This is a genomic window from Pseudomonas sp. GW822-FHT04C11, assembly GCF_058800905.1.
Genome location: NZ_JBXAMS010000003.1, coordinates 394,033 through 479,464, shown reverse-complemented (window position 1 = coordinate 479,464; position 85,432 = coordinate 394,033). Strand labels below are relative to the sequence as shown.

Here is an 85,432-nt window from a genome sequence, read left to right as displayed (position 1 = left end):
CTCTCGTTAGCGGGAGGCGAATTCTACAGCGTTACTCGCTGCTGTCAACACCTCTTTTTCTCCGCTTTCGACCGAGACGATCGAACCGTTAAAAGAGCCAAACAACACCGCCCTTTCAACTCCTTCAGGCTTCGATGAACTGAAGCGTAACCGCTGCCGAAAACTGCGTAACTCTTTGTTTACCAAGGAGTTTTCTGTTTCGACTGCGCCGGAAGTGGGGCGAATTATAGACAGATATAATTCGCCGTCAACCCCTAATTTCAGCCTTACTCGGATTTAAGCGTAATACGCGCAAATGCCTTCTTTCCGGCCTGGCAAACATGGGTCGCGCCCAGTGCATATATAAAGGTGCGATCAACCACTTCGCCATCTATACGCACACCGCCCGAACCGAGCAGATCACGTGCGACTGCCGAGTTCTTCACCAGCCCCGCCTTATTAAGCACAGCCGCAATCGGCATATCCTCAGTCGCAGTCAGCTCGATCTCTGGCAAGTCATCCGGCAACTCACCTTCCTTCATACGGTTACCCGCGCCACGGTGAGCGTTCGCCGCAGCCTCCTCACCATGGAAGCGCGCAACAATCTCTTCGGCCAGCTTGATCTTGATATCCCGCGGATTGGCGCCAGCGTCAACATCTGCACGCAACGCATCAATCTCTTCCATGGAGCGGAAGCTGAGCAACTCGAAGTAACGCCACATCAGCACGTCCGGAATCGAAACCAGCTTGCCGTACATGACACCTGGCGCTTCCTGGATACCGACGTAGTTACCCAATGACTTGGACATCTTTTTCACGCCATCCAACCCTTCGAGCAATGGCATGGTCAGAATGCATTGAGCCTCCTGACCATAACTGCGCTGCAGCTCACGCCCCATCAGCAGGTTGAACTTCTGATCGGTGCCGCCCAGCTCGACGTCCGCGCGCAACGCGACCGAGTCATACCCCTGAACCAGCGGATACAGGAACTCGTGGATAGCGATTGGTTGATTGGTCGAATAGCGCTTGTCGAAGTCGTCGCGCTCAAGCATCCGCGCCACAGTGTATTGCGAGGTCAGACGAATGAAATCCGCAGGCCCCATCTGATCCATCCAGGTGGAGTTGAAAGCCACCTCGGTTTTCGCCGGATCAAGAATCTTGAACACCTGAGTCTTATAGGTCTCGGCATTTTCGAGAACCTGCTCACGCGTCAACGGAGGACGGGTAGCACTTTTGCCACTCGGATCACCGATCATCCCGGTGAAGTCACCTATAAGGAAGATCACCTGGTGACCCAGATCCTGGAACTGGCGCAGCTTATTAATGAGCACTGTGTGCCCCAGGTGCAAATCCGGCGCAGTCGGATCGAAGCCAGCCTTAATACGCAGCGGCTGGCCGCGCTTGAGCTTCTCGATCAGCTCGGACTCGACCAACAGTTCTTCCGCACCACGTTTGATCAGCGCTAGCTGCTCTTCAACCGACTTCATAACAGACCCGCAAGGCTCAGATTCAAAGGGAACCAACCATACAAGATCGCGCACCAAATACAAGTTTTGCCCGGCGCACGGACGCCAATCCGCGAACAGAGCATTCGCGACTTGCTTAAGAGATGATTTGGTTATATTTTATACAGTTATTTCATCTTCATCATGTCATTCATCTTTTCCAATTCATCTTTTCCAAAGTCAAATTACCTATGACCACAGAACCGTCTAAAGCGCCGCCGCTTTATCCGAAGACCCACCTGCTCGCGGCAAGTGGCATTGCTGCCCTCCTCAGCCTGGCGCTCCTGGTATTCCCTTCCAGTGACGTTGAAGCCAAAAAGACAACCCTGAGTCTTGAACTGGAACGTCCCGCAGAACAACTGACACAAGATCAAGACGCTGCTGACGCCGTCCAAGCCACAAACGAGCCGGTCGAATCTCCATTCGCCCAGATCGAAGACAGTACCGACGATAGCAAGGAAACGGCTAAAGCAGCCCCGGCACCAGCCGTTGAAGAGAAGAAAGCGCCAGGCCACCGGGAAGTGATCGTTGCCAAAGGCGACACGCTCTCCACATTGTTCGAGAAAGTCGGGCTTCCAGCGGCTTCGGTGCACGACGTATTGGCCAGCGACAAGCAAGCCAAGCAGTTCACCCAGCTCAAACACGGCCAGAAACTCGAATTCGAACTCGGCCGCGACGGCCAGTTGACCAATCTGCACAGCAAGATCAATGACGCTGAAAGCATCAGCCTGAGCAAAAACGCCAAGGGCTATACCTTTAACCGCATTACAGCCAAGCCAACCGTGCGCTCCGCCTATGTTCACGGCGTGATCAACAGCTCGCTTTCGCAATCCGCGGCGCGTGCCGGGCTGTCCCACAGCCTCACCATGGACATGGCCAGCGTGTTTGGCTACGACGTCGACTTCGCCCAGGATATTCGCCAGGGTGACGAGTTCGACGTGATCTACGAACAGAAAGTCGTCAACGGCAAAGCTGTCGGCAATGGCCCTATTCTTTCCGCCCGTTTCACCAACCGTGGCAAGACGTACACCGCCGTGCGTTACACCAACAAGCAAGGCAACAGCAGCTACTACACGGCCGAAGGCAATAGCATGCGCAAGGCGTTCATTCGTACGCCGGTGGACTTCGCCCGTATTAGCTCGCGTTTCTCCATGGGTCGCAAGCATCCAATTCTGAACAAAATTCGCGCGCACAAAGGCGTCGACTACGCAGCGCCTCGTGGCACGCCGATCAAGGCTGCCGGTGACGGCAAAGTGCTGCTGGCCGGTCGCCGCGGTGGTTACGGCAACACCGTTATCATTCAGCACGGCAACACCTACCGCACGCTGTACGGACACATGCAAGGCTTCGCCAAAGGCGTCAAGACTGGCGGCAACGTCAAGCAAGGCCAAGTGATTGGCTATATCGGCACTACCGGACTCTCGACCGGCCCGCACTTGCACTACGAGTTCCAGGTCAACGGCGTTCACGTCGACCCGCTGGGTCAGAAACTGCCAATGGCCGATCCGATCGCCAAGTCCGAGCGCGCACGCTTCCTGCAACAAAGCCAGCCGCTGATGGCGCGCATGGAGCAAGAAAAAGCCACCCTGCTAGCCTCGAGCAAACGCTAAGCCATGGCGCTCTATATAGGTGTGATGTCCGGTACCAGCCTTGATGGCCTGGACATTGCGCTGATCGAGCAAGCACCGGCGATCAAACTGATCGCCACGCACTACATTCCCATGCCCGAATCCCTGCGCACCGAGCTGCTTGGCTTGTGCGCCAGCGGACCTGACGAGATAGCCCGCAGCGCCATTGCCCAGCAAAACTGGGTAAAACTGGCCGCTCAGGGCATCAATACCCTGCTTGCAGATCAACACCTGAAACCTGATGACATCCGAGCGATTGGCAGCCACGGCCAGACTATTCGCCACGAGCCCGCACGCGGCTTCACCGTGCAGATCGGCAACCCTGCCCTGTTGACTGAACTGACCGGAATCACTGTCGTCAGCGACTTTCGTAGCCGCGACGTGGCTGCAGGCGGGCAAGGCGCGCCGCTGGTTCCAGCCTTCCATGAAGCCTTGTTTGAACAGCGCAGCGGCAACCGTGCAGTCTTGAATGTTGGCGGTTTCAGCAATCTCAGCCTGATCGAGACCGGCAAACCCGTCTCGGGCTTTGACTGCGGCCCAGGCAATGTCCTGCTGGACGCCTGGATTCACCAACAACGCGGCGAGACCTTCGACCGTGACGGCCAGTGGGCTGCAAGCGGCAGCGTAGAGCCCGTGCTGCTGAAGGCCCTGCTCGGTGATCCGTTCTTCCTGACCAAGGGCCCCAAAAGCACCGGCCGCGAAGTATTCAACCTGCAATGGCTGACACAACACCTTGCGCGCCTGCCCGCATTTGCTGCACAAGACGTGCAAGCCACCTTGCTTGAGCTGACGGCGCTGACCATTGTCGAATCGCTACAAGCCGCACAAGCCGATACGCAAGAGCTGCTGGTCTGTGGTGGCGGCGCCCATAACGCAACATTGATGGCACGGCTCGCCAGCCTGCTGCCAGGCACCAAGGTCAGCAGCACTGCAAACTACGGCGTAGAGCCGGACTGGGTCGAAGCCATGGCCTTTGCCTGGTTGGCCCATTGCTGCCTCGAAAGTATCCCGGCCAATCGTCCAAGCGTCACCGGCGCTCGCGGATTACGCGTCCTCGGCGCCATCTACCCCGTCTGAGCACCAGACAGCAAAACGCCGCAAAGCCGTGAGGCCATGCGGCGTTTGGTGATGCGCTGAGGTGCGATCAGATCGAAAACGAAGAGCCGCAACCACAGGTCGTGGTGGCATTCGGGTTCTTGATCACGAAACGCGAACCTTCCAGACCTTCCTGATAATCCACCTCGGCACCTGCCAGGTATTGGAAGCTCATCGGATCGACGACCAGGCTAACGCCTTCGCGCTCGACGATGGTGTCGTCATCGGCCACTTCTTCATCGAATGTGAAGCCGTACTGAAACCCTGAACAACCGCCGCCCGTAACGAATACGCGCAGCTTCAAGCGATCATTACCCTCTTCATCGACCAGGCTCTTCACCTTGTGCGCGGCACCGTGGGTGAATTGCAAAGCCGTGGGGGTGAAGGATTCGACGCTCATGCTGACTATCTCCCGGTGTTACACCGCCATAATGCGTGATGACGCGCATTATCCGCTTCTCCCAGAAAATCGGTCAACTATTGTTACGGTATATCAATCAACACAATGGTCAGCCCGGAATACAAAAAGGCCCGTTAAACGGGCCTTTTTGCTGAGCGGGGAAAAGCTTAGGGCAGCATGCCTGCATGGGACAGACCCAAGCGCTCATCCAGACCAAACAGGATGTTCAGGTTCTGCACCGCCTGACCCGACGCGCCCTTGACCAAATTGTCGATCACCGACAGCACCACCACCAGATCGCCATCCTGCGGACGATGAACCGCAATACGGCAAACGTTGGCACCCCGCACACTACGGGTTTCCGGATGGCTGCCAGCCGGCATGACATCGACGAACGGTTCGTTCGCATAGCGTTTTTCAAACAACGCCTGCAAGTCTATGGAGCGGTCGACCACGGTTGCATAGAGCGTGGAGTGAATACCGCGAATCATCGGCGTCAGGTGCGGCACGAAAGTCAGGCCGACGTCCTTGCCCGCTGCGCGACGCAGCCCCTGGCGAATCTCAGGCAGGTGACGATGCCCTTTAACGGCATAGGCTTTCATGCTCTCGGAGGTTTCGGAATACAGCGAACCGACGCTTGCACCACGACCAGCACCGCTGACACCCGACTTGCAGTCAGCAATTAGGCGCGAAGTATCGGCAAGACCTGCTTCGAGCAACGGCAGGAAGCCCAGTTGCGTGGCGGTTGGGTAGCAACCCGGCACCGCGATCAGGCGTGCTTGCCTGATCTGCTCGCGATTGACTTCCGGCAAACCATAGACCGCTTCTTCCAGCAACTCTGGCGCACCGTGTGGCTGACCATACCACTTGGCCCATTCGTCCGCGTCCTGCAGACGGAAGTCTGCCGACAGGTCGATGACCTTGGTCCCGGCCGCCAGTAATTCACCGGCTAGCGCATGCGCTACACCGTGTGGAGTGGCGAAGAACACCACATCGCAGGCACCGAGGGTTTTGATGTCCGGAACGCTGAACGCCAGGCCGTCGTAGTGGCCTCGCAGGTTCGGGTACATGTCGGCAACGGCCAGGCCTGCCTCGGATCGGGAAGTGATCACTACCACTTCAGCTTGCGGATGTTGCGCCAACAGACGCAGCAATTCGACACCGGTGTAACCCGTGCCGCCGACGATACCGACCTTGACCATAAACCTGCCCTCAACGAACCCACTGGAAAGCCGTCGATAATAGGGCGCGCACCGCCCTGCGACAACCGTCAAGGTGACGTACGGAGGCCCAAGCCTCTACTATTCGGGCTACCGTGAACCTGGGAATAACTAAAAATGCTTTATCTGTGGCTCAAAGCGCTTCATATCGTCAGCATGGTCTGCTGGTTTGCCGGCCTGTTTTACCTGCCACGCCTGTTTGTCTACCACGCTCAAAGTGAAGACAGCATCAGCAAGGAGCGCTTCAGCATCATGGAGCGCAAACTGTACCGCGGGATCATGGGCCCGGCGATGATCGCCACACTGGCTTTCGGGATCTGGCTGATCAGTCTCAACCCCAGCGCCTACTTCGGACAAGGTGCCTGGATGCATGCCAAATTGACCCTGGTAGTGATCCTGATCGGCTATCACCACATGTGCGGTGCACAGGTAAAACGTTTTGCCCGTGGCGAAAACACCCGCAGCCATGTCTTTTATCGCTGGTTCAATGAAGTGCCAGTTCTGATATTGCTGGCTATTGTAATTCTGGTCGTCGTACGGCCGTTCTAATCATAATTAGCCGCAACTTATCGGGGTACTTCCAATGTCGCTGCCCGCTTTGCTCGAACAACGTTTGCGTCTGCCTGTCGTGGCAGCACCGATGTTCCTGATTTCCAATCCACAGCTGGTACTCGCCTGCTGCCGCAATGGTGTGGTCGGCAGCTTTCCAGCGCTGAACCAGCGTGAAAGCAGCGGCTTCAAAGCCTGGCTGGAGGAAATTGAAGCGGGTCTGGCGCTATTGGAAAATCCTGCGCCGTATGCGGTGAATCTGATCGTTCACAACAGCAATCCGCGCCTGCAAGCGGACCTGGCAATCTGCATCGAACACAAGGTTCCGATCGTCATCACCAGTCTTGGCGCAGTGAAAGAGCTGGTCGATGCGGTGCACGGCTATGGTGGCCTGGTTTTCCACGACGTGACGACTCGACGCCATGCGGAAAAAGCTGCCGAGGCCGGCGTCGATGGCTTGATCGCCGTAGCGGCAGGCGCCGGTGGCCATGCCGGGACCTGGAGCCCGTTTTCGCTGATTGCCGAGATTCGCCAGTTCTTCGACAAAACCCTGCTGCTGGCCGGTTGCCTGAACCATGGCCACGAGATTCTCGCCGCGCAACTGCTCGGTGCGGATCTGGCGTACTTCGGTACGCGCTTTATCGGCACCACCGAAAGCCATGCCCCTGAAGCCTATAAAGAGATGCTGCTGACTTCCAGGGCCGCCGACATTGTCCATACGCCAGCGGTGTCCGGGGTGCCGGCAAGCTTCATGCGCCAAAGCCTGATAAACGCCGGTTTTGACATAGATGCACTGCAAGGCAAGGGTGAAGTCAACTTCGGCGCCAAACTCAAACCCTTGAGCGATGAAGCCAAAGCCTGGAAAACCGTCTGGTCAGCTGGCCAGGGCGTGGGTGAAATCGACGACCTGCCAAGCGTCGATCAACTGGTTGCAAGGCTGGACGCCGAGTACCGCAAGGCGCAGGAATTCGCAGCTCAACTACCCAAACGCTGGCCGCGCTAACGCACAAGGTTTGGCCAGCCGATTCTGGCTGGCTTAAACTGCCGAGCACAGCCCCCTGACTCGCGACAAGGATGCCCCGACATGAGCGAACACCGTTTCAAGATCGTCTTTGACGGAGCCCTGCTTCCGGGCGTCGACATCACCACCGCGAAACTCAATCTCGCCCAACTGTTCAAAAGCGACGTCGCGGCCATCGAACGCCTGTTCAGCGGAAAGCCTGTCGCGCTCAAGCACGACCTGTCCCACGCAGACGCACAAACCTATCTGAATGCCCTGTCGAAAACCGGCATAGATGCACGCATTGAAGCCGAGCCGTCGATCAAGCTCAATCTGACCGACGTTCACGATTCGTCGTCCGCCGCTTACACGGCGCCCACACTCGGTAACAACGAATCTCCCTATAGCCCTCCTCGCGCGCCCGTTGGTGAAGCGTTGCCAGAGTTTTCGGAACTCAAGGTGTTTAGCGTGCAGGGCCGAATCGGGCGCCTGCGTTATCTCGCGTGGTCATTGGTGGCGCTACTGATCATGGGCGCTATCGCTGGCGTTTTTGGACTCAGCCTGCTGAGCGGCAATCAAATAGTGCTGAGCACAATTGTTTGTGTCGTTGCGTTCGTGGCGTACCTCTACATAAACATCACCATCAGCGTGCAACGCCTGCACGATCTTGGTTGGTCCGGCTGGCTGTGGTTTCTGAATCTGGTGCCCTTTATCGGCAGCCTGTTTCCATTTGCACTCGCGGCGCTACCAGGAAACGTCGGGGCGAATCGCTATGGCGCGCCGCAGCCCCCCAACAGCACGGCTGTCAAAGTGCTGTGCGGGCTGTGGCTGGTGGTGATCGCAGTGTTTTTTGTCGGCGCGCTTGCCGGTGGCCTCAGCACCCTGACCGAAGAGTACGAAAGCACCTCGACCAGCAGTTATGGAAGCAGTGAGCCGGCCGATGCGGTTGAGGCAGACGATGCGGCGAAAGCAGCTCAGCCCCCTGTAGACTATGAGAAAGAATAAACGCGCTCGGTTCCTGTGACATCTCTGTCCACAGGCCGCGAGCCGTTGCGATGGAGAATTGCATGACCCGTTACGCTCTGATCACTGGCGCCTCCAGCGGCATCGGCCTGGCCATGGCCGAAGCGTTGGCGCGACGCGGCCGCAGCCTGATTCTGGTGGCCCGTCAACGTGATCAGCTGGAAAGTATTGCCATCGAACTGACCCAGCGCTTTGGCGTCGAGGTGCTGTTCCGCGCCTGCGACCTGGGTGAACCGCTGCGCTTGTCCGGTTTTCTGCTGGAACTCGAAGAGGGTGACCGACAGATCGACCTGCTGGTCAATTGCGCCGGCATCGGTACCTGCGGCCCGTTTCTCGCTCAGGACTGGATGACCGAACAAGACTTGATCGAAGTGAATATCCTCGCCCTGACCCGCCTGTGCCACGCCATTGGTAACAGCATGGCCTTGCAGGGCGGCGGGCAGATTCTGAACGTCGCCTCGATGGCCGCCTTCTACCCCGGCCCATGGATGAGCACCTATTACGCCAGCAAGGCGTATGTACTGCACTTCTCCGAAGGCTTGCGGGTCGAGCTGAAGAAGTGCGCGGTCAAGGTCTCGGTCCTCTGCCCCGGCCCGACGCGCACGGCGTTTTTCCGCACCGCGCAACTGGACACCGACAAACTGGCCAACAGCAAAATGCTGATGAGCCCCGAGGAAGTGGCCCTCTACACAGTGCGTGCGCTGGAGAAGAACCGCGCAATCATCATTCCCGGACGCCTCAATCGCTGGTTCGCGCTGTTGCCGCGCTTCGGCTCGCGCTGGCTGACCCGAACCATCGTAGGCATGGTCAACAAGACGCATTGTCCGCGCTGAGCATCACTAAAAGTAAAGCTAACAGGCTGGGCTCGGGCATCTCCCGTGAGTACACTCAGCCCGGACCAACACAATGGAGAAACAGCTGTGGATACTCTGTTCACCAAAATCATCAACAGAGAAATACCCGCCAAGATCATTTACGAGGATGACCAGGTCCTGGCCTTCCACGACATCGCCCCGCAGGCACCCGTGCATTTCCTGGTAGTCCCGAAAAAGCCGGTGCGCACGCTCAACGACCTCACCGAGGACGATAAAGCGCTGGCCGGGCACATTCTGTTCACCGCCCAGCGCCTGGCACTGGAGCTGGGCTGCGAAGAAGGCTTTCGCGTGGTCATGAACTGCAATGAACTGGGCGGCCAGACCGTTTATCACATTCATATGCACGTGCTGGGTCAGCGCCAGATGCACTGGCCACCGGGCTGATCCGTCTCCCGAGCTTGTTGTGGCGAGGGAGCTTGCTCCCGCTGGGCTGCGCAGCAGCCCCCGTCTTTCTGCTGCTCCCCAATGAAACTCGCGGACTGACTTAACGACCGCTTCGCGGCCGAGCGGGAGCAAGCTCCCTCGCCACAAAGCCAGTATCTGCAAATGCCAGGCGGTCTTCTGCAATGACCCAGCGCAAACCTAACCCGGCCGATTGCGGTAAACTGGCCGCCGAGATTCTTCCCGGAGGTCAGCATGACTACCCAACGTCACTACTCGCCGATTGACCGTCTTCTGTTGCAAGCCGACACCGCCATGCGCACGTTGCTGCCCTTCAGTGGCCAGCCTTGCCGCCCGTCGCCGGCCATCGTGCAGCCAGAGGCGAAAATGAGCGACGAAGACACCCGGCACGTCGCCGGCCTGATGCGCATCAACCATACCGGTGAAGTCTGTGCCCAGGCGCTGTATCAGGGCCAGGCCCTGACTGCCAAGCTGCCGCAAGTGCGTGAGGCGATGGAACACGCAGCCGAAGAAGAAATCGATCATCTGGTCTGGTGCGAACAGCGCATCCGCCAACTGGGCAGCCACACCAGCATCCTCAATCCGCTGTTCTACGGTATGTCGTTCGGTATCGGCGCCGTCGCCGGACTGATCAGCGACAAAGTCAGCCTGGGGTTCGTCGCAGCGACTGAAGATCAGGTGTGCAAACACTTGAACGAGCACCTTGAGCAACTGCCAGTCGAGGACGAGAAGTCCCGGGCCATTCTTGAGCAGATGCGCATCGATGAAGAGCAGCACGCCGAAAGCGCGCTGGACGCTGGAGGCTTCCGCTTCCCGGCACCGATAAAATTCGGCATGAGCCTGATGGCCAAGGTCATGACCAAAAGTACCTACCGGATCTGACCCGTAAAACCTTCGAGCACAAAAAAGGGCGCTATCTCAGCGCCCTTTCTTTTGCCGATCTTTATTTCAAAGATCAGCTCGACATGTTGCGTGCGTAGAAAATCTCGAGCATTTCGTGTTTCACCCGCTCAGTCACCTGAGCACGTTGCTCAGAGGACAGGTTGCTGGTGGCGTCGCCGAACAGGTAGTTATCCAGTTCGAAGTTCTTCAGCAGCATTTTGGTGTGGAACAGGTTTTCCTGGTACACGTTCACGTCGGTCATCTGATAAGCGTCGCGAGTGTCTTCGGAGAGGTAGTTCTGAATCGAGTTGATCTCGTGATCGATGAAGTGCTTCTTGCCTTCGATGTCACGGGTGAAACCGCGCACGCGGTAATCCACGGTCACGATATCCGAATCGAACTGGTGAATCAGGAAGTTGAGCGCCTTAAGCGGTGAAATGACGCCACAAGTCGACACATCAATATCCACACGGAACGTTGCGATACCGTCCACCGGATGGATTTCCGGGTAGGTGTGCACCGTGATGTGGCTCTTGTCGAGGTGGGCCAGGATGATTTCGGGCAACGGGCCCGGCGACTCTTCAATCTGACTGTCGGTCGGGGTCACCGGCTCTTCAGAGATCAGAATCGTGACGCTGGCGCCCTGGGGTTCATAGTCCTGACTGGCGATGTTCAGGATATTGGCACCAATGATATCGACAACTTCTGTGAGGATCTGCGTCAGGCGCTTGGCGTTGTACTCTTTATTGATGTACTCAACGTAAGCCTGCTGGTCTTGCGGAGTTTCCGCATAGCAGATGTCATAGATGTTGAAGCTCAAGGTCTTTGTCAGGTTATTGAACCCATGGAGCTTGAGTTTGCTTTTCACCGTTTAAAAACTCTCTATGTATGCGGCCCGGCCGCGTGATCAAGCATGCCCGTCAGATGCGAACGACGCACCAGCGTAGGACGGTTAACACCTCTTCGCGATGGCGATTTTGGTTGTCTGTTCGGGTGTGTGATCTGTCGGTTGACCGATCACGGCCCTGAAAAAAGTGGCGCATTATGCAGACCTGGGCCAATGATCGCCAGAGTCTGCACTGCATTTATGATAGTTGAATGTCGAATCAACCTAGTTCGATGATTTCGTAGTCGTGGGTGATGGCGACACCGGCCGCACCGAGCATGATCGACGCCGAGCAATACTTCTCCGCCGACAGCTCGATGGCGCGTTTGACCTGGGCTTCTTTCAGTGCCCGGCCCTTGACCACGAAGTGCATGTGAATTTTGGTGAAGACCTTGGGATCTTCAGTCGCACGCTCGGCTTCGAGGAAGGCTTCGCAGCTCTCCACGGCCTGGCGGGACTTCTTCAGGATGCTGACCACGTCGAAATTGCTGCAACCGCCCACACCGAGCAGGAGCATTTCCATCGGACGGACACCCAGGTTCCGACCGCCAGCATCAGGCGGACCGTCCATGACCACCACGTGACCGCTACCGGACTCACCGAGGAACATGGCTTCGCCAGCCCATTGGATGCGTGCCTTCATCGCCAAGACTCCACTGTTAAAAAAGGGTCGCCAGCTTAGCACAGGGCCTTCGGTTGACAGCGACTGGCATCAGCGCAAGCAACACACTTACAGTATTGATAAATTATCGAATAACGACGGAATGTGTCTGTTAAGCTGGCGCCAATTTCATGGCACTTAGCCTGCTGTTTTTCGGCCGTCATCAGCAATTCATAAAAAACCACAACACACCGTGCAGTCTTTTCGGGATACAACCATGGTTGCTATTACCCCAACATCCAAAATCAAGAACCTCGACAAGTTATTGATGCATTGCCAGCGCCGTCGCTATCAGGCCAAGAGCAATATCATTTGCGCGGGCGATCGTTCGGATACGCTGTTTTTCATCATCAAGGGCTCGGTCACCATTCTCATCGAGGACGACGATGGTCGGGAAATGATCATCGCCTACCTCAATGCCGGGGACTTCTTCGGCGAGCTGGGTCTGTTCGAACAAGCCGGGCAGGAACAGGAGCGCAGCGCCTGGGTTCGCGCCAAGGTCGAATGCGAAGTGGCCGAGATCAGCTACTGCAAGTTCCGCGAGCTGTCCCAGCAAGACCCGGACATTCTCTATGTGCTCAGTGGCCAGATTGCCCAGCGCCTGCGCAATACCACACGCAAGGTCGGCGACCTGGCGTTCTTCGACGTCACCGGCCGGGTTGCGCGCTGCTTGCTGGAGCTGTGCAAACAGCCCGACGCCATGACGCACCCGGACGGCATGCAGATCAAGGTTACCCGCCAGGAAATCGGCCGGATCGTCGGTTGCTCGCGGGAAATGGTCGGGCGCGTGCTCAAGGACCTAGAAGAACGCAACCTGGTCAACGTCAAAGGCAAGACCATGGTGGTCTTCGGTACCCGCTAAGCCGACATCACCTCGGCGAGCATTTGCCGATACAAGGTGTCCAGCCGCGCGATGGCATCCGGGGCGGCGAATTGTTCATGCAGGGCGATATGGCTCTGCGCGCGAACCCGCTGCTCCAGACTGCACGCCTCGTTAAAACGGTTCACCGCCTCAACCATCGACTCCCGCTCGTCGTCCAGCAACAGCGCACCATGCACCAAACCCACCGGACGCTGACCACCCTTGCTCTGGCGCCAGCGCTGAGCGGTGCCGACCATTTTGCGGCCATCGAGATTGACGTTGAAACGCCCATCACAGAAAGCGCCCTCGACTTCACCCAATGAAGGCTTGCCACCGAGTTCCGTCAGCAGCGCACAAATCGGATCACACAGACGCCGATAAGCGGTTTCGATCCTACCGTGGTCACCTTCGCTGCGCGGCGGTGCATACACCAGCGCGATATTGACCGTCGCAACCGACTGTGGCACCGGTTCACCGCCGGTTTCACGCAACAAAACCGGCCAACCGTGTGCCGCCGACGCTTGGCAAGCGGCCTCAAACCCCGGCAGACGGCTCAAGCGCCGGGGCATGACCAGCGCTCGATCGCTCGGCTGCCAGAACAGCAAACCAAACTCCTGGTCGCCGGCACAGACCGTCGCCAACAAATCCTGCTCGGCACGCAGACCGGCTTCGACAGTCAAGGCAATAGGGTGAGTCATGGCAGTGCGAATCCTTTGCGGTGGATACAAAAAAGCCGGCAACGCCGGCTTCTTCATTGAATCAGGTTCAGTCGAGTGTAGAACCGCTGACCGCCACGCCACGCTCTGGAAAGAACAAACGTTGCAGTTCAGTGCCCGGGTTCTCGGCGCGCATGAATGCTTCACCGACCAGGAACGAATACACCTCGCTGATTTCCATCAGCTCGACATCGGCGCGATTGAGGATGCCACTTTCAGTAATGACCAGGCGATCGCGCGGGATGCGCGGCAGCAGATCGAGCGTGGTTTCCAGGCTGACATCAAAGGTGTGCAGATTGCGATTGTTCACGCCGACCAGCGGAGTATCGAGAACCTTCAAGGCCCGCTCCAGCTCATCACCGTCATGGACTTCGACCAGCACGTCGAGGCCAACACCTTTAGCGACGGCTGCCAGTTCGGCCATTTTCACGTCATCCAGCGCGGAAACGATCAACAGCACGCAATCAGCGCCCAGCGCACGAGCTTCGACGATCTGATAAGGATCGATCATGAAGTCCTTGCGGATCACCGGCAGCTTGCACGCCGCACGCGCCTGCTGCAGATAAATGTCGGCGCCCCGGAAGAAATCGACATCGGTCAGCACCGAGAGGCAGGTTGCCCCGCCCTTCTCGTAGTCCCTGGCGATTTCGGCCGGCACGAAGTTCTCGCGAATCACGCCCTTGCTCGGCGAAGCCTTCTTGATTTCAGCAATCACCGCCGGTTGTTTGAGCTTGGCCTGGGCGATCAGCGCCTTGGCAAAACCACGCGGAGCATCGGCCACCCTGGCCAGTGCTTCCAGCTCGGCAAGCGTTACGCGAGCGCTGCGCTCAGCCACTTCCTCGACTTTGCGGGCGAGAATTTTCTCTAGAACCGTCGGTACACTCATGCCTCATTCTCCACTCTGAATACCGCGGTAAACGCACCCAATTCTTCAAGCTTTTCACGCGCAAGGCCGGTATGCAGCGCGTCATGAGCCAGGGCAACGCCCTCTTTCAGGCTGACCGCATGATCAGCGGCGTACAACGCAGCACCGGCATTGAGCACAATCATTTCTGCAGCTTTCTGACCGTTCTCGGTTTTGCGCCGCCCCAAGGCATCGCGAATCAGTTCGAGCGAAGCCGCCGGGCTTTCCACCGCCAGGCCGTGCAGGCTCTGGCTCTTCATGCCCAAGTCTTCAGGCTCGACCCAATACTCGCTGATCTGGTCATTCTTCAATTCAGCAACAAAGGTTGGCGCCGCCAGACTGAACTCGTCCAGACCATCCTTCGAATGCACCACCAGCACATGTTTGCTGCCCATGCGCTGCAAGACTTCGGCTAACGGTCGGCACAACGCCTGACTGAACACGCCCACCACCTGATGTTTCACGCCGGCCGGATTCGTAAGCGGGCCGAGCATGTTGAACAGTGTACGCAGGCCGAGATCGCGGCGCGGGCCGGCAGCGTGTTTCATCGCACCATGGTGCGATTGGGCGAACATGAAGCCGATGCCGACATTGTCAATGCAACGCGCCACTTGAACCGGCGTCAGGTTCAGGTAGATCCCGGCCGCCTCCAGCAAGTCGGCGCTGCCGCTTTTGCCCGATACCGCACGGTTACCGTGCTTGGCCACGGTGCAACCCGCCGCCGCCACCACAAACGAGGAAGCCGTCGAAACGTTGAAGATGTTCGCACCATCACCGCCAGTGCCGACTACATCGACAACACCGTCGAGGGTTTTCAGCTCGACCTTGTCCGCCAGCTCACGCATGACCGAGACGGCGCCGACGATCTCGTCGATGCTCTCGCTTTTCATGCGCATGGCCATCATAAACGCGCCAATCTGTGCGTCTGTGCATTGCCCGGTCATGATTTCGCGCATCACATCGCGCATTTCATCAGTGCTCAGGTCCAGATGGCCGACGATACGGCTCAGGGCAGTCTTGATATCCATGGAAAGTCCTTAGCGCGTGCCGCCGGTTTGTTTGAGGAAGTTGGCGAACAGCTCGTGGCCCTGCTCGGTCAGGATCGACTCAGGATGAAATTGCACCCCTTCGATGTTCAATGTCTTGTGGCGCAACCCCATGATCTCATCGACCGAACCGTCTTCGAGCTGAGTCCAGGCGGTCAGTTCCAGGCAATCGGGCAAGGTTTCACGTTTCACAATCAGTGAGTGATAGCGGGTGACCGTCAGCGGACGGTTCAGACCTTCGAACACGCCCTTGTCCTCGTGGAATACCGGACTAGTCTTACCATGCATAACCTGGCGGGCGCGTACTACATCGCCACCGAACGCTTGGCCGATGGATTGATGGCCCAGGCAAACGCCGAGAATCGGCAGCTTACCGGCGAAATACTTGATGGCCTCGATGGACACGCCGGCTTCGGTTGGGGTGCATGGACCGGGAGAGACGACGATGCGCTCGGGTTTGAGCGCTTCGATTTCGGCGATGGTCAGCTCATCGTTGCGCACAACCTTGACCTCGGAGCCTAGCTCACCAAGGTACTGCACAACGTTGTAGGTAAAAGAGTCGTAGTTATCGATCATCAGCAACATGGTTTGAAACCTCTTGAATTCACTGACTTTTGAGACGGCCTTCGAATGATTTACCCGCAGTCTTGCAACGCTCGGTCAGTTGCTGGAATGGAACCGGCAAAAGCGGCATTTCATACGGGTAAAGAAGGCAAACAGGCACAGGTCCGGCCGGGCCGGCAGAGAAAGTTCAGGCGCGCCAACGCCAACGGGCGTGGGCCTTGATGACTTGATCCAAGAGTTTGCTGACGATCAACACGGGGAAGGTCTCATTCATACGTTCCCGCACAGTAACTTAGCTGAGCAGAGGGTGCAATATGGCGCGGAGCAAGCAATCGATGCGGCCTTTAGCCATAGCTAAAATGCGAAAGTTTTTGGTACTGTCGTTCCGTTCACTACAACAATAAATAAATGGACTTGCTCATGACCAAACAGACGATGTTTGTACCGCTCGCCAGTTGTATTCTTGCAATGGCCTGCGCCCAGGCCGTTGCGGCCCCCGCCCCCTATACCAAATTCATAGTCTTTGGCGACAGCCTGAGCGACGCCGGGCAGTTTACCGATACCGGCGGTCCCGCAGGTGCAACCGAGCGGTTCACCAACCGCGTCGGACCGACCTACAAGGATGGCAACGGCGAGGTTCGCGCCGCCAACTCGACACAGTTGCTGGGGGGGAAACTGGGGTTTTCACCTGACCAGACGGCCGCTTCGACCTCGGCGGTCCGCGCCAGTGAAGGCCTGCCAGACGGTAACAACTGGGCGGTAGGTGGATACCGTACCGATCAGATCCTCGACTCGATCACCACCACCTCGGACACCGGTGAGCGCAGTCGGCCCGGCTATCTGCCGAGTAACAACTTTCGCGCTGACCCGAACGCGCTCTATTTCCTCTCCGGTGGCGGCAATGACTTCCTCCAGGGCCGGGTAACGAGTCTTGATCAGGCCAATGCCGCAGCCGATCGGCTGGTCAGCAGTGTGCAAACGCTGCAACAGGCCGGCGCCAAATACATCATGGTCTGGCTACTGCCAGATATCGGGCTGACCCCGGCGATCAATGGCAGCCCGTTGCAGGCCTTTACCTCCCAGCTCAGCGCCCAGTTCAACACTGAACTGGTCAGCCAGTTGCAGCACGTCAATGCCGAAGTCATCCCGTTGAATATTCCGGTGCTGCTCAAAGAGACCTTCGCCAACCCGGCGCAATTTGGCCTGGCCACCGACCAGAATCTCACCGCGACCTGCTTCAGCGGTGACAGCTGTACGGAAAACGCCCGGTACGGGATCAACAGCGCCACGCCGGACCCGACCAAGCTGATCTACAACGACTCGGTGCACCCGACCGAAACCGGGCAACGCCTGATCGCCGATTACGCGTATTCCATACTGGCAGCCCCCTGGGAACTGACGCTGTTACCGGAAATGGCCCACGCCACCCTGCGCGCGCATCAGGATGAACTGCGCAACCAATGGCAATCCGACTGGGAGAACTGGCAAAACGTCGGTCAGTGGCGTGCGATTGTCGCCGGTGGCGGTCAGCACCTGAATTTTGATGATCAACGCAGTGCAGCCAGTGCCGATGGCAACGGCTACAACCTGAACATTGGCGGCAGCTATCGTCTCGACGAGGCCTGGCGTGTTGGCGTGGCTGCCGGTTTCTATCGTCAGAAGCTGGAAGCGGGCAACGACAACTCGCAGTACAAACTCAACACGTACATGGGTACGGCGTTCGCTCAATATCAGCAAAATCGCTGGTGGGCTGACGCGGCAATGACGGCTGGGCATCTGGACTACGACAGTCTCAAACGCAAGTTCGACCTGGGCGTCAACGAACGCGGGGAGAAAGGCAGTACCAACGGCACGGTGCTGGCTGTCACCGGTCGCCTGGGTTACGACATCGCGCAGCAGGCAAGCAGCCCGTGGCACTTGTCGCCATTTATCAGCGCCGACTACGCCAAGGTGCAAGTCGACGGTTACTCGGAGAACGGCAACGACTCCACGGCACTGACCTTCGGTGACCAGAAGCGCACCTCGAAGCGCCTCGGCGTCGGTTTGCAGGGCAAGTATCAGATCACCCCGCAAACTCAGGTGTTCGGCGAGTTCGCCCACGAACGCGAATATAAAGACGACACCCAGGACCTGACCATGAACCTCAACAGCCTGCCCGACAACCATTTCACCCTGCAAGGCTACACCCCGCAAACCAACCTGAACCGCCTGAACCTGGGCGTCAGCCAGAAGTTGACTCCAGACCTGGCGCTACGGGCCAGCTACAACATTCGCAAGGATGACGACTTCACCCAACAAGGCATCAACGTGGGTGTCAGCCTGGACTTCTAAACCGCAGGCCATAAAAAACGCTGCCTCCTCACGGGGGCAGCGTTATTTTGGGCGCTCTCTGATGTGACGAGCAAGCTTGCTTCGCGCTCTGCTGCGAAGCAGTCGCCATGAAGGGGCCTGCCACGCAGGCCAGCGGGAGCAAGCTCCCTCGCCACAACAAGCTCCTTCGTTACAGCTCAGTCTTGTGGGGTTTGCTCGGCCAGGGCCACAGCGCGGAACATCGCGCGGCGCTTGTTCAGGGTTTCTTCCCATTCGAGCGCAGGCACCGAATCAGCCACGATGCCACCACCGGCCTGCACATGCAGTTCGCCGTTCTTGATCACCGCAGTGCGGATTGCAATCGCGGTGTCCATGTTGCCGTTCCAGGCGAAGTAACCGACCGCACCACCGTAGACGCCACGCTTGACCGGTTCCAGTTCGTCGATGATTTCCATTGCGCGAATCTTCGGCGCACCCGACAACGTACCTGCCGGCAGAATCGCCCGCAGTGCGTCCATCGCTGTCAGGCCGGCTTTCAACTGGCCGGTGACGTTGGAGACGATGTGCATCACGTTGGAATAACGCTCGATGACCATTTTCTCGGTGAGTTTCACCGAACCGATTTCCGACACGCGACCGGTGTCGTTGCGGCCGAGGTCGATCAGCATCAGGTGCTCGGCGATTTCCTTGTCGTCCGACAGCAGGTCTTCTTCAAGCGCCCGGTCGGCTTCCTCGTTGGCACCGCGCGGGCGGGTGCCGGCGATCGGGCGCACGGTGATCAGGTTGTCTTCGACTCGCACCAGCACTTCCGGCGAACTGCCAACGACATGGAAGTCGCCAAAGTTGAAGAAGTACATATACGGCGTCGGGTTGAAGCAGCGCAGCGCCCGGTACAGATCTATCGGCGCGGCCTTGAAGTCGATGGACATCCGTTGCGATGGCACCACCTGCATGCAGTCACCGGCGAGGATGTACTCCTTGATGGTGTCCACCGCCCGCTCGTAATCGTCTTGGGTGAAACTGGAACGGAACACCGGATCAGCCGCTTGTTGCTTGCTGAAGTCCAGGCCGCGACGCGGAGTGATTGGCTGACGAAGTTTTTCCAGCAGCTCTTCCAGACGCGCCTGACCTTGCTCGAAGGCGATGTCCTGCGACGGGTCGGCCAGCACGATGGCGTGCATCTTGCCGGCCAGGTTATCGAACACCACCACCGCATCGGAGACCATCAGCAAAATGTCCGGCACGCCCAGCGGATCCGGGTTCGGGCACTTGCCCAGACGCTTCTCCACGTAACGCACGCAGTCATAACCGAAGTAGCCCACCAGCCCGCCGTTGAAGCGTGGCAGACCGGCGATGGTCGGCACGTTGTAGCGCGCCTTGAAGGTTTCGACGAAGGCCAGCGGGTCTTCAACCTCGTGGCTTTCTACCTCGGCGCCATCGACCGTCACGCTGACGTGATGATCATGCACCCGCAGCACCGTACGGCACGGCAACCCGATGATCGAGTAACGGCCCCATTTCTCACCGCCCTGCACCGACTCCAGCAAATAGGAGTTGGGCTCGTCGGCCAGTTTCAGGTAGATCGACAACGGTGTGTCGAAGTCGGCAAGGGTTTCACAGGCAAGCGGGATGCGGTTGTAGCCGGCAGCGGCCAAACGCAGGAATTCTTCGCGGATCATGAGGTGCCTCGTGGCGTGAGGGTCTAACAGTCAGGTGTGCAAACGCGCCGGATAGCCGGCCAGGATCGAGTCAGGCGCGCCAACGCCAGCGGGCCAGGGCCTTGATGACTTTCATCCAGAGTTTGCGAGTGACCACCACGATGGAGTTTCCAGGAGGGGATTGAACAGCGTCGGCCAACGTTATCTCAGCGGCTGGATCCAGGCAACCGGGAATTAGCTTGCGCAGATCGTCAATCACCAGCGCCGGAGACTCTTCGGCAATCGGCCGGCCATGGTTATAGCCATAGCTCAGGGCTACGCACTTCACGCCGGCCGCCTTGGCCGCCAGCACGTCGCTGCGCGAGTCACCGACAAACAACGATTGCGAGGCCGGTATGTTGGCCATTTTCATCACGAAAAACAGCGCCGCCGGGTCAGGCTTTTTCTGCGGCAGGGTGTCGCCGCCGATGATCCAGCGGAAGTAGCGGCCGATTTTCAGCTGATCCAGCAACGGCGCGACGAAGCGCTCCGGCTTGTTGGTGATCAGCGCCATTTCGACGCCCTGCTTGTGCAACCACTTCAGGGTGTCGCGTACACCTGGGTAGACCACCGTCAGTTCATGGCCGTCCGCGTAGGCTTCCATGAAGATCTCCAGCGCGTGCTCGGCCTCGACATCATCGACACTCGCGTGTTCGATACTGCCTGCCAGTGCACGACGGACCAGCACCGGCGCACCGTTGCCCACCCATTCGCGCACCGCGTCGAGACCTGCCGGGGCACGCCCGAGTTTGAGCAGCATGTTATCCACAGCCACTGCGAGGTCCGGCACCGAATCGATCAACGTGCCATCCAGATCGAACATCACCAGCCGCGGCAGACGCCCCGGGAACAACTGCTCAAAACCACTCATGGGCGAGCCAGCGCCAGTTCGGAGCGCATCTTTTCAATCACTTCCTGGTAGTTCGGCGCATTGAAGATGGCCGAACCGGCGACGAAGGTGTCAGCGCCAGCGGCGGCGATTTCACGGATGTTGTTCACATTCACGCCACCGTCGATTTCCAGACGAATGTCACGGCCCGAGGCATCGATCAGCGCGCGCGCTTCACGCAACTTGTCGAGAGTGCCGGGAATGAACTTCTGCCCGCCGAAGCCCGGGTTGACGCTCATCAGCAGGATCATGTCGACCTTGTCCATCACGTACTTGAGCACGTCCAGCGGGGTCGCCGGGTTGAACACCAGGCCCGCCTTGCAACCGCCTTCGCGGATCATTTGCAGGGAACGGTCGACATGCAACGTGGCTTCCGGGTGGAAGGTGATGTAGGTCGCGCCGGCGTCGATGAAGTCGCCAATGATGCGGTCTACCGGGCTGACCATCAGGTGCGCGTCGATGGGCGCGGTGATGCCGTATTTGCGCAATGCCGAGCAAACCATCGGCCCGATGGTCAGGTTTGGCACGTAGTGGTTGTCCATGACATCAAAGTGAACGATGTCGGCGCCAGCGGCCAGAACGTTGTCTACTTCCTCGCCCAGACGGGCGAAATCAGCGGAGAGAATCGACGGAGCAATAGCGAAGGGCTGCATGACGCACCTTTTTTGAGCAGAATCACGATGGCGCGCATTGTATACCTCATGCTTTGACGCGCGCACCGTGACCGCGATGATTGGGTCTGGTCCTAGTAGGCCGCTCGATAGATCTTCTCGATATCGGCGGTGCTCAATTTACGCGGGTTGTTGCGCATCAATCGCTCTATTCCTGCGGCCTCCACAGCCATCGCCGGGATTGCATCTTCTGGTATGCCGAGGCTGTGCAGGCCTTGGGGGATTTCCACTGCGGCACAGAGTCGCGCCATGGCCTCGACCGCTTTATCTGCCGCCTCTTCAGCGCTCAACTGCGCCGTTTTCACCCCAAGCGCCTCGGCGATATCCTGCATACGCTCGATGCACGCCATTTTGTTCCAGGCCATGACATACGGAAGCAGCAAGGCGTTGCTGACACCGTGCGTCACGTTGAAACGTCCGCCCAGCGGATACGCCAAGGCATGCACCGCGCCGACCCCGGCGTTGCCGAACGCCATGCCGGCCATCAGGCTGGCGGTGGCCATGTCTTCACGGGCCTGCAGGTTCGAAGGATTGGTGTAGGCCTTGGGTAATGCCTTGATGATCAGCTTGATAGCGCCGATGGCCAGTGCGTCGGTGATCGGCGAGGCGTTGAGCGACAGGTAGGACTCGACAGCGTGCACCAGCGCATCGACGCCACTGGCGGCCGTCACGCTGCGCGGGCACGTCAGGGTCATTTGCGGGCTGACCAGCGCCACGTCCGGCAACAGATAATCACTGATGATGCCTTTCTTCAGCTGCGCGACCCTGTCGGACAGTATCGCCACGTTGGTGACTTCCGAACCGGTGCCGGCGGTGGTCGGAATCGCAATCAGCGGTGGGCCTTTGCGCGGCACCTGATCGATACCAAACAAGTCTTCGAGCGCGCCGTGGTAACCGGCATAGGCTGCAACACTTTTGGCGATGTCGATGGCGCTGCCGCCGCCGAGTCCGATCAGGCCGTCATGCCCGCCTTCGCGGTAGACGCGCATGCAGTCTTCAACGATGGCGATTTCCGGGTCGGGCAACACCCGATCGAAAATCTCGTAAGTACGTCCATCCAATTGCGCCAGCGCCAGCTCCACCGTGCCTGACTTGACCAGCGCGGCATCGGTGACAATCAGTGGGTTATCGACATCCAGACGGGTCAGCTCGGCGGCCAACTGCTCAATGGCGCCAGCACCGGTGAGCAGTTTGTGAGCAATTTTGAAAGAGGAAATACTCATGTGCGCAGCCTCTTATGAATAGGGGAGCTGGGCACAATAGTAGCTGGGGATTGGGGTTTGTCTGTTATTGCGCGAATGAAAGAGCGGGTTACTCCTAAAACCTGTGGCGAGGGAGCTTGCTCCCGCTCGGCCGCGAAGCGGTCGTAATCCGGTAATCGCGTTCCATCTGAATACTCTCGGTGGCTGATATTAGGGTCGCTTCGCGACCCAGCGGGAGCAAGCTCCCTCGCCACTAAAGCAGATCCTTACACCTGTGCGGTACGCAGTTTCTCGCTGCGGCCACGTAGCCATTCCAGGGTCAGCAGCAGGAATACCGAGAAGGCGATCAGCAGCGTTGCCGCGGCGGCGATGGTCGGGCTGAGGTTTTCGCGGATGCCGCTGAACATCTGCCGTGGCAATGTCGCCTGTTGAGGGCCGGCAAGGAACAACGTGACGACCACCTCATCGAACGATGTCGCGAAGGCAAACAGCGCCCCGGAAATCACCCCCGGTGCAATCAACGGCAAGGTCACGCGGCGGAACGCCGTGAGTGGCGAAGCCCCCAGGCTGGCGGCAGCACGCACCAGGTTCTGGTTAAAGCCTTGCAACGTCGCCGATACGGTAATGATCACGAACGGCACACCCAGCACCGCATGCACGACGATCAGCGAGACAAAGCTGTTGCCGAATCCCAGCGGCGCGAAGGCCAGGTAGCTGGCCACACCGATGATCACCACCGGCACGACCATCGGCGAGATCACCAGCGCCATCACCAGCGCCTTGCCGGGGAAATCACCACGGGTCAGGCCAATCGCCGCCAGCGTGCCGAAGACCATCGCCAACACCGTCGCCGCCGGGGCGACGATCATGCTGTTCTTCAGCGAACGCATCCATTCGGCCGAGGCGAAAAAGTCCTGGTACCAGTGCAGCGAGAAACCTTGCAACGGGTAGACCAGAAAACTCCCCGAGTTGAACGACAGCGGGATGATCACCAGCACCGGCAGGATAAGGAACAACAGGATCAGCCCGCAGAGAATGCGCAAGCTGTAGAACCATACCCGTTCGATGGGCGACACATAAGGACTCAGCATTTCGATTCTCCCCTTAGCTCAAGCGCAGGCGGCTTGCGCCTACCAGCCAGCTGTAAATCAGATAGAGCACGACAGTCGCCAACAGCAGCAGCCCTCCGAGTGCGGTCGCCATGCCCCAGTTGATGCTGGTATTGGTGTAGAAGGCGACGAAGTAACTGACCATCTGATCGTTCGGGCTGCCAAGCAGCGCCGGGGTGATGTAGTAACCAATCGCCAGGATGAACACCAACAGGCAACCAGCGCCGACACCGGCATAAGTCTGCGGGAAATACACTCGCCAGAAGCTGGCGAACGGATGGCAACCCAGGGAAATCGCCGCACGCATGTAGGTTGGCGAGATGCCTTTCATCACGCTGTAGATCGGCAGAATCATGAACGGCAGCAGGATGTGCACCATCGAGATGTAAACCCCGGTGCGGTTGAACACCAGTGCCAGCGGCTTATCGATGATGCCCATCGCCATCAACGCGCTGTTGATCAGCCCGCCCGATTGCAACAAGACAATCCACGCCGCCACCCGCACCAGAATCGAGGTCCAGAACGGCAATAGCACCAGAATCATCAGCAGGTTGCTTTGACGTGACGGCAGGTTGGCCAGCAGATACGCCAACGGATAGGCCAGCACCAGGCAGATCGCGGTAATGACCAGGCCCATCCAGAAGGTCCGGGCAAAGATCTCGAGGTAGATCGCCTGATCAGGGGTCGCCGGGGCAATTTCGCCGAGGTCGTCGATCCGGTGGTCGACCGCTGCCAGCAAGTAATACGGCGTGATGCTGCTGGTGTTGCGGCGTACCGCTTGCCAGTAGGCCGGGTCGCCCCAACGCTCATCCAGCGCTTCGAGTGCATCTTTATAGGAGGCCGGTTCAGTTTTGAACGGCAGCGCTCGCGCGGTTTTGGTCAGCAGGCTGCGATAGCCGGCCAACTCCATATTCAGTCGCTTGGACAGATCGCCCAGGCTTTGATTTTTGCGGGCCTCAAGGAGGTCTTCGCTGGCAGCCTTGAAGACCGGATCCGCCGGCAAGCCTCGGCCATCCCAGGTCGCAATGGCAGCCACGGTGCGCGGCATCCCGCCGACCACTTCCGGGTTACTGACACTTTTGTAGAGCAGCGCCACGATCGGCACCAGAAACACCAACAACAGAAACAGCACCAACGGCGCGATCAGGGCCTGGGCCTTCCAGCGGTTGACCCGTTCGGCATGCGCAAGGCGCTGCTTCAAGGTGCGATTGGTGCCCTCGTTCAGGGGAACGGCGATGGCCATGGCGAACTCCGAAATTCTTCGATCAATCGTTAATGTGGGAGCGGACTTTGTGGCGAGGGGGCTTGCCCCCGTTCGGCTGCGAAGCAGTCGTAAAACCAGTGCATGCGGTGTATCTGACGCACCTTGATTGCAGGTTTCAGGGCCGCTTCGCGACCCAACGGGGGCAAGCCCCCTCACCACAAATCCACTCCCACAGGTGGGCGAACCCACCTTCGCAGGTTGTGCTTACTTCGCAGCCCACGAGTTGAAGCGCTGTTCCAGTTGCTCACCGTTGTCAGCCCAGAAGCTGACGTCGATCTGCACCTGGTTGGCGATGTTTTCCGGGGTGGTCGGCATGTCTTTCAGAATCTCTTTGGACAACAGCGGTACGGCTTGGATATTGGCCGGGCCGTAGGCGATGTTTTCCGAGTAGGTTTTCTGCTGTTGCGGCATGACCGAGTACGCGATGAATTTCTTCGCGGCGGCGGCGCGGGTTTTATCCAGGCCTTTTGGAATCGCCCAGGCGTCGAAGTCGTAGATGCCGCCGTTCCATACCACTTTCAGGTTGCTTTCTTTCTGCACGGCAGCGATCCGGCCGTTATAGGCCGAGCTCATGACCACGTCGCCGGAAGCCAGGTACTGCGGCGGCTGAGCGCCGGCTTCCCACCATTGGATGCTTGGCTTGAGCTCATCGAGTTTCTTGAAGGCGCGGTCCTGACCGTCCTTGCTGGCCAGCACTTTGTAGACGTCTTTCGGCGCAACGCCGTCGGCCATCAAGGCGAATTCCAGGGTGTACTTGGCGCCTTTACGCAGGCCACGTTTGCCCGGGAATTTCTTGGTGTCCCAGAAATCCACCCAACTGGTCGGAGCGCTTGCCAGTTTGTCGGCGTTGTAGGCCAACACGGTCGACCACACGAAGAAGCCCACGCCGCATGGCTGGATGGCACCCTTCACGTAGTCTTCGGACTTGCCGAACAGTGCCGGGTCAAGCGGCTCGAACATGTCTTCGTCACAACCACGGGACAGTTCTGGCGATTCAACCTCTACCAGATCCCAGGACACGCTCTTGGTATCGACCATGGCTTTGACCTTGGCCATCTCACCGTTGTATTCACCGGCGACAATCTTGCCGTTGCCCGCGGCTTCCCACGGTGCGTAGAAGGCCTTGACCTGCGCCGCCTTGTTCGCGCCGCCAAACGACACCACGGTCAGGTCGGGGCCGGCCATTGCATGGGCCGCGCCCATCATGCCAAGTGCCAGTGCTGTGAGTTTCAGGGATCTCAACATTTATTGTTCTCTCCACGTGCGGGTTGGTGTTGGTGAAGCGGGGGCGATCAGTTCGCCTCTAGAAGTGGGTCGAGCGCGCGAACGTGTTCGACCTGCCAGCCAAGCGGTACCACGTCTCCGACCGCCAGCGCCGGATCGAGCTCGGCGATCGGCTGTTTCACGAAGAAGTCGGTCTTGCCGCAGACTTCCAGGCGAACACGGACGTGGTCGCCCAGATAGATGAATTCCGCCACCCTTCCCGAGAAGCGGTTGACGCACGATTCGCTGGAACCGTTAAGGCTCACGCGCTCCGGACGAATGGACAGCGTCACTGGCTCGCCGGTCTTGCCGACATTCACCGCCAGCGCCTCGACCTTTTCACCACGCCCCAGCTCAACCACGCAGCGGTCGCCGGTGTGGCTGTGCAAACGGCCGTTGAGACGGTTGTTTTCGCCGATAAAGTTGGCGACGAAGGTATTTTTCGGCTTTTCATAGAGTTCGCGCGGTGGCGCGATCTGCTGGATTTCGCCTTGATGGAAGACCGCCACGCGATCGGACATGGTCAGGGCTTCACCCTGGTCGTGGGTCACGTAGACCACGGTCACGCCGAGGCGCTGGTGCAGGTGCTTGATCTCCATCTGCATGTGTTCACGCAGCTGTTTATCCAGTGCACCCAGCGGTTCGTCCATCAGCACCAGTTGCGGCTCGAACACCAGCGCCCGGGCCAAGGCCACACGCTGTTGCTGACCACCGGAAAGTTGCGCCGGATAACGCTGAGCGAACGCATCGAGCTGAACCATGCTCAGCACGCGCTTGACCCGGTCACTGACGTCGCTTTTGTTCAGGCCACGAACAGTCAGCGGGAACGCGAGGTTCTCGGCCACGGTCATGTGCGGGAACAATGCATAGTTCTGGAACACCATGCCGATGTCGCGCTTGTGCGGCGGCACGTTGTTGATCGCACGTCCGGCCAGCAGGATTTCGCCGGCAGTCGGCGTTTCGAAACCGGCGAGCATCATCAGACTGGTGGTCTTGCCGGAGCCGGACGGCCCGAGCAAGGTGAGGAATTCGCCTTTGCGAATCTCCAGGTTGAGGTCTTTGACGATCAGGTTCTCGCCGTCGTAGCTCTTTTGCACTCCACGAAAGCTGACCAGAACATCATTCGCTCCAGCGCTTGAATCGACCTCGCTCATACCTGCACCTTTGTATTCTTTATATGTAGGACTGCTGAGGACTAAGCCTAGTGGAGCCTGCAGACCGCGCAAATCGGGGTGCAGGAGAGAATCGCCTCAGCCGGATGGAAGGTTGGGTGTAGGGATTGCCCTACAAGGATGGCGGGATTGGGTATGTCGATAAACGATAGTGGCCAGCACCAGGCTGCAAGCCACAAAAGCCGCTGGGGTCGGGCTTTTCATCATGTCGCAAATGGACATGCCAACACGTTCCTGTAGCAGCTGGCGAAGCCTGCGTTCGGTGCGGGCCGCGTTCGGACGAAGCCGTCGCAAATCCTGCAACCGCTTTCTTTCAGGCAGATCGCGTTAACCGGATTACGACTGCTGCGCAGCCGAACGCAGGCTTCGCCAGCTGCTACGAGTGTGTGGTGGACGCAGATCAGGGGTGGTGTCAGAGGAGCTTGTGCTCCATCGCGTACTTCACCAGTTCGGCGAGGGAGGTGATGTTGAGTTTCTGCATCAGCCGCGCCTTGTGGGTGCTGATGGTTTTGCTGCTCAACGCCAGTTGCTGGGCGATCTCATTGACGTTGGCACCCTGGGCCAAGCGCTCGAACACCGAAAACTCGCGCTCCGAGAGCAATGAATGCAGCGGCCGCGAATCCGTCAGGCCGACCTCGAAAACCATTCGGTCCGCCAGTTCCGGATCGATGTAACGCCCGCCTGCCGCGACCTTGCGAATCGCCGTCAGCAGCAACGCCGGATCGCTGTCCTTGGTGGCATAACCGGCAGCGCCGACCTTCAGTGCACGAGCCGCCATTTGCGCCTCGTCGTGCATCGACAGCACCAGGATCGCTGGCGGATTGTTCAGTGCGCGAATCCGCGGAATCGCCTCCAGCCCGTTAACCCCGGGCATGGAGATATCCAGCAACACCACCTCGCAGGGAATGTGGCGCAAGGTCTCGAGCAGTTGCTCGCCATTGCTCGCCTCCCCCACCACCAGCAAATCCTTGGCGAGGCCGATCAACTGTTTGATGCCTTCACGGACGATGGTGTGGTCTTCGGCTACCAGTACACGGATCACGCTTTTCTCCTCATTGATGGGTTGAGCGCCGTTAAAGATCGCAGCCTGCGGCAACTCCTACAGAGGGACGCCCCGATCTTTCATCAATCCAGCGGCACACATACGCACAGGGTCGTGCCCTCGCCCGGCTCACTCTCCAGCGACAACTGGCCGCCCATGATCAGCACCCGCTCACGCATGCCGACCACCCCGAAGGAAGTCGGCCTGCCTTCGGGGGCGACAAAGCCTACGCCATCATCGCTGACCGTCAGGCACAACTCGTCGCCTTCCTGCACCAGTGTCAGTTCAACAGTATGCGCCTGCGCATGGCGCATGACATTGGTCAGCGCCTCCTGAAGAATCCGGAACAGACCGATAGCCTTGGCGTCGCTGAGGGTCGGCAGGTTATCCGGCACTTGCACCAGACACGGGATCTGCGTGCGCGCTTCGAAACGCCGGGCCTGCCACTCGATGGCAGACGCGATCCCGGCATCGAGAATCGGCGGGCGCAAGGCCGTGGCCACGTCCCGTACCAGCTGGAACAGTTGGGCGATCAGGCGTTTCATGCTGTTGAGACGCTCACTCAAGCCCGGATCGAGTTCGGCGTAGGCCAATTCGCACATCGAGGTTTCCAGCTTCAGCACCGTCAGCATCTGACCCAACTCATCGTGGACTTCACGGGCAATCCGGGCCTTTTCCTCTTCCCGCACGCTTTCCAGGTGCGCAGACAGTTCACGCAATTGCTCGCGGGAGCTGGCCAGTTCCAGCTCGATGCGTTTGCTCTCGCTGATGTCCCAGACAATCCCGTCCCAGACAAATGCGCCATCGTCGAGCCGACGCGTGATGGCCTTGATCTCGGCCCAGCGCTGCTCGCCCTGGCGAGTGAGAATCCGGCCTTGCCACGACCAGTCACTGTCGGTGTCCAATGCGTGATCCTGGGTCTGGTGATAACTCGCCTTGTCATCCGGATGCACCAGACTGCGCAGGCCCATGTCGCGACGGCTCAAGGTTGCCGGTGAATAGCCCACCAGGCTCTCGCTGCCCTCGCTGATGTAGGCAAAGTCGATTTGCCCGGTCACCGGTGCCCGTTCCAGGCGAAAGACCAGGCCCGGCACGTTGGCGGCAATCCCCTGCAACCGGGCTTCGCTTTCCTGCAAGGCAGCCAACGCCCGACGGCGCTCGGTAACGTCGTTGAGGTAAACGACCAGATACTCGCTGTCGCGAAACCGCAGAAAACTCAACGACACGTCGGCCGGCAAAATGCTGCCATCGGCGCGCACGCAGTTGGTTTCGAAACTTTGTGGCGCGTCTTCGCTGGCCCGGGCACTCTTCCACAGGCTCAACCAACGGTCCATGTGCAACCCGGGCTCGAAGTCGATCAGTGGCCGATCAATGACGCCACCCGGTGCATAACCGAGCATCGCCTCCGCCGCACGGTTGGCGTAACGCACATGACTGTCCCAATTGACCCAGAGGATCCCGACCGTGCTTTGATCAATCGAAAACTGCGTCAGGCGCAACGCTTCTTCGCTGGCCTCGCGCAGGGCAATGTCTTCGCGGGCCGCCAGTAAACGCTGCTCAAGGGTATGTTGCTGACGGCGCTGCCACAGCACGATGGCCATGCTGCTGAGGAACAACACAGCCAACAACAGGCAAAGGTTTTGCCAGAACCCCGGCGACTCGGTCAGGCGCGGGTATTTGGGTTGCAGCCAGCTCGCGTGCAACTGCTCAAGATCCTTGGCGGGAATCGCATGCAAGGCGCTTTCGACGATGCCGGCCAACTCCGGCCAGTCGCGGCGGGTCGCCACCCGTAGCAATTGCGGCAGGCCAATATCGCCGACCACCACCAACCCGGAGAATTCGGGTTCGATCGACAAACGGCTGAGTTGGGCTTCATCAACGACAGCGTAGCGGGCCTGTTGAGCCAGCAGCAGTTGCAGTGCCTCACGCTCCGTCGGCACGCCTTGCAAGTTGAGATTGCCGTATGTGTTGCGTAGATAGTCGGCAATCGCACCCGGCATGCGTACAGCGACCCGCGAGAGGCTGTCGAGTTTCTCCAGTTCGATGGCACCGGCGCCCTTCTGTTCGCCAACCACCAGTTGCGGCACACGCATGTACGGGTCGCTGAATTGCCATAGACGCAAGCCGGCGGGGGTTTGGGTCATACCCGGCGCGAGGTCGACTTCACCTTCGCGCACGGCTTCTTCCAGTTGCGCGACATCAGGAAAGTGGCGCCACGAGAACTCGATATTCAGCGAGCGGGCCAGCCACTGCATCAATTCGATATTGGCTCCGGACAACCGCTGCAAGCGCCGGTCGTACTGTGCAAAAGGTGCTTGCAGTACCACACCCACGCGCAGTTCGCTGTGCTCAGCGAGCCACTGGCGCTGCTCGACGCTCAACGGCGCACCATGCGCAGGCAACGCCGGTGCCGCCCATGCCATCAAGGGAAGCCAGCAACAGCCGATAACCAACAGGCAGCGAAAACGCATCATCCGAAGTCTCACACACTGACAAATACTGACCAACCCATTAGGCTGCCGGGATTACTTCTGGCCTGGAATATCCGATGCCCCCTGTCTACCGCTTGGCACTGCCAGCATTGTGCCTGTCGCTGATCCTGCCTTGTGCCTTTTCAGCTCAGGCTGCCGCCCCGGCATCCGCTACCGCGGAAAAACCCGCCGAAGCAAAACCGGCCGAACGCCAGCCTCTGCCAGAGCGTAGCCAGGAAGAAGCCGTCGCTCTCGAACGAACGGTCCCCGCGCAAGAGCAACAGTCGTTGCAGGCCGGCAGTGACAGCTTTCTCGCGCTGTGGAAACCGGCCAATACCAGCACCCCAAAAGGTGCGGTGATTATCATCCCCGGCGCTGGAGAAACCGCTGATTGGCCTCAAGCGATCAGTCCCTTGCGGCAAAAACTACCGGATGCTGACTGGGGCAGCCTGAGTCTTACTCTGCCAGACCTGCAAAGCAATGCCCCGCAAGCGCGCGTCGTCAATGTCGCACCCGCGCCTGCCAAACCCGAGACCGGCAGCAAAGACGCCAGCACTGCGGCCCCCATCGAGCAAGTGGCCGGCGGTGAAGGAGATATCGCCGATCGCGCGGTTGCCGAGACCGGCGAAGAGCAAGCCAAGGCTGACGCCGAGCGGATCTACGCACGGATCGACGCAGCCATTGCGTTCGCCGAACAACAAAATGCTCGCAGCATCGTCTTGCTCGGTCACGGTACAGGGGCTTATTGGGCCGCGCGCTACCTGAGCGAAAAACAACCGTCGCAAGTCGCGAAATTCGTGATGGTCGCCGCGCAGACACCCGTGACAGTGAAACCCGGACTGGCGGAGTTGACCACCACCTTGAAGCTGGCGACCTTTGACATCTACTACAAGGACAAGGCGCTGGTGCAGAGCGCTGCCCTGGAGCGTTTGCAGGCCAGCAAACGCCTGAAGGCCTCGACGTTCAGTCAGCTGGCGCTCAAGACTTTGCCGGGTAATAGTGCTGCCGAACAGGAGCAATTGTTCCGCCGTGTGCGCGGCTGGTTGAATCCGCAGAACACCGGGAGTTGATCGGCGGATACAGATTTATCGTCTGACCTATAACTGTGGCGAGGGAGCTTGCTCCCGCTCGACTGCGCAGCCGTCGCAAACTCTGCGCATTGGGTATCCCTGACGGAATGCGGTGGTCGTTTTGGGGCCGCTTCGCGCCCCAGCGGGAGCAAGCTCCCTCGCCACAGGGTTTTCCCTCCATTAGCCGTTAACGAAAATCCCGCCGCTCGCGTATCAACTTATAAGCGTTATGCAACTCGCGAGTCTTGTCAGTCGCTTCGCGCACCTGGGAAGGAGTCGCCCCTGTGCCGGCAATCTTGTCCGGGTGATGGCGACTGAGCAAACGTCGATACGCACGCTTGATTTGCGACGGCTCACTGGTGGCTGACACCCCGAGCACCCGCAGCGCCTCCTGATAAGCCGCGGCACTGTTTACCAGTGTTTTTTTGTGCGGCTCGTAATCACTGGCCAGGGCATGCACCTGCTCCGGCGTCCACCCCAGCCACTTGCCCCACTGCAAAATCAGCTCAAACTCCGCGCTTCCGGCACGCCCGTCGGCCCAGACCATCCGCCAACAGGCGCGCAACACACCTTCGGCGGCATGCGGCTGCGCGCTTAAACGGCGCAGGTAGCTGCGCAAGTGATCATGCCCCGACTTGCCACGATTGAACGCCGCGATTGCACGTTTCTGCGCCGATTCGCTCATGTCCAGCGAACGCATTTCCTGACGCGCCTGGTGGATATGACCATCCACCACCCGGCCATCGCTCTTGGCCAGGCGTCCCAGCAATACAAACAGTAATTCATCGTTACGCAACATCGGCCGACCGCCGAGTCGCTCACGCAACTGCCCGAGGCTTTGCACCTGCAAGCGCCGATCCAGCGCCTGCCCCAACAATGCACCGAGTATGGCCCCCGGAATGCTGGCTATCGCAAAGCCCGCTCCGGCTCCGATCAGAGTCCCTGGCCACAACATATCAGTAGCTCGCTTCTATCAAGTGTTCGACCTGCGCCAGACGCTCATGCGTGCCGACATCGATCCAGTGCCCACGCAGTTGCTCGCCACTCACCTGCCCTTGCGCCATGGCGTCGCGCAACAACGGAGCCAGTTTGAAGGCGCCGTCCGCGCACGCCGCGAAGAGCTTCGGATGCAGCACCGCGATGCCACTGTAGGTGAGCGTTTGCGTACCTGGCTGGCCGTCCCGCACTTGACCATCGACCAGACTGAAATCGCCGCTCGGGTGATGGTCCGGGTTGTCGACCAGTACCAGATGGGCCAGGCCCGCCATCGGCTGACGCAATGCCGTGAAGTCGTAATCGGTCCAGATATCACCGTTGACCACCACAAAGGCCTCATCACCGAGGAGCGGCAAGGCACGGAAGATCCCGCCGCCCGTTTCCAGCGGCTCACCTTCCGGCGAGTACTGGATGCTCAGGCCATAACGCGATCCATCGCCCAGGTAATCTTCGATCTGCTGTCCCAGCCATGCGTGATTGATCACCACCTCGCTGAAACCTGCCGCCGCCAGCGCTCGCAGGTGGTACTCGATCAGCGGCACCCCGCCAACGCGCACCAGCGGCTTGGGTGTGGTCAGGGTCAGTGGGCGCATGCGCTCGCCTTTACCGGCCGCCAGAATCATTGCCTTCATGCAGTCACTCCGACCGACTGGCGCAGACTGGCCAGCAACACATCCAGTTCCACCAGCTCAGGGCGACGGGCGATCACTGCTTCTATATAAGCAAAGAAGCGCGGCACGTCGCCGAGGTAGCGCGGCTTGCCGTCGCGATGGCAGATGCGGGCGAAAATGCCGATCACCTTCAGGTGACGCTGCACACCCATCAGGTCACTGGCACGCAGAAAGTCTTCGAAATCAGGCTGAACCGGAATACCGAGCGCAGCCGCTTGTTGCCAGTAGTCCGCCAACCAACCATGCACACGCTCCTCGGGCCAGCTGAGGAAGGCGTCCTTGAACAGGCACGTCACGTCATAAGTCACCGGCCCGTACACCGCGTCCTGGAAATCCAGCACGCCGGGGTTTGGCTCGCTGAGCATCAGGTTGCGTGGCATGTAGTCGCGATGCACTAGCACTTTGGGCTGAGCCAGGGCACTGTCGATCAGCTTGTCGCTGACTTGTTGCCAGAGCATTTGCTGCGCCGGATCGAACTCGATGCCCAGCTCGCGCTTCACGTACCACTCGGGGAACAGTTCCAGTTCGCGGCGCAACAGTGCCACGTCATAGCTGGGCAGTGGCGCATCCATCGGCAACTGCTGAAAAGCCAGTAACGCTTGCAAGGCATCCTTGAACAAATCGTCGGCATTTTCGTTGTCGATCACGTCCAGATAGGTCTTGTTGCCCAGGTCATTGAGCAAAAGAAAACCGCGTTCAAGGTCTTGTGCGTAGATTTTTGGCACGTTAATTCCGGATTTCGCCAGTAAAAAGGCGATATCCACGAAGGGTTTGCAGTTTTCCTGGGGCGGTGGAGCATCCATCACGACGAAGCTTCTACCATCACCTTCCCAACGGAAGTAACGGCGGAAACTCGCGTCGCTGCTGGCCGCGGTCAATGTGGCCGGGGGGACGGAGCCCCATCCTTGCTCGGCAAACAGCGTTGCCAATTGCTCATCGAGCCAAACTTTCAGGTGTTGCAAGCGTACATCTTGGTCAGGCATTACAAGGGTCTCCGACGGCGCTAGCCGTCAAGCGGGTCATGCTTTATTATCCAGCATCTTTTTCAGACCATCGAGAGGCGTGCGGCCCACACCGCGGGCAGATGGCACGCAGGAAGCCCGGACTAATAAGATGGCATTGAAATCCCCCGCGTTTCGTAAAAAATTTCCGTTGTTGGTTACCGGCAGTTTGCTGGCCCTGCAACCTCTAGCCACTTCGTTCGTGGTCGCCGCGGAACAGTATGACTGCTCAGTCTCTGCTTCGGGTGCCTGGGACTGCGCGCCAAAAGCCAACGCAGCCCAATTACCACCGCGCCCTGTACATGAGGGCAGCGCGGTCAGTTCGGGTAACGAGTCAACGGCCGAGAGCAGCACTGCAGGTGGCGAAACCGCCAACAAGCCTGTGCTGGTCACCGAAGCCAAGGGCCGCGCCCTGAAGTCGCGTAGCGCCGACTACAGCCACCTCGACTGGGTCCCGCGTGAGAAGCTCACCGCTGCCCAATTGGCTGAAACAGGTCCTTATTGCTCTGGTTCCTATATCGAACCAATTCGTCCTGGCATGAATGACACGACGAATAAAAGTGACGCCCCGACCTTTATCGGCGCCAAAGCCTCCCGCTATCAGCAGGAAGAACAGGTGGCGACCCTCGCCGGTGACGTGGTCATGCGCCAGGGCAGCATGCAGGTCGAGGCCGATGAGGCCAGCCTCCATCAAGCCGAAAACCGTGGCGAGCTGAGCGGTAACGTTCGCCTGCGCGATAACGGAGCCCTGATCGTCGGCGACCACGCTGACGTACAGCTCGATACCGGTGAAGCCCAAGTCGACAACGCCGAATACGTGATGCACAAATCCCGTGTTCGCGGCAGCGCGCTGTATGCGAAACGCGCCGAGAACGCGATCATCCGCCTCAAGGATGGTACGTACACCACGTGCGAACCGAACAGCAACGCCTGGCAGCTCAAGGGCAACAACATCACCTTGAACCCGGCGACCGGTTTCGGTACCGGGACCAACGTGACACTGCGGGTCAAGGACATTCCGGTGTTCTACACCCCGTATATCTATTTCCCGATCGATAACCGTCGCCAGTCCGGCTTCCTGCCGCCAAGCTTCAGCACCAGCACCAAAACCGGCTTCATGCTGGTTACACCGTACTACTTCAACCTGGCACCGAACTACGATGCCACGGTGTACCCGCGCTATATGAGCAAGCGCGGCCTGTTGATGGAAGGCGAGTTCCGCTACCTGACCAAGTCCAGCGAAGGTCAGTTCGGCGCCGCGTACCTCAACGATGATGACACTGAACGCAAGTTGCAGTCCGACTACGAAAAAACCCGCTACATGCTCAACTGGCAGCACAAAGGCGGGCTGGATTCGCGGGTAATGACCGAGGTCGACTACACCAAAATCAGTGACCCGTATTACTTCCAGGATCTGCAATCCGATCAGATAGGCGTTCAAAGCCGCGACTTCGTGAATCAGCAAGGTGCGGTCACCTACCGTGGCGATACCTATACCGCCCGCGTGAATGCTCAGGCATATCAGCTGGCAACGATCGCCAACATTACGCCGTACAACCGCCTGCCCCAGATCACCTTCAATGGTTACCTGCCGCAACATCCAGGCGGGCTGAACTTCGCCTACGAAACAGAAGCCGTGCGGTTTGAGCGGAGCCTACAGAACGGCATTTACACCGACGAAAATGGCGTTTCGACAGACGCAAATGGAAACCCCACTTTTCGCCTAGATAGAAACGTCAGCGGCCTTGCGCGCGCCAACGGCAACCGCCTCAACCTGGCGCCCAATGTCAGTCTACCGCTGAACTGGACTTATGGTTTCCTTAAGCCAACACTCAAGTATCAATACACTCAGTACGACCTTGATCTGGATAGCAAAGGTAAAACTGATATAGCCAACCAGGGCACGGAAGGAGATCGCCTGAACGGCACCTACAGCCGCAATCAGAACCGCGGCGTGCCTATCGCGAGCATCGACAGCGGCCTGTACTTCGACCGTAACACCCAATGGTTCGGCAAGAACTATCGCCAGACCCTGGAACCTCGCCTGTACTATCTTTATGTACCCGAGAAAGACCAGTCTGACATCCCGATTTTCGACACCAGCGAAAGCACGTTCAACTACGCGTCGCTGTTCCGCGATAACCGCTTCACCGGCTCCGACCGTGTCGGTGACGAAAACAAACTGTCGCTGGGCGTGACCAACCGCTGGATCGAAGACAACGGTTTCGAACGTCAACGCATCAGCGTTGGCCAGGCCATGTACTTCAAGGACCGCGAAGTCCAGTTGCCAGGCATCGATGCAAGAACCCGCGCCGATGCGCACTCCAACGTCTCGCCGTACGCTCTGGAATACGAATATCGCTGGAACCGCGATTGGCGGACCACGGCCGACTACAACTGGGACCCGGACAGCCGCAAACCTCGCTCGGGTAGCGCGATGTTCCACTACCAGCCGGAAGACAATCCGAACAAAGTCATCAACGCCGGTTATCGCTATCGCAATGACCAGGTCCGTTATGACCAGACCACTGGTAAGTGGACTGTGGGTGGCGGTGACTATGGCACCCCTGGCACGCCTGGTTTCGTGAAGGATTACTACAAGATCAAACAGCACGACTTCTCGGTTATCTGGCCAGTCGTGCCGCAATGGAATGCCATCAGCCGCTGGCAGTACGACTATAACCGCAACCGCACCCTGGAAGCCTTCGGTGGTTTCGAGTACGACAACTGCTGCTGGAAACTGCGCCTGATCAACCGTTACTGGGTGTCATATGACGAGTTCAGTCAAGAAGCCCCGCAAAACGAAAAAGGCGACCATGGCGTCTTCCTCCAAATTGTTCTGAAAGGTCTCGGTGGCGTTACTGGCACCAAGGTAGAGAGCTTCCTCGACAAAGGCATTCAAGGTTATCGTGAACGTGAAGACCAAGCTTTCTGATTGTCTGCGCCCGCTGCTGCTGGGCGCGCTGTTCCTGGGTACCGCGGCTAACGCCGCGGTACAGTCCATCGACAAAGTGGTGGCTATCGTCGACAACGACGTGGTCATGCAGAGCCAGCTGGACCAGCGGGTTCATGAAGTTCAGCAAACCATCGCCAAGCGCGGTGGCGGCACACCACCAACCAGCGTGCTGGAACAGCAGGTGCTCGAACGCCTGATCGTCGAAAACCTGCAACTGCAGATTGGCGAACGCTCTGGCATCCGCATTAGCGATGAAGAACTGAACCAGGCTGTCGGCACCATTGCCCAGCGCAACAACATGACGGTGGATCAGTTCCGTGCGGCACTGACTCACGACGGCCTGTCTTACGACGACGCTCGTGACCAGATCCGTCGCGAGATGATCATCAGCCGCGTTCGTCAGCGTCGTGTGGCCGAACGGATTCAGGTGTCCGAGCAGGAAGTGAAAAACTTCCTCGCCTCCGACCTGGGCAAAGTGCAACTCTCTGAAGAACTGCACCTGGCCAACATCCTGATCCCGACACCGGAAAGCGCCAATTCGGAAGCGATTCAGAACGCTGCGCGCCAGGCCATGGAGATCTATCAGCAGCTCAAGCAGGGTGCTGACTTCTCTCAACTGGCCATCGCCAAATCCGCGAGCGACAACGCACTGGAAGGTGGCGACATGGGCTGGCGTAAAGCCGCTCAACTGCCACCTCCGTTTGACCGCGAGCTGAGCGCCATGTCAGTGGGCGATGTCACCCAACCGGCACGTACACCGGGCGGTTTCATCATCCTCAAAGTGTTGGAAAAACGCGGTGGCGGCAATCAGGTGCGTGACGAAGTACACGTTCGCCATATTTTGGTCAAACCGAGCCCGATCCGCGACGAAGAAAAAACCAAGGCTCTGGCTCAATCGCTCTACACCCGTATTTCTGCGGGCGAAGACTTCGCTGAACTGGCGAAAAGCTATTCGGAAGACCCGGGTTCTGCCCTTAACGGCGGCGACCTCAACTGGATCGACCCGAACGCGCTGGTGCCGGAATTCCGCGAAGTAATGGCCAAGACCCAACAAGGTCAGCTGTCCAAGCCGTTCAAGACTCAATATGGCTGGCACGTTCTGGAAGTCCTTGGCCGCCGCGCCACCGACAGCACCAGCCAGGCCCGTGAACAGCAGGCCATGACCGTACTGCGTAACCGCAAATACGACGAAGAGCTGCAAACCTGGTTGCGTCAGATCCGTGACGAAGCCTACGTTGAAATCAAGCTCCCTGGCGTCGACCAGGCGGCGAAGTGAACCCCAAGCGTTTTGCGCTGACACCCGGCGAGCCGGCCGGCATAGGTCCTGACCTGTGCCTGCTACTCGCCTCGCAAGCCCAGCCACATCCCCTGATTGCCATTACCAGCCGCGACCTGCTCCTTGAGCGGGCCGCGCAGCTGGGCGTGGTCGTTGATCTGCTGCCGGTAACACCGGACAGCTGGCCGGACATTCCTGCGCCGGCCAACAGCCTGTATGTCTGGGATACTCCGCTCAGCGCACCGGTTACTGCCGGTCAACTGGACAAGGCCAATGCCGCCTTTGTCCTGGAAACCCTGACCCGCGCAGGCGTTGGCTGCCTGGACGGGCACTTCGCCGGAATGATCACCGCCCCCGTGCATAAGGGCGTGATCAATGAGTCGGGCATTGCCTTCTCCGGCCACACCGAGTTCCTCGCAGACCTGACTCACACCCCTCAAGTGGTGATGATGCTCGCCACACGCGGCTTGCGAGTCGCGCTGGTTACCACGCACCTGCCGTTGCGGGAGATTGCCGATGCAATTACCCCTGAACGCCTGGAGCGGGTTACACGGATTCTGCACACCGACCTGCAACAAAAGTTCGGCATCGCCCGGCCACGCATCCTCGTTTGCGGACTCAACCCGCACGCCGGCGAAGGCGGACACCTGGGCCACGAAGAAATCGACATCATTGAACCAACCCTGGAGCGTCTGCGCGCTGAAGGCATGGACCTGCGTGGCCCCCTGCCCGCCGACACTCTGTTTACCCCCAAATATCTGGAGCACTGCGACGCGGTGCTGGCGATGTACCACGACCAGGGCCTGCCTGTGCTGAAATACAAAGGCTTCGGCGCGGCAGTCAACGTGACCCTCGGCTTGCCGATCATCCGCACGTCAGTCGACCACGGCACCGCCCTGGACCTGGCTGGCAGCGGAAAAATCGACACCGGCAGCCTGCAAGTCGCCCTGGAAACCGCCTACCAGATGGCCGAGACCTGTTTATGACCGAGCATTACCAACACCGGGCGCGCAAGCGTTTCGGCCAGAACTTCCTGCACGATGCTGGCGTTATCGATCGCATCCTGCGCTCCATTCATGCCAAGCCCGATGACCGTCTGCTGGAAATCGGCCCGGGCCAGGGCGCGCTCACCGAAGGCCTGCTCAATAGCGGCGCCCAACTGGACGTGGTTGAACTGGACAAGGACCTGATCCCGATCCTCAACCAGCAATTCGCCGGCAAGAGCAATTTCAACCTGCACCAGGGCGATGCACTGAAGTTCGACTTCAACAGCCTGAATGCCGCACCCAACAGCCTGCGCGTCGTCGGTAACCTGCCGTACAACATCTCCACGCCGCTGATTTTCCACCTGCTGAACAACGCAGGCATCATCCGCGACATGCACTTCATGCTGCAAAAGGAAGTGGTCGAGCGTCTGGCGGCAGGTCCTGGCGGTGGCGATTGGGGTCGCCTGTCGATCATGGTTCAGTACCACTGCCGAGTCGAACACTTGTTCAACGTCGGCCCTGGCGCCTTCAACCCGCCACCAAAAGTCGACTCGGCGATCGTCCGCCTGGTACCGCACGCCGTGCTGCCGCACCCGGCCAAAGACCATCGCTTACTGGAGCGCGTCGTTCGCGAAGCCTTCAACCAGCGCCGCAAGACCCTGCGCAACACCCTCAAGGCCCTGCTGAGCAATGCTGAAATCGAAGCCGCCGGCGTCGATGGCAGCCTGCGCCCGGAGCAGCTCGATCTGGCGGCCTTCGTCCGTCTGGCTGACAAGCTCAGCGAGCAAGTCGCCGAGCAGCCTGCCGACATCTGACAGGTCAGAAGCGTTATCGGGTAGGACACCAGCCTTCCAGTCTGGTTTACTACCCGGTACCTGGCCTAGACTGACCTCAATCAGTTACGCGCCCCGCTTAGCTTTTAAGGCCTCTTGCATGTCCGATCCTCGCTATCAGGTCGACGTCAGCGTCGTCACCCGCTATCTGGCAGAACAATCGCAACCCGAGCAGAACCGCTTTGCCTTTGCCTACACCATTACCGTACATAACAACGGCCTGCTACCGGCCAGGTTGCTCTCGCGGCACTGGGTAATTACCGATGGCGACGGCCATGTCGAAGAGGTTCGCGGCGCAGGCGTGGTGGGTCAGCAACCGCTGATCGATGTCGGCCAGAGCCACACCTACAGCAGCGGCACCGTGATGACTACCCGCGTTGGCAACATGCAGGGGACTTATCAAATGCTCGCTGAAGACGGTAAACACTTCGACGCCATCATCGCGCCATTCCGCCTGGCGGTGCCCGGAGCCCTGCACTGATGGCGACGTACGCCGTCGGCGACCTGCAAGGCTGCCTTGAGCCCCTGCAATGCCTGCTCAAGCGGGTTGCCTTCGACCCTGCAACGGATCATCTGTGGCTGGTCGGCGACCTGGTCAACCGCGGCCCGCAATCGCTGGAAACCCTGCGCTTTCTCTATGGCATCCGCGAATCGCTGGTGTGCGTACTGGGCAACCATGACCTGCACTTGCTGGCTGCCGGCTACAACATCGAACGCTTGCGCAAAGCCGACACCCTGCGTGAAATCCTCGAAGCCCCGGATCGCGAGGACCTGCTTGAGTGGCTGCGCCAGCAAAAGCTCATGCACTACGACGAACAACGCGATATTGCCTTGGTCCATGCCGGTATACCGCCGCAGTGGTCCCTGCGCAAAGCCTTGAAGTGCGCCGCCGAAGTCGAAGAAGCATTACGTGACGACAACCGCATCGCGCCCTACCTCGATGGCATGTATGGCAACGAACCGCTTAAGTGGGACGGCGACCTTAAAGGTGCTGCCCGCCTGCGGGTGATCACCAACTACTTCACTCGCATGCGTTTTTGCACCAGCGACGGCAAGCTAGATCTCAAGAGCAAGGAAGGCCTCGATAGCGCGCTACCCGGTTACGCCCCCTGGTTCTCACACCAGCAACGCAAGACCCGCGGAAAGAAGATCATTTTCGGCCACTGGGCCGCGCTCGAAGGTAAATGTAATGAACCGGGCATCTTCGCCCTGGACAGCGGTTGTGTCTGGGGTGGCTCGATGACCTTGATGAACGTTGATACCGGCGAGCGCCTGCATTGCAAATGCGATGCCCAGGGCCACACCTTGCCGTATGTCCCCCCAACGACCCCCGAACTATTGTCGGCCAGCGCCAAGCGCTAGGCTGCGCTTTCAGTCAGGCCACAGGAGCCCGCCATGAGCGAATTCAAACGCATCCCCCCAGAACAAGCCCAGGCATTGCGCGAACAAGGCGCGGTAGTAGTCGATGTCCGCGATCCGGCAACTTTTGCCGCACTGCACATCAGCGGATCGAAGCATCTGGATAATCATTCCCTGCACGCATTCATCACCGCCGCCGACCTCGACGCACCGACCGTAGTGGTTTGCTATCACGGTAATTCCAGCCAGGGCGCTGCGGCATATCTGGTCAGCCAGGGCTTTTCCGACGTCTACAGCATGGACGGTGGATTCGAGCTTTGGCGTACGATTTATCCCTCGGAAACAGCGCAAGGCACTGCCGAATAATTTTTTTCACACGCTCCAGCCCACGCCCGCCGTGGGCTGACGAACGGTAGTCATAACAAAACTACGCATTGCCCCCCTTACCTTGCAGATTCCGAACTATCCTTAGCCTCAGGCCATCCAAAACAGGGGAGAGCCGGTACACCGGCGCACGGATCATCGGGAGTAGCTTTCAGGGTTGATAGCTTTGAAGGTGTTCAGGGGGGTAAAAGGCAACTGCACTTTCAGTTGCTTGCCAGCATCCACTGATTGATCCGACGTCGGCTCCACGTATCGAGCGAGGTGACGTCATGAGTATCTTTAGCCACTTCCAACAACGCTTCGAGTCCACACGGCAGGAAGAGCTCACTCTGCAGGAGTATCTCGAACTGTGCAAAAAGGACCGTAGCGCCTACGCGTCCGCCGCCGAGCGACTACTGCTGGCCATCGGCGAACCGGAGTTGCTCGACACCTCGACCAATTCGAGACTGTCGCGCATCTTTTCCAACAAGGTGATCCGTCGGTATCCGGCCTTTGAAGACTTCCACGGGATGGAAGAATGCATCGACCAGATCGTCTCCTACTTCCGCCACGCAGCTCAGGGCCTGGAAGAGAAGAAACAGATCCTCTACCTGCTCGGCCCCGTCGGTGGCGGTAAGTCATCCCTGGCCGAGAAGCTGAAACAGCTGATCGAAAAAGTGCCCTTCTATGCCATCAAGGGCTCTCCGGTGTTCGAGTCTCCGTTGGGGCTGTTCAACGCCACCGAAGACGGCGCAATCCTCGAAGAGGATTTCGGCATTCCGCGGCGCTACCTGAACACCATCATGTCGCCTTGGGCGACCAAACGCCTGGCCGAATTCGGAGGCGATATCAGCCAGTTCCGGGTGGTCAAACTCTACCCGTCGATCCTCAATCAGATCGCCGTGGCCAAGACCGAACCAGGTGACGAAAACAACCAGGACATCTCGGCGCTGGTGGGCAAGGTCGATATTCGCAAACTGGAAGAGTTCCCGCAGAACGACGCCGACGCCTATAGCTACTCGGGCGCACTTTGCCGCTCCAACCAGGGCCTGATGGAATTCGTCGAAATGTTCAAGGCACCAATCAAGGTGCTGCACCCATTGCTGACCGCCACCCAGGAAGGCAACTACAACAGTACCGAAGGCCTGGGCGCGATTCCGTTCACCGGGATCCTGCTCGCGCACTCCAACGAATCGGAGTGGCACACCTTCCGCAACAACAAGAACAACGAAGCCTTCATCGACCGGATCTACATCGTCAAAGTACCGTATTGCCTGCGGGTCAGTGACGAAGTGAAGATCTACGACAAGCTGCTGTTCAACAGCTCCCTGGCCAAGGCCCACTGCGCACCCGACACCCTGAAGATGCTCGCTCAGTTCACGGTGCTCTCGCGCCTCAAAGAGCCGGAAAACTCGAACATCTACTCAAAAATGCGCGTGTATGACGGTGAAAACCTCAAGGACACCGATCCGAAGGCCAAGTCGATCCAGGAATACCGCGACACCGCGGGCGTTGACGAAGGCATGAACGGTCTTTCGACCCGGTTTGCCTTCAAGATCCTGTCGAAAGTCTTCAACTTCGACCCGCATGAAATCGCCGCCAACCCGGTGCATCTGCTCTATGTGCTGGAACAACAGATCGAACAGGAGCAGTTCCAGGCGGAAACCCGCGAGCGCTATCTGCGCTTCCTGAAAGAGTACCTGGCGCCGCGTTATATCGAGTTCATCGGCAAGGAAATCCAGACCGCCTACCTGGAGTCCTACAGCGAATACGGGCAAAACATCTTCGACCGCTATGTGCTCTACGCGGACTTCTGGATTCAGGATCAGGAATACCGCGATCCGGAAACCGGCGAGATCCTCAACCGCGTAGCCCTCAACGAAGAGCTGGAGAAAATCGAGAAACCGGCGGGTATCAGCAATCCGAAGGATTTCCGCAACGAAATCGTCAACTTCGTCCTGCGTGCCCGGGCCAACAACAACGGCAAGAATCCGACCTGGCTCAGCTACGAGAAGCTGCGGGTGGTCATCGAGAAAAAAATGTTCTCGAACACCGAGGATCTGCTGCCGGTCATCAGTTTCAACGCCAAGGCCAGCAAAGAGGACCAGCAGAAACACAACGACTTCGTTACACGGATGGTCGAGCGCGGCTACACCGACAAACAGGTACGACTGCTTTCCGAGTGGTACCTGCGGGTCAGGAAATCGCAGTAATACGCTGCCGGTCAGACCGGTTGTCGTTAGCCCGAAGCCTGCATGACAAATTTCTGTTACACAGGTTTCAGGAAGGTGTTTGGAAATCGGCAGCGAAGTCCAGGCAACGCGCAGGTGGTACGGGAGGCGCAAGATCGCGCCTCCTGCCCCGCGCCCATTACCGCCAGACTTGCTCGCGATTTCTCAAGACAGCTTCTAAGGAGCAGTCATGAGCTATGTGATCGACCGACGTCTCAATGGCAAGAACAAGAGCACGGTAAACCGTCAGCGGTTTCTGCGGCGCTACCGTGATCACATCAAGAAGGCCGTCGAAGAGGCCGTCAGCCGGCGTTCCATTACCGATATGGAGCACGGTGAGCAAATCAGCATTCCTGGCCGCGATATCGACGAGCCAGTGCTTCACCATGGTCGCGGCGGCAAGCAGACCATCGTACATCCCGGCAACAAGGAGTTCACCAGCGGCGAGCATATTGCTCGTCCGCCGGGAGGTGGCGGCGGCAGAGGCCCCGGCAAGGCCGGCAACTCCGGCGAGGGCATGGACGAGTTTGTGTTCCAGATCACCCAGGAAGAATTTCTCGAGTTCATGTTCGAGGACCTGGAGCTGCCGAACCTGGTCAAGCGCAACCTGAGCGGCACTGATACTTTCAAGACCGTGCGCGCCGGCATCAGCAACGAAGGCAATCCTTCACGGATCAACATCATCCGCACCCTGCGCTCGGCCCATGCTCGGCGTATCGCACTGTCAGGCAGCAGCCGGGAGAAACTGCGGGTAGCAAAAGAGGAACTGGCACGACTTAAACAGGAAGAACCAGACAATTTCGGCGATATTCAGGAAATCGAGGCAGAAATCGAACGCTTGAGCGCGCGCATCAACCGTGTGCCGTTTCTCGACACCTTCGACCTCAAGTACAACCTGCTGATCAAGCAGCCCAACCCCAGCTCCAAGGCGGTAATGTTCTGCCTGATGGACGTTTCCGGCTCCATGACCCAAGCCACCAAGGACATCGCCAAACGGTTCTTCATCCTGCTGTACCTGTTCCTCAAGCGTAACTACGAGAAAATCGATGTGGTGTTCATCCGCCACCACACCAGCGCCCGGGAAGTCGATGAGGAAGAGTTCTTCTACTCTCGCGAAACCGGCGGCACCATCGTTTCCAGCGCCCTGAAACTGATGCAGGAGATCATGGCCGAACGGTATCCGAGCAACGACTGGAACATTTACGCCGCGCAAGCTTCCGACGGTGACAACTGGAACGATGACTCGCCGATCTGCCGAGACATCCTGATCAACCAGATCATGCCATTCGTGCAGTACTACACTTATGTGGAGATTACCCCCCGCGAACACCAGGCCCTGTGGTACGAATACGAGCGTATCAGCGAAGCCTTTTCCGACACGTTTGCCCAGCAACAACTGGTCTCGGCCGGGGATATCTATCCGGTTTTCCGTGAACTCTTCCAGCGCAGGTTAGTGACATGACCGCCAAAGAGCAGAAGCGCCAACCCATATCTACAGGCTCCGAATGGACGTTCGAGCTGATCCAGGCCTACGACCGGGAAATCAGTCGTCTTGCGGCCCGCTACGCGCTCGATACCTACCCCAACCAGATCGAGGTGATTACCGCCGAGCAGATGATGGATGCCTACGCCTCCGTCGGCATGCCGCTGGGCTATCACCACTGGTCCTATGGCAAACACTTCCTCAGCACCGAGAAGTCCTACAGTCGCGGCCAGATGGGACTGGCCTACGAGATCGTGATCAACTCGGACCCGTGCATCGCCTACCTGATGGAAGAAAACACCATCTGCATGCAGGCACTGGTAGTGGCCCACGCCTGCTACGGCCACAACAGCTTTTTCAAGGGTAATTACCTGTTCCGCACCTGGACCGATGCCAGCTCGATCATCGACTACCTGGTGTTTGCCAAGCAGTACATCATGCAATGCGAAGAACGCCATGGCATCGATGCCGTGGAAGACCTGCTCGACTCCTGTCATGCCCTGATGAACTACGGTGTCGACCGCTACAAACGTCCTTATCCGATTTCCGCGGAAGAAGAGCGACGCCGGCAAAAGGATCGTGAAGAACACCTGCAAAAGCAGATCAACGACCTGTGGCGCACCATTCCAAAAGGCGCAGACAAGTTCAACGAGAAAGACAACGCACGCTTTCCGGCAGAACCGCAGGAGAACATCCTCTACTTCATCGAAAAGCACGCCCCGCTGCTGGAGCCATGGCAACGGGAAATCGTACGGATCGTGCGCAAGATCGCGCAGTACTTTTATCCACAGCGTCAGACTCAGGTCATGAACGAGGGCTGGGCGACGTTCTGGCACTACACTCTGATGAACGACCTGTACGATGAGGGCCTGGTGACCGACGGCTTCATGATGGAGTTCCTGGCCTCTCACACCAGCGTAGTCTTCCAGCCCGGGTTCGACAGCCCTTACTACAACGGCATCAACCCCTACACCCTGGGTTTTTCCATGTACCGCGACATTCGGCGCATGTGCGAAGCCCCTACTGAAGAGGATTACCGCTGGTTCCCCGAAATCGCCGGGACCGACTGGCTGTCGAGCATCAAGTTCGCCATGAGCAGCTTCAAGGACGAAAGCTTCATCCTGCAGTACCTGTCACCCAAAGTGATTCGTGACCTGAAACTGTTCAGCATTCTCGATGACGACCAGAAAGACGACCTGCTGGTGCCAGCCATTCATGACGAAGAAGGCTATCGGACCATTCGTGAAACCCTGGCAGCACAGTACAACCTGGGTAACCGCGAACCGAACATACAGATCTACAGTATCGACCGGCGCGGCGACCGCTCGCTGACACTGCGCCATCAGCAACATGATCGCAAACCACTCGGGGACTCCACCGAGGAAGTGCTCAAGCACCTGCACCGCCTCTGGGGCTTCGATATTCACCTGGAAACCCTGCAAGGTGACCAGGTAATGAAAACCCATCATGTCCCGCCAAAAGGCGAGCATAGCGAGGGCGAATACGGCCGGATGGACCTCGCCGTCATTCATCTTTGATGTCAGCCGGACCTCCGAAAGTTCGACGCAAGGGTTATCCTGTCGGGCTAACGGAGGTTTTTTATGCAGATTTATAAAGTCGGCGGCGCGGTCCGTGATCGCCTGCTCGGCAAGCCTGTTACCGACATCGACTGGGTGGTGGTGGGCGCCAGCACCGAAGAAATGCTCGCCAAGGGCTATCGCCCGGTAGGCGCCGATTTTCCGGTATTCCTTCACCCCAAAAGCGGCGAGGAATATGCGCTTGCCCGCACCGAACGCAAAAGCGGACGCGGCTACGGCGGCTTCACCTTCCATGCCAGCCCGGAAGTCACCCTGGAAGAAGACCTGATTCGTCGCGACCTGACGATCAATGCCATGGCCGAAGACGATCACGGTCAATTGACCGATCCGTATCACGGCCAGCGTGACCTTGAAGCACGCCTGCTTCGCCACGTTTCCCCCGCGTTCGCCGAAGATCCTCTCCGTGTACTGCGTGTTGCCCGTTTCGCCGCACGTTATGCCGGGCTCGGCTTCACGGTAGCCCCCGAGACCCTGGACCTGATGCGTCAGCTCAGCGAATCAGGTGAGCTTGAGGCGCTGACCGCAGAGCGCAGCTGGAAAGAAATTTCCCGCGCCCTGATGGAAGACCAGCCGCAAGTATTCATCCAGGTTCTGCGCGACTGTGGCGCCCTGAACGTCTTGATCCCCGAGGTTGAAGCGCTGTTCGGCGTGCCACAACCCGAAGCCCACCACCCGGAAATCGACAGCGGCGTGCACACCCTGAGCGTTCTCGAGCAGGCCGCGCTGCACAAGCAGCCGCTGACCGTGCGCTGGGCCTGCCTGCTGCATGATCTGGGCAAAGGCCTGACACCTGAGAGCCAGTGGCCCAGACACATCGCTCACGAGCACAAGGGCCTGAGGCTGATCAAAGCGGTCAACGAGCGCTTCAAGGCCCCACGCGACTGCCAGGAACTGGCGTTGCTGGTTGGCGAGTACCACACCCATGGTCACCGCGCACTGGAACTGAAGCCGTCGACATTGCTGGAATTACTGCAGAGCTTCGACGTTTACCGACGGCCGCAGCGCTTTGAAGAATTCATCAACGCCTGCGAAATGGATGCCCGCGGCCGCAAAGGCCTTGAGCAGAGAAGTTATCCACAAGCGGATTATTTGCGAGGCGCGGCGACCGCCGCACGCACCGTGGCGGTTCAGCCTTTGCTGGAGCTGGGATTCAAAGGCCCGGAGCTGGGCGAGGCGCTCAAGCGCGAACGGCTCAAGGCTCTGAAGGCCTACAAAGAAGCGGCGTCTGCTTGAAAAGCATCGCGGGCAAGCCTTGCTCCTACGAGACCTATGCCGAGCGCGTAAATGGCGTACGACACAATATTGTAGGAGCCAGGCTTGCCCGCGATGGCGTCATCAAGGTCACAGCAGATTCGAAGGGGTCAACTGCTCACCGCGCCACTCAAACGCAACCGGCGCCAATACCTGGTCAATCTTCGCCTCACTCCACAGAGAGGCAAAACTTTTACCTACACCCGGATGCACCCTGTCCGGCGCTATCAGCGACAACGGCCACAGCACAAAGGCATTTTTCAGGATTTCCGCTCGAGGCAGGATCAATCCGTCAAAATTGCCCACCAGATCGCCATACAACAGCACGTCGATATCCAACGGCAAGCCCTTGCGATCGGGGGCATAACGACCGTTGTCGGCCTCGATAAACTTCAACCGACGGTCCAGTTCCGTCAACGGAAGATCGGTAAACGCCGACACTACGAAATTGAAAAACGGACCGCTCTTGATCCCCACCGGCTGACTTTCGAACACCGCCGAACAGCGTATATCCACCAGAAAACCGGCAAGCGCTTCCAGCCCCGCCTGCAAATGAGCTTCGCGCTCGACATTGCTGCCGAGCCCAAGAAATACCTGAGTTAGCGACATCCGCGCTCGATCTCCACGCCCACGCCCGTTGCAGCCGGGATAGCCCCCGGCTTGGTCAGCTTGAGGCGCAGCCAGGTAATTTTGAATTCGCTCATCAAGACTTCGGCCAGACGCTCGGCAAAGGTTTCAACCAGTTGGTACTGCGCCTGCTCGGCAAACGCCTGAATACGTGCTGTCACGCTGGCGTAGTCGAGCGCCAGGGCCAGGTCATCACCCGCCGCTGCCGGGCGATTGTCCCAGGCGAAATTCAGATCAAGACGCAGGCACTGACGGATGCCGCGCTCCCAGTCGTAGGCACCGATCACCGTGTCGACTTCCAGGCCCTCGATAAACACTCTGTCCAAGCACTCTTCTCCGCAGCACGACAAGGGCGCAATGCGCCGTTAGAATCAGGGCGTCCTCGCCCGGAATAGTTAGCATGTTTTGGTTACTGGCGATCCTCGCCTACCTGCTTGGCTCTCTGTCCTTTGCCATTTTGCTCAGCCGCCTGACCGGTAATCCCGATCCGCGAATGAGTGGCTCGGGTAATGCCGGTGCCACCAACATGTTACGCCTGGCCGGCAAAAAACTCGCCGTCCTGACCTTGCTCGGCGACCTCTGCAAAGGCCTGCTACCCGTGTTGATGGCAGGGCTTGCGAGCCTCTCGGTACAGCAACAGGCCTGGGTCGGCGTCTATGCCGTGATCGGCCATCTGTATCCGTTGTACTTCCGCTTTCGCGGCGGCAAAGGTGTTGCAACGGCTGCCGGCATGCTGCTGGGGCTTTACCCTCCGGCAGCGCTCCTCGCTATCGGCGCGTGGCTATTGACCTTCTACCTCACACGCACCAGCTCGCTGGCCGCCCTGATCGCAACGCCCCTGACCCTGCCACTGCTGGCCTGGCAGGAGCCGGGAGCATTGCTGCCCATGAGCGCACTGACAGCACTGATCGTCTGGCGCCATCGCGGCAATCTACGCGACCTGTTTGCCGGGCGCGAACGGCATTTTTAAATACTCTTGCCGAGTACGACCCTGACTCACCCGTCTTTACACAGGTGACAACTGCTCCATCGGCCAACGCGCCTGCACGCTGATCGCCAGACTTTCCTGCTGACCGGCCTGTAACCGCTGACACCCGGCAAAAGCGATCATTGCGCCGTTATCGGTGCAGAACTCCGGACGTGCGTAGTAAACGTCGCCCTTCATGTCGCCAAGCATTTTCTCCAGGGACACACGCAAAGCCTTGTTTGCACTGACGCCGCCCGCGATCACCAGACGTTTGAGGCCCGCCTGCTTCAGGGCACGCTTGCACTTGATGGTCAGAGTCTCCACCACTGCCTGCTGGAAGGCCAGCGAGATGTCGCTGCGTGTTTGCTCGCCGTCGTCCCCAGCGCTGACGCACTGCTGCCACGTGTTCAAGGCAAAGGTTTTCAAGCCGCTGAAACTGAAGTCCAGACCCGGCCGATCACACATCGGACGCGGGAACACGAAACGTCCGGCGACGCCTTGCGCGGCCAATCGTGCGATTTCCGGACCACCAGGGTAATTGAGGCCCATCATCTTCGCCGTCTTGTCGAACGCCTCACCGGCAGCATCATCCAGCGTCTCGCCCAACAACTCGTATTGACCGATGCCATCGACTCGAACCAGCTGGGTATGACCACCGGACACCAACAAAGCGACGAACGGAAATTCGGGCGGTTGCGGCTCCAGCATCGGCGCCAGCAAGTGACCTTCCATGTGGTGCACACCCAAGGCTGGAATACCCCAGGCAAACGCCAGTGCCTGAGCGCAGGACGCCCCCACCAGCAAGGCCCCGACCAGGCCAGGACCCGCGGTGTAGGCGATGGCATCGATCTCGGTCGGCACGCAGTCGGCTTCAGCCAACACCTGACGAATCAAGGGCAGCATACGTTTGACGTGGTCACGCGAAGCCAGCTCCGGCACCACGCCACCATAGGCGCGATGCAGGTCGATCTGGCTGAACAGTGCATCGGCCAACAGGCCTTTTTCACTGTCGTAAAGTGCGACGCCGGTTTCGTCGCAGGAGGTTTCTAATCCCAGTACTAGCATGGGTTTGCGCCTTGTTTAGGCTAAATTCGAAGGCGCGCATAATAGTCGCCACGTGATGCCCCGACCAGCGGTTTTCGATCAGAGGCTTTGCATTCCGAGCGATGAGGGGTTAACATCCGCAACCCTTAAAAACCGACGTCTTCAAGTGCACTTTTGCCGCGAGGATGTTGACCCCGGTAATGAATGAAGGTAGCTCTGGATGCCAGCCGTCAAAGTTAAAGAGAACGAACCCTTCGACGTAGCTCTGCGTCGTTTCAAGCGCTCCTGCGAAAAAGCCGGTGTTCTGGCTGAAGTTCGTAGCCGCGAATTTTACGAGAAGCCGACTTCTGAGCGTAAACGTAAAGCAGCAGCCGCTGTTAAGCGTCACGCCAAGAAAGTTCAGCGCGAACAGCGCCGCGCCGTTCGTCTGTACTAATACGCAGACGTTCGTAGCAAGCTTCTGCCAAGCCCGGCCCTCAGCCGGGCTTATGGCATTTGCGGATATCGCTTGATGCTTCACTGTCAAAGCCGCAGACGCGACCGAGACAAACCTGCTTCACACGTCAGACCTGGCTCTTTTGCCAGCGGTGCACGTCTCTTCTGACGAGCCTTCCAAGGCTACTGACGAGCACAACCTTTTACTGATTCCTCTCACGACGATCAGCCCAAGGCACGATTTTGCGTGCCCGCTTATGAGCTATCCGAGGCCTCCCTTTGGCCAATGCGGACTCAGCGCAACACTTTCAAACAGTCGAATACCGATGAGCACTAACGCCAGCGGATTTTCGGCAGATACACTTCCCGACAGCGAATACGCAGACGATACCGGGTCGAGCCGCACATCCTCCGCGCCTCAACATAATGACCAGCATCAGGCCGCCTTTCGCGCGGGTTAGATTTTCAGCGCAGTGATGACGAGAACGCCATGGCCGGGCTAATTCCCCAGAGCTTTATTGACGACCTTCTGAACCGCACCGACATCGTCGATGTGGTCAGCTCGCGCCTGCAAATGAAAAAAGCCGGCAAGAACTACACCGCCTGCTGCCCATTTCACAAAGAAAAAACCCCCTCCTTCAGCGTCAGCCCGGACAAACAGTTCTATTACTGCTTTGGCTGCGGCGCTGGTGGCAACGCCCTCGGCTTCATCATGGACCACGACAACCTGGATTTTCCCCAGGCTGTCGAAGAACTGGCCAAAGCCGCCGGCATGGAAATCCCCCGCGAGGAAAGCGGTCGCCCGCATAAACCGCGGCAACCGACCGACTCGCCGCTCTACCCACTGCTGACCGCCGCTGCTGATTTCTACCGCCAGGCACTGAAAAGCCATCCGGCGCGAAAAGCAGCTGTCGACTACTTGAAGGGTCGCGGCCTGACCGGCGAGATCGCCCGCGATTTCGGCCTCGGCTTCGCACCTCCGGGCTGGGACAATCTGTTCAAGCATCTGAGCAGCGACACCCTGCAACAAAAAGCCATGATCGACGCCGGCCTGCTGATCGAGAACGCCGAAACCGGCAAACGCTATGATCGCTTTCGCGATCGCGTAATGTTCCCGATTCGCGACAGCCGCGGGCGCATCATCGCGTTTGGCGGCCGAGTACTGGGCGACGACAAACCGAAATACCTGAACTCACCGGAAACCCCGGTATTTCATAAAGGCCAGGAACTCTACGGCCTGTATGAAGCACGCAAGAATAACCGCAATCTCGATGAGATCATCGTCGTCGAAGGCTACATGGACGTCATCGCCCTGGCCCAGCAAGGCCTGCGCAATGCCGTCGCCACACTCGGCACCGCCACCAGCGAAGAACACTTGAAGCGGCTGTTTCGCGTGGTGCCCAACGTGCTGTTCTGCTTCGACGGTGACCAGGCTGGCCGCAATGCCGCGTGGCGCGCCCTGGAGTCAACGCTTACGAGCCTGCAAGACGGACGGCGTGCGCGCTTCCTGTTCCTTCCCGAAGGCGAAGACCCGGACACGCTGATCCGCTCCGAAGGCACCGACGCCTTTCGCGCGCGGATCAATCAACACGCCCAGCCATTGGCAGACTATTTTTTTCAGCAGTTGATCGAGGAGTCCGATCCGCGCTCGCTCGAAGGCAAGGCCCACATGGCCACCCTCGCCGCGCCGCTGATCGACAAAGTCCCGGGAGCCAACCTGCGCACTCTGATGCGCCAGCGCCTGACCGAAATTACCGGTCTGAACAGCGAGGCAGTCAGTCAGCTGGTGCACAGCGCGCCACAGGATGCACCTCCCGCCTACGACCCCGGCATCGATTACGACGCCATGCCGGACTATTCCGACTACCACCAACCGCAAGAGGCCTATGTACCTCAACAGGAGTGGACGCCGAAAAAACCGGGCAGCGGCGGCAAGAAATGGGACAACAAACCCTGGGACAAGAAAGGCAAACGCGACGAGCGGAGCCCACCCCGCACCCCGATTGCTGTCGAGGCCCCCACCTTGATTGCGCTGCGCACACTAATTCATCATCCGCAACTGGCCGGCAAAGTTGAGACCGCCGACCACTTCGCAAATGAAAGCAACACTTATGCGCAACTGCTAATAGCCCTGATCGAGGCCGTGCAAAAAAATCCTAAGCTAAACTCTATCCAGCTAATGGCCCGCTGGCATGGAACCGAGCAAGGACGCCTGCTTAAAGCACTCGCGGAAAAGGAGTGGTTAATTGAAGGTGACAACCTTGAACAACAGTTTTTAGACACCATTACTAGGTTATCAGCGGGTCAGCACACGCAGACCCTCGACGACCTCATCAAGAAAGCACGGCAGCCAGGATTGACTGCCGAGGAAGCGAATCAAATAGCAAATCAGATGCGCGACCTACTAAAACGGAATGTTTCCGCATCAAACCCGACCTCAAGTGGCGCGTGAGGTCATAGCTAAGGTATAATCCTCGGCTTGTTTTTTGCCCGCCAAGACCTTCAGTGGATAGGGTGTTATGTCCGGAAAAGCGCAACAGCAGTCTCGTATCAAAGAGTTGATCACCCTTGGTCGTGAGCAGGGTTACCTGACTTACGCGGAGGTCAACGACCACCTGCCGGAGGATATTTCAGATCCGGAACAGGTGGAAGACATCATCCGCATGATCAATGACATGGGGATCAACGTATTCGAGGTTGCGCCAGATAAGGATTCCCTTATGCTGGCCGACGCCGATACCGACGAAGCAGCCGCAGAAGAAGCGGCGGCAGCGTTGGCAGCGGTTGAGACCGACATTGGTCGCACTACCGACCCAGTGCGCATGTACATGCGCGAAATGGGTACCGTAGAGCTCCTCACACGTGAAGGCGAAATCGAAATCGCCAAACGTATTGAAGAGGGCATCCGTGAAGTGATGGGCGCAATTGCGCACTTCCCTGGCACGGTTGACCACATTCTCTCCGAATACACTCGCGTCACCACCGAAGGTGGCCGCCTGTCCGACGTCCTGAGCGGTTATATCGACCCGGACGACGGCATTGCGCCGCCTGCTGCAGAAGTGCCGCCGCCTGTCGACCCGAAAGCCGTGAAAGCGGATGACGACACCGATGACGACGACGCTGAAGCCAGTGACGACGAAGAAGAAGCCGAAAGCGGTCCGGATCCGGTCATCGCAGCACAGCGTTTTGGCGCTGTGGCCGATCAGATGGAAATCACCCGCAAGGCGCTGAAAAAGCACGGTCGTGAAAACAAGCAGGCCATTGCCGAGATGTTGGCGCTGGCTGAGCTGTTCATGCCGATCAAACTGGTTCCGAAGCAATTCGAAGGCCTGGTTGAGCGTGTACGTAGCGCCCTGGATCGTCTGCGTCAGCAAGAGCGCGCGATCATGCAACTTTGCGTTCGTGATGCACGCATGCCGCGTGCCGACTTCCTGCGCCAGTTCCCGGGCAACGAAGTTGACGAAAGCTGGACCGAAGCACTGGCCAAAGGCAAAAGCAAATACGCTGAAGCCATTGGTCGCCTGCAGGCCGACATCGTTCGCTGCCAGCAGAAGCTGACCGCACTTGAAGCCGAAACCGGCTTGAAGATTGCCGAGATCAAGGACATCAACCGTCGTATGTCGATCGGTGAGGCCAAAGCCCGCCGCGCGAAGAAAGAGATGGTCGAAGCCAACTTGCGTCTGGTGATCTCGATCGCCAAGAAGTACACCAACCGTGGCCTGCAATTCCTCGATCTGATCCAGGAAGGCAACATCGGTTTGATGAAAGCGGTAGATAAGTTCGAATACCGCCGCGGCTACAAATTCTCGACTTATGCCACCTGGTGGATCCGTCAGGCGATCACTCGCTCGATCGCCGACCAGGCCCGCACCATCCGTATTCCGGTGCACATGATCGAGACGATCAACAAGCTCAACCGTATTTCCCGTCAGATGCTGCAGGAAATGGGTCGCGAACCGACTCCGGAAGAGCTGGGCGAACGCATGGAAATGCCTGAGGACAAGATCCGCAAGGTATTGAAGATCGCTAAAGAGCCGATCTCCATGGAAACCCCGATCGGTGATGACGAAGACTCCCATCTGGGTGATTTCATCGAAGACTCGACCATGCAGTCGCCAATCGATGTTGCTACCGTTGAGAGCCTTAAAGAAGCGACTCGCGAAGTTCTCTCCGGCCTCACTGCCCGTGAAGCCAAGGTTCTGCGCATGCGCTTCGGTATCGACATGAATACCGACCACACCCTCGAGGAGGTTGGTAAACAGTTCGACGTTACCCGTGAGCGGATTCGTCAGATCGAAGCCAAGGCGCTGCGCAAGCTGCGCCACCCGACGAGAAGCGAGCATTTGCGCTCCTTCCTCGACGAGTGATCACAAAACCCCCGGCCCTGCCGGGGGTTTTGCTTTCTGTAGATTAAATCCCCTTCGCTTCGCTCCCACCGCCTAGCCCGTCTACACTCGAAACATTCCCCCCCAAGCCATAACGAGACCGTTATGCCCAGACTGCCGGCCGTGCTTTTGCTATTGCTGATGACCTGGACCACAACGGCTGGCGCGCTGACTCTGAGCGACGAAGAACGTGTCTGGCTTGCGGCTCACCCGGAACTTCGCCTAGGTGTCGACGCTTCCTGGCCACCGTTTGAATTTCGCGACGAGCAAGGCCGATACCAAGGCCTTGCCGCTGACTACATCAACATCGTGCGTGATCGCCTGGCAATCAAGGTCACGCCCATTGAGCCTGTAAGCTGGACCGAAGTCCTGAAACAGGCCAAACAGGGCAAGCTGGACCTCTTGCCCGGCGTCATGTCGACGCCCGAACGGCAGAGTTACCTCGCGTTCACGCGGCCCTATCTGGACTTTCCGATCGTCATCCTGGCCCATGTGAAAGGTGCACAGCCGCACAAGCTGGAAGACCTTTACGGCCTGAAAGTTGCCGTCGTGGAAAACTACGCCCCCCATGAACTGCTGCGCACCCACCATCCTGACCTCAATCTGGTCCCCATGCCCAATGTCAGCTCGACCTTGCAGGCGCTGGCCACCGACGAGGTCGACGCGGTAGTCGGCGATCTGGCCTCAAGCGTCTGGAGCCTTCGCCAACTCAAACTCGACGGGCTCTACGTCAGCGGCGAAACGCCGTATCGCTACCAATTGGCGATGGGCGTACCGCGAGACGACAAAATGCTGGTCGGCATTCTGGATAAAGTACTGGCGGACATGAGCCCGGGTGAAATCAGCGCCATCCAGGAGCATTGGGTCGGGAATGTCCTCGACCACCGCACTTTCTGGTCCGACCTGCTGATGTACGGCTTGCCCGGCGTACTGCTGCTGGTCACCGTTCTGGCCGTGGTGATCCGCATCAATCGCCGCTTGAGCTCGGAAATTTCCCGCCGGGTAGCCCTGGAACAGGAGCTGCGCACCAGCGAATACCATTACCGCGGCCTGGTGGAGAGCCTTTCGGCGATAGCCTGGGAAGCGCGAATCAGTGATTTTACGTACAGCTACGTATCTCCCCATGCCGAAGGCCTGCTCGGCTACCCCCTGTCCCATTGGCTGATTCCGGGTTTCTGGCGCAACATCATCCACCCCGCCGACCTCACGCGCTCCCAGGCATTTTGTGATCACGAAGTACTTGCCGGACGCGATTACAGCCTCGATTACCGGGTGATCACTGCCGATGGACGCTGCCTCTGGGTACGCGACATCGTCAGCCTGATAGAGCACGGCCACGAGCCAATACTGCGCGGGCTGATGATCGACATCAGCGAAGCCAAAAGAACCGAAGAAGCCTTGCGCCTCTCCGAGCAGAAGTTTGCCTCGGTGTTCCAGCAATGCCCGGACATTCTGGTCATTGCACGCCTGTCCGACGGTTGCCTGCTGGAGGTCAACGAGGCGTTCGAAGAGCAAATCGGCCTCACTGCCGGAGAAGTGATCGGACGGACCGCCACCGAGCTGAACATCTGGGGCATCGCCGGTGTCGGCCCCGGGCTCTTGCAGCGCTTGCAAGCCGGCAGTATCCGCAATCTGGAGATGCCCTTTCGTCGCAGTAATGGCCAGGTGTTCACCGGCCTGATCTCCGCCGAACCCTTCCAGCTCGACACCACCCCCGCACTGGTCGTGGTAGTGCGTGACATCAGCCAGCTCAAGGAAACCCAACAACAACTGCAAACCTCTGAAGAGAAATTTGCCAAAGCCTTTCATGCCTCGCCTGACGGCTTGTTGCTGTCACGCGTGAGCGACGGCCTGCTGATCGAGGTCAATGAAGGCTTCAGCCGCATCACCGGCTTCAACAGCGCAATGTCGCTGGACCGCTCGACCTTCGACCTCGGCATCTGGGTCAACCTGAATGAACGCAGGCAGATGCTCGACCTGTTGAAACGCGACGGCTTCGTGCGTGACTTCAGTTGCCATATACGCCGCAACGATGGGCAGATCCGTCTCTGCGAGATGTCCAGCCGGCCGCTGCCGATTGGCGATGACGATTGCATGCTGACCATCGCCCGGGATATTACCGAGCGACATCTGATGCAGGAAAAACTGCAACAGGCCGCCACGGTATTCGAGAGCACCGCAGAAGGCGTATTGATCACCGACACCCAACAGCACATCAGTGCCGTCAACCGCGCGTTTACCGAGATCACCGGCTACAGCGAAACCGAAGCCCTGGGCCATACGCCAAGGTTGCTCGCCTCAGGCCTGCATGACAGCGCCTTTTACGCGGCGATGTGGCATCAACTGACCGCCGAAGGGCATTGGCAGGGCGAAATTTCCAACCGCCGCAAGAATGGCGAGCTGTACCCCAGCTGGCTGACCATCAGCGCGGTGCGCAATAAAGACCGGTTCATCACCCACTTCGTCGCGGTATTTGCCGACATCTCCAGCCTCAAGCACGCCCAGGCCAAACTCGACTATCAGGCCCACCACGATCCGTTGACGGGCCTGCCAAACCGGACACTTTTCGAAAGCCGCCTGCTGACCGCACTCAACAACCAGCAAGAAAACGGTGGCCAGGGCGCAGTGCTGTTCCTTGACCTCGATCGCTTCAAACACATCAACGACAGCCTGGGTCATCCGGTTGGCGACCTGCTGCTCAAAGGCATTGCGGTGCGGCTCAAAGAGCAACTTCGGGACATCGATACCGTGGCGCGGCTGGGCGGTGACGAATTCATCATCCTGCTGCCAGGCCTGCAGCAAGCCAGCGACGCCGACCATATTGCCAACAAGCTGCTGAACTGCTTCACCGCGCCCTTCCAGGCTGGCGAGCATGAGTTCTTCATCAGCGCCAGCATTGGTACCAGCCTCTACCCCAATGACGGCATCGACGTCGCCACGCTGGTCAAAAACGCCGATGCCGCGATGTACCGCTCCAAAGCCAAAGGTCGCAACAGGGTTGAAAGCTATACCCGCGACCTGACCGCACAGGCCAGCGAACGCGTGGCACTGGAGCATGAACTGCGCCGCGCAATCGAGCGCAATGAGCTGACGCTGTTCTATCAACCCAAAGTAAGTCTCAACCATCCGCGCCTGGTAGGCGCCGAAGCCCTGATCCGCTGGCGCCATCCAGCTTTCGGCGATGTGCCGCCCGAGCACTTCATCCCGCTGGCCGAAGAAAACGGCATGATCCTGCAAATCGGTGACTGGGTACTGGAACAGGCCTGCCTGCAGATGCACGAGTGGAACCAGCGCTATGAAAGTTTCGGCCCGCTATCAGTCAACCTGGCCGGAGCACAACTACGCCAGCCGAACCTGCTGGTCCGCATCGAACAACTGCTCAAGGACAACCGCCTCAAACCGGGCTTCCTGCAACTGGAAATCACCGAAAACTTCATCATGAGCCAGGCCGAAGAGGCACTTGAAGTCCTGCATCAGCTCAAACGTCTGGGCGTGCAGTTGGCCATCGACGACTTCGGCACCGGTTATTCCTCGTTGAGCTACCTCAAACGCTTGCCGCTGGATTTCCTGAAAATTGACCAGTCCTTTGTCCGCGGACTGCCGGACGACCCGCATGATGCCGCCATTGTCCGCGCAATTATTGCCCTGGGTCGCAGCATGCAATTCACGATCATAGCCGAAGGCGTTGAAACCCACGCGCAGCAGCAATTCCTGACTTCCGAGGGTTGCGAACAGATCCAGGGCTACATCGTCAGTCTGCCTCTACCCGCCGACGAATTCGCCGCAAGCTTTCTTCGTATCGCAGTTTCAGACTTTTCGGATAGCACAGCCGGGAAACCATCGCTATAATCCGCGGCCTACTGAGGGCCTATAGCTCAGTTGGTTAGAGCAGAGGACTCATAATCCTTTGGTCCACGGTTCAAGTCCGTGTGGGCCCACCAAACTCGAAAGCCGCGCACTGCGCGGCTTTTGTGCATCTGAGACATTCACTCTCGATGGATCATTTCCTTTCAATTCACTATCAGTGTCCACAAAACGTCCACAGAAACCGCTGGCCCTATCAGATACCGAGCGTGAATGGACGGTATACCCACCCCTCAACATCCTCACCATCGATCTCCACAGATACATGACACCCGTTTGAGGTGCTATCTGCCGGGGAGTTGGCTTGCTGGCGATGAGACCCGTGCAGACGTCAAATTCCCCGGGGCCTCACATCAAAGGCCGTTTGCATCTTAGTCACCGCTTGTAGAAAATCATCGTCTTTTTGCACGAATGGATACGCGCATGAAGTTCGAGAAGACCACGCAGTACAGGTCCGAGGAAGGGATCGTCTTCAATCTGTCTCAAATCACCCTCATGGAAAGCGACCGAGGTCGCCTGCGCGAGCTGCACTTTGGCGAAGCGAAACGCGCCCATTACCAAGTCAACAGCATGGTCGTCGATATGTACGACCGAATGCAGGTGACGCGCTGGTCAGCATCGAGGGAGAGGTCCATGGCGGGATTGGCCCACAGCGCTCTGTCGTGACGCTGGTCATCAAGGTCTGAGGAACTGCACATGCCCTACATCATGCAAACTGTCGTCCTTCTGGTACTGGGCGCGATCCTCGTTCAGTTTCTGAAACCATACCCGTTGCGCAAGTGGCTGGGTTTGGCGCTGCTGGCAACGGGCTTGGTCAGCATCTTCAAGGTTGGTGAGCAGCAGGTGCTGGGCTTTGACCTGGAGCTGCTAGCACTGCTGGCCGTGCCGCTGGGCGTGGTGCTTTTCCTGACGCGGCGGCGGTTCACGGAGGGGGACTGAAGCCCTGGCACGATTTCTCGGTGCCGTCTCTGACCCAAAATCATATGGGACAACAGTCGATCAACAGCGCGTTGATCGATGATCTTAGCGTTGGACCTTGCCGGCGGATTGGGGGTTACTTTGAACATACTGGTAACTCCTAACGTAGGTTAGATGCCGCCAAAATCACTGCTAAATGATGGGTGGCGGCTGTAACGCAGGCCAGGTGCAGTCGGAAATGTGTAATGCCACATTGACCAGCCTCGCCAACTCTGCGGGCGCGGCCCAATTCTGATCCTAGACAGCACGGATCTAGCGCACATGAAAGGTCACCGCAATCGCCAACCTTTAAAGTCAGACTATACGCATGCCTTAGGCCAAGCCGCGTTTTGCTTCTCGATCTGTGAATGGAACGTGGTTTGGAGCTGCGAGAGAATTAGCCCGGGGGCACTACAGAAGATCGTGGGCGAAGAATTCACTGCGGGGCGAATTGCGAAACTCAAAGACTGCAAAATCAGTACAACCACGGTACAGTACTCAGCTTGAGCAACCTTCTCAAAATTACGCTTAACACCACGTATTACGGGGCCTCCAGCTATGCCAACCTACGTTCACCTACGAACGCTTTCTCTAGGCATATCAGCTCGCCCAGCAACTCATAATCCTTTGGTCCACGGTTCAAGTCCGTGTGGGCCCACCAAACTCAAAGCCGCGCATTGCGCGGCTTTTCTGTAACCATGAGAAGTCCGGGACACCAAGCCCATGGCATTTACGCCATGCATTTGGCGAAAAAAACGTCTACAGTTCACGATTGCATGACGCCATACATACCCAGCGCAATGTCTTGTGCATTTTTGAGTTCGCGCGCCCTGGCGCAAGTAGCAGGTCATCGGTCGGCTCGATAGAAAACCCACGTCGCACGAGCGTGTCGGGCTTGGTATTCGAGACCCTTTCCTGACCCACATTCGATATCAAGCGCTCATCAGGCTACATCGAAGCCCCATGACGAATGACGCGCTATCAGATATCTTGAAATTCGGTATCGATGCCAACCACCGACAAGAATAAACAATCGATGCCATTGGCATGACCAACGGACACCTGATGAACGCAAGCGAAAAATATTTCATGATCGATAACAAACTTAGTTATGTGAACGGGTTCAATGAGTGTCACAACATAGAAACAGGAACTGTTTTCATCATTGCCTCCGGCAGTTCCGCCAAAGACTTTCCCATTGAAGAATTCGCTCATGTTCCGATGATCACAATGAACGGCGCGGTCGCACTTTTCGAGGGCACCGCGATCCAGCCGTTTTTCTACGCTTGTACGGACATGAGCTTCCCGACTCAGCAGCCCGAACTATTTTCGCACGCGATGCAGATTAGCCAGCGAGTCGCCTTGTGGGAGGAGTTCATCCGGCGAAACAGCATTCGACCTCACGGCAAGCTATACGCGCTAAAGTCGGCAGCTAAACAATCCTGGGTCGATTCGATCTTCAAAAAGAACAACGATCTCGTACGCAGTCGTTCTATTTTTGGCCACCGAAGAAAGAGCATCGGGTTTAGCAAAAATCTCAGCGATGGCTTTTTCGACTCCCGCACCGTGGCTTATCTTGCTCTACAACTTGCCTACCATGCCGGTTTCACCAAGGTGATCCTGGTCGGGGTTGACTTGCAACAATCCAGTGGTCGGTTCTATGAAACGGCTGATAGCCGCATATCCCCGTGTGAACTCGATCAACATTTCCACACCCGAATTCTTCCGTCATTGAAGTTGATGTCGAAAAAAGTCATGAACAAGAACTTCTCTGTCTACAACCTCTCTGGCAACTCTAGAATCCCCGACAGCGTGATACCCAATATAAAAATTCAAGAAGTCAGGGCCTTGGTCAAATGACCTGCATCATGCAGGCGTTCCGCGTGTAAACCGATCCATCGCACAGCCCTTTACGGCTCACCAGTCGGTAACATGCTCGCCACCGAAATGTGCCGCCGGAGATGACCTTGCCTGATACCCGCCCTCCCGTTCTCGACGAAATCGACCGCCAACTGATCGCGGCCTTGCAGATCAATGCTCGTGAAAGCGTGGCCATGCTCGCCCGGCAATTGGGGATTGCACGCACGACAGTGACGTCACGCCTGGCGCGGCTGGAAAAGGCCCGGGTCATTACCGGCTACGGCGTGCGACTCGGGCAGCGAGTGGTCGATGGCGGTTTGCAGGCTTATGTCGGGATCACCGTGCAACCGCGCTCCGGCAAGGAAGTACTGCGTCGGCTCAGCGCCATGGCGCAGGTTCAGCAGTTGTGTGCGGTCAGCGGCGAATTCGATTACGTGGCCTGGCTGCGTACCGATTCACCGGAACAGCTCGATCAGTTGCTCGACCAGATCGGCAGTGTCGACGGCGTAGAAAAAACCACCACGTCGATCATCCTCAGCAGCAAGATTGACCGCGGCCAACCAGTTTGATCGATCAGCTCGTCATATTGCACAAACAATATGCAGAATGACGACACATTGCGTCTTATTAACGTGCTCTACGCTCCCTAGAATGGCGACAGTCTTTTCCTATACTCAGCACCGAGTGCGAGTCGCCAGCAAGGTCAGCCATGAACAAGAACAATCGCCATCCTGCAGACGGTAAAAAACCAGTCACCATTTTCGGCCCGGACTTTCCATTCGCCTTTGACGATTGGATCGAGCACCCGGCTGGCTTAGGCAGTATTCCTGCGCACAACCACGGCGCGGAAGTGGCGATTGTCGGCGCAGGTATCGCGGGGCTGGTGGCCGCATACGAGCTGATGAAACTGGGCCTCAAGCCGGTCGTCTATGAAGCTTCGAAAATGGGTGGCCGCTTGCGCTCCCAGGCCTTCGAAGGCGCTGAAGGGATCATCGCCGAGTTGGGTGGCATGCGCTTCCCGGTGTCGTCCACTGCGTTCTATCACTACGTCGACAAGCTCGGTCTTGAGACCAAGCCTTTCCCTAACCCGCTGACCCCAGCTTCCGGCAGCACCGTCATCGACCTGGAAGGCCAAACCCATTACGCACAGAAACTCGCCGACCTTCCTGCACTGTTCCAGGAGGTGGCCGACGCCTGGGCCGATGCACTGGAGGACGGCTCACGCTTTGGCGAGATTCAGCAAGCGATCCGCGATCGCGATGTACCGCGCCTCAAAGAGCTGTGGAACACCCTCGTTCCGCTGTGGGATGACCGGACCTTCTACGACTTCGTCGCCACCTCCAAAGCCTTCGCCAAGCTGTCGTTCCACCACCGCGAAGTGTTTGGCCAGGTCGGTTTCGGCACCGGTGGCTGGGACTCGGACTTCCCGAACTCGATGCTGGAAATCTTCCGCGTAGTCATGACCAACTGCGACGATCACCAACACCTGGTGGTCGGCGGTGTAGAGCAGGTGCCGTTGGGCATCTGGCGCCATGTGCCGGAGCGCTGCGCTCACTGGCCGGCAGGCACCAGCCTGAGTTCACTGCACAACGGTGCACCGCGCACCGGGGTCAAACGCATCGCACGCGCCGCCGATGGCCGTTTCAGCGTGACCGACAACTGGGGTGACACCCGCGAATACGCCGCTGTGCTGACCACTTGCCAGAGCTGGCTGCTGACCACTCAGATCGAGTGCGAAGAGTCGCTGTTCTCGCAAAAAATGTGGATGGCCCTGGACCGCACCCGCTACATGCAATCGTCGAAAACCTTCGTGATGGTCGACCGGCCATTCTGGAAAGACAAAGACCCGGAAACCGGTCGCGACCTGATGAGCATGACCCTCACCGATCGCCTGACCCGTGGCACTTACCTCTTCGATAACGGCGACGATAAGCCGGGCGTGATTTGCCTGTCGTATTCGTGGATGAGCGACGCGTTGAAAATGCTTCCGCAACCGATCGAAAAACGCGTGAAGCTGGCGTTGGATGCACTGAAGAAGATCTATCCAAAAGTCGACATCGCTGCGCGCATCATCGGCGACCCGATTACTGTGTCCTGGGAAGCCGACCCGCATTTCCTCGGTGCATTCAAAGGCGCCCTGCCCGGTCACTATCGCTACAACCAGCGGATGTATGCACACTTCATGCAACAGGACATGCCCGCCGAACAGCGTGGGATCTTTATCGCTGGCGACGATGTTTCGTGGACACCGGCCTGGGTCGAAGGCGCGGTACAGACCTCGCTCAACGCGGTATGGGGCATCATGAATCACTTCGGTGGTAAAACCCACGTCGAAAACCCAGGCCCGGGCGATGTGTTCCATGAAATCGGCCCGATTGCCCTGCCCGAGTAAGAGGACTCCGAAATGCGCGTAGCGCTCTACCAATGCCCGCCGCTGCCGCTCGACGTTGCCGGCAATCTGCAGCGCCTGCAAAAGCTTGCGACAGAGGCCAAAGGCGCCGATCTGCTGGTGTTCCCGGAGATGTTCCTGACCGGCTACAACATCGGCGCCGAAGCGGTTGGCGCGTTGGCCGAGGCGCAAGACGGCACTTGCGCGCAGTACATCGCGAGCATCGCCAAGGCCTCCGGTATCGCCATTGTGTATGGCTATCCGGAACGCGCCGAGGACGGGCAGATCTATAACGCCGTGCAGTTGATCGATAGCCGGGGCCAGCGTCTGGCCAACTACCGCAAGACTCATCTGTTCGGCGAGCTCGATCATTCGATGTTCAGCGTTGGGCCGGATGAGTTTCCATTGGTGGAACTCAACGGCTGGAAGCTGGGCTTTTTGATCTGCTACGACCTGGAGTTTCCGGAAAACGCCCGGCGCCTGGCGCTGGCCGGCGCCGAGCTGATTCTGGTGCCGACGGCGAACATGATTCCCTACGACTTCATCGCCGATGTCACCGTGCGCTCACGGGCCTTCGAGAACCAATGTTACGTGGCGTACGCCAATTACTGTGGTCACGAAGGCGAGATCCACTACTGCGGTCAAAGCAGCATCGCCGCACCGGATGGCAGTCGCATCGCCCAGGCCGGCCTGGATGAAGCGCTGATCGTTGGTACGCTGGATCGCCAACTGATGGTCGATTCTCGTGCCGCCAATCGCTACTTTCTCGATCGTCGACCAGAACTCTACGGCGAGCTGAACAAGCGCTGATCCCATGTTTTCGCTAGCATGAGCACTTCTTAAGTAGCGGAAGTGCTCATGCCTGCGCCGACCCACCTTCTCCCTCACGTCGAAACCCTGGCCAACGGCCTGCGGGTTTCGCTTCGTCATGCGCCCGGTTTGAAACGCTGCGCCACGGCTTTACGGGTTGCTGCTGGCAGTCACGATGCGCCGCTGGCCTGGCCTGGGCTGGCGCACTTTCTTGAACACCTGTTCTTTCTCGGCACCGAACGCTTTCCTGCTGACGATGGGTTGATGGCCTACGTGCAACGTCACGGCGGGCAACTGAACGCCAGCACCCGCGAGCGCACCACCGACTTCTTCTTCGAACTGCCGCCTCAGGACTTCGCCGGAGGGCTTGAGCGTTTGTGCGACATGCTCGCCCACCCGCGCCTGAATCCGGATGATCAGTTGCGTGAACGGGAAGTACTGGAAGCCGAGTTCATTGCCTGGTCTCAAGATGTTGAGGCACAGCAACACCTCGCATTGCTTGAAGGGCTTTCGCCAGATCATCCATTGCGCGGTTTCCATGCCGGCAATCGCGACAGCCTGGCGGTGCAGCAGCCCGAGTTTCAACAAGCGTTAAGCGCGTTCTATCAACGTTTCTACCAAACCGGTCAAATAACGCTGAGCCTTGCCGGTCCGCAGTCTGTGGATGAGTTGCGTAGCCTGGTCGAGCGCTTGAGCAGCGACTTCGCCGTCGGTAATCAGCAACCGCAAAGCGCCCCGCCCGCGTTGATGGCAACCGCAAACAACAGTTATCAACAGGCTGACGAACGCAGACTCAACCTGCTGTTTGCATTCGAAGCCTTGCCGAACGCATCCCGTGAAGCGCTGGATTTTCTCTGCACCTGGCTGAACACGTCGAAACCGGGAGGCGTCTTCGCCGAGTTACGCCATCGCCAATTGATCGACAACCTGAAGGCGGCGCCGCTGTACCAATTCGCCGGACAAGCACTGCTGCAGGTTGAGTTCAACCTGACGGCCAGTGCCGCAACGCAGGCCGGGATAATCCGTGAGCTGCTGGGTGATTGGCTGAGCTTCTTCGCCGACGCTGCCGACTGGTCGAAGTTGCGCGAAGAATATGCCCTGCTGCAACAGCAAAAGCGTCAAACCAGCAACGCCTTGGCACTTGCCCGACTGGACAGTGAGAAGCTTGAACCAGAACTGTCGGATTCGGGTGCCATTGCGCTTAAAGCCATAGTTCAGCAGATGAGCCCGACACCTGTGGATAACCTGGATGTCGTCTGGCAACTGCCACCCGCCAATCCGTTCCTGCGTTCGGCCGAAGTGCCAGCACCAGCCGGTTTGATCCGTGGACAAACCAGCGCCCATCGCGGCTTGCGCACGTTTGCCCAGGATCGCACGCGCGGTCGCCGTGAACGCTCGCCGATGCAGTTCAGCCAAGGTCTCGCAGGCGATAATGACGAAGCGGCGATTTGCCTGCGTTGGCACCTCGACTCTACACCGCCAGCCAATCTTCAACCGACACTGGCCCGCAGCCTGCAAGGCCTGCGCGATGACGCCAGTCAGGCGGGCGTCGAGCTGTCCTTCAGCGAAACGGGCAATCAATGGTTGCTGAAAATCAGCGGACGACATGAGCCGATGCCGGCGATTCTCGAACAGGCGCTGCTGTGTCTGATGAATCCCGCCGCCGATGCCTGGCTCAGTACCGAGTCGTCAGCACCGCTGATCGCGATCCGGCAATTGCTTAAGGTGTTGCCAGCACATTGCCTGGGACAGGATTCGCAGTCGACATCGCAGCCTGCCGGCGCTGATGTCCTACAGCAGATCTGGGCCACTGCACGCTGGGATGGATTGGCCGCAGGTCTGCCGGCGACTGTTCAAACAGCGATCACCCGCGCCTTGAGCCGCGTACCTGGCATTCCTGACAGTGAGATGACCGCGCCCGCCTCCATTGCCGGCCAACACCTCTGGAGCGAAGTGCCCAGTGACGCCAACGAAAATGCGCTATTGCTGTTTTGCCCGACGCCCACTCAGGATCTGGCCGACGAAGCCGCGTGGCGCCTGCTCGCGCAACTCTGCCAAACGCCGTTCTATCAGCGCCTGCGGGTCGAACTGCAATTGGGTTACGCAGTGTTCAGTGGTGTCCGTCAGATCAATGGACAGACCGGGCTGCTGTTTGGCGTGCAATCGCCTAACGCATCGGCGAAAGAGATCCTCGAACACATCGAAGCCTTCCTGAAGCAACTGCCTGAACTCATCTCGACGCTCGATGATGCGTCCTTGATCAATCAGCGCCAGACCTTGGCCGAGCAGCTCGACGGCAATCTCATCCCGTTTGCCCAAGCCTTTGAACTACTGTGGCAGGGCAAACTGGGCGGCCATTCATCGGATTACCTGTCTGAGCTGCAACAGGCCGTGTTGCTACTGAATCGCACAGCTTTGCTCGATGCAGCAAAGCGCCTGATTCACGCAGCAGGTGGCCGCAGATGCCTGGCCACCAATGCCTGCCCGGACGGCACATGGCAACCGACAGCCCGATCATTACCGGGGCTGTAATGGGCTTTCTTCGAGAGATGTCTCCAATTTGCAGAAACGTTTCAGTAACATAGCCCGGCAAACCTCTGAACATCTCCTGCGGGAGGTGGGCTATAGGTATAGAGTGAATTTTTCTCACGAGCCTGAAGGAACGTTTTTATGACTTGGTCCAAACCTGCTTACACCGACCTGCGTATCGGCTTTGAAGTCACCATGTACTTCGCCAGCCGTTGATACTGCCCTTGGGTAGAACATGCGGTACAACGCCTCGGCCCGTCCGGGGCGTTTTTATTTTCAGCGTTGAAGTGATGGAGCAACCATGTTTGTCCAGATTCTAGGTTCCGCCGCCGGCGGCGGTTTTCCGCAGTGGAACTGCAACTGCGTGAACTGCGCAGGTTTTCGCGACGGTAGCCTGCGGGCCGAAGCGCGTACCCAGTCGTCTATCGCTATTTCCGATGACGGCGTGAACTGGGTCCTGTGCAACGCCTCGCCGGACATTCGCGCGCAGCTCCAGAACTTCGCCCCGATGCAACCCGGCCGCGCCCTGCGTGACACGGGCATCAGCGCAATCATCCTGATGGACAGCCAGATCGACCACACCACCGGCCTGCTGAGCCTGCGCGAAGGCTGCCCGCATCAGGTCTGGTGCACTGACATGGTCCATGAAGACCTCAGCACCGGCTTCCCGCTGTTCACTATGCTTACCCACTGGAACGGCGGGTTGAACTGGAACCGCATCGAGCTCGACCAGAGCTTCACCGTCCCGGCCTGCCCGAACCTGCGCTTTACCCCACTGCCGCTGCGTAGCGCCGCACCGCCCTACTCGCCACATCGCTTCGACCCACACCCGGGCGACAACATCGGGTTGATCGTCGAAGACCTGCGTACCGGCGGCAAGTTGTTCTATGCGCCAGGGCTGGGCAAGGTCGATGCGCCGTTGCTGGAGATCATGGCGGGCAGCGATTGCCTGCTGGTGGACGGCACGCTGTGGGACGACGATGAAATGCAGCGCCGCGGCGTCGGCACCCGCACCGGTCGGGAGATGGGGCATCTGGCACAGAACGGCCCCGGCGGTATGCTCGAAGTGCTGGAACAACTGCCACAGCAGCGCAAAGTGCTTATCCACATCAACAACACCAACCCGATCCTCGATGAGGACTCGGTCGAGCGCGCCGAACTGGTTCGACGCAATGTTGAAGTGGCGTACGACGGCATGAGTATTGTGTTGTAGCGGAGGGCCCCTTCGCGGGCAAGCCCGCTCCCACAGGTTTTGTGTACGCCATAGACCCAATGTGGAGCGGGCTTGCTCGCGAAGAGGCCAGCGCAGACACCCGAGAATCCAACGGTTATTCCCCGGAGAACCGAAATGACTGACACACCACTCTCCCCCGCCGAGTTCGAACAGGCGCTTCGGGCGAAGGGCGCCTACTACCACATCCATCACCCGTATCACGTGGCGATGTACGAAGGCCGGGCGACCCGCGAGCAGATCCAGGGCTGGGTCGCCAACCGTTTCTACTATCAGGTGAATATCCCGCTCAAGGACGCTGCGATTCTGGCCAACTGCCCGGACCGTGAAGTCCGTCGCGAGTGGATTCAACGCCTGCTCGACCACGACGGCGCGCCCGGTGAGGACGGTGGTATCGAAGCCTGGTTGCGCCTCGGCCAAGCCGTTGGCCTGGACCCGGACCAACTGCGTTCCCAGGAACTGGTGTTGCCCGGCGTGCGTTTCGCGGTGGATGCCTACGTCAACTTCGCCCGCCGGGCCAATTGGCAGGAAGCCGCCAGCAGCTCGCTGACCGAACTGTTTGCGCCGCAAATCCACCAGTCACGCCTGGACAGCTGGCCGCAGCATTACCCGTGGATCGATCCGGCCGGTTATGAGTATTTCCGCACCCGGCTGGGTCAGGCGCGGCGCGATGTCGAGCACGGTCTGGCAATCACCCTGCAGCACTACACCACCTATAAAGGCCAGCAGCGCATGCTGGAAATTCTCCAGTTCAAACTGGACATCCTTTGGAGCATGCTCGATGCCATGAGCATGGCCTATGAACTGAACCGCCCGCCTTATCACAGCGTGACCGAGCAACGGGTCTGGCATAAAGGGATCGCCTTATGAGTTTCGACCGCAGCAAGACCCCGAGCTGGCGTCCCGGCTACCGCTTCCAGTACGAACCGGCGCAAAAAGGCCACGTGCTGCTGTACCCGGAAGGCATGATCAAACTCAACGAAAGCGCCGCGCTGATTGGTGGCCTGATCGACGGTAAACGTGACGTCGCGGCGATCATTGCCGAACTGGACGCCCAGTTCCCCGGCGTCCCCGAACTCGGTGACGACATCGAGCAATTCATGGAGGTCGCCCGTGCAGAGCACTGGATCGAGCTTGCCTGAATCAGCGGCGCTGCCATTGCCGCCCAAACCCGAGATCGGCCTGCCGCTATGGCTGCTCGCCGAGCTGACCTACCGCTGCCCGCTGCAATGCCCCTACTGCTCGAACCCGCTGGACTTCGCCGAGCAAGGCAAAGAGCTCAGCACCGAGCAGTGGCTCAAGGTGTTTCGCGAGGCACGGGAAATGGGCGCGGCGCAGTTGGGTTTCTCTGGCGGCGAACCCTTGGTGCGTCAGGACCTCGCCGAGCTGATCGCCGAGGCTCGAAAACTGGGCTTCTACACCAACCTGATCACCTCGGGGATTGGCCTCACCGAGCAGAAAATCAGCGACTTCAAGAAGGCCGGTCTCGATCACATCCAGATCAGTTTCCAGGCCAGCGATGAACAGGTGAATAACTTGTTGGCCGGTTCGAAAAAAGCTTTCGCGCAGAAACTCGAAATGGCCCGCGCAGTAAAAGCCCACGGCTATCCGATGGTGCTGAACTTCGTCACCCATCGGCACAACATCGACAAGATCGACCGCATCATCGAGCTGTGCATCGCCCTGGAAGCCGATTTCGTCGAGCTCGCCACCTGCCAGTTCTACGGCTGGGCCCAGCTCAACCGCGTCGGTTTGCTGCCGACCAGGGAACAGCTGGTGCGCGCCGAGCACATCACCAACCAATACCGGGCCAAACTCGAAGCCGAAGGTCACCCGTGCAAGCTGATCTTCGTCACCCCGGACTACTATGAAGAACGCCCCAAAGCCTGCATGAACGGCTGGGGCAGCATTTTCTTGACTGTGACCCCAGACGGCACCGCCCTGCCGTGCCACGGCGCACGGCAGATGCCGGTGCAATTCCCGAACGTGCGCGATCACAGCATGCAGCACATCTGGTACGACTCGTTCGGCTTCAACCGCTTTCGCGGTTACGACTGGATGCCCGAGCCGTGCCGCTCCTGCGACGAGAAAGAAAAGGACTTCGGCGGCTGCCGTTGCCAGGCCTTCATGCTCACGGGTGACGCGAGCAATGCCGACCCGGTGTGCAGCAAGTCGGAACATCACGGCGTGATCCTCAAGGCCCGCGAAGAAGCCGAGCACGCTACCCAGACCATCGAGCAACTGGAATTTCGCAATGAACGGAACTCACGCCTCATCGTTAAAAGCTGAACCCTTGAGCGCCCTCAAAGCCGTAGCGGCCGGCGTCGATTTCACTGACTTGTGTGTCGGCGCTCAGGGTTTGTTCTGGAATGAGTACCGCCCCGAAGATGGTGCCTGCCGAATCTGGCATTGGCGCGACAACACCGCCCATTGCCTGACCCCGCCGGGGTTCAGCGCGCGCAGTCGAGTCTATGAATACGGTGGCGGGTCGTTTTGCTTGAGCGATGATGGCGTGGTCTTCGTCAACGAGACGGATCAGCAGCTGTATCGGCAATCGTTGGCCGGTGAAATACCGCAGGCGTTGACCGTGGGTGAATGCCGTTACGGCGATCTGCAATTTGCCGGCGGGCAGGTACTCGCCGTCGAAGAGCAAGGCAATCAACATCGCCTGGTGGCCATAGATCCGGCAGACGGCAAACGTCAGCTGTTGGCCGAAGGCGCAGACTTCTACTCGGCTCCAACCTTGAGTCCGGATGCCGGGCGGTTGGCCTGGATCGAATGGAGCCGGCCGCATCAACCCTGGACCGCGACCCGCTTGATGGTCGCCGAGCGCGATGCCAACGGCGCTTTCGGCCGGCCGCGCTGCGTAGCGGGTGACGCGTCTGAAGAGTCCTTGCAACAGCCTCGCTTCGATGATGCCGGCCGCCTGTATTGCCTGACCGATCGCGCCGGATTCTGGCAGCCGTGGGTCGAAACCGGATCAGGCTTGCAGCCGCTGCCCAGCAGCGACGCGGATCATGCTCCGGCGCCGTGGCAGCTTGGCGGTTGCACTTGGTTGCCGCTTGACGAAAAGAACTACCTGGCGAACTGGACCATGGAGGGTTTCGGACGCCTGGGGCTGCGCTCTGGTGATTCCGTTGAGGATTTCACCGGCGATTACAGTCGCTTCCGAAATCTGGCGCTGGATCAGAAATCTGTCTACTGCATCGCGGCTTCACCGGTCAGCCCTTCCGCGGTGATCGCCATCAACCGTAAAAGCCATCAAGTCCGGGTGTTGGCGGGCGGAGTGGCACCGCTGCCCGCCAAGCACATCAGCCAGCCGCAAACACTGCGCTACCCCAGCGGTGCCGGCGAGGCCCATGGTTTCTTTTATCCGGCCATGACCGATGTCGCCAAACCACCGTTGCTGGTGTTTATTCATGGCGGGCCGACATCGGCGTGCTACCCGATGCTCGATCCGCGAATCCAGTACTGGACGCAACGCGGCTTCGCGGTCGCCGACCTTAACTATCGCGGCAGTAGTGGATACGGTCGCGCCTATCGGCAGGCGCTGCACCTGAGCTGGGGCGAAGTGGACGTCGAAGACGCCTGTGCGGTGGTCGCCTACCTCGCCGGGCAAGGTTTGATCGACGGCGATTACGCGTTCATTCGTGGTGGCAGTGCCGGCGGTTACACCACGCTCTGCGCGCTGGCATTTCGGGACGTCTTCAGCGCGGGCGCTAGTTTGTACGGCGTCAGCGACCCGGCGGCCCTGAGCCGCACCACTCACAAATTCGAAGGTGATTATCTGGACTGGCTGATCGGCGATCCGCAGCAGGATGCCGAGCGCTACGTCGCCCGCACACCGCTGCTGCACGCGAGTGAAATCCGCGTGCCAGTGATCTTCTTCCAAGGCGAACTCGACGCTGTGGTGGTACCGCAACAGACCCGCGATATGGTCACGGCCCTGCAGGCCAAGGGCATTCCCGTCCTGGCCCATTACTACCCGGAGGAACGCCACGGCTTTCGCAAGGCCAGCAATCAGGCCCATGTGCTGGAGCAGGAATGGCTGTTTTATCGCGAGGTGATGGAGCAGAAGAACGCCTGACCGCTGGCGGGGGACAGAGTGTCTTGAAAAGATCGCAGCCACCGGGCTGCGATCCGGGCTTGCAGCACTTGCCGTTCAACTCAGGCCAGTATTTCCAGCCCATGCTTCTGCACGATGCTCAGCAGCTTCAATGCCATCCCGCTGGGGTGCTTGTCACCCGCTTCCCACTGTTTGACCGTAGAAGCACTGGTATTCAAATAGCGGGCGAACACCGGTTGGCTGACATTGTTACGCTCGCGCAGTTGCTTGATCTGTTCGGCGGGAATCGCCTCTGGCACCTGTGCCAGGCATGTCTCATCGAACTGGCGCATGGTGGTCTTGCTGATAGCGCCGATCGACAATAATGCAGTGGCCGAGTCGTGAACCGACTCAAGGGCTTCACTCTTGAACTTCTTACTCATGATGTACCTCCACAAACTCCCTCATATCCAGCAGTTGCTGGACCTGTGTGTCACTCAACCTCTCGTAGGCTTTGGCCAACTCTCGAAAGGCAGCCAACTCCGTTTGGCTGATGTTGCTCTGGTCTTTCTTGGCAAACAGAAACTGGTAAACCCAGTACCGTCCCCCCTTGGCCAGAACAATCGAACGGTGACGGTTTTCGCTCAAGCGCTTTTTCCAGACTCCACCTCCCAGACTGTCTGCCTGCCCTTTAAGCAACTCGCGGAACGCTGACCTGAGCTCGTCATCGCCGATCCAGGCTTTGCCTGCCTGGACGGTAAAACGCCTTGTCTTGAACAGCCTGATCGTCATGGACATCCCTTCCCATTACCATACCACTCAGTGGTATATATTTACAAACCAAGCCATCCGCAGAATCAATGCGTGATGGCATCGGCAGTCCTCGCCGACTCCGCCAAAAAGCCATTGTTCTGGCAATCACTCAAGCACTGAGTAGGGTTTGGAAAATCGCTGAGACAAAAAAACGCCCCATGCCAAAAGAGTCAGGCATGGGGCGACGCGTTATACCGCAAGACGGTTAGGGAATTAGAGAAGGGCCGGTCTGTTCAGACCGCGATGCCTTTGCGACATTGAAGTTGGGCCGTGCGCACCCGGGAAAAGGCTCGGGCCAGGCGCAGGAGCATTTCGTCGATATTGGTCTTGCTGACTGTCAGCGCCGGTGTGAACCGCAGGCAATCGGGTTTCGGGGCGCTCAACAGCAAACCTTCGTACAACGCCGCGTTCACCACCGCGTCAGCCGAATCGTCGCTCAGTGTCAGCCCCCAGAGCAGCCCCTGGCCACGCAGTTCACCGTGCCCGTAACGGTTGGCCAATCGGCCCAAGCCTTCGCGCAGGTGTTGAGCGCTATCGCGAACCTGTTCGAGGAAGCCGTGATCCAGCACGCTGTCCAGAACTGCCAGCGCCGCCGAGGCCATCAACGCGTTGCCGTGATGGGTGCCATCCAGCTCGCCCGGCTCGAGGCAGCAGGCTTTACCGCGCGCCAGAAGCGCCGCCACTGGCACCCCGCCGCCCAGCCCTTTGCCCAGCACAACAATGTCGGCGCGCACGCCATAAAACTGTTCGGCGAGCAGACTGCCGCAACGGCCAATCCCGGTTTGCACTTCGTCGAGAATCAGCAAAATCCCCAACTCACGGCATAGGCGCTCGACACCTTTGAGGTAATGCCCGGTCGCCGGAACCACCCCGGCGGCGCATTGGATCGGCTCAAGCAGGATAGCTACGGTTTGCGCATCTACCGCCGCATGTAACGCAGGCAAATCATTGAACGGAACGTGGCTGAAACCCGGAAGTTGTGGCTCAAAGCGATTGTTCTGACAGTCCGACGCGGACATGGCTGCAAAGCCGTGACCATGGCAGCTACCGCTGGCGGTGATGATTCGCGATGCACCGCCACGATGCAGTTGCCCCCATTTGCGCGCCAGCTTGATCGCCGCCTCGCAAGCTTCACTGCCACTGTTGAGCAGATAAACCTTGTCGCTGCCGGTACTGGCGCACAACCGTTCGGCCAGATTGAGTTGGCCACGGTTAAGCAGACCCGAACCCGGATTGATCAGCGTTTGCGCTTGAGCGGAGATAGCTTTGATCAGCACCGATGGGCTATGGCCGAGGCTGTTGGCCGCTCCACCTTGAGTGAAATCCAGATACGCGCGGTCGTCACTGTCCCAAAGCCAGGAACCCTGACCGCGAACGAAAACTTGCAGGGGTCGCTCGACACTGGGCATCAGGCACTCGCTGGAAAGGTTGTCGTGCCTGGAAGGCCGAAAATGCTCCACCACCAGATCATCCAGGCTCGGCTGTTGGCGACGCAGGCTGAACAGGTTCATGCGCGCATTCCCTCAAGCGGCGAACCCAGCAGACGCGAAGACCAATCCTCGACGCGCCCGGTGCGTAAACGTTTGAGTGCAATATCACGCCAGCGCGAAGACAGCGCCGGGCAGTCGACGAGCTTTTTCAAACCGGCATGCTCAAGCGGCTCTCGATAAAAACAGCGCAACGCCCAGGCCACAGTCAGGCCGGGGTAACTGCGCTGGATCAGCTCGAACGGCTGATCGGCGCTGACAAAACCAGGCTTGAGAACGCGGTAGAACCAGCCGCAGCGCCCTGTATCCTGCGCCAGTTGCGGCAAGATCGGCACACCCAAGCGGTGGCTCAACCGATAACACGGTGAGCGCGGTTGGCTGACCTGCAACAACGCACCGCCCCAGCGAAACATATCGCCCAGGCACACCTGCTCTTCAGTCAGGCCGCGGGTTGAAAGGTTTTCACCGAAGGCCGGCGCGTTCCAGTCGATCTGTGGATAACGTTTGCGCCAGTAAGCGTAGTGTTCGGACGGGTAATGATGCAGGGCGCGTTCGGGGCCAGTATGAAAACGCGGATCGCCGTGTTCATCGCTGCCCAGGCCTTGCGGCCATAACCAGAGTCGATTGGCAATCCGCTGTTTGTCGGTATCGCAGATCAAACCCTGTCCGAGATTTTTTGCCTTGCCTATGTAAACACCATCAACGTAAACGGTATTCATCGCGCTTTCTGGCCCTGTAAGCCTTGTGAATGCGGTTAGACTAGGCTTCTGTCAGGCGCTGAGCCATTTCGATTTTCCAGCTTTTTCGATAAGAATTACTTATGGATTTTAAGCAACTGCGTTATTTCGTCGCGGTGTATGAAGAAGGCCATGTCGGACGGGCTGCCGAACGCCTGTCGATCTCCCAGCCGGCGCTGTCGCAGCAGATCCGCCAACTGGAACAAAACCTCGACGTGGGCCTGTTCGAACGCAGCAGTAAACGCCTGCTGCCCACCCTGGCCGCGCATACCTTGTACAACCACGCCCTGCCCTTGCTCGACGGTCTGCAGCGTGCGCGCGAGGCCTTGGGCAACTTCAAGGGCCAGGCGTTGCGCACCTTGGCCATCGGTGTGCTGCAAACCGTTCACACCAGCCTGGTACCCAAAATGCTGGAGCGTGTACGCAAGGCGCAACCGCACCTGGTGGTACAGATCTATGAACTCACGGGGCTCGAGATCGAACGTCGATTGCTCAATGGCTCACTCGATATCGGTATCAGCTATCTGCCGCCGCGCCAACCCGGGCTGCATGGCGTTTTGCTGTATGAAGATGAACTGACCCTGGTCATCCCTGCCGATCATCCGTTGCGTGAATTCAAGAAAGTCTCCATGAGTCAGGCCGCGGAGTTGCCGATGCTGTTGCTGGGGGAAGAGTTTCAGGTCCGGCAGATCTGGCAGGGACAACTGGCCAATCTCGGACGCCGCCCGCAAGTACAGGCGGAACTGAACAACATGGCGGGGATCCTCGACAGTTTGCCCCACACCAGACTGGCCACTGTCCTACCCGGCCGCTCGCAGCAGGAACACGGAAACAAGGCGCTCTTGTGGAAACCCTTGAGTGAGCCGCGGGTTCCCCTGAAAGTAGGATTGGTCTGTCGCGACGTTCAACGTCAGCAAGCGACGCTGGAGTTGCTGCGCAACCTGTTGGAAGACGTGATAAACAGCCCGGCCGGGCGGATGACGAGCCCGACGGTACTGGATGTTCAGGGCTGAACGGCAAAAACATAAATCGCAGGCAAAAGAAAACCCCGCCGAAGCGGGGCTTTGCAGACTGTTTCCCTGACATCCATTTCACTCCGCCGTCCTGGCAGAATCCTACGTGTCCGTGTTATTGCTTTGCGCTTCCTGCGCTACGTCCATGTGAAGTAGATTAGCTCTGGATCCAATCCTGGAACAGGGGAAAACAGCAGCACGTCACGTAAGCAAATGCTTACATGACGTTACACTTCTCAGAATTGCGCCGCATCCAACAGAAACAGCGACTCACTACCGGCCTTGACCGAAGCGCTCAGCGAATGAATCCGTGGCAGCAGGCGAGCGAAGTAAAAGCGTGCGGTGCCCAGTTTGCTGGCGTAGAAGTCGTCCTGCGCCTCTTTACCAAAAGCTGCCTTGGCCATCAGTGCCCACATGTAGGCGTAGGACACATAGCCAAACACTTGCAGATACTCGACCGAGGCCGCACCGATTTCGTTCGGGTTATTTTTCACACGGTCCAACAGCCAGGCGGTCAGTTCGTCCAGCGTGTCGACAGCGTCGTTCAACGGCTTGGTGAACTCAGCCAGATCGGCGCTCGCGGTAGCGGTGAAGTGACGGATCTCATCAGCAAACAACTTGTAGTACGCCCCGCCGCTACCGACGATCTTGCGCCCAACCAGGTCAAGCGCCTGAATGCCGTTGGTGCCTTCGTAGATCTGGGTGATCCGCACGTCACGCACCAGTTGTTCCTGGCCCCACTCGCGGATGTAGCCGTGGCCACCAAAGACTTGCTGGCCGTGGATGGTGGTTTCCAGGCCCAGATCCGTGAGAAATGCTTTGGCGACCGGCGTCAGCAAGGCCACCAGGTCTTCGGCGCGTTTGCGGGTGGTCAGGTCTTCGCTGAACTTGGCGGTATCCAGTTGCATGGCCACGTAGGTTGAAAATGCACGACCGCCTTCGTTCGAGGCTTTCATGGTCAGCAGCATACGACGTACGTCCGGGTGAACGATGATCGGGTCGGCGACCTTGTCTTTGTTCTGCGCCCCTGTCGGCGAACGGCTTTGCAGGCGATCGCGAGCGTATTCAACCGCGTTCTGGTAAGAGCGCTCGCCGCTGGCCAGGCCCTGGATACCGACACCCAGACGCTCGTAGTTCATCATGGTGAACATGGCCGCCAGGCCTTTGTTCGGCTCACCCACGAGGTAACCCACGGCTTCGTCGAAGTTCATCACGCAGGTAGCGGATGCCTGGATACCCATTTTGTGTTCGATCGAACCGCAGTTAGCCGGGTTACGCGCGCCGAGACTGCCGTCGGCGTTGACCATGAACTTCGGAACCAGGAACAGCGAAATACCCTTCGGACCCGCAGGGGCATCCGGCAGTTTGGCCAGCACCAGGTGAATGATGTTTTCGGTCAGGTCATGTTCACCGCCGGTGATGAAGATCTTGGTTCCGCTGACCTTGTAGGAACCGTCTGCTTGCGGTTCAGCCTTGGTACGGATAATCCCCAAGTCAGTCCCCGCGTGCGGCTCGGTCAGGCACATGGAGCCTGCCCAGACACCGGCGTACATGTTTGGCAGGTAAGCGGCTTTCAGTTCTTCGCTGGCGTGAGCGTTGATCGACAGGCAAGCCCCGGCAGTCAGCATCGGATACAGACCGAACGACAGGCTGGCGGAGTTGACCATTTCTTCGACCTGAGCCGAAACCGCTTTCGGCATGCCCATGCCACCGTAGGACGGATCACCACCGACGCCGACCCAACCGCCTTCAGCATAAGTCTGATATGCCTGTGGGAAACCTGCTGGCGTGGTGACGGCGCCGTCGCTCCAATGGCAGCCTTCTTCGTCGGCAGCACGGCTCAGCGGTGCGATGCTTTTGCTGGTGACTTTACCGGCTTCCTCAAGGATTGCCTCGACGGTCTCTGCATCGACGGTATCGGCCAGGGCGGGCAGTTCAGCCCACAGTTTGGCAACCTCGAAAACTTCATTGAGGACGAAGCGCATATCGCGCAAGGGCGCTTTGTAGTCAGCCATGGCAAACCTCGTGAGAACTTGAAAAGTGATTCGTAGGATCGGATTTCAGCAAGGTCTTGAGTGTACCCGAACAACTTTTACGATACATAGGGTCAGCTAGTGACCTATTTGTAATTTTTGGTCACTGAAAAAAAGATCGCAGCCTGCGGCAACTCCTACAGGCCCATCTGTAGTGTAGGAGTTGCCGCAAGCTGCGATCTTTCAGAGGCAGCGCTGTCGCGCAGGGAGAGGCTTGTACTCGGGCTGGTCGTTTATCCGTCTGCAGATCATTCAAACCTGCTGCTGTGAATCGCTTCGGACAATCACAGCCCATACGCTGAATGCACGTTCGCCACTAACCCGCAGCGCCTTCCATACGCACCGCACCACGGCGGCTTTGCCCGAATGCCATCACGCAGTTTCGCCCCGCGCCCTTGGCGCTGTAGAGCGCCTGGTCTGCTGATTTCAGGACTTCTTCCGGGGTCCGCTGCTCCAGTCGCTCGGCGACACCGATGCTCACCGTGACCGAAACGCTTGAGGCGCCAGAGCCCGCACGGCGTTGCCGACCTTGCTGATCGTCTTGCGGACGGCTGTCCTGATTGCGCAACTGAATGTTGTAGGTGGCAATCGACTCACGGATGACTTCCAGGTGCGGCATGCACTCTTCGAGCGTTTTGGCGGCGAACACCAAGGCAAACTCCTCGCCCCCGTAACGATACGCCCGGCCACCGCCGCCGATCTTCGACAACTTGCTGGCCACCAGTCGCAACACCTGGTCACCGACATCGTGCCCGTGGGTGTCGTTGAATTTCTTGAAGTGGTCGACGTCGCTCATCGCCAACACATAGTTGCGGCCCAGACGCTGCATGCGCTCGTTCAAGGCGCGACGACCCGGCAGGCCCGTCAGTTCATCACGAAAAGCCATTTGATAGGCTTCGTGGGCGACCGCCGCGGCAATCATCAACATCACCTGACTGCACATGATGTTCAGGGTGAACGGCAGGATGAAGGTCTTGGGCAACATCCAGAACAGTCCGAGCAAGCCCACCAATTGCGCCGCATGCAACGGCCGCGGGTTGCGCCAGTATTGATAGGCCAACAGCAGAAAGGAGGCGAAGAACACCGGATACGACAACTGGATCAAACTCATCCAGGCACCATGCAATGCCGGCCAGCGTATTTCCGACAGCCACATCAGCAACGCTTGTGGGTAACTCTGCTCAAGCCCCAGTGCAACACTGCCGAATGCCAGCAGTACGGCGAAGCGGGCAACCATGTCCTGAAACAGGTGGGTACGTTCCTGCCAGGCAGCAAACAGCCCGTACAGCAAAGGCAGCAGCAAACAGCAGAGATGGAAAACTACCGCCGCGTCGTCACGCACCTTGCCGTAATCACGGTAGTAATCGGTTTGGGTATCGAGCAGGAAGTAGGCGATGTACACCGTGACCATCAGAAACAGTTCACGTTGACGTCGGTAAACCGCGCAGTACGAACCACCGAGCAACAGCACCAGGGTTGGCAGCACGTTGAACAGTGAGGTGAAAAAGACGTTGAGATCCTTGACGTAGGCAGCCGCGAGCCCCGCGAGCAACAACAGTAGTGAGGGTAAAAAGTGACTGAGACGTACAGCGGAAGAACGCGGCAAGGGTAGAGCTCCGGCCCGGCAAATCAATGGATGGCATTGTGCCTGCATTCCTGACAATTAAGCACATGCAATGTGACGCCCATCACACCGCACACTCTTTAACGGCAGCAAAAGCGTTCTACTTAGCGTTTTAGTCGGGAATATTTGCAGCCATTTTCAGCGGGCAGAAAAAAGCCGCTGCTCCCGAAGAAGCAGCGGCTGTTTGAAGCGCTCCGCAGGACTTAGTAGCCCAGTGCGAAGTCTTCTTCTTTCATGTCCATCAGGTTGTTAGCGCCCGACAGCATGGTTGCAACGTGAGTGCGGGTACGTGGCAGGATGCGCTGGAAGTAGAAGCGCGCGGTCTGCAGCTTGGCGGTGTAGAACGCCTCTTCGGTGGTGCCGGCAGCCAGTTTCTCGGCAGCCAGGCGCGCCATGTCAGCCCAGAAGTAGGCCAGGCAGGCGTAACCGGAGTACATCAGGTAGTCCACCGACGCAGCGCCGACTTCCTCGCGATCTTTCATCGCGGCCATACCGACCTTCATGGTCAGCTCGCCCCATTCCTTGTTCAGTGCAGCCAACGGCTCGACGAACTCTTTGACCGCTTCGTTGCCTTCGTTGGTCTGGCAGAACTTGTGGACGATCTTGGTGAAGCCTTTCAGAGCCTCGCCTTGAGTCATCAGCACTTTACGGCCCAGCAGGTCGAGCGCCTGGATACCGGTGGTGCCTTCGTACAGCATCGAAATACGGCTGTCGCGAACGTTCTGCTCCATGCCCCACTCGGCGATGAAGCCGTGGCCGCCGTAGATCTGCACACCGTGGTTAGCGGATTCAAAGCCGACTTCAGTCATGAAGGCTTTGGCGATCGGCGTCATGAACGCCAGCAGTGCGTCGGCTTTCTTTTTCTCTTCTTCATCCACGCCGTACTTGACGATGTCGACCTGCTTGGCCGTGAAGTAAACCATCGCACGGTTGCCTTCGGCGAATGCCTTCATGGTCAACAGCATACGACGTACATCAGGGTGAACGATGATTGGGTCAGCGGCTTTGTCCGGCGCTTTCGGGCCAGTCAGGGAGCGCATTTGCAGACGATCGCGAGCGTATTTCAGACCGCCCTGGAAGCCGATCTCGGCGTGTGCCAGACCTTGCAGAGCCGTACCCAGACGCGCGGTATTCATAAAGGTGAACATGCAGTTCAGGCCTTTGTTCGCCGGGCCGATCAGGAAACCGGTGGCCGCGTCGAAGTTCATCACGCAGGTGGCGTTACCGTGGATGCCCATTTTGTGTTCCAGGGAACCACAGGTCACGGCGTTGCGTGCACCGATGCTGCCGTCAGCGTTCGGCAGGAACTTTGGAACGATGAACAGCGAAATGCCTTTGGTACCAGCAGGCGCATCCGGCAGGCGAGCCAGAACGATGTGGACGATGTTGTCGGCCATGTCGTGTTCACCGGCCGAGATGAAGATCTTGGTGCCGGAAACTTTGTAGGAACCATCAGCCTGAGGCTCGGCCTTGGTGCGCAGCATGCCCAGGTCAGTGCCGCAATGTGGTTCGGTCAGGCACATGGTGCCGGTCCATTCGCCGGACACCAGTTTGGTCAGGTAAGCCTCTTGTTGCTCAGGCGTACCGTGCTCGGAAATGGTGTTCATCGCGCCATGAGACAGGCCTGGGTACATGCCCCACGACCAGTTGGCTTCGCCGACCATTTCGCTCACAGCCAGACCCAAAGACTCCGGCAGGCCTTGGCCACCATGCTCTACGTCATGGGCCAGGCTTGGCCAGCCACCTTCGACGAATTGTTTGTAGGCTTCTTTGAAGCCAGTCGGGGTCTTAACGCCAGACTCGCTCCAGGTGCAGCCTTCGGTGTCACCCACGCGGTTCAGCGGAGCCAGCACCTGCTCACAAAACTTGGCGCCTTCCTCGAGAATGGCGTCAACCATGTCCGGGGTAGCGTCCTGGCAAGCCGGAAGGCTCTGATAGTGCGCTTCGTAGCCAAGCAGTTCGTCACGAACGAAGCGAATATCACGCAAGGGGGCCTTGTAGTCAGGCATAGCGATAAACCTCTGCTGATGTAACCGGGAATGAACGACCGCAATGAATTGTTGTGGCGGTCAAACAGTTGTTTGAAACATACGTTTACGCCGAAATCTTGTCAAGCGTCGATCTTTTGCCGTTCGTCATGCCCCATGTGAATAGCGCGCACGCAAAGGCCCGCAGCTGGTGCGCAAGGCAACAAACCGTGTAGGAAAGATTAGTTGAACGAGAAGGACGTGCCTGACAGAACACCGCGCCAAGGGCGGTGTTCAGGTAAATAGGTTCAGCGAGGGATCAAGCGAAAGTATCGATCAATGTACCGAGCATTTCGTCAGAAGCCTTGGCGACTTTGACGCCCAGCTCTGCCTGGATTTTGCCTTGGGACATATCAACCATATTACTGGCCAGATTCGATTGCTGGCTGCGATCGACCGAGCGCAAGCGATCGATCTGAGCGTCGGAGGACTGGCTGGAGGCCGAACGATCGACTGTGGTGCCGGCGATCTGGCTGGCCGCCTGATCGACACGGTTCTGCCCAGCCTGAATAGAACTCAGGCCTGCATAAAACGCGGTGCTTCCCGAAATGTCCATGGCACAACTCCATCCTGCAAAGGATAAACAGCGCCCATTGAACCAGAGACACCGACAAAAGGCTCGATAAAAACACTAATGGCACAGTGCCTTGTCATAGGTAAAACCTAGTCCAGCAAATCCAGCTGAAGATGCTCCGCCACCGCTTCTGCCGTGACCAGTTTGAGTTTCGGCACCCGCCCCAGACACGGAGCCGGCAGCCGTTCTGCCAACGTGGCGAGATTCTCTTCCAGCCGCGACGTCTTGGGGTCAATGATATTGGCCACCCAACCCGCCAGTTGCAAACCGTCCTGGGCAATCGCCTCGGCTGTCAGCAACGCGTGATTGATGCAGCCCAGACGCACACCCACCACCAGAATCACCGGCAACCCCAGCGCCATTGCCAGATCCGAGAGATTGTCCTGATCAGCCAACGGCACTCGCCAGCCACCCGCACCTTCGATCAAGGTGAAATCGGCCTGCTTGTCCACTATGTGCCGCATCGGCACCAGCAACGACTGGACCGTCAGTGCGAAACCCGCCTCACGTGCCGCCAGATGCGGTGCAATGGCCGGCTCGAAGGCCACCGGATTGACCTCGGCATAGGTCAGCGGCAACGAACATTGCGCCAACAGCGCCAACGCGTCGGCATTACGCAA

Annotated in this window: 75 protein-coding genes and 1 tRNA gene (1 of these 76 cut by a window edge); 42 read left to right on the top strand and 34 right to left on the bottom strand. The window is 58.6% G+C overall.

The genetic code is table 11. The features are described 5' to 3' along the window. Nucleotides 1-266: 266 nt before the first annotated feature. Entirely contained in the window at nt 267-1,466 is a 1,200-nt protein-coding gene (gene tyrS, locus AC1RJ3_RS07740) for a tyrosine--tRNA ligase (RefSeq protein WP_493078228.1), read from the bottom strand. Nucleotides 1,467-1,675: 209 nt separating this feature from the next. Here tyrS and AC1RJ3_RS07735 point away from each other — a divergent pair, with 209 nt between their 5' ends. Both AC1RJ3_RS07735 and AC1RJ3_RS07730 read left to right on the top strand, forming a co-directional pair. After that, on the top strand, nt 1,676-3,094 hold the full coding sequence (locus tag AC1RJ3_RS07735; protein WP_103320436.1) for a peptidoglycan DD-metalloendopeptidase family protein: 1,419 nt from the start codon (nt 1,676-1,678) through the stop codon (nt 3,092-3,094). 3 nt (nt 3,095-3,097) lie between these two features. Beyond that, nucleotides 3,098-4,189, top strand: a complete 1,092-nt coding sequence (locus AC1RJ3_RS07730) for an anhydro-N-acetylmuramic acid kinase (RefSeq protein WP_493078226.1) — start codon at nt 3,098-3,100, stop codon at nt 4,187-4,189. A gap of 67 nt (nt 4,190-4,256) precedes the next feature. Here AC1RJ3_RS07730 and erpA read toward each other — a convergent pair whose 3' ends face one another. Beyond that, nucleotides 4,257-4,607: an iron-sulfur cluster insertion protein ErpA gene (erpA, locus tag AC1RJ3_RS07725; RefSeq protein ID WP_007906865.1), complete on the bottom strand. Its 351-nt coding sequence runs from the start codon at nt 4,605-4,607 to the stop codon at nt 4,257-4,259. Between the two features lie 167 nt (nt 4,608-4,774). Next, entirely contained in the window at nt 4,775-5,809 is a 1,035-nt protein-coding gene (gene argC / locus AC1RJ3_RS07720; protein WP_054594287.1) for an N-acetyl-gamma-glutamyl-phosphate reductase, read from the bottom strand. A gap of 135 nt (nt 5,810-5,944) precedes the next feature. On the opposite strand from argC, the gene hemJ reads away from it, so the two are divergent. From hemJ to coq7, 6 genes are all read left to right on the top strand, one after another. Next, on the top strand, nt 5,945-6,376 hold the full coding sequence (gene hemJ / locus AC1RJ3_RS07715) for a protoporphyrinogen oxidase HemJ (protein WP_019693893.1): 432 nt from the start codon (nt 5,945-5,947) through the stop codon (nt 6,374-6,376). A gap of 34 nt (nt 6,377-6,410) precedes the next feature. Continuing rightward, nucleotides 6,411-7,379 carry an NAD(P)H-dependent flavin oxidoreductase gene (locus AC1RJ3_RS07710; protein WP_054594288.1) on the top strand — a complete coding sequence of 323 codons (969 nt, stop codon included), beginning with the start codon at nt 6,411-6,413 and terminating at the stop codon, nt 7,377-7,379. 81 nt (nt 7,380-7,460) lie between these two features. Beyond that, nucleotides 7,461-8,381 carry a DUF805 domain-containing protein gene (locus AC1RJ3_RS07705; RefSeq protein WP_489110676.1) on the top strand — a complete coding sequence of 307 codons (921 nt, stop codon included), beginning with the start codon at nt 7,461-7,463 and terminating at the stop codon, nt 8,379-8,381. A 62-nt stretch (nt 8,382-8,443) separates the two neighbouring features. Beyond that, nucleotides 8,444-9,232: an SDR family NAD(P)-dependent oxidoreductase gene (locus tag AC1RJ3_RS07700; protein WP_103320445.1), complete on the top strand. Its 789-nt coding sequence runs from the start codon at nt 8,444-8,446 to the stop codon at nt 9,230-9,232. 87 nt (nt 9,233-9,319) lie between these two features. Next, nucleotides 9,320-9,658 carry a histidine triad nucleotide-binding protein gene (locus tag AC1RJ3_RS07695; protein ID WP_007906873.1) on the top strand — a complete coding sequence of 113 codons (339 nt, stop codon included), beginning with the start codon at nt 9,320-9,322 and terminating at the stop codon, nt 9,656-9,658. A 252-nt stretch (nt 9,659-9,910) separates the two neighbouring features. Next, nucleotides 9,911-10,558, top strand: coding sequence for a 2-polyprenyl-3-methyl-6-methoxy-1,4-benzoquinone monooxygenase (gene coq7 / locus AC1RJ3_RS07690; RefSeq protein WP_054594291.1), 648 nt, complete (start codon nt 9,911-9,913; stop codon nt 10,556-10,558). Nucleotides 10,559-10,631: 73 nt separating this feature from the next. Here the strand turns inward: coq7 and speD are convergent, their stop codons facing one another. Together speD and AC1RJ3_RS07680 are read right to left on the bottom strand one after the other, a co-directional pair. Next, entirely contained in the window at nt 10,632-11,426 is a 795-nt protein-coding gene (gene speD / locus AC1RJ3_RS07685) for an adenosylmethionine decarboxylase (RefSeq protein WP_054594292.1), read from the bottom strand. 238 nt (nt 11,427-11,664) lie between these two features. Next, nucleotides 11,665-12,087, bottom strand: a complete 423-nt coding sequence (locus tag AC1RJ3_RS07680; protein WP_017138086.1) for an OsmC family protein — start codon at nt 12,085-12,087, stop codon at nt 11,665-11,667. Nucleotides 12,088-12,322: 235 nt separating this feature from the next. Here AC1RJ3_RS07680 and crp point away from each other — a divergent pair, with 235 nt between their 5' ends. Further along, entirely contained in the window at nt 12,323-12,967 is a 645-nt protein-coding gene (gene crp / locus AC1RJ3_RS07675) for a cAMP-activated global transcriptional regulator CRP (RefSeq protein WP_493078221.1), read from the top strand. On the opposite strand, the gene AC1RJ3_RS07670 is transcribed toward crp, so the two are convergent. The 4 genes from AC1RJ3_RS07670 to AC1RJ3_RS07655 form a co-directional block, all read right to left on the bottom strand. Then, nucleotides 12,964-13,665, bottom strand: a complete 702-nt coding sequence (locus AC1RJ3_RS07670; protein WP_054598190.1) for a lipoate--protein ligase family protein — start codon at nt 13,663-13,665, stop codon at nt 12,964-12,966. The genes crp and AC1RJ3_RS07670 overlap by 4 nt on opposite strands. Nucleotides 13,666-13,732: 67 nt before the next feature. Further along, complete coding sequence (trpC, locus tag AC1RJ3_RS07665) at nt 13,733-14,569, bottom strand: indole-3-glycerol phosphate synthase TrpC (RefSeq protein ID WP_493078219.1); 837 nt, start codon at nt 14,567-14,569, stop codon at nt 13,733-13,735. After that, a complete protein-coding gene (gene trpD, locus AC1RJ3_RS07660) occupies nt 14,566-15,615 on the bottom strand; it encodes an anthranilate phosphoribosyltransferase (protein WP_054594295.1) in 1,050 nt (349 codons plus the stop codon). The genes trpC and trpD overlap by 4 nt, the downstream gene beginning before the upstream one ends. Nucleotides 15,616-15,624: 9 nt before the next feature. Continuing rightward, the gene (locus AC1RJ3_RS07655) at nt 15,625-16,218 is read right to left on the bottom strand and encodes an aminodeoxychorismate/anthranilate synthase component II (RefSeq protein ID WP_019693903.1); all 594 of its coding nucleotides are present in this window, start codon (nt 16,216-16,218) and stop codon (nt 15,625-15,627) included. Between the two features lie 399 nt (nt 16,219-16,617). Between AC1RJ3_RS07655 and estP the strand changes: the two genes are divergently transcribed. Next, entirely contained in the window at nt 16,618-18,528 is a 1,911-nt protein-coding gene (estP, locus tag AC1RJ3_RS07650) for an esterase EstP (RefSeq protein WP_493078217.1), read from the top strand. A gap of 176 nt (nt 18,529-18,704) precedes the next feature. On the opposite strand, the gene trpE is transcribed toward estP, so the two are convergent. From trpE to AC1RJ3_RS07600, 10 genes are all read right to left on the bottom strand, one after another. Then, nucleotides 18,705-20,186, bottom strand: a complete 1,482-nt coding sequence (gene trpE / locus AC1RJ3_RS07645; protein ID WP_493078215.1) for an anthranilate synthase component I — start codon at nt 20,184-20,186, stop codon at nt 18,705-18,707. Nucleotides 20,187-20,256: 70 nt separating this feature from the next. Next, nucleotides 20,257-21,075 carry a phosphoglycolate phosphatase gene (locus AC1RJ3_RS07640; protein ID WP_347928156.1) on the bottom strand — a complete coding sequence of 273 codons (819 nt, stop codon included), beginning with the start codon at nt 21,073-21,075 and terminating at the stop codon, nt 20,257-20,259. Beyond that, complete coding sequence (gene rpe / locus AC1RJ3_RS07635; protein ID WP_019693907.1) at nt 21,072-21,746, bottom strand: ribulose-phosphate 3-epimerase; 675 nt, start codon at nt 21,744-21,746, stop codon at nt 21,072-21,074. The genes AC1RJ3_RS07640 and rpe overlap by 4 nt, the downstream gene beginning before the upstream one ends. A 92-nt stretch (nt 21,747-21,838) precedes the next feature. Further along, nucleotides 21,839-22,987 carry an iron-containing alcohol dehydrogenase gene (locus tag AC1RJ3_RS07630; RefSeq protein WP_103319662.1) on the bottom strand — a complete coding sequence of 383 codons (1,149 nt, stop codon included), beginning with the start codon at nt 22,985-22,987 and terminating at the stop codon, nt 21,839-21,841. 245 nt (nt 22,988-23,232) lie between these two features. Beyond that, nucleotides 23,233-24,057 carry an ABC transporter permease gene (locus tag AC1RJ3_RS07625; protein ID WP_054594300.1) on the bottom strand — a complete coding sequence of 275 codons (825 nt, stop codon included), beginning with the start codon at nt 24,055-24,057 and terminating at the stop codon, nt 23,233-23,235. Nucleotides 24,058-24,070: 13 nt separating this feature from the next. Beyond that, nucleotides 24,071-25,318, bottom strand: a complete 1,248-nt coding sequence (locus AC1RJ3_RS07620; RefSeq protein WP_054594301.1) for an ABC transporter permease — start codon at nt 25,316-25,318, stop codon at nt 24,071-24,073. 225 nt (nt 25,319-25,543) lie between these two features. Then, on the bottom strand, nt 25,544-26,584 hold the full coding sequence (locus AC1RJ3_RS07615; protein ID WP_123581184.1) for an ABC transporter substrate-binding protein: 1,041 nt from the start codon (nt 26,582-26,584) through the stop codon (nt 25,544-25,546). Between the two features lie 47 nt (nt 26,585-26,631). Beyond that, nucleotides 26,632-27,756, bottom strand: coding sequence for an ABC transporter ATP-binding protein (locus tag AC1RJ3_RS07610; RefSeq protein WP_054594303.1), 1,125 nt, complete (start codon nt 27,754-27,756; stop codon nt 26,632-26,634). A gap of 430 nt (nt 27,757-28,186) precedes the next feature. Continuing rightward, nucleotides 28,187-28,816, bottom strand: a complete 630-nt coding sequence (locus tag AC1RJ3_RS07605) for a response regulator (RefSeq protein WP_054598191.1) — start codon at nt 28,814-28,816, stop codon at nt 28,187-28,189. A gap of 83 nt (nt 28,817-28,899) precedes the next feature. Next, a complete protein-coding gene (locus AC1RJ3_RS07600) occupies nt 28,900-31,290 on the bottom strand; it encodes a PAS domain-containing sensor histidine kinase (RefSeq protein ID WP_493078211.1) in 2,391 nt (796 codons plus the stop codon). A gap of 74 nt (nt 31,291-31,364) precedes the next feature. Between AC1RJ3_RS07600 and AC1RJ3_RS07595 the strand changes: the two genes are divergently transcribed. Beyond that, nucleotides 31,365-32,357: an alpha/beta hydrolase family protein gene (locus tag AC1RJ3_RS07595; protein ID WP_493078209.1), complete on the top strand. Its 993-nt coding sequence runs from the start codon at nt 31,365-31,367 to the stop codon at nt 32,355-32,357. A 187-nt stretch (nt 32,358-32,544) separates the two neighbouring features. On the opposite strand, the gene AC1RJ3_RS07590 is transcribed toward AC1RJ3_RS07595, so the two are convergent. From AC1RJ3_RS07590 to AC1RJ3_RS07580, 3 genes are read right to left on the bottom strand one after another with little or no spacing between them, the layout of a single operon-like run. After that, on the bottom strand, nt 32,545-33,312 hold the full coding sequence (locus AC1RJ3_RS07590; RefSeq protein ID WP_054594306.1) for a TerB family tellurite resistance protein: 768 nt from the start codon (nt 33,310-33,312) through the stop codon (nt 32,545-32,547). A 1-nt stretch (nt 33,313) separates the two neighbouring features. Next, nucleotides 33,314-33,985, bottom strand: coding sequence for an N-acetylmuramate alpha-1-phosphate uridylyltransferase MurU (murU, locus tag AC1RJ3_RS07585; protein ID WP_489110682.1), 672 nt, complete (start codon nt 33,983-33,985; stop codon nt 33,314-33,316). Continuing rightward, complete coding sequence (locus tag AC1RJ3_RS07580) at nt 33,982-35,007, bottom strand: aminoglycoside phosphotransferase family protein (protein ID WP_493078206.1); 1,026 nt, start codon at nt 35,005-35,007, stop codon at nt 33,982-33,984. The genes murU and AC1RJ3_RS07580 overlap by 4 nt, the downstream gene beginning before the upstream one ends. Before the next feature lie 130 nt (nt 35,008-35,137). Between AC1RJ3_RS07580 and AC1RJ3_RS07575 the strand changes: the two genes are divergently transcribed. The 11 genes from AC1RJ3_RS07575 to AC1RJ3_RS07525 all read left to right on the top strand — a co-directional run bounded on the left by AC1RJ3_RS07575 (nt 35,138) and on the right by AC1RJ3_RS07525 (nt 49,343). After that, the gene (locus AC1RJ3_RS07575) at nt 35,138-37,960 is read left to right on the top strand and encodes an LPS-assembly protein LptD (protein WP_493078204.1); all 2,823 of its coding nucleotides are present in this window, start codon (nt 35,138-35,140) and stop codon (nt 37,958-37,960) included. Further along, entirely contained in the window at nt 37,935-39,257 is a 1,323-nt protein-coding gene (surA, locus tag AC1RJ3_RS07570) for a peptidylprolyl isomerase SurA (protein ID WP_173859940.1), read from the top strand. Before AC1RJ3_RS07575 ends, surA begins: the two co-directional genes overlap by 26 nt. Next, a complete protein-coding gene (gene pdxA, locus AC1RJ3_RS07565) occupies nt 39,254-40,243 on the top strand; it encodes a 4-hydroxythreonine-4-phosphate dehydrogenase PdxA (protein ID WP_493078202.1) in 990 nt (329 codons plus the stop codon). Before surA ends, pdxA begins: the two co-directional genes overlap by 4 nt. Next, the gene (gene rsmA, locus AC1RJ3_RS07560; RefSeq protein ID WP_103319640.1) at nt 40,240-41,058 is read left to right on the top strand and encodes a 16S rRNA (adenine(1518)-N(6)/adenine(1519)-N(6))-dimethyltransferase RsmA; all 819 of its coding nucleotides are present in this window, start codon (nt 40,240-40,242) and stop codon (nt 41,056-41,058) included. Before pdxA ends, rsmA begins: the two co-directional genes overlap by 4 nt. A 118-nt stretch (nt 41,059-41,176) precedes the next feature. Continuing rightward, nucleotides 41,177-41,557, top strand: a complete 381-nt coding sequence (gene apaG, locus AC1RJ3_RS07555; protein WP_054594312.1) for a Co2+/Mg2+ efflux protein ApaG — start codon at nt 41,177-41,179, stop codon at nt 41,555-41,557. Further along, the gene (locus tag AC1RJ3_RS07550) at nt 41,557-42,438 is read left to right on the top strand and encodes a symmetrical bis(5'-nucleosyl)-tetraphosphatase (RefSeq protein ID WP_054594313.1); all 882 of its coding nucleotides are present in this window, start codon (nt 41,557-41,559) and stop codon (nt 42,436-42,438) included. Before apaG ends, AC1RJ3_RS07550 begins: the two co-directional genes overlap by 1 nt. 33 nt (nt 42,439-42,471) lie before the next feature. Further along, nucleotides 42,472-42,801 (top strand): thiosulfate sulfurtransferase GlpE, encoded by a 330-nt coding sequence (glpE, locus tag AC1RJ3_RS07545; RefSeq protein ID WP_054594314.1) that lies wholly within the window; start codon nt 42,472-42,474, stop codon nt 42,799-42,801. Between the two features lie 287 nt (nt 42,802-43,088). Then, entirely contained in the window at nt 43,089-45,011 is a 1,923-nt protein-coding gene (locus AC1RJ3_RS07540) for a PrkA family serine protein kinase (RefSeq protein ID WP_054594315.1), read from the top strand. A gap of 208 nt (nt 45,012-45,219) precedes the next feature. Then, nucleotides 45,220-46,491, top strand: a complete 1,272-nt coding sequence (locus AC1RJ3_RS07535; protein WP_054594316.1) for a YeaH/YhbH family protein — start codon at nt 45,220-45,222, stop codon at nt 46,489-46,491. Further along, entirely contained in the window at nt 46,488-48,050 is a 1,563-nt protein-coding gene (locus AC1RJ3_RS07530) for a SpoVR family protein (RefSeq protein WP_103319633.1), read from the top strand. Before AC1RJ3_RS07535 ends, AC1RJ3_RS07530 begins: the two co-directional genes overlap by 4 nt. Before the next feature lie 63 nt (nt 48,051-48,113). Continuing rightward, nucleotides 48,114-49,343 carry a multifunctional CCA addition/repair protein gene (locus AC1RJ3_RS07525; RefSeq protein ID WP_054594318.1) on the top strand — a complete coding sequence of 410 codons (1,230 nt, stop codon included), beginning with the start codon at nt 48,114-48,116 and terminating at the stop codon, nt 49,341-49,343. 108 nt (nt 49,344-49,451) lie between these two features. On the opposite strand, the gene folK is transcribed toward AC1RJ3_RS07525, so the two are convergent. Together folK and folB are read right to left on the bottom strand one after the other, a co-directional pair. Further along, nucleotides 49,452-49,970 (bottom strand): 2-amino-4-hydroxy-6-hydroxymethyldihydropteridine diphosphokinase, encoded by a 519-nt coding sequence (folK, locus tag AC1RJ3_RS07520; RefSeq protein WP_347928166.1) that lies wholly within the window; start codon nt 49,968-49,970, stop codon nt 49,452-49,454. Next, nucleotides 49,961-50,314, bottom strand: a complete 354-nt coding sequence (gene folB / locus AC1RJ3_RS07515) for a dihydroneopterin aldolase (RefSeq protein WP_054594320.1) — start codon at nt 50,312-50,314, stop codon at nt 49,961-49,963. Before folB ends, folK begins: the two co-directional genes overlap by 10 nt. A 74-nt stretch (nt 50,315-50,388) precedes the next feature. Here folB and plsY point away from each other — a divergent pair, with 74 nt between their 5' ends. After that, on the top strand, nt 50,389-50,958 hold the full coding sequence (plsY, locus tag AC1RJ3_RS07510; RefSeq protein WP_103319625.1) for a glycerol-3-phosphate 1-O-acyltransferase PlsY: 570 nt from the start codon (nt 50,389-50,391) through the stop codon (nt 50,956-50,958). A 36-nt stretch (nt 50,959-50,994) separates the two neighbouring features. Here plsY and tsaD read toward each other — a convergent pair whose 3' ends face one another. Beyond that, on the bottom strand, nt 50,995-52,020 hold the full coding sequence (tsaD, locus tag AC1RJ3_RS07505; RefSeq protein WP_054594322.1) for a tRNA (adenosine(37)-N6)-threonylcarbamoyltransferase complex transferase subunit TsaD: 1,026 nt from the start codon (nt 52,018-52,020) through the stop codon (nt 50,995-50,997). A 199-nt stretch (nt 52,021-52,219) separates the two neighbouring features. Here tsaD and rpsU point away from each other — a divergent pair, with 199 nt between their 5' ends. From rpsU to AC1RJ3_RS07415, 18 genes are all read left to right on the top strand, one after another. Then, the gene (rpsU, locus tag AC1RJ3_RS07500; RefSeq protein WP_002551877.1) at nt 52,220-52,435 is read left to right on the top strand and encodes a 30S ribosomal protein S21; all 216 of its coding nucleotides are present in this window, start codon (nt 52,220-52,222) and stop codon (nt 52,433-52,435) included. Between the two features lie 489 nt (nt 52,436-52,924). After that, a complete protein-coding gene (gene dnaG, locus AC1RJ3_RS07495) occupies nt 52,925-54,886 on the top strand; it encodes a DNA primase (protein WP_054594323.1) in 1,962 nt (653 codons plus the stop codon). A 67-nt stretch (nt 54,887-54,953) separates the two neighbouring features. Beyond that, entirely contained in the window at nt 54,954-56,801 is a 1,848-nt protein-coding gene (gene rpoD / locus AC1RJ3_RS07490; protein ID WP_019693936.1) for an RNA polymerase sigma factor RpoD, read from the top strand. A 123-nt stretch (nt 56,802-56,924) separates the two neighbouring features. Beyond that, entirely contained in the window at nt 56,925-60,668 is a 3,744-nt protein-coding gene (locus AC1RJ3_RS07485) for an EAL domain-containing protein (RefSeq protein WP_347928168.1), read from the top strand. Between the two features lie 15 nt (nt 60,669-60,683). Continuing rightward, nucleotides 60,684-60,760: transfer RNA gene (locus AC1RJ3_RS07480), tRNA-Ile, on the top strand. Between the two features lie 346 nt (nt 60,761-61,106). Further along, nucleotides 61,107-61,349, top strand: a complete 243-nt coding sequence (locus AC1RJ3_RS07475; RefSeq protein ID WP_347928169.1) for a hypothetical protein — start codon at nt 61,107-61,109, stop codon at nt 61,347-61,349. Nucleotides 61,350-61,379: 30 nt separating this feature from the next. Continuing rightward, the gene (locus AC1RJ3_RS07470) at nt 61,380-61,622 is read left to right on the top strand and encodes a hypothetical protein (RefSeq protein WP_054594326.1); all 243 of its coding nucleotides are present in this window, start codon (nt 61,380-61,382) and stop codon (nt 61,620-61,622) included. A 1,083-nt stretch (nt 61,623-62,705) separates the two neighbouring features. After that, a complete protein-coding gene (locus AC1RJ3_RS07465; RefSeq protein ID WP_054598193.1) occupies nt 62,706-63,500 on the top strand; it encodes a WaaZ-like lipopolysaccharide core biosynthesis protein in 795 nt (264 codons plus the stop codon). Between the two features lie 107 nt (nt 63,501-63,607). Beyond that, entirely contained in the window at nt 63,608-64,069 is a 462-nt protein-coding gene (locus AC1RJ3_RS07460) for an Lrp/AsnC family transcriptional regulator (protein WP_008067391.1), read from the top strand. A gap of 140 nt (nt 64,070-64,209) precedes the next feature. Next, entirely contained in the window at nt 64,210-65,892 is a 1,683-nt protein-coding gene (locus AC1RJ3_RS07455; RefSeq protein ID WP_216743881.1) for a flavin monoamine oxidase family protein, read from the top strand. Nucleotides 65,893-65,904: 12 nt separating this feature from the next. Then, a complete protein-coding gene (locus AC1RJ3_RS07450) occupies nt 65,905-66,699 on the top strand; it encodes a carbon-nitrogen hydrolase family protein (RefSeq protein WP_054594328.1) in 795 nt (264 codons plus the stop codon). A gap of 48 nt (nt 66,700-66,747) precedes the next feature. Next, a complete protein-coding gene (gene pqqF, locus AC1RJ3_RS07445) occupies nt 66,748-69,231 on the top strand; it encodes a pyrroloquinoline quinone biosynthesis protein PqqF (protein ID WP_493078192.1) in 2,484 nt (827 codons plus the stop codon). 138 nt (nt 69,232-69,369) lie between these two features. Then, nucleotides 69,370-69,444, top strand: coding sequence for a pyrroloquinoline quinone precursor peptide PqqA (gene pqqA, locus AC1RJ3_RS07440; RefSeq protein WP_003194766.1), 75 nt, complete (start codon nt 69,370-69,372; stop codon nt 69,442-69,444). Nucleotides 69,445-69,529: 85 nt separating this feature from the next. Next, a complete protein-coding gene (gene pqqB / locus AC1RJ3_RS07435) occupies nt 69,530-70,441 on the top strand; it encodes a pyrroloquinoline quinone biosynthesis protein PqqB (protein ID WP_493078190.1) in 912 nt (303 codons plus the stop codon). Between the two features lie 135 nt (nt 70,442-70,576). Further along, the gene (gene pqqC / locus AC1RJ3_RS07430) at nt 70,577-71,329 is read left to right on the top strand and encodes a pyrroloquinoline-quinone synthase PqqC (RefSeq protein WP_054594331.1); all 753 of its coding nucleotides are present in this window, start codon (nt 70,577-70,579) and stop codon (nt 71,327-71,329) included. Further along, the gene (gene pqqD, locus AC1RJ3_RS07425) at nt 71,326-71,601 is read left to right on the top strand and encodes a pyrroloquinoline quinone biosynthesis peptide chaperone PqqD (protein ID WP_103315900.1); all 276 of its coding nucleotides are present in this window, start codon (nt 71,326-71,328) and stop codon (nt 71,599-71,601) included. The genes pqqC and pqqD overlap by 4 nt, the downstream gene beginning before the upstream one ends. Further along, complete coding sequence (gene pqqE / locus AC1RJ3_RS07420; RefSeq protein WP_103315899.1) at nt 71,573-72,748, top strand: pyrroloquinoline quinone biosynthesis protein PqqE; 1,176 nt, start codon at nt 71,573-71,575, stop codon at nt 72,746-72,748. The genes pqqD and pqqE overlap by 29 nt, the downstream gene beginning before the upstream one ends. Continuing rightward, a complete protein-coding gene (locus AC1RJ3_RS07415) occupies nt 72,714-74,546 on the top strand; it encodes a S9 family peptidase (RefSeq protein WP_493078187.1) in 1,833 nt (610 codons plus the stop codon). The genes pqqE and AC1RJ3_RS07415 overlap by 35 nt, the downstream gene beginning before the upstream one ends. Before the next feature lie 80 nt (nt 74,547-74,626). On the opposite strand, the gene AC1RJ3_RS07410 is transcribed toward AC1RJ3_RS07415, so the two are convergent. The 4 genes from AC1RJ3_RS07410 to AC1RJ3_RS07395 form a co-directional block, all read right to left on the bottom strand. After that, a complete protein-coding gene (locus AC1RJ3_RS07410; RefSeq protein WP_103315897.1) occupies nt 74,627-74,947 on the bottom strand; it encodes a helix-turn-helix domain-containing protein in 321 nt (106 codons plus the stop codon). Next, a complete protein-coding gene (locus tag AC1RJ3_RS07405; RefSeq protein ID WP_054594336.1) occupies nt 74,940-75,296 on the bottom strand; it encodes a type II toxin-antitoxin system RelE/ParE family toxin in 357 nt (118 codons plus the stop codon). Before AC1RJ3_RS07405 ends, AC1RJ3_RS07410 begins: the two co-directional genes overlap by 8 nt. 254 nt (nt 75,297-75,550) lie before the next feature. Then, entirely contained in the window at nt 75,551-76,828 is a 1,278-nt protein-coding gene (locus tag AC1RJ3_RS07400; protein WP_493078185.1) for an aspartate aminotransferase family protein, read from the bottom strand. Then, nucleotides 76,825-77,523: an MOSC domain-containing protein gene (locus AC1RJ3_RS07395; RefSeq protein ID WP_054594338.1), complete on the bottom strand. Its 699-nt coding sequence runs from the start codon at nt 77,521-77,523 to the stop codon at nt 76,825-76,827. Before AC1RJ3_RS07395 ends, AC1RJ3_RS07400 begins: the two co-directional genes overlap by 4 nt. A gap of 101 nt (nt 77,524-77,624) precedes the next feature. Here AC1RJ3_RS07395 and AC1RJ3_RS07390 point away from each other — a divergent pair, with 101 nt between their 5' ends. Next, a complete protein-coding gene (locus AC1RJ3_RS07390) occupies nt 77,625-78,554 on the top strand; it encodes a LysR family transcriptional regulator (RefSeq protein WP_103315894.1) in 930 nt (309 codons plus the stop codon). Between the two features lie 236 nt (nt 78,555-78,790). Here AC1RJ3_RS07390 and AC1RJ3_RS07385 read toward each other — a convergent pair whose 3' ends face one another. From AC1RJ3_RS07385 to bioD, 5 genes are all read right to left on the bottom strand, one after another. Further along, nucleotides 78,791-80,569: an acyl-CoA dehydrogenase C-terminal domain-containing protein gene (locus AC1RJ3_RS07385; RefSeq protein ID WP_347928174.1), complete on the bottom strand. Its 1,779-nt coding sequence runs from the start codon at nt 80,567-80,569 to the stop codon at nt 78,791-78,793. Between the two features lie 334 nt (nt 80,570-80,903). Next, on the bottom strand, nt 80,904-82,193 hold the full coding sequence (locus AC1RJ3_RS07380; protein WP_493078181.1) for a GGDEF domain-containing protein: 1,290 nt from the start codon (nt 82,191-82,193) through the stop codon (nt 80,904-80,906). Nucleotides 82,194-82,414: 221 nt separating this feature from the next. Beyond that, nucleotides 82,415-84,220, bottom strand: coding sequence for a phenylacyl-CoA dehydrogenase (locus AC1RJ3_RS07375; RefSeq protein WP_123581216.1), 1,806 nt, complete (start codon nt 84,218-84,220; stop codon nt 82,415-82,417). A gap of 277 nt (nt 84,221-84,497) precedes the next feature. After that, nucleotides 84,498-84,794 carry a hypothetical protein gene (locus tag AC1RJ3_RS07370; RefSeq protein ID WP_054594343.1) on the bottom strand — a complete coding sequence of 99 codons (297 nt, stop codon included), beginning with the start codon at nt 84,792-84,794 and terminating at the stop codon, nt 84,498-84,500. 107 nt (nt 84,795-84,901) lie between these two features. Continuing rightward, nucleotides 84,902-85,432: the 3' portion of a dethiobiotin synthase gene (gene bioD / locus AC1RJ3_RS07365; RefSeq protein WP_103315890.1), read on the bottom strand. It continues 150 nt past the right edge of the window; only the last 531 of its 681 coding nucleotides appear in the window; the start codon falls outside the window, past its right edge; it ends in the stop codon at nt 84,902-84,904.

Bases quoted from the DNA above. Each gene is read 5' to 3' on its own strand.
- AC1RJ3_RS07395 (WP_054594338.1), bottom strand. From the start codon at position 77,523: ATGAATACCGTTTACGTTGATGGTGTTTACATAGGCAAGGCAAAAAAT.
- rpsU (WP_002551877.1), top strand. From the start codon at position 52,220: ATGCCAGCCGTCAAAGTTAAAGAGAACGAACCCTTCGACGTAGCTCTG.
- folK (WP_347928166.1), bottom strand. From the start codon at position 49,970: ATGTCGCTAACTCAGGTATTTCTTGGGCTCGGCAGCAATGTCGAGCGC.
- AC1RJ3_RS07700 (WP_103320445.1), top strand. From the start codon at position 8,444: ATGACCCGTTACGCTCTGATCACTGGCGCCTCCAGCGGCATCGGCCTG.
- AC1RJ3_RS07655 (WP_019693903.1), bottom strand. From the start codon at position 16,218: ATGTTGCTGATGATCGATAACTACGACTCTTTTACCTACAACGTTGTG.
- hemJ (WP_019693893.1), top strand. From the start codon at position 5,945: ATGCTTTATCTGTGGCTCAAAGCGCTTCATATCGTCAGCATGGTCTGC.
- pqqC (WP_054594331.1), top strand. From the start codon at position 70,577: ATGACTGACACACCACTCTCCCCCGCCGAGTTCGAACAGGCGCTTCGG.
- rpe (WP_019693907.1), bottom strand. From the start codon at position 21,746: ATGCAGCCCTTCGCTATTGCTCCGTCGATTCTCTCCGCTGATTTCGCC.
- trpE (WP_493078215.1), bottom strand. From the start codon at position 20,186: ATGATCCGCGAAGAATTCCTGCGTTTGGCCGCTGCCGGCTACAACCGC.
- plsY (WP_103319625.1), top strand. From the start codon at position 50,389: ATGTTTTGGTTACTGGCGATCCTCGCCTACCTGCTTGGCTCTCTGTCC.
- AC1RJ3_RS07540 (WP_054594315.1), top strand. From the start codon at position 43,089: ATGAGTATCTTTAGCCACTTCCAACAACGCTTCGAGTCCACACGGCAG.
- rpoD (WP_019693936.1), top strand. From the start codon at position 54,954: ATGTCCGGAAAAGCGCAACAGCAGTCTCGTATCAAAGAGTTGATCACC.
- AC1RJ3_RS07735 (WP_103320436.1), top strand. From the start codon at position 1,676: ATGACCACAGAACCGTCTAAAGCGCCGCCGCTTTATCCGAAGACCCAC.
- AC1RJ3_RS07615 (WP_123581184.1), bottom strand. From the start codon at position 26,584: ATGTTGAGATCCCTGAAACTCACAGCACTGGCACTTGGCATGATGGGC.
- AC1RJ3_RS07470 (WP_054594326.1), top strand. From the start codon at position 61,380: ATGCCCTACATCATGCAAACTGTCGTCCTTCTGGTACTGGGCGCGATC.
- glpE (WP_054594314.1), top strand. From the start codon at position 42,472: ATGAGCGAATTCAAACGCATCCCCCCAGAACAAGCCCAGGCATTGCGC.
- erpA (WP_007906865.1), bottom strand. From the start codon at position 4,607: ATGAGCGTCGAATCCTTCACCCCCACGGCTTTGCAATTCACCCACGGT.
- AC1RJ3_RS07400 (WP_493078185.1), bottom strand. From the start codon at position 76,828: ATGAACCTGTTCAGCCTGCGTCGCCAACAGCCGAGCCTGGATGATCTG.
- tsaD (WP_054594322.1), bottom strand. From the start codon at position 52,020: ATGCTAGTACTGGGATTAGAAACCTCCTGCGACGAAACCGGCGTCGCA.
- AC1RJ3_RS07410 (WP_103315897.1), bottom strand. From the start codon at position 74,947: ATGAGTAAGAAGTTCAAGAGTGAAGCCCTTGAGTCGGTTCACGACTCG.
- AC1RJ3_RS07450 (WP_054594328.1), top strand. From the start codon at position 65,905: ATGCGCGTAGCGCTCTACCAATGCCCGCCGCTGCCGCTCGACGTTGCC.
- AC1RJ3_RS07630 (WP_103319662.1), bottom strand. From the start codon at position 22,987: ATGAGTATTTCCTCTTTCAAAATTGCTCACAAACTGCTCACCGGTGCT.
- argC (WP_054594287.1), bottom strand. From the start codon at position 5,809: ATGGTCAAGGTCGGTATCGTCGGCGGCACGGGTTACACCGGTGTCGAA.
- AC1RJ3_RS07405 (WP_054594336.1), bottom strand. From the start codon at position 75,296: ATGACGATCAGGCTGTTCAAGACAAGGCGTTTTACCGTCCAGGCAGGC.
- AC1RJ3_RS07640 (WP_347928156.1), bottom strand. From the start codon at position 21,075: ATGAGTGGTTTTGAGCAGTTGTTCCCGGGGCGTCTGCCGCGGCTGGTG.
- AC1RJ3_RS07550 (WP_054594313.1), top strand. From the start codon at position 41,557: ATGGCGACGTACGCCGTCGGCGACCTGCAAGGCTGCCTTGAGCCCCTG.
- AC1RJ3_RS07590 (WP_054594306.1), bottom strand. From the start codon at position 33,312: ATGTTGTGGCCAGGGACTCTGATCGGAGCCGGAGCGGGCTTTGCGATA.
- pqqF (WP_493078192.1), top strand. From the start codon at position 66,748: ATGCCTGCGCCGACCCACCTTCTCCCTCACGTCGAAACCCTGGCCAAC.
- AC1RJ3_RS07530 (WP_103319633.1), top strand. From the start codon at position 46,488: ATGACCGCCAAAGAGCAGAAGCGCCAACCCATATCTACAGGCTCCGAA.
- coq7 (WP_054594291.1), top strand. From the start codon at position 9,911: ATGACTACCCAACGTCACTACTCGCCGATTGACCGTCTTCTGTTGCAA.
- AC1RJ3_RS07730 (WP_493078226.1), top strand. From the start codon at position 3,098: ATGGCGCTCTATATAGGTGTGATGTCCGGTACCAGCCTTGATGGCCTG.
- dnaG (WP_054594323.1), top strand. From the start codon at position 52,925: ATGGCCGGGCTAATTCCCCAGAGCTTTATTGACGACCTTCTGAACCGC.
- crp (WP_493078221.1), top strand. From the start codon at position 12,323: ATGGTTGCTATTACCCCAACATCCAAAATCAAGAACCTCGACAAGTTA.
- AC1RJ3_RS07625 (WP_054594300.1), bottom strand. From the start codon at position 24,057: ATGCTGAGTCCTTATGTGTCGCCCATCGAACGGGTATGGTTCTACAGC.
- AC1RJ3_RS07385 (WP_347928174.1), bottom strand. From the start codon at position 80,569: ATGGCTGACTACAAAGCGCCCTTGCGCGATATGCGCTTCGTCCTCAAT.
- AC1RJ3_RS07600 (WP_493078211.1), bottom strand. From the start codon at position 31,290: ATGATGCGTTTTCGCTGCCTGTTGGTTATCGGCTGTTGCTGGCTTCCC.
- AC1RJ3_RS07455 (WP_216743881.1), top strand. From the start codon at position 64,210: ATGAACAAGAACAATCGCCATCCTGCAGACGGTAAAAAACCAGTCACC.
- AC1RJ3_RS07390 (WP_103315894.1), top strand. From the start codon at position 77,625: ATGGATTTTAAGCAACTGCGTTATTTCGTCGCGGTGTATGAAGAAGGC.
- trpD (WP_054594295.1), bottom strand. From the start codon at position 15,615: ATGGATATCAAGACTGCCCTGAGCCGTATCGTCGGCCATCTGGACCTG.
- AC1RJ3_RS07465 (WP_054598193.1), top strand. From the start codon at position 62,706: ATGAACGCAAGCGAAAAATATTTCATGATCGATAACAAACTTAGTTAT.
- rsmA (WP_103319640.1), top strand. From the start codon at position 40,240: ATGACCGAGCATTACCAACACCGGGCGCGCAAGCGTTTCGGCCAGAAC.
- AC1RJ3_RS07710 (WP_054594288.1), top strand. From the start codon at position 6,411: ATGTCGCTGCCCGCTTTGCTCGAACAACGTTTGCGTCTGCCTGTCGTG.
- AC1RJ3_RS07580 (WP_493078206.1), bottom strand. From the start codon at position 35,007: ATGCCTGACCAAGATGTACGCTTGCAACACCTGAAAGTTTGGCTCGAT.
- AC1RJ3_RS07370 (WP_054594343.1), bottom strand. From the start codon at position 84,794: ATGGACATTTCGGGAAGCACCGCGTTTTATGCAGGCCTGAGTTCTATT.
- AC1RJ3_RS07620 (WP_054594301.1), bottom strand. From the start codon at position 25,318: ATGGCCATCGCCGTTCCCCTGAACGAGGGCACCAATCGCACCTTGAAG.
- AC1RJ3_RS07610 (WP_054594303.1), bottom strand. From the start codon at position 27,756: ATGAGCGAGGTCGATTCAAGCGCTGGAGCGAATGATGTTCTGGTCAGC.
- AC1RJ3_RS07525 (WP_054594318.1), top strand. From the start codon at position 48,114: ATGCAGATTTATAAAGTCGGCGGCGCGGTCCGTGATCGCCTGCTCGGC.
- AC1RJ3_RS07680 (WP_017138086.1), bottom strand. From the start codon at position 12,087: ATGAAGGCACGCATCCAATGGGCTGGCGAAGCCATGTTCCTCGGTGAG.
- AC1RJ3_RS07575 (WP_493078204.1), top strand. From the start codon at position 35,138: ATGGCATTGAAATCCCCCGCGTTTCGTAAAAAATTTCCGTTGTTGGTT.
- tyrS (WP_493078228.1), bottom strand. From the start codon at position 1,466: ATGAAGTCGGTTGAAGAGCAGCTAGCGCTGATCAAACGTGGTGCGGAA.
- AC1RJ3_RS07670 (WP_054598190.1), bottom strand. From the start codon at position 13,665: ATGACTCACCCTATTGCCTTGACTGTCGAAGCCGGTCTGCGTGCCGAG.
- AC1RJ3_RS07535 (WP_054594316.1), top strand. From the start codon at position 45,220: ATGAGCTATGTGATCGACCGACGTCTCAATGGCAAGAACAAGAGCACG.
- AC1RJ3_RS07415 (WP_493078187.1), top strand. From the start codon at position 72,714: ATGAACGGAACTCACGCCTCATCGTTAAAAGCTGAACCCTTGAGCGCC.
- estP (WP_493078217.1), top strand. From the start codon at position 16,618: ATGACCAAACAGACGATGTTTGTACCGCTCGCCAGTTGTATTCTTGCA.
- AC1RJ3_RS07485 (WP_347928168.1), top strand. From the start codon at position 56,925: ATGCCCAGACTGCCGGCCGTGCTTTTGCTATTGCTGATGACCTGGACC.
- AC1RJ3_RS07595 (WP_493078209.1), top strand. From the start codon at position 31,365: ATGCCCCCTGTCTACCGCTTGGCACTGCCAGCATTGTGCCTGTCGCTG.
- AC1RJ3_RS07705 (WP_489110676.1), top strand. From the start codon at position 7,461: ATGAGCGAACACCGTTTCAAGATCGTCTTTGACGGAGCCCTGCTTCCG.
- AC1RJ3_RS07475 (WP_347928169.1), top strand. From the start codon at position 61,107: ATGAAGTTCGAGAAGACCACGCAGTACAGGTCCGAGGAAGGGATCGTC.
- murU (WP_489110682.1), bottom strand. From the start codon at position 33,985: ATGAAGGCAATGATTCTGGCGGCCGGTAAAGGCGAGCGCATGCGCCCA.
- apaG (WP_054594312.1), top strand. From the start codon at position 41,177: ATGTCCGATCCTCGCTATCAGGTCGACGTCAGCGTCGTCACCCGCTAT.
- pqqB (WP_493078190.1), top strand. From the start codon at position 69,530: ATGTTTGTCCAGATTCTAGGTTCCGCCGCCGGCGGCGGTTTTCCGCAG.
- trpC (WP_493078219.1), bottom strand. From the start codon at position 14,569: ATGAGTGTACCGACGGTTCTAGAGAAAATTCTCGCCCGCAAAGTCGAG.
- pqqD (WP_103315900.1), top strand. From the start codon at position 71,326: ATGAGTTTCGACCGCAGCAAGACCCCGAGCTGGCGTCCCGGCTACCGC.
- AC1RJ3_RS07375 (WP_123581216.1), bottom strand. From the start codon at position 84,220: ATGCCTGACTACAAGGCCCCCTTGCGTGATATTCGCTTCGTTCGTGAC.